At 39.1% G+C, this 82,287-nt stretch carries 60 protein-coding genes and 1 pseudogene (1 of these 61 cut by a window edge); 38 read left to right on the forward strand and 23 right to left on the reverse strand.

Annotated features, from left to right (window positions below; translation table 11 throughout):
- The 6 genes from LNTAR_RS02560 to LNTAR_RS26475 all read left to right on the forward strand — a co-directional run.
- On the forward strand, window positions 1-2,038 hold the 3' portion of the coding sequence (locus LNTAR_RS02560) for a serine/threonine-protein kinase (protein ID WP_007277068.1). Its footprint begins 26 nt before the window's first position; the window shows 2,038 of its 2,064 coding nt (coding positions 27-2,064); the start codon falls outside the window, past its left edge; it ends in the stop codon at window positions 2,036-2,038.
- Window positions 2,039-2,131: 93 nt separating this feature from the next.
- Window positions 2,132-3,343 (forward strand): c-type cytochrome, encoded by a 1,212-nt coding sequence (locus LNTAR_RS02565; protein ID WP_007277069.1) that lies wholly within the window; start codon window positions 2,132-2,134, stop codon window positions 3,341-3,343.
- A gap of 10 nt (window positions 3,344-3,353) precedes the next feature.
- Window positions 3,354-5,837 carry a 3-keto-alpha-glucoside-1,2-lyase-like domain-containing protein gene (locus LNTAR_RS24995; RefSeq protein ID WP_007277070.1) on the forward strand — a complete coding sequence of 828 codons (2,484 nt, stop codon included), beginning with the start codon at window positions 3,354-3,356 and terminating at the stop codon, window positions 5,835-5,837.
- A 166-nt stretch (window positions 5,838-6,003) separates the two neighbouring features.
- Window positions 6,004-7,782: a cellulase family glycosylhydrolase gene (locus LNTAR_RS02575; protein ID WP_007277071.1), complete on the forward strand. Its 1,779-nt coding sequence runs from the start codon at window positions 6,004-6,006 to the stop codon at window positions 7,780-7,782.
- A 948-nt stretch (window positions 7,783-8,730) separates the two neighbouring features.
- The gene (locus LNTAR_RS02580) at window positions 8,731-9,609 is read left to right on the forward strand and encodes a hypothetical protein (RefSeq protein ID WP_007277072.1); all 879 of its coding nucleotides are present in this window, start codon (window positions 8,731-8,733) and stop codon (window positions 9,607-9,609) included.
- 367 nt (window positions 9,610-9,976) lie between these two features.
- Complete coding sequence (locus LNTAR_RS26475; protein ID WP_007277073.1) at window positions 9,977-10,696, forward strand: prepilin-type N-terminal cleavage/methylation domain-containing protein; 720 nt, start codon at window positions 9,977-9,979, stop codon at window positions 10,694-10,696.
- Here the strand turns inward: LNTAR_RS26475 and LNTAR_RS02590 are convergent.
- The 4 genes from LNTAR_RS02590 to LNTAR_RS02605 form a co-directional block, all read right to left on the reverse strand.
- On the reverse strand, window positions 10,693-12,738 hold the full coding sequence (locus tag LNTAR_RS02590; RefSeq protein WP_007277074.1) for a serine/threonine-protein kinase: 2,046 nt from the start codon (window positions 12,736-12,738) through the stop codon (window positions 10,693-10,695). The genes LNTAR_RS26475 and LNTAR_RS02590 overlap by 4 nt on opposite strands.
- Before the next feature lie 11 nt (window positions 12,739-12,749).
- Entirely contained in the window at window positions 12,750-13,352 is a 603-nt protein-coding gene (locus LNTAR_RS02595) for an RNA polymerase sigma factor (RefSeq protein WP_040914086.1), read from the reverse strand.
- 352 nt (window positions 13,353-13,704) lie between these two features.
- Window positions 13,705-14,571, reverse strand: coding sequence for an alpha/beta hydrolase (locus tag LNTAR_RS02600; RefSeq protein WP_007277076.1), 867 nt, complete (start codon window positions 14,569-14,571; stop codon window positions 13,705-13,707).
- Between the two features lie 107 nt (window positions 14,572-14,678).
- Window positions 14,679-16,508 carry an alpha-L-fucosidase gene (locus LNTAR_RS02605; protein ID WP_007277077.1) on the reverse strand — a complete coding sequence of 610 codons (1,830 nt, stop codon included), beginning with the start codon at window positions 16,506-16,508 and terminating at the stop codon, window positions 14,679-14,681.
- A 748-nt stretch (window positions 16,509-17,256) separates the two neighbouring features.
- Between LNTAR_RS02605 and LNTAR_RS02610 the strand changes: the two genes are divergently transcribed.
- On the forward strand, window positions 17,257-18,351 hold the full coding sequence (locus LNTAR_RS02610; RefSeq protein ID WP_007277078.1) for an IS110 family transposase: 1,095 nt from the start codon (window positions 17,257-17,259) through the stop codon (window positions 18,349-18,351).
- Window positions 18,352-18,872: 521 nt separating this feature from the next.
- On the opposite strand, the gene LNTAR_RS26480 is transcribed toward LNTAR_RS02610, so the two are convergent.
- On the reverse strand, window positions 18,873-19,583 hold the full coding sequence (locus tag LNTAR_RS26480; RefSeq protein WP_007277079.1) for a type II secretion system protein: 711 nt from the start codon (window positions 19,581-19,583) through the stop codon (window positions 18,873-18,875).
- A gap of 664 nt (window positions 19,584-20,247) precedes the next feature.
- On the reverse strand, window positions 20,248-21,327 hold the full coding sequence (locus tag LNTAR_RS02620) for an IS110 family RNA-guided transposase (RefSeq protein ID WP_007277080.1): 1,080 nt from the start codon (window positions 21,325-21,327) through the stop codon (window positions 20,248-20,250).
- A gap of 462 nt (window positions 21,328-21,789) precedes the next feature.
- Here LNTAR_RS02620 and LNTAR_RS02625 point away from each other — a divergent pair, with 462 nt between their 5' ends.
- The 3 genes from LNTAR_RS02625 (at window position 21,790) to LNTAR_RS02635 (ending at window position 26,665) form a co-directional block, all read left to right on the forward strand.
- Window positions 21,790-25,404: a homocysteine S-methyltransferase family protein gene (locus tag LNTAR_RS02625; protein WP_007277081.1), complete on the forward strand. Its 3,615-nt coding sequence runs from the start codon at window positions 21,790-21,792 to the stop codon at window positions 25,402-25,404.
- A gap of 192 nt (window positions 25,405-25,596) precedes the next feature.
- Window positions 25,597-26,250 (forward strand): DUF2490 domain-containing protein, encoded by a 654-nt coding sequence (locus tag LNTAR_RS02630; protein ID WP_007277082.1) that lies wholly within the window; start codon window positions 25,597-25,599, stop codon window positions 26,248-26,250.
- A gap of 1 nt (window position 26,251) precedes the next feature.
- Complete coding sequence (locus LNTAR_RS02635; RefSeq protein ID WP_007277083.1) at window positions 26,252-26,665, forward strand: tetratricopeptide repeat protein; 414 nt, start codon at window positions 26,252-26,254, stop codon at window positions 26,663-26,665.
- A gap of 832 nt (window positions 26,666-27,497) precedes the next feature.
- On the opposite strand, the gene LNTAR_RS02640 is transcribed toward LNTAR_RS02635, so the two are convergent.
- Entirely contained in the window at window positions 27,498-27,794 is a 297-nt protein-coding gene (locus LNTAR_RS02640) for a B-box zinc finger protein (protein ID WP_007277084.1), read from the reverse strand.
- Between the two features lie 390 nt (window positions 27,795-28,184).
- On the opposite strand from LNTAR_RS02640, the gene LNTAR_RS02645 reads away from it, so the two are divergent.
- On the forward strand, window positions 28,185-28,532 hold the full coding sequence (locus LNTAR_RS02645; protein ID WP_007277085.1) for a nitrous oxide-stimulated promoter family protein: 348 nt from the start codon (window positions 28,185-28,187) through the stop codon (window positions 28,530-28,532).
- Window positions 28,533-28,540: 8 nt separating this feature from the next.
- Here LNTAR_RS02645 and LNTAR_RS02650 read toward each other — a convergent pair whose 3' ends face one another.
- Window positions 28,541-29,596 (reverse strand): glycosyltransferase family 9 protein, encoded by a 1,056-nt coding sequence (locus LNTAR_RS02650; protein ID WP_007277086.1) that lies wholly within the window; start codon window positions 29,594-29,596, stop codon window positions 28,541-28,543.
- Between the two features lie 713 nt (window positions 29,597-30,309).
- On the opposite strand from LNTAR_RS02650, the gene LNTAR_RS02660 reads away from it, so the two are divergent.
- The 10 genes from LNTAR_RS02660 to LNTAR_RS02705 all read left to right on the forward strand — a co-directional run bounded on the left by LNTAR_RS02660 (window position 30,310) and on the right by LNTAR_RS02705 (window position 41,468).
- Complete coding sequence (locus LNTAR_RS02660) at window positions 30,310-31,569, forward strand: IS110 family transposase (protein WP_083799925.1); 1,260 nt, start codon at window positions 30,310-30,312, stop codon at window positions 31,567-31,569.
- A gap of 337 nt (window positions 31,570-31,906) precedes the next feature.
- Window positions 31,907-32,794: a bifunctional methylenetetrahydrofolate dehydrogenase/methenyltetrahydrofolate cyclohydrolase FolD gene (gene folD, locus LNTAR_RS02665; protein WP_007277089.1), complete on the forward strand. Its 888-nt coding sequence runs from the start codon at window positions 31,907-31,909 to the stop codon at window positions 32,792-32,794.
- The gene (locus LNTAR_RS25010) at window positions 32,787-34,025 is read left to right on the forward strand and encodes a tRNA nucleotidyltransferase/poly(A) polymerase-related protein (protein WP_007277090.1); all 1,239 of its coding nucleotides are present in this window, start codon (window positions 32,787-32,789) and stop codon (window positions 34,023-34,025) included. Before folD ends, LNTAR_RS25010 begins: the two co-directional genes overlap by 8 nt.
- On the forward strand, window positions 34,022-35,035 hold the full coding sequence (locus LNTAR_RS02675; RefSeq protein ID WP_007277091.1) for a D-alanyl-D-alanine carboxypeptidase family protein: 1,014 nt from the start codon (window positions 34,022-34,024) through the stop codon (window positions 35,033-35,035). The genes LNTAR_RS25010 and LNTAR_RS02675 overlap by 4 nt, the downstream gene beginning before the upstream one ends.
- A complete protein-coding gene (locus tag LNTAR_RS25015) occupies window positions 35,032-36,015 on the forward strand; it encodes a DNA polymerase III subunits gamma and tau (RefSeq protein ID WP_007277092.1) in 984 nt (327 codons plus the stop codon). Before LNTAR_RS02675 ends, LNTAR_RS25015 begins: the two co-directional genes overlap by 4 nt.
- Window positions 36,016-36,281: 266 nt before the next feature.
- Window positions 36,282-36,794: a hypothetical protein gene (locus LNTAR_RS02685; protein ID WP_007277093.1), complete on the forward strand. Its 513-nt coding sequence runs from the start codon at window positions 36,282-36,284 to the stop codon at window positions 36,792-36,794.
- A gap of 10 nt (window positions 36,795-36,804) precedes the next feature.
- Window positions 36,805-37,257, forward strand: a complete 453-nt coding sequence (locus tag LNTAR_RS02690) for an Lrp/AsnC family transcriptional regulator (RefSeq protein WP_007277094.1) — start codon at window positions 36,805-36,807, stop codon at window positions 37,255-37,257.
- Window positions 37,258-37,430: 173 nt separating this feature from the next.
- The gene (gene gcvPB, locus LNTAR_RS02695) at window positions 37,431-40,412 is read left to right on the forward strand and encodes an aminomethyl-transferring glycine dehydrogenase subunit GcvPB (protein WP_007277095.1); all 2,982 of its coding nucleotides are present in this window, start codon (window positions 37,431-37,433) and stop codon (window positions 40,410-40,412) included.
- A gap of 60 nt (window positions 40,413-40,472) precedes the next feature.
- Window positions 40,473-40,868 carry a hypothetical protein gene (locus LNTAR_RS02700; RefSeq protein WP_007277096.1) on the forward strand — a complete coding sequence of 132 codons (396 nt, stop codon included), beginning with the start codon at window positions 40,473-40,475 and terminating at the stop codon, window positions 40,866-40,868.
- A gap of 282 nt (window positions 40,869-41,150) precedes the next feature.
- Entirely contained in the window at window positions 41,151-41,468 is a 318-nt protein-coding gene (locus tag LNTAR_RS02705; RefSeq protein WP_007277097.1) for a transposase, read from the forward strand.
- On the opposite strand, the gene LNTAR_RS02710 is transcribed toward LNTAR_RS02705, so the two are convergent.
- Window positions 41,465-42,631, reverse strand: a complete 1,167-nt coding sequence (locus tag LNTAR_RS02710) for an IS256 family transposase (RefSeq protein ID WP_007277098.1) — start codon at window positions 42,629-42,631, stop codon at window positions 41,465-41,467. The two genes, LNTAR_RS02705 and LNTAR_RS02710, sit on opposite strands and share 4 nt — an antisense overlap.
- Window positions 42,632-42,899: 268 nt before the next feature.
- On the opposite strand from LNTAR_RS02710, the gene LNTAR_RS02715 reads away from it, so the two are divergent.
- Complete coding sequence (locus LNTAR_RS02715; protein ID WP_238527707.1) at window positions 42,900-43,817, forward strand: IS3 family transposase; 918 nt, start codon at window positions 42,900-42,902, stop codon at window positions 43,815-43,817.
- Between the two features lie 479 nt (window positions 43,818-44,296).
- On the opposite strand, the gene apaG is transcribed toward LNTAR_RS02715, so the two are convergent.
- Window positions 44,297-44,692, reverse strand: a complete 396-nt coding sequence (gene apaG, locus LNTAR_RS02720) for a Co2+/Mg2+ efflux protein ApaG (protein WP_007277101.1) — start codon at window positions 44,690-44,692, stop codon at window positions 44,297-44,299.
- Window positions 44,693-45,209: 517 nt separating this feature from the next.
- On the opposite strand from apaG, the gene asnS reads away from it, so the two are divergent.
- The 4 genes from asnS to alaS all read left to right on the forward strand — a co-directional run bounded on the left by asnS (window position 45,210) and on the right by alaS (window position 52,576).
- Complete coding sequence (asnS, locus tag LNTAR_RS02725) at window positions 45,210-46,589, forward strand: asparagine--tRNA ligase (RefSeq protein ID WP_007277102.1); 1,380 nt, start codon at window positions 45,210-45,212, stop codon at window positions 46,587-46,589.
- Between the two features lie 36 nt (window positions 46,590-46,625).
- On the forward strand, window positions 46,626-49,049 hold the full coding sequence (locus LNTAR_RS02730) for an O-antigen ligase family protein (protein WP_007277103.1): 2,424 nt from the start codon (window positions 46,626-46,628) through the stop codon (window positions 49,047-49,049).
- Between the two features lies 1 nt (window position 49,050).
- Window positions 49,051-49,770 (forward strand): TatD family hydrolase, encoded by a 720-nt coding sequence (locus LNTAR_RS25020; RefSeq protein WP_007277104.1) that lies wholly within the window; start codon window positions 49,051-49,053, stop codon window positions 49,768-49,770.
- 106 nt (window positions 49,771-49,876) lie between these two features.
- Window positions 49,877-52,576 (forward strand): alanine--tRNA ligase, encoded by a 2,700-nt coding sequence (alaS, locus tag LNTAR_RS02740; protein WP_007277105.1) that lies wholly within the window; start codon window positions 49,877-49,879, stop codon window positions 52,574-52,576.
- A gap of 73 nt (window positions 52,577-52,649) precedes the next feature.
- Here the strand turns inward: alaS and LNTAR_RS02745 are convergent, their stop codons facing one another.
- From LNTAR_RS02745 to LNTAR_RS02785, 9 genes are all read right to left on the reverse strand, one after another.
- On the reverse strand, window positions 52,650-53,156 hold the full coding sequence (locus LNTAR_RS02745; protein ID WP_007277106.1) for an Asp23/Gls24 family envelope stress response protein: 507 nt from the start codon (window positions 53,154-53,156) through the stop codon (window positions 52,650-52,652).
- Entirely contained in the window at window positions 53,157-53,567 is a 411-nt protein-coding gene (locus LNTAR_RS02750) for an Asp23/Gls24 family envelope stress response protein (RefSeq protein WP_007277107.1), read from the reverse strand.
- Between the two features lie 15 nt (window positions 53,568-53,582).
- Window positions 53,583-54,017 (reverse strand): acetyl-CoA carboxylase biotin carboxyl carrier protein, encoded by a 435-nt coding sequence (gene accB, locus LNTAR_RS02755; protein WP_007277108.1) that lies wholly within the window; start codon window positions 54,015-54,017, stop codon window positions 53,583-53,585.
- Window positions 54,018-54,107: 90 nt separating this feature from the next.
- Complete coding sequence (locus LNTAR_RS02760) at window positions 54,108-54,746, reverse strand: IspD/TarI family cytidylyltransferase (RefSeq protein WP_007277109.1); 639 nt, start codon at window positions 54,744-54,746, stop codon at window positions 54,108-54,110.
- Window positions 54,746-56,497 (reverse strand): hypothetical protein, encoded by a 1,752-nt coding sequence (locus LNTAR_RS02765; protein ID WP_007277110.1) that lies wholly within the window; start codon window positions 56,495-56,497, stop codon window positions 54,746-54,748. Before LNTAR_RS02765 ends, LNTAR_RS02760 begins: the two co-directional genes overlap by 1 nt.
- Window positions 56,490-57,851 carry a hypothetical protein gene (locus tag LNTAR_RS02770; RefSeq protein ID WP_007277111.1) on the reverse strand — a complete coding sequence of 454 codons (1,362 nt, stop codon included), beginning with the start codon at window positions 57,849-57,851 and terminating at the stop codon, window positions 56,490-56,492. Before LNTAR_RS02770 ends, LNTAR_RS02765 begins: the two co-directional genes overlap by 8 nt.
- Window positions 57,852-57,954: 103 nt before the next feature.
- On the reverse strand, window positions 57,955-59,052 hold the full coding sequence (locus LNTAR_RS02775; RefSeq protein ID WP_007277112.1) for a hypothetical protein: 1,098 nt from the start codon (window positions 59,050-59,052) through the stop codon (window positions 57,955-57,957).
- Window positions 59,049-59,375 (reverse strand): hypothetical protein, encoded by a 327-nt coding sequence (locus tag LNTAR_RS02780; protein ID WP_007277113.1) that lies wholly within the window; start codon window positions 59,373-59,375, stop codon window positions 59,049-59,051. The genes LNTAR_RS02775 and LNTAR_RS02780 overlap by 4 nt, the downstream gene beginning before the upstream one ends.
- A gap of 795 nt (window positions 59,376-60,170) precedes the next feature.
- A complete protein-coding gene (locus LNTAR_RS02785) occupies window positions 60,171-61,604 on the reverse strand; it encodes a sigma 54-interacting transcriptional regulator (protein WP_007277115.1) in 1,434 nt (477 codons plus the stop codon).
- A gap of 255 nt (window positions 61,605-61,859) precedes the next feature.
- Between LNTAR_RS02785 and LNTAR_RS02790 the strand changes: the two genes are divergently transcribed.
- From LNTAR_RS02790 to LNTAR_RS02810, 5 genes are all read left to right on the forward strand, one after another.
- Window positions 61,860-62,972: a 4-phosphoerythronate dehydrogenase gene (locus tag LNTAR_RS02790; RefSeq protein WP_007277116.1), complete on the forward strand. Its 1,113-nt coding sequence runs from the start codon at window positions 61,860-61,862 to the stop codon at window positions 62,970-62,972.
- On the forward strand, window positions 62,962-63,435 hold the full coding sequence (locus LNTAR_RS02795) for a DUF3568 family protein (RefSeq protein WP_007277117.1): 474 nt from the start codon (window positions 62,962-62,964) through the stop codon (window positions 63,433-63,435). Before LNTAR_RS02790 ends, LNTAR_RS02795 begins: the two co-directional genes overlap by 11 nt.
- A 43-nt stretch (window positions 63,436-63,478) precedes the next feature.
- Complete coding sequence (locus LNTAR_RS02800) at window positions 63,479-65,074, forward strand: hypothetical protein (protein ID WP_007277118.1); 1,596 nt, start codon at window positions 63,479-63,481, stop codon at window positions 65,072-65,074.
- 3 nt (window positions 65,075-65,077) lie between these two features.
- Entirely contained in the window at window positions 65,078-65,578 is a 501-nt protein-coding gene (locus tag LNTAR_RS28410; RefSeq protein WP_083799924.1) for a metal-dependent hydrolase, read from the forward strand.
- A 107-nt stretch (window positions 65,579-65,685) separates the two neighbouring features.
- Window positions 65,686-65,895, forward strand: coding sequence for a dodecin (locus LNTAR_RS02810; RefSeq protein ID WP_007277120.1), 210 nt, complete (start codon window positions 65,686-65,688; stop codon window positions 65,893-65,895).
- 357 nt (window positions 65,896-66,252) lie between these two features.
- Here LNTAR_RS02810 and LNTAR_RS02815 read toward each other — a convergent pair whose 3' ends face one another.
- Together LNTAR_RS02815 and LNTAR_RS02820 are read right to left on the reverse strand one after the other, a co-directional pair.
- Window positions 66,253-67,761, reverse strand: coding sequence for a phytoene desaturase family protein (locus LNTAR_RS02815; protein WP_007277122.1), 1,509 nt, complete (start codon window positions 67,759-67,761; stop codon window positions 66,253-66,255).
- 156 nt (window positions 67,762-67,917) lie between these two features.
- On the reverse strand, window positions 67,918-69,138 hold the full coding sequence (locus LNTAR_RS02820) for a rhomboid family intramembrane serine protease (protein WP_007277123.1): 1,221 nt from the start codon (window positions 69,136-69,138) through the stop codon (window positions 67,918-67,920).
- 203 nt (window positions 69,139-69,341) lie between these two features.
- Between LNTAR_RS02820 and LNTAR_RS02825 the strand changes: the two genes are divergently transcribed.
- Complete coding sequence (locus tag LNTAR_RS02825; protein ID WP_007277124.1) at window positions 69,342-70,856, forward strand: sulfatase; 1,515 nt, start codon at window positions 69,342-69,344, stop codon at window positions 70,854-70,856.
- Window positions 70,857-70,945: 89 nt separating this feature from the next.
- Window positions 70,946-74,104, forward strand: a complete 3,159-nt coding sequence (locus tag LNTAR_RS02830; RefSeq protein ID WP_007277125.1) for a GH116 family glycosyl hydrolase — start codon at window positions 70,946-70,948, stop codon at window positions 74,102-74,104.
- Between the two features lie 240 nt (window positions 74,105-74,344).
- Here the strand turns inward: LNTAR_RS02830 and LNTAR_RS26495 are convergent.
- Window positions 74,345-75,827: pseudogene (locus LNTAR_RS26495) on the reverse strand (ISNCY-like element ISLar7 family transposase).
- Window positions 75,828-76,625: 798 nt separating this feature from the next.
- On the opposite strand from LNTAR_RS26495, the gene LNTAR_RS02850 reads away from it, so the two are divergent.
- The 5 genes from LNTAR_RS02850 to ltrA all read left to right on the forward strand — a co-directional run bounded on the left by LNTAR_RS02850 (window position 76,626) and on the right by ltrA (window position 81,811).
- Window positions 76,626-78,014, forward strand: a complete 1,389-nt coding sequence (locus LNTAR_RS02850) for a GH1 family beta-glucosidase (RefSeq protein WP_007277128.1) — start codon at window positions 76,626-76,628, stop codon at window positions 78,012-78,014.
- Between the two features lie 365 nt (window positions 78,015-78,379).
- Window positions 78,380-79,066: an IS110 family transposase gene (locus LNTAR_RS27845; RefSeq protein ID WP_007277129.1), complete on the forward strand. Its 687-nt coding sequence runs from the start codon at window positions 78,380-78,382 to the stop codon at window positions 79,064-79,066.
- Window positions 79,067-79,074: 8 nt separating this feature from the next.
- Window positions 79,075-79,473, forward strand: a complete 399-nt coding sequence (locus LNTAR_RS27850) for a transposase (protein ID WP_052607291.1) — start codon at window positions 79,075-79,077, stop codon at window positions 79,471-79,473.
- Window positions 79,474-80,336: 863 nt separating this feature from the next.
- Window positions 80,337-80,468 (forward strand): hypothetical protein, encoded by a 132-nt coding sequence (locus LNTAR_RS28150; RefSeq protein WP_274377892.1) that lies wholly within the window; start codon window positions 80,337-80,339, stop codon window positions 80,466-80,468.
- Window positions 80,469-80,470: 2 nt separating this feature from the next.
- Window positions 80,471-81,811: a group II intron reverse transcriptase/maturase gene (ltrA, locus tag LNTAR_RS02860; protein ID WP_007276687.1), complete on the forward strand. Its 1,341-nt coding sequence runs from the start codon at window positions 80,471-80,473 to the stop codon at window positions 81,809-81,811.
- 202 nt (window positions 81,812-82,013) lie between these two features.
- Here ltrA and LNTAR_RS02865 read toward each other — a convergent pair.
- Window positions 82,014-82,287, reverse strand: a 274-nt coding sequence (locus LNTAR_RS02865; protein WP_007277131.1) for a DUF3313 family protein, incomplete at its 5' end; no start/stop codon positions are given.

Consider the following 82,287-nt stretch of genomic DNA (forward strand, 5'->3'; position numbering starts at 1 on the left):
TGGCTTAGGTGAACTCTTTGATGAGGCTTATAATTGTACGGATACCAAACTCACCGAGTCCTTAAAGCAAGAAGAAGATATTTACTCTGATTTCAGTCTTTATAGCGAAGGTGGCCTCAAACGCATAGAGCTTTGCTATAATCGCAAAACCAATCGTAAGGTTGCCATGGCCACTCTAAAAGAGGCCGACGATCCACAGAAAGTCGAAGTCTTTCTAAGGGAAGCTAAACTCAATGCTGCTCTTCAGCACCCCAATATTGTACCGGTCTATAATATTGGTTTGGATGAAGCCAAACCCTGGTTTACGATGAAATTCATTGCGGGAATTTCTCTGAAAGATACCGTTTGCGAACTTCGCGAAGGAAAAGCAAGCGAATTCCAAGATCTCAACGCTCGGCTCGATCTTTTCCTCAAAGTTTGCGATGCCATTGCCTATGCTCATTCCCTCGGCGTGATTCACCTCGATATAAAACCCGATAATATCCGCATCAGTAAATATGGCGATGTGGTGGTTTGTGACTGGGGACTCGCCGATGTTGAAGCCTCTTCTTGTGACGAGTTGCTTTTAGAATACTGTTCTGTATTAGATCACGATATCAAAAACCATACCATGTCAGGAACCGTCAAAGGTTCTCCAGGTTATATGGCACCTGAGCAAACCGCAAAAGTCAAAATGCGAAAAGGCTTCCATACCGATATTTTTTCTCTTGGTAGCTTACTCTATGCCCTACTCACTTATAGAGCTCCTTTTGACTCTGAGTCAATCGACACGATCTTGGAAAACACCGCGAAGTGTGATTTTCCAAAACCATCTAAATTAGACCTCGCCATTCCCGTTTCACTAGAAGCCATTTGCCTCAAGGCTATGTCACTACGTCCAGAAGATCGTTATCCAAGTGTAGAAGGTTTACAAAAAGATATCCTCGCTTACCGCAATGGCTTTGCCCCTGAAGCCGAGCAAGCCTCATCTTTGAAAACCCTCAAACTACTTATCAAGCGCCACAAAGCGTTGAGCCTCTTATCTCTTTTTACTTTTGCCCTGCTTGCCCTTGCCACTTTTATCCTTTTTAATAATTTAAAACTCTCGGAAAAAAATGCGGCGCAACTCGCGGATAAGCTTCAACTCGAGCAGGAATTCAATAAACAAATGGGCGTTGATGCGGCGCCATTATTTCTCGAAAGAGCCATCGATACTTTCGACATCTGTAATTTTGACGAGAGTTTGCGATTCGCTAACAACGCCGTCAGTCGTGACGCTTCCATGCAGGACGCCTGGTTAGTAAAAGCCAAAAACCACTTCATTCGCGAAGAGTACCAAGCCACTATTGATGCCTTTGCGAAAGTTAATTCTGAGGATCATGACTTAGTCATTGAAATCGCTCGAAAATATTTAAAAATTAAGCCTCTTGATTCCAGTCCCCTCACTGTCCCCCAACTCTTAAACTTACTTGCTGAGCTCAAACCTCTTGCTCGCGGGGACATTTATTGGAAAGTGGTTCATTACAAAGCTTTTCAAGACCTTAACATAGAAGAGCGAATCGCTTTTTGCCGTGGCGTTATTCGGGTTAATCACGGAGCAAGCAAGGCCAAAATGCTGAATTTTAAATTTGACGTCGATACGAAACATCTCGATGTTTCCAATAATCCGTGGCTCAACGTCAGTCTCTGTTTCATGAACTTTCCAGCAAAGTCAATTAACTTATCACGAACAGGGATGAATAACTCAATTGGACTGCGCTCTATACCCTTGGAAGAAGTTGATATGAGTTATACAAAAATTATTGAGTTGCAAACCTTTCCCTGCAAAAAAGTCACCAAACTCAATATTTCTGGGAATACAATTTTTCATATCACTCCAATAGTTGACCTTCCTATAGAAAGTCTACAAATCCAAAATACTCTCATACGCAATACGCATGATTTAGTTCAGTTAAAGAGGCTCAAAGAACTTCATATTCACCAAGGACAATTTTCCAAAAATGAGCTCGATCGTCTCGATCAAAAGATCAAAATCGTCGTGCACCAAAAACGAGAATGATTTAATTTTTGCATCAATTTTGTAACGTTGCTTATCAGGCTCTTGTATAGAATATTATATACAATGATAAATCCCTTATTTTGAGCTTAATATATGAATAAATTTTTGACTCTTAGTCTAGCCTTAGCTAGTACTTTTTGTAGTGCTTCAGCCGACACCATTCAGCGTGGTGAAGAAATCTATAAACAAGTCTGCCACATCTGTCACGCCCCCGACCTAAAAGGTGGAATCGGTCCTAATCTCATTGACGACTTTTGGAAACACGGTGATTCACCCAATGCGATTTTACATAGTATTTCAGAAGGCATTGCCAATACAGAAATGGCTCCCTACAAACAACTGTTTAAAGAAGACGATCTAAAAGCCCTTCGCGACTTCATCCTCTCAAAGCAAAAGGGCATGCGTTCACTTAATCTTTCCTCATACCCCAAGTCACATTTCAAAGGGAAAAAACTCAGTTTAGAAAGACTTAAAACTGTGGAGTCTCTGGAGCAGAAAAACATCAAAGAAAACCTCATCTATTTCAAAAACCGTTACGATGCTGTGGCCAACTTAAAGGCCGACCTCTATATAGCGGAAGATGGAGTCTACGAGCTGCGCCTACGCCAAGTGGGACGCAGCGCAGTTTTCATTAATGGTGAGGAAGTGATTTATCAGGATGAGAAAAACAAAAGCTTAAATCATTCAAAAAAACTCTCACTCAAAAAGGGTGTTCACAAAATTGAAATCCTGCACGATGAAAAGATGCAACACTCGCTCCGTTTTCACGCTGTATTAATTCAAGAAGGCAAAGGTCATCTCACTCTCATGGGAAGGAGTCTCGAAGGTTCTGAACCGAAAATGGTTCGTGCTGAGCCGAAAGCTAAAGTGATTCGCAAGTATATCCACGGGCTCTCGCCACGGACGCTTTTGTGCTTGCTCCCCAATAAAGTTCTCGTTGCCTACAATCCTTATTCTGGCAAAGTCGAAGGTGTATGGCTCAACTCCTATATTGACCAAACGCCCTCACTAAACGCTAGAAGTGCCCTGCCATCGCTCATAAAAGGTAAAGCTCTGAATCCTACTTTACTTGGTATAGAAAGTCAGCACGACATCAAGCTGCTCTCCTATCAAGTGGAAAATGACTGCGCAATTATCTCGACTTCCATAGGTGGAAAATCACACCAAATCCGCATTTCACCTAAGGGTGATTCAGGTTTCTCAATTAAGGGTGTGGGTGAGGAAAAAATTCCAAACTTCAAACTCATTCACCAAGACCCCAAGCTTGCGACAGAAACAAGTAATTTCACAATAGATTTTAACTAGGAATGACAAGATGAAAAAAATTATATTAACTCTGACTCTGCTCATTCAAACTACTCTTTTCGCTGAAGCTCCAGATGGCTATAAAGTTGAAACAATTCCACTGCCCAAAGGGGCAGTTACGCTGCTCGGTGTCTGTGAAAAAGACGATCAGACAATCGCGATCTGTACCTGGGAAGGACAAATTTGGGAATACACCAATGGTCAATGGCATCTTTTTGCCGAAGACCTCATGGAACCCAATGGCATCTACTACGATAAAAAAGAACAGGCTTATTACCTCGCCCAAAAACCAGAACTCACTCGCGTTAAAGACAGCAATGGTGATGGCAAGGCTGACTTATACGAAACTATCTGTGCAGAATTTGGTTATACCAAGGGTTACCATGAGTACCACTTTGGTCCCGTGGTTGATAAACTCGGACGCAAATACGCTTCACTCAACCTCAGTGCCCGCAAAGTCGATGGCAAAGGTTTAGAAGTTCGTGCTGGTCGTCCCGGTGAGCACGGTGTCATGGTTTACACTGCTCCCTACCGTGGTTGGGTCTACCGTAGTGATCGTCAAGGTCATATGCACCCCATAGCTAGTGGCTTTCGCTCACCCTGTGGCATCGGCATGAGTCCCCAAGATGAAATTTTTGTCACTGATAACCAAGGTGACTGGATGGCTGACTGCGCGCTCTTCCACGTTCAGGAAGGCAAATTCTATGGGCACCCAGGAAGTTTGGCCGCACGGCCCGATTTTGACGAAGAAAAAATCCTCAATATGAAAATTGAAGACTTTGATAAAATCCGTACTCCACCAGCCATTTGGCTTCCTCGCAACCAAATTTCGAACTCTCCTGGTAGCCCTGTATGGGATACAACTGAAGGTAAATTCGGTCATTTCAAGGGTCAATTTTTCATTGGCGATCAATCCCTCTCAAACCTCATTCGTTGTGGCTTAGAAGAAGTCAATGGCGCTTACCAAGGTTGGTGTGTGAAGTTTCTCGATGGGACTCAATCGGGAACCGTCAAAATGGAATTTGATAAGGACGGGAACTTATGGACTGCCCAAGTCGGACGCGGTTGGCGTTCAAGAGGTGGAAAAAGAACCTCTCTTCAAAAAGTTTCTTGGGATGGAAGCACTGTGCCTTTTGAGATCTACGAAGTCAATTTAACGAAAAATGGCTTTAGAATTACTTTCACTGAGCCTTTGACCAAAGAAGTTGCTCCCCTCGTAAAGAGCTGGCATTACAACTATTGGGCTATTTATGGTTCTGACCGCATGGAGGAAAAAGAACTTCCCATCCAAGCTCTAAAACTCTCCAAAGATAAAAAAGTTTTAGATATTCAGGTGAAGTTAGAAACTAATAAAATTTACGAACTCAATTTCCCCGAAATGACATCAGCTAAGAATAAAAAGCTTTTAAATCGCTCCGCGTTCTACACCCTGAATCATTTGCTGACCTCGCAAAAAAAGCCCAAACGAGTGAAAGCACTCATTCCTGGTTCAGGCTGGAGAAAAAATGATGGTCGTCGTCCGGCACCTGCTGTCGTAAAGCCAAAAAGTTTTGAAGAAACAAAAGTCAAAACCCCGAAAAATGCCGTCATCCTCGACCAATCAAAGTGGGCGAATCCCAATTGGCAAACTGATACACCAGGCTTATGGAAACGCGGCAAAGGCAATTTCTCTACCAAGGAGGCTTATGGTGATGCACGTATTCACATTGAATTTATGGTGGACAAATCCGATGATCCAAAATCGGTGGGTCAGCTCTATGGCAACTCGGGGATCTTTCTGATGTCAGGCTATGAGATTCAAGTTATGAACTCCTTCGAAAACCCTACCACTGCCGATGGCAGTTGTGGCTCAATTTGGGGTCAGCAACCGCCTCTCGTTAACGCCAGTCGACCTCCAGGCAAGTGGCAGTCCTACGATATTCTCATGAAAGCTCCCGTATTCAATGAAGATGGCGAACTGCTCGAGCCCATGCGCGCCACCATTTTTCATAATGGTGAACTGATTCATAATGACGCGTGGTTTTATGGACAAGTCAATAAACCCTACCAAGCTCACGGCAAACGCCCTCTAATGATTCAGGATCACAAGGGTTCAGATGTTTTCTTTCGAAATATGTGGATCATTGCCGATGTGGACTACGAGAAAAACCTCGATAGCTTTCGCCTTGGTTTAAATGAAACTCCCAAAGTCAAAAAAGTTCCGCGCCCCATTAGCGCTATTTCTCGTCCTATGGTAGGTCGCATGGATAAAAATTCAGACGAAATCATTAGCCACAAGGAATTCACTTCATTCTGGCGCAGTATCTTTGACCATGATGATAAGGATCATGATGGTTTGCTAAGCCCAAAAGAATTCCCACATAAAGGCCCCTTTAGAGAAGCAGATAAAAACAAAGATAATAAACTCACTCGCGAAGAGCATATCTCGGTTTATGAAGGTCAATTCCATGGCCTCGACAAAAACAAGGATGGGAAAATTGATTACCAAGATTAATCTTTGACGAATAGTCATAAAGTCCATAAGGGACCTGTGCCAAGTCCGCAAGACTGCACTTACTTATAATTTTTAGGTGGTAGCTCAATAGATCTTGTAACAAAATTGATTTCTCTGTGTTAATAAGAGTAATTAATAAATCAATTTTCTTATCCAAAGGTCAGTCATGAAAAAACACTTACGTTCCCTCTCTCTTTTTACTGCGCTTAGTCTTCTCAGTACGGGCTGTAGTTCTCTACAGTCTACAAATGAAAGCAACACAGAGAAGGCTCCAACCCACAAAGAAACTGTGAGTCAGGAAAACTATACTTGGACCACGGATCACGTTCACATCGGTACCCGATGGCAGCCTTTTGGGGGCTTTCCAAAGTATAATGCCGAAGATGCCAAGCGTCCCATTATTGCCCAAAATAGTAGCTACGCACAATTTTGGATCAACTGGAATGCTGCTGAACCTCATGAAAAAAACACTGATTATAAGAACCATTTATCCGGCTACTTGCAAACTATTGAACAAGCTGTTGATGCTTGTGTTGCCAATGGCTTAAAAGTAGAATTTGTACACTGGCACACGCCTGCTTGGGCATCAGTTAATGGTGAAGCCGGAAGCCAAAGTTCTAAGCCTGGGCTCTACAAGGAATTTGTGACTCGACTCGCCACTCACTTCAAGGGCCGTGTTCATGCCTATCAGCTTTCACATGAGGCCAACCTGGAGCACATGATTAATGAAGGTGATATGAATTACCTAATGAATGAAATTTTCATTGAGGGTTCTAAAGCTATCCGTACCGTTTATGGAGATGAGCCAGTTCTCATTTCCACAAGTGGCTGCTCCCCTTGTGAGCCCTGCAATCCTCTCAAAGGTCTAAAAGGCAGAGGTGGTGAAGCCGTTAACGATTATTATGATCAGATCATTGCCAACGATGAACTCATGTCCCTGGTCGACGCCCTCAACCTCAATGTCACTGATCATTCCGATGGTTATGGAAGAATGGATGGCAAATACCTTGAATCCACTTGGGGCAATTTCGATTTAGTGCGCAAGAAACTCGATGCCGCTGGCTACACTAACAAGCAAATCCTTTCCTCCGAATCTTGGGTCGTTTGGGATGATGGAGATAACGCCTTTGACGTCAATGGTGATGGTCTTAAGAACGAAGTCGATGCTTACGAAAAAACTTTAACTATTTTAGGTAAATGTCTCGAACGTGGACTCAACACAGCGAACTTGCCTTGGTCCGATAATTCTAGTGGTTGGTCAATGGGTTTAACCAAACGCCGCGACTACAGTGGTCGCGTTAAGCAACTCGATCCTTCTTTAGTTGTCGCCGCCAATGATGGTGGAAGTGATGTCATCACTAAAAAAATCATTCTTGCTGGTCATGAAGATAAATTTAAAATCATGGATGCCAAGAACAATGTATTCACTATAGATAACTACATTAATCCCGCAGACCCCAATCACCTTCATTATTATATATGGAAGTGGTATAGCCAATTGAGCTCGGGAAATGATGAAGTCATCCGCCATGCTATGGCCAATGAACACAAAAATCACATAACTCTGCTCGGCCCTGCTTTCACTGGGAATGAGCGCTATAGGATTTCCACGTATAACCGTACAAAAAAATCATTTACTGTCCTCATCTATGCTTCTGCTGCTACAGGTAAAATTTGGACTGATCTCACTATACCAGCGACAATTCAAACGGGAATTCATAGCAATAATGGTAGTCATGAAATCGACTTCCGTGGTGAAGGCTTTGCGGATGGCGCAAAATTTATGGCGACAATCACTACTAAAGACATCAGTAAAAAAGATGGTTCTGACGTGGATAAAAAAATCATCAACACTGCTGCCCAAGAAGTCAAAGACGGCAAACTTAAAGTCCGCATCCCCGTTCTCAATAAGTTCACCCATGTAGAGTTTAAACTTTCGGAGTAAATCCTTTCGTCCTTCACTTCATAGCAGCCGTGTGACTTTTATTTGATTGATTTTACTCGCTATCTTTTAGTGCCAATTAGTGTGGATTCGCTCAACTGCCGAACCAACAATTCAAAATTTAGAATTAAAGCGTAGCGCCACACTGGGCTTGCCAAGCTCCAGCTTCGCAAGCCCTCCAAAAGAACCTTCCACAGATTTCAACTCTTATTTTAGTGCCTATTAGTGTGGATTAATGGTTCTTTATCCAATTCAAAATTGCGGGGGAACCCCCGTTGGCGGATAAAGCGTGGAACTGATCATTAAAAATTAAATCTAGCGGTCTTGCAGTTTAGCGATCTTGCAGTTTAGCGGTCTTTTTATCTGCAGATGCCGAGCTGGAGCTCAGCGGTCCTAGGGAACGCTCGTGCAGAGCTGGAGCTCAGCGGTCCTAGGGAGCGCTCGTGCCGAGCTGGAGCTCAGCGGTCCTAGGGAACGCTCGTGCCGAGCTGGAGCTCAGCGGTCCTAGGGAGTGCTCGTGCCGAGCTGGAGCTCAGCGGTCCTAGGGAGCGCTCGTGCCGAGCTGGAGCTCAGCGGTCCTAGGGAGCGCTCCTGCCGACCTTAGGGAGCGAAGCGGAGCTTCTTAGGTTTCAGGTGGCAGGTAGATGAGGTGGAAGTTTTGAGACGCTGCCCCCTTCTCTGCGAGGCTTGCCAGCCATCGACCGGCAGATAAAGGGCAAACTCAAGGGGAATTTGGGGATGAAGTGTTGTCCGCAAGCGCCGAGCTGGAGCTCAACGGTCCTAGGGAGCACTCGTTGCGAGCTTAGATTTCCGGATGACCGATTCCTTAGTTAAGCGAATCCACGATGGGATAATCGGGGAACTATGCGTGGGAATAAAGTATGGAAACCTTGATTCTGTTATTTATTCATTATAAACTATATAAATGTTCATAAGATCAAGGTCAGAAATATGAGTCAGTTACAAGATTGGGTGAGTAAAAACAATTATCAAATACATCAAGATTCTAGAAGTTTTTTAAGTGATGGAGCCATGGAAATGGATTCTCTAAAGGGTGCTGATGAATTATCTAATCACGTTTCAGGAAATTATATGAATCAAGATTTTGAAATGATTGAGAAAAAGACCAGAAAACGTAAAAAACACGGCGGATACTCAGAGACAGAGCAGACTCTAGTTCTTTTCCCAAATTCATGTGCAGGCATATCGGATTTTGAAGTGATCCCAGGGATACTAGCAAATTTTTTAAATTTCATTGGTCATGGTGGTGTAATCTTTGAATTAGCTGAGAATGCACAACGATCAAGCAAAGAAATGATCGAAAAATTTAATAAAAATTACAAACTTTTTCCTGGAGGCGTAATTGAGTCAGGACTCAACAGTCACAATGTTAGGGAAGATAAATGTGAAAATGTCGATGATATAGCTCCTCTTTGCAAAACTGATTTTTTTGAGTTTTTTAATAACAAGCAAGACCTCATCGTTGAAGTACAAGGTGATCATTTGATGATTCATCAACATAACAAAAGTTTTAATCATTCAGAACCCAATGAGATCTTAGAACTTGGCCATAAATTGATCCAAACCCTCTACTCATGCCACCGGGATCAGCCCATCCGTGGCCTCAGTTTAAGTCAAAAAGCCTTTAACCCAAAAGCTATTTTTGGAAAATTAGCACTTGTAGCTGGGGTAATGTTTGTTCTCATGGCCACTCTTTTAATCTCGGCTGCATTTGTTGGCCCCAGAGTTTTGTTGGCTTTCCCCATTATTATTTTAATCGGTGGCAGTGTTATCTTTAAAACTATTTTTAAAGCAAAAAGTGATCGATGAGGGAGCGCTAGTGCCGAGCTTAGGGAGCGAAGCGGAGCTTCTTCGGTGGCGGCAACAAGTTGCCTTATGTTGCACTCGCTACGCTCATTTAGGTTTCAGGTAGCAGGTAGATGAGGTGGAAGTTTTGAGACGCTGCCCCCTTCCCTGCGAGGCTTGCCAGCCATCGACCGGCGGATAAAGGGCAAGGGCAAAGGAAAGTTTAACCACAGATCTAACAGATTGGGACCTTCTTCGAGTAAAGATCAATTCATTAAAACATTGAAATAAAGCTACTTATAAAAAACAGGAAAAATTTTATATATTTTGTAACAGCTCTTCATTTTCGAAGTTAGGGATCTTATAGTCTTTAATGAAACCAGGGTGAAAAATGAAGAAATTTAGCTTAATTGAACTACTTGTTGTCATTGCCATTATCGGAATTTTGGCTTCTTTATTGATGCCGAGCCTCTCCAAATCTCGCGGCCAAGCACGCGCTGCCGTTTGCAAAAATAACTTGAAACAAGCTGGAATTGCCCTGCAGATGTACGCAGGAGATAATGAAGATGCACTAATGACAAATATTCACTATAATACGATTTCGGGGAAATATGTTTTCGGGGATAGTAGTGAGGGAGCTCTTCATGAAGTCAACAATGGCGAATCTGGCTACGTTGAAGCTTACCTAAGCAATAGCGACGATGCCTATTTCTGCCCTGCCTCTGACTTTGAAGAGAACACCGGTTCAGATCCAGCACAAACATGGATAACTCGTGCGGGCACCTATTCCTACTTTATCCCTTGGCAGCATGGAACAAGAACCTATTCGGAAAACTATGCTTTTATTCCTGATAGTGCTGGCGGTGATGCGGCTGTTGGACTTGGCAACCTAAAACGACACCCGGTCTTAACCGATCCAGTTATGAACGCAAGTGCTTGGCTTCCCGACTGGGATAATAGCTCCTCCAAAATTCACGAAAAAACTGGATACAAGATCCCCGCACTTATGGATGATCATAGTGTGTCAATGGGCAATGGAGCCCCTTGGGGTGGCAATATGATCAGTTGGGGTGATGGCAGTACCGCCCAGTTCATTTTATCAATGGATTAATCTACCTGAGTGACCTTAATAGTTTCCGGTAAAAATTTGAGGTCACTTTCAAGAAATTGCCCTTTATGGATAATCAGCTCCTCTAACTGCGTCATTTGTTCTAAGTGAGCAATTGTGGTTACTGCACTATGACTAATATTGAGTTTCACTAAGGGTCTGCCTGCTAAGCGCTTTAAGTTCGATATCCCCGTATGAGATATGTCTAATTTTCGCAACTCTGGGTTTTCTAAACTATGAAGTTCGTAGATACTCGTATGCGAAACATTTAAAGCATTGATTTGCTGAGCTCTAAAGGCTATAAAGTCACTTATATCTGTATGAGAGAAGTCCGCACTAGCCGCGGGAAAGTTTTGCATACACAAGGCCACCTGCAGATCTTTATTTGCCGACAAATCTAAATGCCTGAATTCTCGGTTAAACTTAAAATTAAGTGATTTCATGTGAGGATTATGGACAATGATGGCCCCCTTACAGAAATCGAGACGCTCATCCACACTTATATCGGAAAAAATGTTGTAGTGAATTAAATTCGTGAACTCTCGCAAGAGGCCCGCATCCCTCAATTTGGTCATTAACTTTAGGTACTGTTGCGTGCTTAAAGAATCTTGATCTTTTGGTTTTTGTAAAGCATACTCACTATTGATGAGGGGTAAGCCTCCTCCTACTTGAGCTCTCTTAAATGCTTGTTCTGCCGCTTTAAATTCTTGACGCGTGAAGTTAATCCTTGCCTTGAGTTCCCAGGCATCAATTAAACTGCTATCCAGCTCAACTGCACTCACACAAAAGTTAAGCGCATCATCAAACTGAAATGAATCGTAGGCGACTTGAGCTCGCTCAAAAAACTTCGGTGCCGCTCCCTTATTGATTCGCATGTGATATTCTTTTTCAATACGAAGTTTTTCGGCCACTTCTCGTGCATTAGTTTCGGCAAGTTTTAGGTTGACAATCGATGTTACCGCCAAGCCAAAAAATAAGAGCAGTGCAAAAGCGGAAATAATACTTAGGGTCCGATTGCGTTTTATCCAAAAGTGCAATGATTTCATTAGTGATGCATTTTCTGCATCGGTGGTAAAACCATTGATGAAATTACGGACTTCTTGCTGTAAATCCTTAACTGATTGATAGCGATCTTTTGGTTTTTCAGAGAGTGCTTTTAGGCAGACGGCTTCCAATGAAAAAGGAATATGATTTCGACTCACAAGGGAGGGTTTTACAAAATCAGCCTGCGAGGTTTTTGTCAAGACATCTTCTAAATATTCACCACTAAAAGCCTTCTTATAGGTGAGTAAAGTATAGAGCATAGCGCCTAATGAAAAAATATCGGTGTGTTTGCCTTTGCGCTCTTTAACTAAGCCTGTTTGCTCGGGAGCCATATAGCCTGGCGTTCCTTTCACCATTCCATCTAGTGTCATTTCATCAAAGTCTTTACTTGTACTGGAACAAACCTCTAAAAGGGGTTCCTCACATTCAGAGGGGATCACATCCGCCAAGCCCCAATCGCATAAAACCACATCACCATATTCGCTAATACGAATGTTGTCGGGCTTTAGATCTAGGTGAAGAATACCTTTAGAGTGAGCATAGGCAACGGCATCACAGACTTTTAAAAAGAGTTCTAGGCGATCGGCTAAATTGTTAAATCTACTCGCTTCCTTATTCTTAAGTTTTTGGACAATTTCTTTTAGGGACTGACCATCGATGAACTTCATCGTAAACCAAGGTTCATCATTTGTTAAGCCCACATCGTAAACCGGAACGATATTCGGGTGCTGAAGGGCGGCGTTAATTCGCGCTTCGCGGATAAAGGCTTCTTTTCGATCAAGGTCGGCCCCAGCCTTCATTGTCGCCATGGCCACTTGACGCCCAGTACGGCTATCTAGACAGGTTCGTATTTCTTTGATTCCACCTTGTTGATAGAACTCAAATTCTTGATAGCGATCGCCGGCGCGTTTCAGCGCATCTTCCAAAGGAGTTTCCTCGGGAGTATAGGCCTCTTCAAAGAGTTGACCCAAGTTGCGATTAAATTTTTCTTCTTTGCGCATGACGCAAAACCTCAGCCACCGAGCTCTTGGTTAAGCCTTACAATTTCCTTGTGCATTGCTTTGCGGATTCGCATTTTATAAACTCGCACGCTACTCTCGGCCACGTCAAAACGTTCGGCGAGTACAGCGTTATCTTCTTCGTCTAAGGAAGCTTCAAAAACTTCTTTGGCTTGTTTGGGGAATTGATCCTGGAGGTTTTCCCAAGCTAAATTCGAGACATAACTCTGCCATTCTTTTTCGGCAATTTTATCAATTTCGGCATCGGTAATTAAATCGAGGTTTTGTAAGAGATTGTCGTAGCTCACATTCAAACGATTATTACGACTCGATCTGAGTTTAAAAAAGCTGTAAACTTTATTGCGTATGACAACGCATAACCAAGTGCGAAAGCGACATTTTTCTCTATCGTAACTGTAATTGGGAATCGCCTTCCAAATTTTTAATAAAATTTCCTGCAAGATATCCTGACTATCTTCCACGCCGACTCCAAGGTTGCGAATGACGACGTAGATATAACCCTCGTAATAACGGACAAAGTCATCCCATGAATGCTCGTCCTGATTCGCTTGTAACTTCTGTAAGAGAGTCACGCGCGTTTGATTACTATCTGACATATTTTGGCCCTTGAGTTTATATATAATCGTCTGTAGGCTCAAAAATTCCAATTTTTTCTGTCTCCACATTTAATTTTTTTTACTATATGTCATTCAAGTTCAAGTTTTTTAAGGACTTAAGTCAGCTCGGAGTTCAAGCAATCAAAAATACCTGCGCGGTAAAAAACTTAGCTAGAGCTTCTTTTCGCTTAGTTTTTTAACTCTAAAACACATCTTACTTGGCTTCATAGGTATTAAACTTTAATAATTCCCGTCTGTTACGATATATCACTTTTGCCGATTTGTTCTTCGCATAAAAAAGGCCCTCACAAATTGTGAGGGCCTATCAATAAAAGTGTTAAATAAGTGGAACTTAGGGGTAATAAGAAACTCGTTCTTTAGATATCGCTTTAACTCTTTGTGGGTACTGGATCGTTGCTTGCCCAGAAAGGATTCCTGCTTTCACGAGAAAGTCATCCGCATGCTTTATCGACCAGTAAAAGAATGGATTATTAGGATTGCGGCCATTGCAAAAGCCGTGCTTACCATCTTGGCCAATATAGAGTTCTGTTTTATTTGATTGAGCTTTCATACTCTTGTGAAAATCGACCATTTCTTGTACGGGAATTGCCTTGTCATTTCCACCGGAGAAAATGATCATTGGCGGTAAATCCGCAACAACATTATGCGTTGGTGACCACTCTTTTTTACATTTAAACCAAGGATTATAGAGTATGATTGCTTGAGGTTTTGCGGAAATCGCAAGGTCGTAAACTTCGTCATTGACTTTCGGAATCATAGCCGTTGAAGCCGCTAGTTGAGCACCTGCGGAGCCACCTGCCACAACAATTTTTTCTGAATTGACTTTGAGTTGGCTCGCATTTTTGCGTAAATAGCGAATCGCGGACTTCGCATCTTTCATGCATTCAAAAGGAACTGTGATCTTATCCTCATCTTTTAAACGGTACTTAACCGATACCGCAATCATGCCACGGCTTGCCCAATATTTACAGTCGGCATAATGCATATTAGGATTCCCGACTCTCCATGATCCACCATGAAAAATAGCTATGGTGGGAAACTTCTTTCCTGCTTCATAATTTTCTGGCAAGAATACTGAGAGCTTAAGGTCTTTTCCCGCCACTGATTTATAGGTCCAGTAAGTATCTGGATCGGGGATATTGGCCTTTGAAAATAGATTCAAAGAAAGAAACCAAAATAAAACAATTTTATAAAACATAAGATTCCTTAAAGAGTATGATTTATTAAACTAAGTGAACTGATTTAAACTAATGCTATTTGCTGTAGGCACAAAAAAGCCCCGCTTAAAGCGAGGCTTTTTATTACTTACTTGTAAGCTTTTAGTTGAAGTGCTTTTAGGTTGAAGCCTTCCCAGTTGCCTTTCTTAGTTTTGAACACAACTTTTTGCTTTCCTGCTTTGTCGAATTGAACCACACCTAAGCGCAAAGTTCTAACGCGTGGTAAAAGACCACGACCAAACATGCGTTTCGATGGCATGCGGTCACCTGTGTCGAGAGCTTGAATCGTCATCGCTGTTTTACCCGCTAAGACTTCGAATTCACTATAATCCGCTTTGTCATCACAAGAATAAGTCATTTCTAAAGCGTACTTACCTGGCTTACGAACATTCACATCCCAGCTCGCTTCACTTGTTGGAGTCCATTTTTTAATCATTTCAGCATGCTTCCACTCACCAAATTTTTCCATCCAACGCAATTGCACGACTGCACAATCTTTTTGCTTAGAGAAGAGCGAGAAGAGATTAGCTGTTGTTTCGCCGTCGAAAGCCAAACTATGATCAACTTTTAATTTGCCGTCGTATTTAAGCTGAATCACTGGGTTAATTGCATCAGGCTTAACCTTAGGAATGCTAACGATTGTCCAGTCACCTTCTTTACTTACTTTTACATTGCCTTTGAGATTGAGAAGTGCTGCGCCAGATATTTTATTACTTAAACCTGGAAGGTAAATTTTACCACTTTGGGGCCAATCGAAGACGTGAAGGAAAAGGTTACCATGATTAACTGTTACATCTCCCCATGGAAATGCTTTGTGCCAAGGTGAAGCTTCGGCACCATAAATTGTTCCTGCGTGATTTTTGATCCACTGACCTGCTACCAATAATTCTTCGCTTGCGCCTTTTGGGATTGAGCCGTCACCACGAGGGCCAACGTTCAACATGTAAGTCCCGCCACGAGCGACAACTGAAATCACATTCTGGGCAATTTGCTCACCGCTTTTCCAGTTTTCGTCATACCAAGCGTAAGACCAAGAGTTATTCGTTGTATCGACACATTCCCATAAACCACCAACGTTCTCTGGTGGAATCTCCATGTCACCTAGTGAAGAGTAGTCTCCCACACCATTACCAATGCGACTATTAATAAGGCAGCGTGGTTGGTGTTTTTTCACCAAGTTCACTAGTGCCATGGAATCTTCTTTGGTCATCTTACCTGGGGTATCAAACCATAAAACTGCGAGATCGCCATATTGAGTAACAAGCTCTTTTACTTGTGGCTCACATTTCTCTTTAAAGTATTTAGAAAAGTTGGCTTCTTTAGGATTAAAATCCCAGCCATTACCGAAGGCATCTTTTTCGTTCCAGTCTTGGTACTGAGAGTAATAAAAACCAAAGCCAATACCTTGTTTACGGCATTCATCTGCCAATTCTTTCAGTGGGTCACGACCGAAGGGGCTCGCATCTTTAATATTATAATCAGAAGCCGCTGAGTCATACATCGCAAAGCCATCGTGGTGCTTGGCCGTAATAACGATGTACTTCATACCACTCTGTTTCGCCAAAGTTACCCAAGCTTTTGCATCGAACTTTACGGGGTTAAAGTCTTTAGCTAAGGCTCTGTACTCATCCACAGAAATACCAGCTAAATGCTTATTCATAATCCATTCGCCGATGCCGAAGTGTGTCTTGCCTTTCCAATCACCTGCGAGACCCGAATAAAGACCCCAGTGAATAAACATGGCATACTTAGCTTCTTTAAACCAAGCACCGCGCTCACCTGCATCTAATTCTAAACGCTCACCCCATAATTTATCCATGTCGGTGTCGACAATTTCCTGAGGTACGGCATTCGCCACTTGTAAACTCATCATTGCTGTCATCGCAAATTTCGATGTTATCGATAATAGTTTTTTCATATTATAATTCCTAAATGTGTTGTGTTATTTCACTATCAAACAAGGTAAGTTCGCATTTGTTACACCGAAATACGAATTTTTTGGGAGACTTTTTAAATATTAGTCATACAGATTCTCAACTGTAACAACTCACTCTATATTTATGACACAGATGGTGAGTTACATCGCAATGAGTTCTCACTTTAAATAGTCCACATCTAATGCGGGGTTTAGTACAAGAGCTAAAAAAATGCGTGACTCGCTGTAGATGTACATACCTCGTTAATGTGGGTAAGCATGTGATAAATTAGGCTTATATCGATTCATTGAATTACTTGAGCAAGCAATAAAAAAGCCGAATTTGAGAATTCGGCTTTTATAAAATATTGAAAACTTTCATGATTATCCAGTTAACAATGTATATACATCTACAGCATATATAAATTATGGTGAAACCATTAAACTTTAATTAGCTTAGGGCAAAGCCCTAAGACAAACCAAGGGAGAAACATAGCATGCATTTAGGTATGGAACTGAGAAGGCTCTTTAAGTAGTGTACCTAAAGGCACACAATTTTTTACCATTGTACTAAACCCCACATTACATGTGGGGCTATTTAAAGTGACATCGCTCTGCGATGTAAGTTCTCATCCTTAACTGATAGTACGCTTAGCCAATAGTACTCACGGTCAAACGTGATCTACAAAATTTGGCAAAGAAATGGCAATAACCTAAATTGTAATTCCACAAAACAAAAAAGGATATTGCCATGAAAATGTATACTACAAAAACAAAATTTCACTGCGGAATTGATCTTCACAAATCGATGTCTTATATCTGCGTGATGGACAAAGAAGGAAAAATATACGTGCACACAGAGATCAAAAATAATGACTTTCAGTACATGAAGAAAATCCTCTCTCCTTATTGGGATGACCTTACTATTGCCTGCGAAACTACTTACAACTGGTACAAATTATCTGATTTTTGTGAAACAGAGCCCGTTCAATTTGCCCTAGGCCATGCCCTTTATATGGGAGCAATTCATGGAGGTAAAGCAAAGAACGATAAAATAGACAGTAAAAAAATAACAGATTTGTTACGAACTAATCTCCTGCCCAAAGCGTATGCTTGTCCACGTCGGTTTCGTTCTCACCGAGATCTACTACGCCGTCGAATCAAGCTCGTGAGTATTCGCTCAGGTATATCAATTTATCTTAATCTCTTCGAAGACCAAAATAATTTAAAACATAGTTCTGCTGAGCTTCGACGAAATGCAAAGTCATCACTTCAGTTCATGGATCTTCAGACATTCCTACCAGAAGATCATCCTATGGCTCGAAACTATCAACTCAACGCCGATTTACTAAAGATGTTTACTGATCAGTTAAAACAAATAGATAAGGACCTTGTGAAATTCACCCTTGACTCTCAGTTCAAAGAAGATTTTGAAATAGTGAAATCAATGAAAGGTATCGGAGATATTTTAGGTATGACTCTGGTTTATGAAACTCATGATATTCAAAGATTTAAAACTCCAGGTGATTATGCAAGTTACTGTCGCGTTGTTAAATGCAAAAAAGAAAGTGCGGGAAAAAGTTATGGTTATAGTGGGACAAAAATGGGCAACCCTAACTTAAAGTGGGCCTTTGGTGAAATCGCAATGTTAGCAAAATCAGATCCAGTAATGAAATTCTTTGCCGATGAACTCGATCAACGTCACGGTAAACGCAAAGGACGATCCATCTTTATACATAAAATATGCCGAGCTATTTATTTTATGCTTTTACGAAAGAAACCTTTTGATCCTATCGATTTTTTCGGCAGAGAAAAATATGAGCGACTCACAAAAAAAGTTCATTAAATAAATTTAGTACCTCAGTCATGAACCTATTGATTACCCTTGTTCCGTCGAGACAACTTAACTGATTAGGATATGGCTGAGTGTACACTTTACACTCACAGCAATTTACTGATGATGACCCACTCCTCCCCGAGCCCCTAAAACCCTGGACAGTCCAATAGAGAAGGACTGAGCCCTAACACCCAACTGAATGGGACGGCGAGGATATGACCGTTAGGAGTTTCTAAGGCGTTGAGCGCAGCTAAAAGAAAAAGTTGGACTGATCAACACGGTTCCTTTAAAACCGTTGACCTTATATGGATGGCTGGAGGGCTTCACTTTTGTGAAGACTCGTACCCACAAAGTTGAAATCAAGATGGGCACAAAGTAAAGAGCTAATTCTAAGCTTCGTTTTAAGCAAAAATAACAAAAAACGGATACAATAGATTATTGTCTACTTGACAAATATGGCTAAATGGATGGGTAAATGGATGGGTAATCGTAAAAACTTTTGTATTCGCTGTGTGACTAAAACCCTATATTTAGTTTTTAGGGTTTTGGTAGGTCTCGTTACAATAAAACGGAACTTGTCCTGATGAATACTTATTATAATTAAAGGTTTTGGGTTCAGTCTCAAATATTCTCGCGTAGTAAATGAATTCAGCATGACCATCGGCAAATAATAGAGGGAATTTTAACGACTCTTCAAAATGCCACATGAAGTTATTTGGAGAGTTATTTGGTTCACTATTAGTGCCCCATTTTCCCATGAGAGATCTAGCACCAGTTAGAACATAATGTTTTGGTACTTGCACTTGGGTTAAAAATTGGTCTTTGCCCCAGGTGGCGTGTTCATTCCAGTGATAACTACTTCCTCGTATTTCAAAAGTTGTTCGACCATCAGGCTCTCTATAACCACCATTATGACTCCAGTTACCTTTATCAGATGGGCATTCCCACATTTTGGTCGATATGCCTTGGTACTCTTCGTAAGTATCCCATACCTCATTACGCCTTAAAGAAAACATATTATCGTTATCTAATGTATACATAAATGTACCAACTCCAATTTGCTTTAAATTACTTAAGCAAACGGCAGCTTTGCCTCTTTCTCTAGCTTTTTTTAAAGTAGGTAAAAGCAAACTGGCTAAAATGCCAATAATGGCCACGACAACCAAAAGTTCTATTAAAGTGAATCTCTTCCCAAAAGACCTCGTATTTAATGACTCCCCAAAGTTTTTGTCATTTTTCATCCGTGTATAATCTCTTTAAATATTAAGTAGTTATATAAGGTATAAACTAAAACAGGGATAAAAACAAGTTAAAAATAAATAAAATTCGTAATTTATTTATATTAATTACGTAATTAATTATATTTACGCAATAAATTTACTTTTGATAAACTCCATAAAACTTAAAACACAAAAGCCGAATCCTTGTGAATTCGTCCTTTATTTAAATACATGATTATCCAGTTAACGATGTATATACATCTACAGCATAGGTAAACTATGGTGAAATCATTAAACTTTAAATAGCTTAGGGCAAGTCCCAAAGACTAAGGAAGGGAGAAACATATATCATGCCTTCCATGAGAAGGCGATTACAAGTTACGGTTTACATTAAAGTTATATTATTCAGATAATTGAGAAAATCAGTTTTCAAGTGTCGATAAAATTTTGTCTTGCTTCCATTCGCACTCATTTTATGGACCGCCAAGTCCGGTGCATGATTGTATCCTATCTGATGCTGCTATCTTTAGGACGAACTATTTTATTACAACCTTGGCGTGGTTATTGTTCTAGGCATGGCCCGCAGTCATCGAATAAGACATTTGTTAAACTCTTTTCTTTTTAAATTCATTCCTTAATTTGGTTCAAAATAAATGGAGGGGAGGTTGGCTGGATTGGTGGATAATTAAGAAGCTTTTCTTAAAGCTTGTTTGTGTAATGGAATATAATCTCCCCCACTGACCCATAAGTGATGCATTAATATCGCAAGTTTCCTCGCGATGGCAACAACAGCCTTTTTCTTGGCAATTCGTCCTCCACTACTAGCAATCCTACGACCATAATTTTTAAGATCAGAAGCAGGTGAACGGTCACTTAAAATAAACTGAGCAGAACCAACTAATAAAGCCCTTAAATAACGATCTCCTTGCTTTGTGATACTTAATTGTTTGTCGATCTCTCCCGATTGATCTCTTTTGGGAGTTAACCCAAGAAAAGCTCCAATATCTCTACTCTTTTGAAAGCGTTTAGGGTCATCAATAGTTAATACATAAGTTAAGGCCGTAACTGGACCGACACCTGGTAGTTCCTGAAGTTTTATAGCTTCAGGGCATGACTCTTCACTAAGCATATAAATCCGATCATCCAATCCCTCAATACGGTTTGTTAAATCTTTAGATTCTTCCAAGAGTTCTCCTAAAGTCGATATCAAGTCATCAGGAATATGTGCAAGCATTCGTTCACCAAAACGATTTGATGCACAACTGGGTAAATCTGTTACACCAAAGCTCTTTAGTATGCCACGTACACAATTTATACACCTCGTGCGAGCCCCAATAAAATGCTCACGTACACGAATTACTGATAACATTTTTTGAGCAGATAGGCTTCGGTGCTCAATGCCATGTAAAAGTTTAGGATCCATTCGAGCTACACGAGCTATTTTCTCTGCATCTTTTTCATCACATTTATTTGTGTCCCCCCAAATCATCCGCAGTTTTCGTGCATTGGCGACAATAACCTTAAAGCCCATTTCCTTGAGAATCGAAGAAACCCACATTGAACAAGCGCCTACTTCCAAAGCTATTCGAATACTTGAACGATTCTTATATTGTTCAAAATACTCATGTAAAGCTTCGATATGATTATCAATTTGTATTTGTTCGACAACTTCTCCCATTGAATTAAGAACACAAAGGTCGTGTTTTTTGTTCCCAAGATCAATTCCGATTGTGATTTCAGGAACAGCGATAGTAATTTTAGACATGGTAGCTCTCCGTTAGTTTGTTGTGGTAACTTAATTAACGTCAGGCAAGGTCTGCTAGCAAGTGGACTTTGCCGAGGGCTGCCTTCTCATACTATCTTTAGGTATGGAACTGAGAAGGCTGTTTTAGTAGTGTAACTAAAGGCACACAATTTGTTGTCCCCGTACTAAACCCCACATTACATGTGGGACTATTTAAAGTAACATCGCTCTGCGATGTGAGTTTTCATCCTTAAGTGCTTAATCACTTAAATGTTTTAAAATACCTTCATGGATAATTTTTTATAAAAGTACGTGACATTGATCTTGTTTAGCTCTCTTTAAACTTTACTAGCTAAAGCATTTATCAATGCTATTTTCGGCGCAAATAAAATGACTGTATTTGCTTAAAGAAAGAATATTATATTGATATATTCGAATATGTGAATATAGTGCCCAAAATTTAACCTACGGATTCATTCATTTATGAAATTTTTAGACGCACTTAAAGAGCAAATTCTCGTTCTCGACGGAGCCATGGGCTCCATGGTTCAATTGCTCAAGCTCCCCGACTCTGCTTATGGTGGCGAAGAATACGCCATGCTCTCTGACTTACTCGTTTTTTCTCGCCCTGATCAAGTCCGCGATAATATTCACTTGGAGTACCTCAAAGCCGGCGCCAATATTCTTGAAACAAATACTTTTGGTGCCAGTCCTTTACGTTTACAAGAATTCGATTTTTCAAAAATGGATCTCAGCGACTTTGCCGACCTTCCCGAAGGTCTCGATTTCCTAGAAAATGATTACTATGCTCTGACTCACTACTTCAATATTCGCGGTATAGAACTCGCCCAAGACGCCATTGAAAAATACAAAAAGATGGATGAATACGATGGTCGTCCACTTTTTGTTGCCGGTTCTATTGGCCCCTCAAACTGGGTAATTTCTTCCACAGCTGCCAACCTCAACAAAACTGACTTTGCGACGATCAAGCAAAACTTTTACCTCCAGGTAAAAGCGATGATGCAGGCCAATGTGGATGTGCTTCTTTTCGAAACTCAGCAGGATATGTTGGAGCTCAAAGCTTCAATTGCTGGTGCTCACCAAGCTGCCGAAGAACTCGGTTTCAAAGTACCGATCATGGCACAAGTGACGGTGGATCAATTCAACAAGATGCAGATCTTTAATACTGACATGGAAGCCGCCTATGCTGCGGTTGGTGGTATTGGCATCGACGTCTTTGGTATCAACTGCACGCTCGGTCCTGAACTGATGCAGAAAGTGATCCCAGCTCTCGCACAAATGAGTGAACTTCCGATTTCTGTGGTTCCAAACGCCGGTCAGCCGATTTCGGTTAATGGTGAAACCGTTTACCCACTCGCTCCAGAAAAAATGGGCGAATACATGCGCGACTACGAAGCGGAAAATGGCATCAATATTGTCGGTGGTTGCTGTGGTACGACTCCGGCTCACATTGCGGAGATCACAAAACATTTAGGCGGCAAGAAACCTAAAGTGCGCGAAGTTAAACGTCGCAATCTCATTTCTGGCCCTCAAAACGCCTTTGAACTCGATGCCTCCGAAGGTCTCATTCAAATTGGCGAACGCCTCAACGTACGTGGCTCTAAGAAAGTACGTGACGCGGTAGAAGTTGAAGACAACATCGATAATGATGCACTAGAAGAAGTTGTTAACGAACAAAACCGTGACTTGGGTATCGATATCCTCGACGTCTGCATGGACTCCAATATCGTCAACACCGAAAAAGTTCTTCCAAAAGTGATTTATGATATGACCATGGACTTTGGTGGCGCTTTCTGTATTGACTCATTTGCCGTCGACGCACTTGAAGTCGCTATTGACGTCTACCCCGGTCGTCCAATCATCAACTCCATTGCTCTCGAAGAGCACAGCCCTGGCGTCAGTAAAATTGATGCGATTGTTCCCCTTACCAAGCACCATAATCCGGTATATATTGCCCTGGTAACGGATGGTGACGGGCCCGCTTTAACGGCTGATAAAAAACTTGAACTCGCCGAAAAAATTGTTGCGGAAAGCGCAAAACACGGAGTCACTCCCGATCAGCTCATGATTGATATCAATGCTTTCCCCATTGGTGCGGAATCTATTGAGGGTATGAACTTTGCTCTTGAGTCACTGAACTCACTCAAACCGATCAAAGCTATTCACCCGGAAATCATGACTTCGATTGGTGTGGGTAACCTCACTAATGGTCTTGCTAAAAAGCCTTACATGCGTGTGGTTCTGACTTCCGTTTTCCTCGATGAAGGTTACAAGCGTGGCCTCGATGCCGCAATTGTAAATCCCAATCACTTCATTCCGGTTGAATCGATTGAGCCCTACGATTACGAACTCGGTAAAAAAGTCATTTTTGATCGCGATATGGATGCTTTCGAAGAGTTGGAAACCATTGCTGAGTCACGCCGTGGTATCGTCAAAGAAAAGAAATGTTCCTATGATGACATGCCAGTTGAAGAAGCTATTTGTGAAAAAATCAAAGATGGCTACAAAGAGAAATCGGAAGGCTCATTTGAAAAGAATGAGTTCACTTACGAGTACAAAGATGCGATTGCGCTCTCGATGAAGGATATTGTCGACGTTCACCAACCTCTCGACTTTATTAACGATTACCTCATGGAAGCCATGCGCGAACTTGGTGATGGTTTTGGTCGCGGCGAAGTTTCTCTTCCCCACCTTTTGAAATCAGCAGATGTGATGAAGCACTGCATGAACTTCCTCGAAGCCTACATGAAAAATATGAGTGGTGAGAGCCTCGATGGTAAAAGAACTTTCAAAGGCACTGTTATCATTGGTACAGTTTACCAAGATGTTCACTCCATTGGTAAAGACTTGGCTAAGACTCTGCTAGAGAACTATGGATACCGAGTTATTGATCTCGGAGTTCAAGTTCCTCTCGAAAAATTTATTGACACCGCTATTGCGGAAAACGCCGATGCCATTGGCATGTCAGCCCTACTCGTACAGACTTCTAATCACATGATTACTGTTCAGCAAATGTGCCAAGAAAAAGGCGTTGACTTCCCACTTCTTATTGGTGGCGCGCCAGTGAATAGTCGCCATGCCGCTTACGTTTCTATGTATGGCCAAGATGACTTTGCTGCCATGAACGGAAAAGTCTTTTACTGTCAATCGGGTATGGATGGCGTGAACATCATGAACACCCTCATGGACTCAGGTAAACGCGATGGTCTTATTGCCGATAATACGAAAAAACTCGAGCAATTCTACCGTCTCGCCATTAAGCAGGCCGAAGCACGTGAAAAGCATGAGTCTGGACTTGATGATCGCAAAATCGACCTGAGTGACTGGAAGGCTCCAGAAGGCAAAGCAATTCGCCTTGCTGATTACAATGTCTCCATTACTGACCTCAAGCAACACTTTGATCTTCGCACCCTCTATGGCCTCAACTGGGATTTTGGCGGTAAGAAAGCTTGGGCAAAGAAAGGTGTGACTGAAGATGACCTCAATCGCATGCGCGATGAATGGGTTCAGAAGTCCGATGAAAATAACTGGATTGACCCCATCTCCCGTTTTGCTCTTCTCCCTGCACAGAGTCTCGATGAAAATACTGTAGCGGTTTACAATCCCGATGATTTGAATGAAGAGCTCGCTCAATTCACTTTTAATCACGTTGCTGGCCGTAAAGATCGTTGGTCGGTTCCGCAGTATATTCACTCCAAAAAAAGTGGTGAATTTGACCTCATTGGAATTCAAATTTCGTCTGGCGGTGCCAAAACTGAAGAAGTCATCAATGAAATGCGTGAAGCGGGTGAACTCGAAGATTGCTTCCTGCTCCAAGGTCTCTCCGATCGCGTTGCTGAAGATATGGCGGATCAAGCCCATTGTTCTGCTCGCAAATTAGCGGGTGTTGACCTCAGTCAGGGTTGTCGTTATTCACCGGGTTATCCAGCCATGGAAGATATGGCTAATAATAAAATTATTTTTGACCTACTTAAAGCTGACGAAATGGGCATTAGTATGACTGATGCCGATGAGTTTGCCCCGACTTCTACAACAGCTGCTTTTGTTGTCTTTAACCCCGACGCAACTTATCAGTAAGGGAAAAACCGAGCTCAGGCTCGGTTTTAAAAATATATAACTCGGTTTTTAGGCTCGCCAGGCTCCTGTCTCGCATATTCTCACTGACTTTATTCGCCATACTGAAAAATAGGGTCATAATGTGTAGGAAGTTTCGTCAGAAACTAATAAACAGATTATTGTGTTTCTAAGCCCTATTATTGCGGAGACAAAATGAAAAAATTTCTTTTACTCATTCTCTTGGTGCCCCATTATTTATTTGCTGAAGATCTGGGCTATTGGAACTGGACGACATTTTCAACAAAAGTTAAAGATGTTAAGCTAAGTTTGTTTCTGGATAATCGCTTTCGCGATAATGTTGATGATCATTACTTTCGCTTTGCTTCACTACAAATCGCTTACCCACTTCACGAAAATCTTAATGTCGGTTTTAACTACAGTCGTTATGACTCAAGGCCTATTGATGGTGATTGGAAATATAGCCGACGTTACGAGTTTGAACTCAACCCGCATTACACTTTTGAGAATGATTGGAAAGTGAGTTTAAGAAACCGCCTCGAACTCCGTAGAATTGAAGACAAAGGCAGTGATAACACACGCTCGCGTCACCGTGTCCGAGTCGATATCCCCATTGCCACAAGTTGGAAAACTTTTAAGGGCTTTTATGCTGGTAACGAATTTTTTATTAACTATGACGATTCCACGCGCTGGGAAGAAAGCCGCTTGCAACCCTTTGGCCTTAGTTTTCAACTGAGTTCAAACATATCTTGTTTATTCTTCTATATAGATCAACTAAAGCGGCCAAGTGGAAAAGATTCATGGGACTCCAATCCCGCTTTAGGCACAACTTTGACGATCAACTTTTAGCATGTACGAATTTCAAGAAAAAGTAAAGCAGTCCAAACAGCAGGTGAGCTCGACCAAAGGCTTCCTAATTGCTTTGATACTTTTTGTGATTCTTGCGGCCAGCGCAAACCCATTGAGTTCCTGGTTAGCTGAGAGTGGCTTTAATGAACAAAAAGCCGATCGTGTTTACTTGGCTGCCGCTATTAAGCGTAACTTATTGAGCTACGAAGTCGCAGAAGACCTCTACGCGAGAATTATTGAAGCTTTTCCCCAAGAAAAAGAAGCGGCCCTTTATTACTTGGCTTTTTGCCTTGAGCGCAAAGGTGAAAAACAGAATGCGATCAAGGCTTATTCAGATTATTTAAACTTATTTCCTTCAGGCGAATTCTCACATAAAGCCCAAGTTAAACTCAAGGATTTAATAAAACTTAAATAACCTCTAAGTTTTATTTACCATATTATAGTTATAATTAATCACGCAGAGACGCTAAGACGCAGAGTTTTTCCCTGGGAGCGCAGGCATCTTGCCTGCATTTAAAAAATGGTCAGAACGGGTACGTCGTTCACGCTTTAGCGTGGGGGAGAAAAAAGTCGTCAGATCGCTCCGCTTGCAGATCGTTCGCAAGCTCACTGCAGATCGGCCTACGCCCTGCAGATTAAAAAAGTGTTCAGATCATTTTTTTCCCTGGGAGCGCAGGCATCCTGCCTGCATTTAAAAAGTGGTCAGAAATCGGGAGGGTGTTACGCCGAGGCGCTGGGTCGCAGATTTTTTCCCTGGGAGCGCAGGCATCTTGCCTGCATTTAAAAAGTCGATCAGAAATCGGGAGGGTGTCACGCAGAGACGCTAAGACGCAGAGTTTTTCCCTGGGAGCGCAGGCACCTTGTCTGCATTTAAAAAGTGGTCAGAACGGGTATTTATTTCACGCTTTAGCGGATGTGTGAAAAACACTTTTTTAGGTGCAGAGCACCGATAGACAATAGCGTGTGGTAAAGCCGCAGGTGCGGGGAAATAATTCTTATCCGCCCGTATGGCAATACCTCGCTGATGTGAGTCCGGCATAATGTGTCGGACCCAAGTTTGGGCCCTTAATTGATGATAAACCCATTTCCACACACCTTACGGTGTAGGCTACATTCTAGTGGACACACAGGTGAGCCCTGACAATATAGATATTTCTTTATTTTTAACACAGTCTCTTTAGCGTGAACTACAAACTTTTTTATTGGAGTGTTTTACACACGCTAAAGCGGGAACTACAGGCTAAAAACTAAGCTTTGTTTACCATGTTCATGATTTGCTCTTTGTATTGCCAGCCAAAATATAGGATCACACCTATTATAGCTAACTTGATAATGAGGCTAATAAAACCACCTTTTTGTTGACCACGATAAACTTCCATATTAGCATTGGTTCTTGCGTGGCCTTCTGCACATTTTGTCGAGCAAAAATGACTACCGTCTAGAGCTATGGTACACTCATCACAGACGGGCTTACGACAACTTAAACAAAGAAAAGCGGCTTCTCGATCGGTGTGGTTTAAACAAACTTTATCTGCGACTGACATAGAAACTCCTCGTTTTGTTTAAACTTATGATAAAACAAAAAAAGTTCTAAATCAAGAATTTACTCATTATCCGCTTATGTAAGCTACCTATCCGAAAACGGATTTTTTAGAAAATCTGTGGGCATTTAGAATTTATCATAAATTACTGGCTTATAAAAAGTAAAGATAATTTTACTATTGTTTGAATCTAATATGTTAGTCTTAAACTGAAAATTTTATAAAGGCTCCAATAAAGGATATGATGCGACCCATACGAGAGGGACGCTGTCCCCCCTCGAGCTCCCCCCAGCAAGGAAATGCCTTTCCTTGACCAGGCGATCAGGAGCTTTGTCCCGCATTATGAGTTATGAATAATCGCAATATTTTATAAAGACTCGTAGAGAAGGTAAAATGAAAAAGCACATCACTTTTGAAAAGCAGGTTATTGCGACCATGATCAGTATTTATTGTCGCAAGCAACACTGTAAATCAAAGAACCTTTGCAAAGACTGCTATCAACTCTATCGTTACAGTACTAAGCGCCTAAATAGATGTCCCTTTGGTGAAAGTAAGCCCGCCTGTCAATACTGTAAGGTTCATTGTTATGAAAAGGCCATGCGCCAAAGAGTGCGCGACGTCATGGCCTTTGCGGGGCCGCGCATGCTTTATCAACACCCCATCATGAGCCTCAAACACCTCTGTCAGAGCAAGTTTACAAAAGCCTGGAGTTTAAAAGAATATCGTCAAAATGACGGTTGAAAAGTTCTTTACTTTAAAAGCTCTTTAGCGGCGTGGCTTATTTGGTCTTCTAGCTTGTTCATGCAGATCCATTCGTCGCAATGACGTTGGTAGCAAGCGAGGCATTTGGCTTCTTGTGAACGAATGACGCGGCTGTGATTTCCCCACGGCCCAACGCGAGTGGGTTGTGTGGGGCCAAAAATGACACAAACGGGGCGATCCAAGGCACTGGCAATATGCCCAACCGCGCCTTCACTAGCAATCGTTAGATCTGCTAAACGAATGAGTTCTTGCAGTTCTTGGATGTTCGTACAGCCGGCTAAGTTCCAAATATTCGTGGCAAAGTCTGGGTCCAATTTAAAATCAATAATTTGCTGATCAATCAGGTCTTTCTTGTCGGGTGTACCGACAAAAATAAACTGTGCTTGAGGAAAGTCTTTAGCGATCATTTGCGCTGATCGCAAATAATTCTCTACAGGGTAATCTTTTGTTTCCCATGAAGTAAAGGGGCTCATGAGTATGACTTGCTGATCTTGGTCTTCTAGGGCCTTTGTCAATTTTTCCGGAAGCTTCTTTTTTAAAACTTCTTCCCCACCCTCATTGAGATAAATTTTTGGAAAGTACTTTTCCCCATCAATCCCCGCTAGCTTGAGTGTACCTTTCAGCTCCGCAATGGCATGATCATTTTTATCGGCGTTTTTGAAGCCTTTCAGAAAAGGTTTCTTTCCCTTGACAAATTTTTCTTTGGCGCGACAAAAATAGAGAAAAAAGATACTGCGTTCTATCCCCTGGAGGTCGATGGCTAAGTCATATTTTTCCTTGCGTACTTCGCGAAGCGAAGACATGAATTGCACCATGACTGAAAAAATATTGAGAAATGATTTTTTCATTTTCTGAGAAATGAGAACCTTATCAAAAACAATCAGCTTATCAATGTGTGGATTATACTCAACGGCGAGCTTACAGGATTTATCCACCATGAAGTGAATTTCTGCATCTGGGTATTGAGCTCGAGTAGCTTCCACTGCGAGGCTGGAATGAATCACGTCTCCCAGAGAAGTTTGTTTGATTAAAAGGATTTTCATGAAGGCACTATACAAAGCAAATTCTGGAGTTCAAAAGGTCTTACCATACGGGGTGCTGCCACACGGGCGGGTGGAGCCAGGTAGTAGGTAGCTAGGGTTTAGTTTATTATGATTATCGAATTTTTATATTTCACCACAGAGTTCACCGAGAGCACAGAGAAAAAGACTCATCCACAGATGGACTTAGATTAACACAGATAAATAACTTAAGGTTATAGCTAGTCTCTTAATTCTTAGAGCGGAGTGGTCTTACAGCAAAGCGGTCTTGCAGCGCGAAGCGCGTTCTTATTTCTGACGACTTTTTTAAATGCAGGCAGGATGCCTGCGCTCCCAGCTTTTAAATGCAGGCAGGATGCCTGCGCTCCCAGCAAAACCGAGCGAAGCGAACTGACGACTTGGATAAATTTCCGCATGGAATGGGTCGCTCCCAGCTTTTAAATGCAGGCAGGATGCCTGCGCTCCTATAGTAGTCCAAGTAATTAAATAGATAAAAATAATGAGGGGGTCTGGGGGAGAAATTTTAGAATTAAAAAAGGAACATATAAATTTAATCATTCTCGATACGAATCGGCGCTCCTGTCTTTTAAAGACTTTCTGGGCATTTCGACCGGGAATGTTTACCAGCGGGACGAATACTCAGAAAGCTTCAGGCACGAATGCTATAGGAATTTCGCATGCTGTTTTTTAAATCTATATATTCCCTAGGAGTAAAAATGTATAATACAAGAACTAAAAATCCATCTGAATATCAAGTTATTATTGCGATCGACTGGGCTGATCAAAAACATGACCTACGAATTCTTAAGGATTGTGAAGAAGAATGTAAAGTTATCAGTAGCGATTTACTTACTCTCAAAAACTTCTTTGATACACTCATACTTGAAACTGTTAATGGTTCCATTGCCATTGTCATCGAGAGCTGTCAATCTGCACTGATGAATTTATTAATATCATTCACAGAGTTTGATATCTATGTGGTTCATCCTACGACTGCTTCAAAGTTTGCTAAAACATTTCATTTGAGTGGTGCTAAAAGTGACCGAGCAGATACTAAATCATTACTTGAACTGTATTTAAAACATCCTGATAAAGTTCAAAAAGTAGACTCATCTTTTTCAAAGGGGAAACTGAAGCGACTTAATATAAAAAGGCGTGATTTAGTAGATGATAGAACTCGTTTAACTAATCAATTAACTGCGTTATTGAAGATTTATTACCCAAACGCCCTCAAAGTCGTGGGCAATCATTTATATGCAGATATGTTTCTAGACTTTTTAGACAAATATCCAAGCCCGCAGGATGTTATTAATGCTCATCAAATCGGCATTACCAAATTCTTTAACAAACGCAGTACCAATCATAGTAAAACAAAAGAGAGAGTTCAAATATTACGCTCCTCCGTAATTGTTGTTAATGATGAAGATGAGTTGGATTACTACATATTTGAGATACAACAATTCTGCCACAGAATCAGGAGTTTAAATAAGGTCATTAAAGCTTATGACGAAAAAATTGAGCAAGCATATCGCAGTAATGAAGACTATGAAATGTTTCAATCTTTCCCAGGAGCAGGCCCTAGTATCGGCCCACGTCTTATGGCTTTCTTTGGGGACGATCGAGATAAATTTAAGTCTGTAAATGAGGTTCTTAAAATCAGTGAAATAGCTCCTGTGACAATTCAGAGTGGAAAAATGAATATTGTCCGAAGACGTTTTTTATGTGATAGGTTCACTCAACTTAGTTTTGTGGAGTTCGCAAATAATTCCATAAGATCGTCAATATGGGCACATGAATTTTATTATCATAAGAAAGCTCTTAACATACCTCATTTCACTATACTTAGAGCTTTGGCATACAAATGGATTCGTATCATGTATCGCTGCTGGAAAACGAGAACTCCATATAATGAAAAGACCTATCTGGAAGTATTGGAGAAAAGACAACCTGCATGGTTTCAGAAATTCGTTAATTAACCTCGTATTCTAGTTGTAAGTGCACTCAGAAAAGCCCAGCAAAACATAACAGCAAGTTTCTTAGTTCTTAGAGCGGAGCGGTCTTGCAGCGGAGCGGTCTTTTAGTGAGCCTGCGAACGATCTGCAGGCCGTAGGCCGACCTGCAGTGAGCTTGCGAACGATCTGCAGGCCGTAGGCCGATCTGACGACTTTTTAAAGTCTGCGACGCTCTTAAGATTTATTAATATACAAAAAATGTTAGGGACTTTTTGTTCTGAGCTTTAGGCACGTTTGCGGAGATCGCAAAGTCATGTAGATTAGGAAATTTTTGAAACCCCTTTTATTTGGAAAATTTTTTATGGAAGACAAATTGATTCGCGGCAAGGTTATTGCCGACGAAATTATTGCTGAACTTCGTGAAGAAGTGAGTTCACTTAAGGAAAAAAGTGGCAAAGTACCTGGTCTAGCTGTAGTTCTCATTGGTGAAGATCCTGCTTCACAAGTTTATGTTAATTCAAAAGAGAAAATGGCCAATTCACTTGGCTATCACTCCGTAAAAATTGTTTTACCTTTGGACTCAAGTCAAGAAGCTGTTTTAGCAGTTGTTGAAGAACTTAACAATGATCCAGCTATACACGGTATTTTAGTTCAATCTCCTCCCCCACCGCAAATTGATGAAGAGCAAATTATTCTCAATATCAACCCTCAAAAAGACGTGGATGGTTTTCACCCTTCAAATGTTGGTCTCGTTTTCACTGGTGCTAAAGATGGTTTCCCACCTTGTACTCCTTGGGGTTGCCTCGAGCTTCTTAAACGCAGCAAAGTTGAAACTAAGGGTAAGCACGCCGTAATTGTGGGCCGTTCTAATATTGTTGGTAAGCCCATGGCTTCACTGATGATTCAAAAAGGTGTTGATTCAACGGTTACTATTTGTCACTCAAGGACAGCTGATTTAGGTGCGGAAATTCGCCGTGCTGATATTGTCATTGCTGCTGTTGGTATTCCCGAGTTTATTACAGGCGATATGGTGAGCGAAGGCACAGTAGTTATCGATGTGGGTATTAACCGCGTTGATGATGAAACTCGCCCACGTGGTTATCGCCTCTGTGGTGATGTTGACTTTGAATCGGTAGCTCCTAAAGCCTCACTCATTACTCCTGTTCCAGGTGGTGTTGGCCCGATGACTATTGCGATGTTAATGAGTAATACTTTACTTGCCTTTAAACGGATCGAAAATATTGGGTAAACCTGAGTTTAATCCACGTTTGGATCGCGGCGCGGTTCAAATTATTAGTCGATTGCGAGAAGCTGGCCACGAAACTTATTTAGTTGGTGGAGCCGTTCGCGATCTACTTGTGGGTGAAAACCCTAAAGATTTTGATATCTCTACCAGTGCAACTCCTGAGCAAGTCAGTGCTTTTTTTGGGAAGCGCAAAGCGAGAATTATTGGTCGCCGTTTTAAAATTGTTCACGTTTATGAGCGTGGCACCCTCTATGAAGTGGCGACTTTCCGTCGTACTCCCAATGAAAAAGAACGTTCAGCTCGTCCTAGTGATGATGGTGAGATTGTTTGGCGCGATAATGTTTGGGGTTCTCCTGAAGAAGATGCCAATCGTCGTGACTTTACAGTGAATGCACTCTTTTTGGACCCCACAGATAAAAACAAAATTATTGATTACTGTGGTGGCGTTGCCGATATCGAAGATAAAAAAGTTCGTTCTCTTGGCGATCCCATGATTCGTTTTACAGAAGATCCAGTGAGAATGCTTCGCGCCGTTAAACTCAAGGCTCAATACGGTTTTGAGTTTGAAGACGATGTGGAAAAAGCCATACGTGAACTCGCACTAAAAATCACTTTGGTTTCTCAAAGAAGACTCTATGAAGAGATTTTGAAAATTACTTATAAGCCCTACATGGCAAAAACCATGGAGGCTTGTCATGAAGCCGGTCTTTTGGAACACATCATTCCAAACATCTCAGATATTCTTTCTAGCGAAGACAAAGACACTTATTTGAATATTCTCAACGAAAGAGATGTTCTCATTACTCAGGGTGGAACCCTTTCACGAGCTTACTCCCTACCTATTTTAGCTTACCGTTACGTAGAAAAATGTTTAAATCCTGGTAGTAAATTTGGCGATCATTGGGAACATCGTGAAGGCATTGATCGCGAATTGCGTCAAGCAGTTAACGACTTTATGAAACCGCATAACATGACTCGTATTATTGCCGCTCGTGTTAAAGATGTGATGATGATGCAGGGACGAATCTTAGCTAATAAAAATATCAATAAAATTCGTCGCCATCCGGAATTTTTCTACGCTTCTTTACTCTATCGCACCATGGCTCCCCACTTAGGTTGGCCCGAAGCTGATTTTTTACCTGAACCACGTTTGAGTTCACACCATAAAGCTGGTCAAAGACCCAAAGCTAAAAAACGTCGCAGTCCACGCAAAAGAAAACCGCGCGAGCAATGAACAAAATTCCGAAACCTATCTTAATAACTTTGCCGATTCTTATTTTGGCTCTAGCTATATATTTTTCGGGTCAGTATTTACAGAAAAAAGCTGATACACAATTTTCTAAAACTGAAGTTAAAAAAGTTGTTCCAGTCAAAGTAGTCGCGACTAGCAAAAAAATTGAAGTTGATCACTTCAAACGTTTTGATATTGAAGATAATCACAAAGGTGAAAAATCGGCTTATCGCTTTCCCTCAACTCGAAATGTTCGCGCAGGCTTAGTTTTTGAAATGAACCAAGGAAAAACACTTTGGTCGACAAATGCGAATAAATCAGTGCCAGTGGCCTCTTTAACCAAGTGTTTAACTGTTTTGACAGTTCTAAATCATATAAAAAAGAATCCTGAATATAGTTTGCTCGATCAAGTTCTGATTTCTAAGAGTTCTATGAAGACCTCATCCAGTTCATTTTTGCGAAAGTATCCCAAAGATACGATAAGCATCGAAGAATTACTCATTTCTGCCATGGTCAAGAGTGCCAATGATTCATGCCAACTAATTGCTGAGCATTTTGGTAAAGGCGATCCAAAAGTTTTTATTGCGATGATGAATAAACAAGCTCAAGAACTCGGCATGACTCAGACTAGGATGTCGAATGCTCACGGTTTGCCGTTTAATCGAGAAAAGCCCGAATTAGATAATCATTCTTCTATGAGCGATCTACTGCACTTAGTTAGAAAGAGCATTAATGATTATCCCATTATTTTGAAGTGGACGTCAAAACGTGAGGCTCTCTTGCCAGTTAATTCACATAAAGCAACTAAAATAGGCAATACTAACCCCCTACTCGCTGTTAAAGGCGTTAATGGCTATAAAACGGGTTTCACGATCAATGCTGGTTGGTGCCAAATTTTAACGACTCGTTCTAATGGAAAATTTTACTTCCTTGTTATCACGGGCTGTCCTAACAAAAATACTCGTGATGTTACAATGCGAGCTTTAATGAACTGGGCGGTGCGTGTCCCATGAGTTCTCAAATTTTTTTAGACGATAAAGTCTCTACTTACATACTCAATTCACTCAGATCAAATATGTCGGGTCAAGCTTGGCTCGTGTCTGGTGCTGATGTGGATTATTTGAATGAATTTGTCGAAGGCTGGATCGACGTGATGATTTGCCTCGATCGAGCAGAAGATGGCACTCCTTGTGGCCTCTGCAAAGCCTGCAAAAGACGTCAGTTAGGAATTTATAACTGCAATAGTTTAAAACCTCTTTCTCTTTCGCGATCTATTTTAACTGATCACATCCGTCAATTTATTGGAAAATTCGCTTATAAACCGCTTCCTTGGGAAGTTAAGATAGGTATTATCTACGAAGCTGATTGTATGGTTGAACAAGCTCAGAATGCCTTTTTAAAGACTTTGGAAGAACCGCCACCGCAAACTTGTTTCTTTCTCATATCTAATAAACCTGATGCACTCTTAGATACTATCCGCTCACGTTGTCGTTTATTGAACCTCAACCGAGAAAGCTTTTCTTATCTCAACACGACATGGTTTTGCGAGTTACAGGAAATTTTGCAACAAACAAAACCAGGAAGTGGCATTAATAATGCCTGGCTAGGAGCTACGCGTTTAAATGCTCTTATCGCTTCTTTGCGCACCCAAGCCGAGTTAGAAGTTATGAATGACTTAGAAGGTGAAGAAGAAGATGAAAACGAAAAAGCCGGCGATAGAAAGAAGCGTATAGAGCTTGCTATAAAAACAAAAAGCTTAGAGGAAAGAGATTCTTTAATCAATGCCTTAGAACTTTGGTTTTGTGATTTATTGAAATTAAGCCAAGGTTTGAGTTCAAGTCAGTGTTTTGAAATCCCTTGGGCTTCAGATATTTGCTGGGATAGAGCTTTAAAAGCTTTTGAAGATTTTCAAAATTTAAAAGATAATTTTAAGGCTCCCATGGGCCATAATGAAGCTATTGTTAATTTTTTATCAAGATTATGTAAAGCTTAATTTTTCGATTTGATCATTCAACAACGATAAGTTTTCAATAGCTTTATCAACAGGTTATCAACAGGCTTGTTTTTAATAGGGTGTTTTTTAATTTTTTACATAAAGTATTATTAATGATAAACTTACATATATAATAAATATTACTTAATATTTTAAAATATAAATAATACAAAACTGTTAACAGTTATAAAACCTTTATTTATCAAGACTTTGCGACAATACTGAGTATAATAGAAATAAAGAAAACTTTAAATAAACTTAACATAATGAATAAAAAAAAATTAAGCTTACGTTCATCTGCCGAGAGAGGAAATAACAAAGTTATTTTTGTAGAACGAAATTTATTAATGGATTTCGAGGGAGAAGTTTGTTATAGATCAATAGATTATCAATTAAATGACAATCATTTAGAAAATTTATTGGCTTCAAAATACGCGCATTTAGATATTATTATCATTCATCACGCCAAAGAGTTAGCTTTAGCCCATCAAACTTTTGATCAACTCAATGAAATAGATGAATCGCTTAAACAAGCTATAAGTAAAAAATACCCCAAGTTACTGGATCAACTCAATTGTATTCACCATCAAGATGCGGATGGAAATGAAGCCTTGTGTGTTAGTTGTTCCTGCCACCCGAGTAAAGGTGGTCTTTTTCTCGATGCGTCAGTTAAATATTCACTGAGCTTGAAGCAATGTTATTATTTATATGAAAAAGAAGAATTTGCGGAAGTCGCAAAACGCTATGGAATAAGTACTTTAAAGATAGAGAATATTTGAAGGATAAAAAATGAGTAATTCAAAAGAAATCATAGATCCCTTAGATTGGGAAATTATTGAGAAACTTCGTGAAGATGGACGCTCATCTAATTCTGCTATTGCTCGAGAACTCAATATTACTGAAGGTACTGTTCGTCACCGCGTTAAACGCCTCACCGAAAAAGGTATCCTCAAAATATCTGGAGCCGTAAAGCCTGGTTATGTCGAGAAAGAACTTCTCGTTGTTTTAGGTGTGAGTATATCTGAATCGAGTAAACTTCGTACTGCTTTTGAAAAAATAACTAAGCTCCCCGAAGTCCGCACGACATTTATTACGTCTGGTCGCTATGACTTTATGATGGTGGTTGCCGTACGTGGTAACCGTGGACTCATTAACTTTTTAACAACTTCTATTGCAGGTGTAAAAGAAATTGTGAGTACGGAAAGTTTTATTGTTTTGAAAACTGATAATTACTGGATTTAAACAGTTTACAAAGCTTAACAATCACCAAGTTTTTCAGCCGATTTTTTTTATCCATACTCAAGTTATAAACAACTTAGCAAAAACGTCTTAAATTTATTTTTTTTGACTCGAAAAATGCTGTTTTCTGTATATGATTCATGTCAGTAAAATTATATTTAACACGAGATCATTTAATGAATTACGACCCCCAAGTAAATAAGCGCGAAGCAGCTAAGCACTACATCCCAGCAAGTGATGCAGATATCCAAGCGATGTTAGAACATTTAGGCTGTCAAAATTTCGAAGATTTATACTCACATATTCCCAAAGATGTACGTTTTGATTCAGATATAAATATTCCAAAATCAAAGAGCAGCGACGAAATTATTTCTGAAATGTCGGCTATTGCAAATAAAAATAATATTCGTACTTCATTCATTGGTGATGGCCTTAAAGCTTATAAAGTTATGGATGTGGCAGGCCCCGTTCTCAATATTCGTAGCTTAACGACTTCTTACACGCCTTATCAACCTGAGCGTTCGCAAGGTACTTTGATGACTCACTGGATTTACCAGAGTCTTTTATCTCAACTTACGGGTTTTGAAGCTGTTAATGCTTCGATGTATGATCGAGCAACAGCCCTTTTTGAGGCCATCAAATGTTCAATGAGAATCCAAACTAAGCGCAATAAAGTTTTAGTTTTTGATAGCATTTACCCTGGTGATCGCGAAGTTCTTAATACTCACGCAGAACACACGGGCTTAGGAATTATTTGGATTAAAGGCGATAAGTTCTCTGAAAACGGAAGCATTGGCTTAGATGAACTTAAAAAAGCAGCTTGTGGAATTGAAGATGATATTGTTTCTGTATCTTTTCCTCAAATCAATAATGTGGGTACTGTAGCTAAAGTTGACGACATCACTGATTATGTTCACGAAATTGGTGCACTTGCTATTGCAGTTATTGATCCTCTGCTCATTGCTACAGGTGGTTTAAAGGCTCCTTCAAAATACGGTCAAGAAGGTGCTGATATTTTTGTCGCTGAAGGACAACACTTAGCTATTGGTCCTAACTTTGGTGGACCCGGACTCGGTATCTTCGGTATTCGCTTCAACGCTAAATGCAAAAAGTTTGTCCGCGCAACTGCGGGTCGTTTTGTTGGTGATGCTAAAGATATTAATGGCCGTGATTGTAAACTCATTATCCTCTCTACTCGCGAACAACATATTAAACGTGAAAAAGCTAACTCAAATATTTGTTCAAACGAAGCTTATATTGCCACTGTTTGCGGTGCAGCTATCCTAAATCGCGGTGACAAAGGACTTCAAGAAAGTGTGGAAGTGAGCCGAAAACTAGCTTTGCGTGCAGCTGAAGTTCTCAGTTCATTTAAGGGTGTTGAATTAGCTTTCCCTGAAGCGGCATTTATGAATGAATTTACTATGAAAATTGATTCTAGTGTTTCAGAATTGATTGCTAAAGGTCTCGAAAGTGATCTTCAAATTGGTGTCAATGTCTCTGATAGAATTGAAAAAGGTTCTGATAAGTACCTCATGCTTTGCTTCACTGATTTACATAGTGAAAAAGAAATTGAAGTTCTCGAAGCTTTCTTCGCTAATAATTTTGAAAAAGATTCTAACAACTTCAAACCCATTGCTTTGCCTGCTTGTCAGCTAAGAGAAGGTGAAGTTGGAATTGCTCATTACTCTGCAAAAGAAATCGAAGACTACTACACGACCTTAGGGACACAAAATGTGAGCCCGGATAATGCTATTTATCCACTAGGTTCTTGCACAATGAAGTACAACCCTTACCTCAATGATTATGTTGCTGCTTTCGATGGTTTTGCTAATGCTCACCCCCAAGCACCGGAAAGTGATGTCCAAGGATGTTTAGAAGTTATCTATGAAACTCAAGAGTACTTCAAAGCTATTACTGGTTTGCCTGGCGTTACAACTCAACCTCTTGCGGGTGCTCAAGGTGAACTTGTCGGCGTAAAGCTCTTCCAAGCCTACCATCAAGATCGTGGTGAAAAGCGCGATATCATTCTCATTCCAAAAACGGCTCACGGAACGAATCCTGCAACTGCAGCTGTTGCTGGCTTAGTGACTAAAAAATTCAATGGTATTGTAGAAATTGAATCTACTATTGACGGCGAAATGGATTTTGATCGTCTTAAAGAATGTGTTGCTGAATACGGCGAAAGGATTCTTGGTGTGATGGTTACTAACCCCAATACTTCTGGTATTTTTGAAACGCAGTTCGCAGCTATGTCTGAACTCATTCACTCTGTCGGCGGTTTAGTTTATATGGATGGCGCTAATATGAATGCCATTGCTGCTTGGGTTGACCTCGGTAAAATGGGTGTTGATGCAGTGCATAACAACACGCACAAAACTTGGTCAATTCCTCACGGTGGTGGCGGACCTGGTGATGCTTTTGTCGCTGTGAGCGAAAAACTCATACCTTTCTTGCCTGGTATTCAATCTATAAAAAATTCTGATGGCCAATTCGAAATTGCTCATGCACCAAAAAGTATTGGTTCTTTTCACCGCCATGAAGGTAACTTCGGCCACAAAGTTCGCTGCTTAACTTACCTTAAAGCTCTTGGCCACGATGGTGTTAAGCGCATGGCTGCTGTTGCAGTTCTATCAGCTCGCTACCTCTTCAGTCGTTTAGAAGATAAGTTCTGCGTTTTACCTACAGGTAATCAACGCGACAAAGTGATGCACGAATTTATCCTCACTTTACCTCAATCAACTTTTGATAAGATCGTTGACGCTGGCATTCCAAAAGCTCTCGTTATTTCACGCGTGGGTAAACTCTTCTTAGATTTTGGTTTCCATGCTCCTACAGTCGCTTGGCCCGAAATGTATGGCCTTATGATTGAACCTACTGAGTCCTACACAAAAGAAGAACTCGATCGCTTTGCCGATGCAGTATTGGCTTTATTTGATCTTATTGATGAAAACCCAAGAGTTCTTTTAACGGCCCCTCACTTCACTCCTATAGACCGTGTAGATGATGTTCCAGCTAATAAGAAACCAGTGATGGCTGAAATAATTACTAAACTTCCTGAAGTACTTCCAAATCGCTTCGATTTAGATAAGATCTGGGCGATGGATATTCCTACAGTTAAAGAGACTATTCTAAAAGCTCACGAAGACGCGAAAATTTAATTATAAAACTTTAGTAAGATTATAAAAGGCTCCTAAAAAGGAGCCTTTTTTGGAGATAAAATGGATAGAAAAACATTTTTAATCGCAATTTTTTCACTTTTGAACTTAGAACTTTTAGCCGCTAAGAAAAAGAAGAAAAAGAAGAATACTAAACAAAAGAAGAATACTAAACAAAAGAAAAATAATCAAAAAGAAAATGATTATTCCGATTTAGTGGGTTTAATCATCTATAAAAATGAAGGTTTAAGCAAACGTTTTTACCTAAAAACTGGCTCAAAAGAAATATATTTTTCTGCCACAATGAATGATGATTTGATCGAATTTGAAAATCAAAGAGTCAAACTGAAAGCCAAATTAGTCAATGATCGAGTTATATCTATAAAAGAAATAGAAATTACAGCTAAAGAAACTCAAAAAAGTGATAAAAACTCAAAAAAACCGACTAAGAAAAAATAGAAAATATCACTGAAGTTAATTTTAATTTCAATACACATTAAAGGCCTCTTTATGGGGTCTTTTTTTGTGCCTTTATTCATTGATTTTATTAAGATGAGGAAGCTTATTAAGTCATAATTAATAAGGATGAGAAAAAATGAACCGTAAAAAATTTATCTACTTAAGTTTATTAGCCTTGCCTCAAGCTAGTATTTGTTGCGCTTCAATTGAAATTAGACACCTACCCATTTTCTGTTAGTTGAGTTACTTTTAAACTGTAACCCTTCGTAAAGGAAATTAATTATGTCTAAGAAACGCCGTTATTTCAATGCTGACCAAAAAGTCGTCGCTATCCGTAAACATCTCCTCGAGCAGATTCCGGTCTCTGATATCTGTGATGAACTCAATATCACGACTACCTTATTTTATCGTTGGCAGAAAGAGTTCTTTGAGAATGGTTCTCGAGCCTTCCTCAAGGATAACGATAGTAATTTAAAGAACGCAGTGAAAGAAAACACACAACTCAAGGCCACGACTTCAGAAAAGAATGATGTCATTGCCGAACTTGTAGCGATAGAGTCCCGTTGTTTCTGTAAATTGGTGTTGACCAATTTTAGTTAAACAGATAGATAAACTCTTTTTGTAGCTATCCAGGTTTCATCTAATTCCATAAGAATAGCGGATGCTAATCTAAGAAGTGAAGCTTCATTTGGGAATATAGATACGGTTCTAGTTCGCCTGAGAATTTCTCGATTCTGTCTTTCAACCATATTGGTCGTTCTCAGTTTTGTCCAACAAGAACGCTCGAGATCGAATACAGAAAAGCCTTCAGGAAGTGCAGATTCCATCCATTCAGATAAATGTGAAGCCTTTTCTTCATACTTTAAGCAAGTAAGCTTTAAAAGTCTTTCAGCCTCAAGCTTTGAAGGTGCATTAAAGATATCTCTAATATCTTGAGCTACTTCTGAGCGCATAGCTTTCTTAGGGACATAAGCACCAGCATTTTGCTGTAAGTGAAATTGACATCTCTGCCATGGGATAGAACCAAATACAGTCTTTAACGCTGCTTTTAGGCCCGAATGACTATCACTGGTAATCATCTTGAGGCCATGGAGTCCTCGAGCATTCAATGACAGAAAAAAGTTCCTCCAATGAACTTCCGCTTCACTTAAAGAAACACTTGTTCCGAGGACTGAACGTTTTCCTGATTCATCTATTCCATAGGCAATAAGTAAAGCACAATCTCGAACAGTCTTATCTACTCTAACCTTCTCGTATCTCGCATCCACCAAAAGATAAGAATATTTACCTAAAGGACGGTTGCGCCACTTTTCTAAACTCTCATCTAGCTCAGTTACCACACGGGATACCTGTGATTTACTTACAGATAGACCACACATTTTCTCTAAAAGTTTAGTCACCTTTCTAGTCGATGTCCCCTGAATATAACTCTCTGCCATAGCTGTCATTAAAGCTCGTTCACTTCGCAAGCCTTTCTCCAAAGAACTTGGATAAAAATCAATTTCACCTCTGACTTGAGGGATATTAAGCTTCATTGCTCCAAGTCGAGTGTTTACAGTTTTATTTTTATAGCCATTAGCATAACCCAAGCGACTTTCATTACGTTCATATGGATCAGCTTCAAGAGAATTACTTCTCTCCACTTTCATCGCTTCATTTAATAAAACTCTCATCGCTTCAAGCATTCCGCTTTCGCCGTTTTCTGTAACTTGTTGGATCATTTCTAATAAGACGCTACTGTTTTCTTGTGTAGAGTGGTGCATAATAATTCCTTGTGGGTTGTTTTGGTACAACACCACTCTGCATCTTCTTTACCCCGAGTTACAAACAACTTCCTCAATTTCGCTCCGACGAGAAAGTTCCCATTCTCGCGAAGTCTCGGAAGCTATTCATAACTCTTAAAGTAGAGCAATAGCAGAATTTACAGAAAATTTGGGACACTACCCTTGTAGCGGAGAACATAAGCTTAAAAAAGAAGCGTGGCCTGATCTAAATGGAGGCTGGGTTAGCCAAGAAATCCGAGATCAGGTCGTGAAATATCTGTGTGTTTGGCATGAGCGTACGCATGTAAACCTTCGTAGTATGCTCAAATCTTTAGATCTTCATCCGAGTAAATTTTATCAATGGAAAGGGCGAGAAGGAAAAGAGAATCAACACAATGGTATACAACCGAAAGATTTTTGGCTTACTGAAGCTGAAAGACATGCCGTAATTGAGTATTATCAGTCTCATCGTAGAGAAGGCTATCGAGCAGTTACTTACATGATGATTGATGAAGATATTGCGTATATGAGCAGTTCCTCTGTTTATCGTATTTTATCAGGAGCTGGCCTCATGCGTACTAAAAGTATTAAGAAATCTAAGAAAGGAAATGGTTTCGAACAGCCACTTCAGGCTCATGAGCACTGGCATACTGATATATCCTATGTGAAGGTCAATAAAAGATTTTATTTCTTTATTGGTGTTTTAGATGGTTATAGTCGTTGTTTACTTCATTGGGAGATTCGTGAATCAATGAATGAACAGGATGCCGAAATCGTAGTCAAAAGAGCGTTAGAGAAGTACCCACAGGCAAGACCTAGGATTATTACTGATAATGGTTCTCAATACACGGGCCAGGAGTTTAAGAAATTCATAGCCTTCCATGGTCTTACTCACGTACGGACTTCACCATATTATCCTCAGAGCAATGGCAAGATCGAACGCTTCCATTTTACTTTGAAGGCAGGTACTATCCGGCCTCAAGTACCTTTGAGTGTCGAAGATGCTAGAAGAGTTGTCTCACAGTATGTTGAGTACTACAATAACACTCGTCTTCATAGTGCCATTGGATTTATTGCTCCCATGGATAAACTCATGGGAAACGATGTGATTATTGTGCAAGAAAGAAAAACGAAACTTGCTGATGCCAAAGCTCGTAGATTAGAGCTCTTTGCAGAAGCTTCATAAACAAGTAATGTAACAAAACCCAGCTAAGAGAAATAGGCCAACTGTCTAATTCCCTCTGGAGCAGCACATATTTTTGCCGACCAGGATAAAAAGAAGAAAATTATAAAAAAAATAAAGCAGAAAACGACTAAGAAAGGTCCTGCTAATAACAAAGGAAATAACAAAGGAAATAACAACAAAAATAATAACAACAATCACAATAAAAAAGAACAAAAACGTGATGTTAATCTTACGGGTAAAATCACCACCCATGAAGATAATGGTACAGTCAATTATCGACTCGTTTCTAACAAAGTTTATTCAGTTTCCAGAAGTCTAGAAGATAAAGTCGAACCCTATTTGAATAGAAAGGTGAGTGTTTCAGCCACTGTTTATGATGATAGAATTGTGGAAATTAAACTTATAAAACAAGTTCAAAATAAAGAACAAGCTAAGAGTAAATAATTCGCTTGAAAAAGCTCATTCTAAGAGAGTGAATATTACTTATGAGTAATAGGAGCCGTTAAATAGAAACGGTTAATATTCGCTTGAATTATATCGCCATCTTCTCGTTCTAATATATAGAAGCCCTCCATGGTGCCGAAAGGTGTGTCTAAAATTGAAAAGCTGGTATACTTGTAGGACTCACCTGGTGCAATAAAAGGCATCTCTCCAACGACACCTTCACCGCGAATAATTTTGTCTTCGCCATCAGAGTTAATAATTTTCCACATTCTCGAACGAAGGGTCACGCCAACTTTAGATTGATTGACAATAGTAATTTCGTAAGAGAATAAAAAACGCTTTTCTTTTTCCGAAGAATGATAAGGCTGATAAACTGGATCAGCAATAATCTTTATTCCCTCTGTAATATTTTCTGACGATACTTTATTCACAACGCGTTCCTTTGTTTAGCATGTATCAATATATTCCATAATAAATACTTTCTAAAAAGAAATAACTACTTATCTCAAAAAAAGCAAAAGAAAGTTCTTCATCAAAAAATATGTTTTCTGTCTATTATATAAGAGTATTATGTTTATTTAATATTTAGTATATATAGAGCCTGTTAATAGTGTGGATAAGTTTTTATTTAGTTAATTATTAATGATTTATACAAAAAAATACTTGTTGATGGTATTGTTAATTAGTGTTGTTTATATTTGTTCGTAAGTCCTAATTCCATTTCTCCACAAAGTTATCAATAAAGTTTTTAACATTATCAACAGTTATTATGGACAGGTTTTGAACATCCCTCTGTTAATAACTTTTTTTAGCTTTAAGAAGCTTTATTGAATTTTATCTTCATCACTAAGTTAGCGTTTTCCTTAGTATTTATATACCATCTTATTTAGCTATATGTAAAGACAGGAGTAATTTTTTTAATAATATAAAAAATTAACTAGGTAAAAAATGCTTTTAATTAAAGAATTGGATAAAAGTAAAGTCGGTGAATCAATTAGTTTAGCTGGTTGGCTAAGAACTAAACGAGATTCTAAGGGTGGCTTTTCTTTTTTAGAAATTAATGATGGTTCATCTTTTAAAGGGATTCAGGTAATTGCAGATCAAAATTTAGATAATTATGATGATGTGAAATCACTCCACACCGGAGCTTCATTAAAGCTTACGGGAAAACTTGTAGAATCACCGGGTAAAGGTCAATCTTTTGAGCTCCAAGCGGAGTCCATATTAATTTATGGAAATACGGATCAATCTTACCTTTTACAGAAGGGAAGAATTAATTTTGAAACTCTGAGGGAGTCAGCACATTTACGTTGCCGAACGAATAGCATTGGTGCAGTTATGCGCGTGCGCAATCAATTGAGCAAAGCGACACATGACTTCTTTCAAAACCGTCATTTTTTAAATTTACATACACCTATTATAACAGCTTCCGATTGTGAAGGTGCTGGCCAGATGTTCCAAGTCACGACTTTAGATATGGATAAGCCACCAAAAAATGACTTAAACAAAGTAGATTATAAGAAAGATTTTTTTGGTAAAAAGACTCATCTTACGGTAAGTGGTCAACTCAATGGAGAAACTTATGCTTGTGGCTTGGGCAGAATTTATACTTTTGGACCCACTTTTAGAGCGGAAAATTCGAATACTTCTCGGCATTTAAGTGAGTTCTGGATGGTGGAACCCGAGGCGGCTTTTTTTGAACTCGAAGAAAATGCGGACTTAGCAAGAGATTACCTTAAGTATTGTTTCAAGAGTGTTTTAGAAACGAGTGCAGATGATTTAGAATTCTTTGATCAAAGAATTGAGAAGGGAATCATCACTAAGTTAGAAACTTTATCTGATGCAGAATTTACTAGAATTACTTATACTGAAGCGGTTAAACTTTTAGAGAAGACGGATAAAAAATTCGAGTTTCCAGTAAAATGGGGAATAGACCTTCAGAGTGAACACGAACGTTATTTGACTGAAGAAATTTTTAAACAACCTGTGATTGTGACTGATTATCCAAAAGATATTAAAGCCTTTTACATGAAGCTCAATGATGATGAGAAAACTGTACGTGCGCTGGATGTATTATGTCCGCAAATTGGTGAAATTATTGGCGGGAGTCAGCGAGAAGAAAATTTAGATTTACTTTTAAATCGAATGAAAACTCTAGATTTAAATCCAGAAGACTACTCTTGGTATCTAGATTTGCGTCGTTATGGCTCGGTTCCTCACTCAGGTTTTGGTTTAGGTTTTGAAAGACTGGTTCAATTTTGTACAGGAATGAGCAATATTCGTGATGTCATTCCCTTTCCGCGCACGCCCAAAAATGCCAAATTTTAAGAATAAATATAATTGTATAGTCATAAGGAAAGTCATTTGAATAATGATTTTTTAGAAATGAAAGCTTGGATAAAAAAGTACCCCATTCAAGCACTTTTATTCATGCTGGCTTTTCTAGCTTATCCATTAGTTTTAGTTTCTCCTCAGGGCCTGACTTTATTTCGCGAAGTATTTATGTTTCGCTTACCCATGGAACTTTTAATGTCTGGCTTGAGTTTAGCCTGGATTATAAAAAATAGTGATAAGTTCAAACTAAAAAGTTTACCTTCTTATCTAACGATGGCTTTTGTAGGCTCGGTTCTATTGAGTTATTTAATAAATCAATCGCATGGAATTGATCTATTAATGAGTCTTAACTTCATCTTAGTCATGAACTGTGTAGCAGTGAGTTTTAGTGAGGATAAATATAGATCTGGTGGCTTGTTTTTTGTTTCTGCTTTATTCTCTTTGATTTTATTAATGAACCTCATTCATTATTTTGTTTTTAATTCAAGAGTTGGTATAGCAGGAAATCAGAACTGGTTTTCAGCTATTTTGTGCACGAGTTTTCCTTTTTTTATTCATTTTATCTATTCAAATATTAAGCATAAAGCCTTGTCTTATGGCTTACTTTCATTTGTAGGAATTCTAACTTTTAGAGCTCTTTTGGTGGCTTCTTCGAGAGCGAGTTTTTTAGCCTTAGCCTTATTAATATTTTTCTTATTAATAAGGAAGTTAAATGGAAAATTAAAGCTCATAATCTTGTTAGCTCTCTTTTGTGTTCCCGTATTAGTTCCAAAGCTATTTCCCGAAAAGTATGAGAAGTTCCTGATTAATGATATAAGAAAAGAGTTGTGGACCAGCAATGCCTATGTAATAAAGGATAATTTACTTGGAGTTGGCCAAGGAAACTTCAAAAAATCCTTCACAAATTATACTCAAGAAGGCTATAAAAAACATCTCATTAATTCTGATGAAACTACTCATCCTCACAATCAATTTATACTGGTGGCGATAGAAGATGGTTTGATAGCCTGTTTAGCACTTATGTTGATTTGTTTATTTTTGTTAAATAGATCAAAAAATGCAGATAGAGATGAATGGCCCTTTTTAGCAGCCTTTTTCATTTTATTGATACAAGGATTTTTCGATAAAGTTTTAAGCATGCCTCCCATGTCAATGACCATGGGCTTATGCGCTGCTTATTTATGGCGAAATGAAGTGAGTTTCAAAGTTTGCGATGGCTGCCCAAACAGGAAAAAATACTTAACTTATGCCTCGTATGCATTTACTGCCCTCTTATCTTTCTTATTTATTCGAGATAGCTTAGCTCAATTAAAATACCGAGAAGCTTTTATCATTTTTAAAGATGCTAAAACTGAGAACTATACTGAAGGTCGTCAGTTATTAGAAGATGCAGTGAAGTATAGAGCTCGAGACCTAGATTATAAATACACTCTTATGCGAGCTTATGGTCAGTCTTTAAATTTACCTGAAGAAGCCCTAAAAATAGCTTTAGAAATCAGCGAAATTTCTCCCAGTTATAAACGCATCAATCGCCACTTGGCTAATTTTTATACAATGAAAGGTGATTCAGCTAAAGTTGAGTTTTATAGAGAAAAAGATTTTTACGATTTTCCTTGGGACCTCAATTCAATTATTGAGCTCATTAATACAAAAATTAGTTTAGGCAAGACTCAAGAAATCGATGAATTAGTCAAAGAACTAAAAACGGTTACTGAAGATAGATTTTTAGCTTACTCAAAATATTATTTCGCTGATTTAGATGAATTTAGAAATCAATGGCAAAAGCAAGATACTTACAAGAAGTGGTACACATATACTGAAATTCGATTACGTGCTTTACAGTTTGATGAAGCTACGGATAAATTTTTTAATATGTCTAATAAGTATCCCGAGTTAAAATCCTATTATAATTATGGTTTCAATAAGTTAGGTGCTGAATTTTGGTTAGAAATGCAGAAGTTAAATAAGCTTTTTTCTAATCAATCTATAGATGAGATTTTTAATGAATTTAAAAATAAATATGAGATAGATAATAGTTTAAAATACAGTTCTCCAAAAATATCATTAAAGCAGAAGAAGCTATCTTCAGTTTCTTATTATAGTTTGCTTGCAGTAGTTCTAAGACAAAAAGGAATTTTGAGTTCACTGATGATAAAAGGAAATGATTGTTTAGGCTTAGTTTATATAGAAAATGGTCAAACAAAAGTTTTTGATACTAGGAGCAGAGCTTTAAATGAAACGGATAAAAAAGTAGATTTATATAGCTTTTATTATCCCCAAAACTGCTCTCTAAGAAATTACCTATTATCGACTATCTTAAATAGTGATGATAAGTTTTATGAACTCTCACCCTGGCCTATTATTGATATAATTAAGTTTAACCAAATGAGTGGTCTGAAGGTAAAATCTGTATTGCCCCATCCTTTTGCTGAAATGAATGAAAAGCTAAAGTAAAATGTTTTGGAAAAAGCACAGTTCTCAACTGAGTGATGCTCATTGTCATTTATTAGATTATGAAGAATTACCAGAAGTAAGTGTGCCAACTTTTTGTGTAACAACTCGGCCTGAGCAATTTTGCGAAGCTCGCAAATTAGCTGAACAAAATTCTTTAATCACTGCGGGTTTGGGGCTTTTTCCCCTTTATATAAAAGATGAAATTGAAGATTTAAAGGCTTTTGAAAAACAATTGGAATTGACTCGTTTCATTGGTGAAGTTGGCTTAGATTTCACAGTTGAAGAAGATTTGCGAAATAGGCAAATCAAAGTTTTTGAGAGAATTATTGACTTAGCCGAAGCAAAAGGAAATTGTGTTTTGAGCCTTCATTCGCGTCGATCAGCTGAAAAAGTTATGGAAATGATCCAATCTCGGAAGGCGACTTTTATCCTGCATTGGTATTCTGGCCCTTTAGATTTACTCAAAAATTTAAGAGAAAATATTTATATATCTTTAAACCCAGCAATGATTAAATCTCGTACGGGTAAAAAGATTTTGAGAACGATTGATTTATCTCATGTGCTTTTGGAATCAGATGCTCCCTACGTCAAAATGAATGATGGTCAGTATGGTTCTCAATTGACGTCTCGAGTGGTTGATTCACTCTCATTGATTCGAGGTATTCCCGCCGAGGAAATTTTGAAAAAAATTAAGGAGAATTATCAGAAAATATTTACTTAAACCTCTTCATTTTCAAAAAAGCTAAGGTTTTTTTGAGCTTAACTAACAAGTTTGAGCTTGTGTGCTAAATTACGCGCGAATTTTTTATAAGCTTAAGGAAACTAATATGTTGAGTTCAAAAGAGATTAGACAAAGTTATTTTGATTTTTTTAAATCGAAACAACACACTCTGGTATCTTCGGCAAGTTTAATGCCGGATAGTCCAAACCTACTTTTTACTAATGCTGGTATGAATCAGTTTGTTCCCATCTTTTTGGGTGAAAAAAAGTGTCCCTACACTCCTGGAAGAGCAACAGATACACAAAAATGTATTCGTGCAGGCGGTAAGCACAATGACTTGGAAGATGTGGGTATGGATACTTACCACCACACTTTCTTTGAGATGTTGGGCAACTGGTCTTTTAATGATTACTTCAAAAAAGAAGCTATTGAATACGCTTGGGAATACTTAACTAAAGTTTGTAAGATTCCTAAAGAACGTCTTTATGCAACAGTTTATCAACCAGATAAATCTAGTGGTGATCCGGCTGATTTTGACCAAGAAGCTTACGATATTTGGGCAGATATTTTTAAGGCTGATGGTTTAGATCCAAAAGTTCACATTGTGAATGGCGATAAAAAAGATAACTTCTGGATGATGGGTGAAACGGGTCCTTGCGGTCCTTGTACTGAACTTCACATCGATTTGACTCCAGCTGGAGATACAAAAGGTTCCTTAGTTAATATGGATACTGATAAATGTATCGAAATTTGGAACTTGGTTTTCATTCAAATGAATGCGAATCCAGACGGAACTTTCTCAGATCTACCGACTAAAAATGTCGATACGGGTATGGGTTTTGAACGTTTAGCTTCAATTATTTTGAACACTAAAAATTTCACCGATTTCAACGGTATTATTTCTAATTATGAAACAGATATCTTTACGCCTATCTTTGATAAGTTGACTGATATTTCTGGTAAAAAATACACATCTACTCTTCCTGAAAAAAATGAATTAGGTTATTTTGTCGCTGCTAACGATCAGGAAATGGTCGATATTGCTTTCCGCGTTATTGCCGATCACATTCGTACGCTTTCTTTCTCTATTGCCGATGGTATTCAGCCTGGTAATGGCGACCGTAATTATGTTTTACGTCGCATACTTCGTCGCGCAGTTCGCTATGGTCGCACTATTGGTTTGGAGAAACCTTTCTTCTATGAGTTAGTTGATACTTTGGCTGATCAAATGGGAGAAATTTTCCCTGAATTAGCGAAAGGTCGTCAACACGTTAAGACTGTGATTAAGAGTGAAGAAGAAGCTTTCAATAGAACTTTAGATCGTGGTATCAATCTTTTTGAAAGTGAAATTTCTAAGCTCAAAAAAGGCGATAGCATTTCTGCTGCTTTTGCTTTCCGTTTAGCTGATGAACAAGGTTTCCCGCTCGATTTAACTGAATTGATGGCGCGTGAACAAGGTTATAAAGTTGATGTAGATGGTTTTGAAAAGTTGATGAATGAACAGCGTGATCGCGCTCGTGCGGCTCAAAAGAAAGAAATCATTTCACTCTCCGAAATCAAAACAACTGAGCCAACTGAGTTCATTGGATATGAAGAAGACAATTCAAATGAAGCTCAAGTTAAAGAAGTTATCAAAATGAAAAATGGCTTAGCAGTTATTTTTGATTCCTCAGTATGTTACCCAGAAATGGGTGGTCAAGTGGGTGATAGCGGAACGATTGCGGCTGGTGGTAAACTTTATCAAATTAAAGATACCCAGAAAAATGGTGATGCAACGCTTCATTACTTAGTGGGCGATGAAGCTCCTGAAGAAGGCGAAAAAGTTATTGTTTCTTACGATATTGAGCGTCGTGATAAAATCAGAAAAAATCACACAGCAACTCATCTACTTCACAAAGCTCTTCAGGATTTATTAGGTGAGCACGTAGAACAGAAGGGTTCCTTGGTAGCTGCTGATTATTTGCGTTTTGACTTCTCTCATCATCAAGGTTTAAAAGCTGATGAAATTGAAAAACTCGAGCTCTTAATCAATGAAAAAGTTATCCTTAACTCAGCTGTTGAAACTCATTTAAAGAATATTGATGAAGCGAAAGCAATGGGTGCTATGGCACTCTTTGGCGAAAAATATGATGATGATGTCAGAGTCGTTAAAATTGATGACTTTTCTTTAGAACTCTGCGGTGGAACTCACGTCAAACGTACGGGTGATATTGGCTTATTCAAAATTACTTCAGAAGGTTCTGTTTCTGCCGGTATTCGCCGTATCGAAGCTATCACGGGTATGGATGCGGTTAAATACGCTCTTAACTCAAATAAAGTTCTCCAAGGTTTAGCAGGCGATTTAAAATGTAAAGTTGATACGATTCCAGAAAGAGTCGATAAGCTCTCTAGCAATGCTAAAAGTTTACAAAAAGAGTTAGACGAGGCCAAATCCAAGTTAGTCGCTTTAGAGGCTGATTCATTGCTTGAAAAGGCTGAGGAGATCAATGGTATCAAAGTGCTCATGCTAAAAGTAGATAATGACGCTGCAACACTCAAAGATATGACCCATAGCCTTCGTAAGAAAATTGGCTCGGGAATTGTTGTTTTTGCGTCTTCCGCAAATGGCAAAGTTGTCTTAACATCTGGTGTTTCAGACGACTTAACTAAGCAAGGTTTCAAAGCTGGCGAGATTGTTAGCATTGCAGCTAAGCAAGTCGGCGGTGGCGGCGGTGGTGCCCCTACATTTGCTCAGGCAGGTGGACGTATGCCAGAAGCTATTCCATCAGCGTTTAAAGCCGTTAAAGAGCTTATTGAGAGTAAGTAAAACTTATTTACATAAGCAATAAAAAAGCCGAGTTAAATAACTCGGCTTTTTTGTGCAATGATGAAAGACTTAATTAATTTAATTCTTCAGCAGTTTCATCTATTTTTTCTAAGAGTTTTTGATTTTGCTTTTCCAAAGTTTTTTCTTTGGTTTTAAAATCTTTGACAATGATATCAACTTTTTCTAAGTTGTCGATACCAAGTCTTTCCGAGACTTGTTGGAAGACTATATCGTGAATAGCTTTGACAGTTTCAGTTACGTTAGCTCCAGGAGGAACTGAAATATAAACAGTTAGATAGTGATTGGCTTTTTTACTGTAGATAAAGACTTTCTGAACTTGAGCCTGAACTCGACCAGAAAGAACTTTATTTATGAAGTCCGAAATGGCTGTTTGGTGGATAAGGATATCACCCCTATCACCTTTGATATAGACGCCTTTAGGTTTTCTTGACTTCTTTAAAAAAGAAAGAAACCTTACGAATATAACAAAAATTATTCCAACGAGAACACCTAAGTAAAATTTAAGTGTCGCATCGCTAGAGTTAACTATATCAGAAAGCTGTTTGAGGATATCCTGCAATTAAGCTTCTTCCTCTACTTCCTGTTCTTCAACATCTTCGACTTTTACAACGTTGTGGATACGAACGTTAACAGAAGAAACTGTTTGACCCGTCATATCTTTAATTGAAGCAGTTACTTTTTTCTGAATGTTTTCAACAACTTTAGGAATGAAAACACCAAACTTAATAACCAAGTTAATCGTCACAGTGACGTCAGAACTTTCTTCGTCAATATCGACGTGAATGGGACTGTCACTCGTTTTCTTACCAATTAAGTTTGCGAGTCCGCCGACAATGCCTGAATTAGCAAATTGAACGACTTCTTCAATTTCTAGTACAGTACTGCTTACAATTGAGCTGTAGACGTCTTCAGAAATATGAATACCGTTTTTAACAGAATTATTTAAATTTACATCACTTGATTCAGACATAAGGGACTCCTTAACTTAGTTGGGTTTGATTTTGATGATTGCTTGACCGTACTCTACGGGAGTTCCATTATCAACTATAATCTCTACAACGGTGCCATTTACTTCAGATTTAATTTCGTTCATTACTTTCATTGCTTCAACGATACATACAGTTGAATCAGCAGTCACTTCGTCACCAACCTTGATGTAAGGAGCTGAATCAGGAGATGCTGAAGCATAAAAAGTACCAACGAGTTCAGATGTCACAATATGTAGACCTTCGTCAGAACTAGCTGCCGGAGCCGCCGCCGTAGGAGCTGAAGCTGCAACAGGAGCTGCAATAGCTTGTACAGGAGCTGCTACAGCGCCTTTCAGTGTGATGCTGAAAGCATCACTTTCAGTGTAATCGATTTCAGAAAGTTTATATTTCTCTAAAATTTCTGCGAGTTTTTCAATATTTTCGAAGTTCAAAAGAGCTCTCCCTTTTTATAAATTTTATGTTTAAAAACGGTCTAATCTAATATGATTATAAGTATTAATCAATCTAGGTGAAAGTATTAATTAATCTAAATCCGATGTATAGGTAATTTTCTTGTTATTCCCTTCGTGAATGTGCATGAAATAAGACTTATTTACAGCTTCCATAGCATTGGCATCATCAGTTATGGACAATTGCTTATCGATAACAAAGTTGATGGCTTCACTCAATTCTTTGCAATTGAATATTTGAGGTGTTTCAGCGGCGGTTAAAGAATCTCGTTTAAGAGTACGTATTCCCTGTTCATCACTAATTTTTATGGTGTCACTCACTTTTTTACAGAGAATGGCTCCCCCATGTTGATTAGCGGATTCAAAAGTAGCTTCAATTAGATCAGAACTAATAAAAGGTCTTGCCGCATCGTGAACGGCAACAAGCGCTTGATCTGCGCAGAGTTTGAGGCCATTAAGGACTGAGTGATAACGTTCCTTACCACCGAAGGTAATTTTGACTTGAGAGAAATCGTGCTTTTCTAGCAAAGTGAGAAAATGATCTTTTTCACTTTCAGCCAAAACGATGACAATTTTTTCTTTATCAACAACTTTAGATAAGGCTTCTAATGAATGAAGAAAAACTTCTTTATCATCAAGTTTAACGAGAAGTTTATTCCCACCAAAGCGAGAACCTGAGCCTCCACAAAGTAAAACGGCAGCTTTTTCCATTAAGGTTCAATTCCATATTGATTACTAATACTCTGACAAAATGAGGGGTAATCATTACTATAACAATAACGATAAAAATCGTAAAGTAAGCGTCGATCATAATAGTTTTTAGGATCTAATTTTGTCGAGAATATATTTTTTTTGATAAAAGCAATAATGGTTTTATCATCACCTTTTTCTCTGAGGCAATTAAATATTTTATATCTTAGAGAGGTATTATAAATATCATTCTTTGGTAAATTTTTGTAGATAGCTAAAGCTTGATCTAAATACTCTTCTTTACCTTCCAAACCATAGAGTAAAAACAAAAAGTCAGCACATTTTCCCGCTATGAAGGGATTCGGACTATTGGGATCTAATAATTTTGCTGCTTCAGCAAAATCAGCACCCTGACTCAAAGAAATAGATTTTAGAAATAGATGTTGCTGATAGAGGTATTCATCTTCTGGGAAATCATTTTCTTTATAAGAGTAATTATTATTCCGAAAATTTAAGACCCCCTTAAGTGCAGTAAGGTTTTTATCTTGCGCGTCGCCTTCTTTCAGTTCGATATCATTTCCTTCATTGAAGTTATGATATAAAACGTAGTGATGAGATGACTTAACAGAGTTTTTTGTCCAAATTTCCAAAGCTTTTTTCTTATCGTACTTATAAATTAATCGACCATAACTATTGAGTAGCTCGGCATCTTTTTTGCCTACGTAAAACTCAAGCTTTTTGATGTTTTCATATTTTTCTAAATTGGTATACTGCAGATAATTTATGTAGGCGAGTAAAACTTTTCTTTCGCTTAAAAGTTGATCTCTATAGCGAAAAATCAGGTCAAAACTATCTTTCTTTTGAAGACAGCAAACAAATGTAAAATAAAGATATTCTTCTTTATTGTAACCCTTAAAAAGTTTTAGAAATAATTCAGGACTGCGCTCGATACTCGCTTTGATAAAATAAAAATTTTCTTGGTTATTTGAATTGAGTTCTATGAGTTTATCCAAATCTTTCGCTGTAATTTTTCCCGTTTGGCTTAAAGCTATAAGTTTTTCAAAAGAATGAGTGTTAGTAAAGGCTTCGAAGGATTTTTGAGCGTATAAGGCATACTTATCATCACTATAAAAATTGCCCTGAACAAGTTTTCTAATATCGAGAATTTTACAGTTGTGAATAATGAAGTCTTTAATATCGTCAGCAATCATTTCTTTATTGGCTTTCAATATTTTATAAGCTTCCAACAAAGACATCCATTGATAAACTTTATTGGCACTTCTTAGTTCTTGAAAGTTCTCAATAATGAAAGAGTTAATTTCTATTAAGTCTTCTTTTTTCACTAAATAATAAAGTTTGTAAAAAGGACTAGTGATAGAGTCAAAGTCATCGAGGTTAAGCAGTCGACTCAAGTCATTTTTTGGACTGCTATTTTTAGCTTTTTTAATATTGATAAAATCTATCAATTCTTGGTTTTTTAAACTTTCATCTAAATCATCAAAATGACCTAAAGCTAAATGACAATAATTCTTTAAATAATTTATATAATCATTATCAATACGAGCTATTTGAATGACTTCTAGAGCTTTTTCATATTTTTTTTGACGAATTAAGGTTTTTACATAAGCTTTAAAATGCTCGACTTTTCCTTTTTTTTCCCAATACTTCTTGTAGAGAACCTCTGCTTCAGCATAGTTTTTATCAGAATAAGCATAGTCACTGGACCAAGCATATGATGAAAGCAGAAAAAGACTTGTGATAAATTTATTCAAGACCAAGGACTTCCATTTTTTCTTTTACCATCAGCTGTTGTTCTTCATTTAAATCATCAATTATATTTTTGTAGATCAAAAAGCATTCAACATAGGCTAATGCCTGGTTATTATTTACCTTATCATAAGCTTCATAAAAATCGTAGAGCTTGAGTTCTTTGGACTTAAATGAATCTATATAGTTTTTCTGCGCAAAATTATCTTCGACTAAGAGGCTTTGTTGATCAAGTCGCTCAGAAAGGTGTTTATAGGGACTTTCACTATTTTCTATTTTTATATCTAAAAGTATTTTCAGCTTATCTTCTAAGAGGCTTATCGCTTTATTATCCTTAAACTCACCCTCTTTAGCATTAATTAGTAAGTAAGCTTTATTAATTTCATTATTGAGAATTAATTGTATGGCTTTGTAGTAAACGAAGCTTTCTTTAAAGTTTGGCTGCTTTTCCTCTTCAGGTAAAATTTTATCAAAGTCTTTTCCATGATCATAAGCAATTTGGATGATCAAATATCGCAATTCTTTAGCTTTTTCAATTTCGACTTTTTTTGCAAATTTTTTGAAGTCATCTTGATTAATTTCGCTCGCTTTTAAATTGATGATTTTTTTCACTAATTCAAAGCTCTTTTCCTGACTTAAAATCAAATCTATTTCAGCAAGCATTGAAAAGTAGTGCTCTTCTTTTTCGTATAAACCTAAGAGTCGGTAGGAATACTCAATTTCATATCCTAATTCATTGCGTCTCTCAAGTAACTTAATTTCTTCAGAATTATTCATTTTTACGCCACTGGAAAGGATTAAATCCATGAGTAATTTTTTTTCATTTTTACTCGCTTGATTCATCATTCTTTTGAGATAAATAATATTGCCCTTTTCGTAATTGTATTTGATGAATAAATTCTTTTGATTTTGGCTATTTTTTAGACTTAAAATATAGGGATCCATATACTCTTTATAGTGATGAAAAGCTTGGTAAATTAAGTAGTCATAAACGTATTTGTCATTACTTCTACCTTTTAATAAGTCAGACATTTTCTCATCATCAGCTGAATGAATGGAGAGTTTCTTTAAAAATTTTAAATCTTCATCAACGTAATATTGCTCATTAAAATCAGAACTATTTTTTAGTAGGTTCATGTACTGATAAAAATCTAATACATCTATCAGCTTAGCTTTCCTTAGATCTTTTAATTGTTTAATAATCGCTGTTTTGTCATTCTCGTATACAAAAGTCCAAATGACTTTTTCTTTGAGTACATCACTCTCGGGACTCAGTAACTGGATGTCACTAAGTTGATAAATTTTTCCATAGCTACTGAAGCTAATTAGGATGATGATTATGAGGCTTTTTAGGTGCATATTTCAAAGATGATTTTTCTTACTATTACATCATAAAAAAAGGACTTAAACCTCATCGGTTTAAGTCCTCTCATTTTTCTTGCGTTTAGAGAATTTTTAAAAATTAAATTTTACCTAATCTTTTAAGGATATTTTTAATTTCACTTGCTTCAGTGCCCTCTTCTCGAGCGACTTCTTCAGCCTTAGTTTCCATGTTGACTGCAACTCTTTCCAACTTGGGGCTCAGATCAATTGATTTTTTGATTTTCTCACGTGTTGTTTCTTCGGCAACACGGTTGTAGTCATCCACTAACTCAGCTGGTTTTCTAGAGTATAAAAGCGACACAGTGATATGTGGCTTATCTATGTTAGGGTTTCTAACTACGCTATAAATTGGCGTTACTTTCTGAGCATCAAAATGGTCAAGAATGTTATAGAAAACTGTATGATCGTAGCCTTCTGGAACTTCTAATAAGAATAATGCTTCAATAGGTACATCTGGACGAAGCATTAATTCATTATAATTTTCTTCCATTTGCTCGTCAAAGTAACGATCCGGATTGTACTCAAAGTCTGTGAAGTAGTTAAAGAATGATTTTGCTTTATAAGCTTCAAAATCTTCTTTATCAATATGACCCTCTAGTAGTTCGTATTTGTCGCCCTTCTCAGGAATGCTATTGAGTGTGGCTAAGCTGCTACAAATTAACTCATTAAAGTCTTTTTCAGCCATTCGACCTTCGTATTTACACTTATTACTAAAGAGGAAGGTATTACCCGTGTTTGTGCTATCGACACCTTTCCAAAGTGGACCCTGAAGGAACTCTATAGTGTTGTTGACGTACTCACTGGGTTCTTTCTTAGCATAAGGAAGAATGATGATAAACTGCGTTCGGTTGATATCACTCACTTTTTCTAAAGAAGAAATATAACTTAATACTTGTGAAGTAATACCATTTCCTGTACCACCACCAGATGAGGTGATAATCGCGTTTCCTTTGATAATATCGAGCAATTGCCCTCGTACACTATTAAAGGCGGTCTTACCTATATTTGGGTCTTTCTTAGAACCAACTAACTGACCTTTTTCATTATTTGTATAAGCTAAAATGCTATTAGCTAAACCTAACTTATGCATTTCTACTTCAGATACGTTTATTACTGTCGCTTCTTTACTTAAGCCAGAGGCAAGTTTGCCGCCAGCTCCGCCGATTCCTATTATCATTTCACTGTCTCCAGGTAGTTGGATTTTAAAATATCAAATTTTTCGCCTAAACGCATGAGTGCTTTTGCTCCGTGTTCAGTTAAATATAAACTCTTGCGATTGCGCTGTTCTCTAAGTTCAATGAACTGTAAGTACTTTAAGGTCTCTACATACGATACGGCACTTTGCTTAGTTCGCGTCACGCCTGATAATTTCAGGTCGTCGAACACATTAGTTATATTATAACCTTCGCGTTTATCCTCAGCTACCATGGTCCAATAAAGAACAAGGAAGTGTTGATAATCAAGGCCTTCTATCTGTTGTCTGTAGAGTTCATCATTCATAATAGTTTTAATTTACTTAACCTTATTTATAAGTCAATAGGATACTGTGATATAATATATTTAAGTATAGTATAGTGTATATAACTTTAGTTAAGTTTACTACCTATTGTTTTTGTTGTTAATTATTTATAGTTAGGTGTTTATATGTATTGGTGTTTTGTTGTCTTGTGGGAGTTTTGGGTTTGTTTTTTATGTATATATTATAGTGTAGTATACTTTAAATAATCAATGGTATACTTACAAATAATTAATCTATAGTAGTTTAAGTATATATATTGATCCTTTGCCATCCAAATGTATAATATAGTGTAGTATACTATTTATAATAATTTAAAGAGTGTTATCAAAAAATAAGGGCTTCAGAAAGGGGGTGAAAAGGCTACTAAAAGCCTTCAATCGGTAAGTACTTTAAAAAAGCCTCAAAAGCCGTATTTGGCACGTTTTAAGGCAAATTAGAGCCATGTAGATAAAAACCCTGCAATTGATAAATTATGCAGCACTTAGAGCGAGGCGGATACGGCTAATTTGAGCTCAATGATTCGAACGCCCTATTTTGTAGAAAAACGACACGAGCATAAAAGTGAGAAACTCGAGAAAAGTAGAAAAGATTTTCACTTAGCACAGTTCTATGATCTGGCAGAAAAAATGAATTCTCGTTGAAAGATCTAGCTATCAAAATAATCCGAATTTAGCTAAGTCATGAATGGAACAAGCTCTGAGTTTTTAAGCAAGAGAAAAAATATCAATCTGCGTCATTCGCAGCGCGTTCAAAAACCTAAAAATAAGAGCTCGAAATTAAGATTTAAAATCACCTGGCTTAAGATTAAACTTCCTCATTTTCCCCTGAAGTGTACTTGGGTGAAGACCCAGCAAAGTAGCAGCTCCATCATTGCCATAAACCTTGCCTTTGCATTTGCGCAAAGCTTTGATGATTTGTTGTTGAACTGATTGATCTAAATTGGCAGGTGGGCGACCAACTTTACTGGGATTTTCTTTGTCGGAAAGACTGGGAACTTTGAGGGTGCGACCGCGACTGGAGATAAGGGCATTTGTTAAAAATTCGCGGATTTCAGAAAAGTCATCCGACCAGTTTTGTTGCATCACATACTGGGTGAAACTGGGCGTTATTTCGAGAATAGGAACGCCAATATTATTGGCTATTTCAGCAACGAGTTCGCGCAGTAACCAGAGCCAGTCGTCGCGTCTTTGGTTAAAGTTTGGAAGCTCTAAATAAGAGCTTTGAAAATACTTTTGCAGCTCGCTATGAAAATTATTACTATGTGACGAAATGATAATATTTTTAGCTTCGGTATTGAGGCGCGTTTCAGACTTGATTTTGCGCAGAATTTCAAGGCTCACTTTGGGGTCCAAATCCTCGATGTTTTTGAGGTATAAACTACCGCCGTTTAACTTGTACCAGAGGCCTAAATTCTCGTCTCCAAAAATCTCAGAATTGTGAAGCTTTTGTGGAATACTCGCGCAGTCAAAAACTTCAAATCGTTTACTGCCAGAACCCGATCTCGCATGGATGTGACGAGCACATAATTCGCGTCCACTACCAGCTGTACCATCGATCCAAAAATGAGATAAACGAGGGGCTAAAACACAGAGCTGATTCCAGAGCTCGGTCATCGCTGAACTCTCGCGAATAAAGGGTTTGGCACCGCGGTATGAGTTCTCGTTTTGACGGTCGCGTAATTCACTCCAGGCACGTCGAGAAGCACTGGAGGTTTTCTCTAGTTTTTGTGAAAAAGATAACATGCTTGAGGCCAGGGGGCAGAGTTGTGAAAAGAGCGTTTCCCAATAGCCGGCTTCTGTCTTTTCTGAGAGGTATAAATTGAGGAAACCATTGACGCCAAGGCGGTCAAAAAGGGGCAGTACGATAAGCTGTTGAGCGCCCATTAAAAAGGCTTTTCTCACTTCGATCATTTCGTCATTTTCTTCACTAAAATCTTCAATGACAAAAGCGCTTTCATCTTCGATTAATTCATTGGCAAGAGAGTTATTTGTTTGGCGATCAAAGAGGCTTGTGCTGCCTTCACCCTCGAGTTTTTGGTAGCAATAAACCTGGAAATTTTGAGACTTTCTCAGGCCCCAACTGAGTTCCATAAGCGGCATCGAAAAGAGTTTATTTAAGGCTTCTCCAACACTCAAAGCAAAGGCTTTAGGTTGGCTATTAAACTGCAGGTTTTGCAGGATCTCCATGGGGATGATTTGGTTTTTTCTCATTATTAAACCTATAATTATAATTAAAACTTTATTTATAATAAGTTAAAAACACTTAAATACAAGTGTTTTTATTTTGAGTTATAGTTTAATTTAAACTCAAAAAATGAATTTATATATTAAATGTAGTTTTTTAAAATTATTTTTTTAATTATAATTAAAATTAAGTGTTTTTAATTTAGCCTAGGACTACACACACCTTGTTCTTGTCTATACTAAAAGAAGCTCTAAATTTTCAAAAAAAAAGAGAGAGTCAAAATGAAAATTGTAGCCGATGATAGGATTCCGTATTTACAGGGAGCTTTAGAGGAATTTGCCGAAGTTAATTATATTGCTGGAGCTAAAATCAGTGCAGAAGATATGCGCGATGCAGACGTCTTAATAACGCGGACAAGAACAACAGTTAACCGCGAGCTTCTGCAAAATTCTCCAATAAAATTAGTTGTCACAGCGACCATTGGACATGACCATATAGATAAAGAATACCTCAGTGAAAGAGGCATAGTTTGGAAGAATTGCCCAGGCTGTAACTCTGGCTCTGTGGCGACTTATTTATCGGCACTCTTAGCCCATATGATGCAGGGTCATAATTTTGAAACAAAGGGTAAAACTTTTGGATTAATTGGTTGTGGAAATGTAGGCAAAAGAGTAAAAAGAGTTGCCGAAGCTATGGGTATGAAAGTGCTCGTTAATGATCCACCAAGAGCTGAGAGAGAGGGCAGTGATTTATTTTCTGATTTAGATACAGTACTAAAGCAATCCGATATTATATCCATCCACGTACCTTTTTATAAGCAAGGACAATTTAAGACTTTGGACCTGATGGATGATGATAAGCTTTCTAAAATGAAAAAAGGCTCCTGGTTAGTCAATTCCTCAAGGGGTGGAATTATTGTCGAAAAGGACTTAAAAAAGTACCTCGTGGATTCAACAATTAATGCCGTTTTAGACGTTTGGGATAATGAACCAAAAATAGATTTAGAGCTCATGAAGATGTGTAAATTAGTGAGCTCTCATATTGCTGGTTACTCAGTGGATGGAAAGGCGAATGGAACCTCAATGTCAGTGAGGCATATCGCAGAGTTTTTTGACTTAGATTTAAAATCATGGCGAGCTTCAAATTTACCTCTAGAAGGGAAAAAAATACAAGTCAAAGCAGGTCGAGAAGCCTTAATTGAAGCTATCAAAGAAGCTTACGATATTATGGAAGATGATGAAAAATTACGTTTCACTCCAGAGAATTTTGAAATTAACCGTGGTCAATATCAAGCTCATAGAGATATGGCCAACTATGAATTTATTGGTGATCAAGAGAACTGTAAAATATTAAAGGCAATGATGCCTGAGGCGGTTATAAAAAATGAATCTTAAAAAACTCAATTTATACTTTTCACTGATTCTAATAGCTAGTTTTTCTCAATCATGCTTAGTGATTACAGCTGGTGCAGCAGGGGGCTCTTACGCTTGGTTTAACGGTAGAATAGAAGAAAAACTTTATCACGACAAAGGTCATGCCTATGATATTGCCCTAGCTTATTTAGGTTCAGAAGGAGCCGAAATAATAGAGAAAGATAAAAAAAATTATCGTCTTGAAGCGACGTTAAAAAAGCAAGAAAAGGACAAAACAAATACTTATAAAATCAGTTTTATCTTCAAAGATTATGAGGCTTACAAGCTCGAAGATCTCAGTAAAATGACAAAGTATCAAAAGCAAAAAATGGAGAAAGAAAAGGGTTTGAAAACCCTGTTAATTTTTCAATACACAGACGGGGTAAAGCCACAATTTACTGAATCTGAAGAGCAATTAAAATCATATTTAAGCTTGCTTAACTAAGCTAAAAAGAATAAAATACTCAAAAATAAAAAGTGAAAAATCAATGAGAAAACTTTTCGTTATTGCTCTAATATTAAGCTGTAGCACTTTATTTGCAGCCAGTAGCCGAGATATCCAAATTAGTAGAAAAACGGCTGATATCGAGATTCATGGCATTAAGTTTAGGAACTTTTACAGAGCGGAAGCTGTTACACAAAAGCCCCTAAAACTCAGTACTTTTACTCGAACTTCATCAAATCCGGATATTCCTGTCCAACGTATCGAAGCTTTTAATTTAGATGAGCTATGGCTAAGCGATCAACTCATTGCCACCTATAAAAATGAACAAGTCGATATTCAAATTTACCAACTCAAATCACTCCATCCGACTCATGAGAATAGCTTTGAAGTCAATGGTCGTATCTTCATTGAAAAGGCCGATTATGATTCGGCCATTTCTCAACAAAAACAGGATGGAGATTTTGTCAATCAATGGTTTACAGATTTGGAAAAAAGAGAAGTGGCTTTATTTGCCAAGTTTGCTAGAAGCAATTTACCTACTGGAGCTCAATATATTTTATCTGACCAAATTCCTGGAAGATATGGTTTTGTAATGACGAGTAAAGATCAGCGAAAATTTTACCTCAGCATCAAGTCAAGCTTTGAAGATATAAGGAAATTAGAGTCGGCAATTTTAACTTTTATTCGTTACTTTAAAATTTCGGAATCGAAAGAACTGAAAGCCTCGAATCAAAACTTTTCGACAAAACCCAAAGGCAATAAATCACCGCAGTTTACGGAAACGGTTAACCGAGTTAAAAGAGAAGTCAGTGGTATGGCCGATTGGTGGTTTGCCGAGACAGAAAACTACATTATAAAATCAAATTTGAGTTCCAGAAACCGCATTTTAGCCAAAAAGATTCAGACTCAAGTTGAGCTCATGAGAAAATCTTATGAGATATTTTTGCCCGCTAATAAAGAGATTCAAGAAGTGAGTGTGATTACCATCCCTGCAACGCGAGAAGAATATCAAGCCTATGTGGGTGAAAATATGCAGTGGTCAGGTGGTATCTGGAGTCCCTCGCGACGTGAACTCGTACTTTCAACAATGAATAGTGAATCTAAATCCTCAGCAAATAAAGATTGGATCATAGATGTTCTCAATCACGAAGCTTTTCACCAGTATTTATTTTATGCCTTAGATAAGGTAAGAGCACCTATGTGGTTCAATGAAGGGCACGCTGAGTTATTTGCACATTCTAAGTTTTCGGTAGGTAGAATAAAGTTAGAAGAAGATAAAAGAGGCTTAAGTAAACTCTACCCAAAGATAAAATCGGGATCCATAGATTTTATGTCTCATATCTATGCCGATCATGAGGCTTATTATGCGGATAAAGATTTAAACTACCCTTTAGGTTGGGCTCTGTGTTATTATTTAAGAATGGCCGCACCACTTTATAAAAACCGTACTTACGACCAAATTATTCCAAAAACAATTAAGGCCATGCGTGAAGGAAAGAGTCTTGATGAAGCGACAAAAGCTGGCTTTTATGGCGTAGATATGGCACAATTTACTAAAGATTTTTGCATTTTTTGGCAAAGTAAATCAATGCGCTCAAAAGCTAACCGCACAAAAATCGTACCCAAAAAAGGGAAGTAAGCTATTTACAGCGAAGTCCATGGTGCTTTTGGCTGGTGTGTTGCTGAAATTAGTGGAGGCGATAGAAAACTTAGAAAATGGATATTCTTAGCGACTTTTCTCACTGATTTAGATGCCATCAGCTTCTTTTGGGGAGAAGATGCCTACGTAAAATATCATCATGCAATTTCACACGGTTTAGTTTTTTCTTTAATTTGTAGTGCTTGGGCAATATATAGCTGTAGAAATATACCTTGGCATAAAGTCTTATTGTGGACTCAACTGGGTTTTTATACGCATTACTTTGGGGATTATTTCTTCACTCAGTTTCCGCTCTACTATTTTTGGCCATTAAGTGAACAAGGCTTCTTATACTCCGGTGCTGTGCCTTTGTGGCATCCCAGTAATAAAGTCTTTCAATGGATATCAGTAGCTGCACTCATGTTTTTTGCGGTGAAAAACAAACGAACCCCAATAGAAATAATCTCAGAAAAATGGGATAAAAAAGTTATCGCTTCTTTTTAGTTCATTATGTAGAGCTCTTTCGAGTCGAAAGTCTAATAAATAAAAATTTCTTTATCTTCTTCTCGACACGTACCTTAATGGTATAAATAATAATCAGGAGAAGTCAGATGAGCGACCATACATATAAGAAAGTTGAAATTGTAGGTACTTCTACAGATGGTATTGAAGATGCGGTAAATTCAGCCTTAAAAAAGGCTTCTGAGTCAATTCACAACATGCGTTGGTTCGAAGTTAAAGAAGTTCGAGGCAATATTGATAAAGATCACGTGGATCATTGGCAGGTAACTATGTTAGTGGGCTTTACTTTAGACGATTAAGAATTAGCGATTTAAAAGCCCGTCGAGTCCATTCTTTTTTAGAGTTGTCTTGATCCAGTATTGCCAGCCAAAATAAAAAACGAAGCCACCTATGAAAAAAATTATGTTTGCAACAATTAATTTGGGTAATAAATAGCCTTTAGGAATTTCTCCATTTCTAAACATTTCTATATTAAAATATAGAAATAAAAGGGAAAGAGTAAACCATAAGATAGTTAAACATGTTCCAAGGCTTTTTAATTTTTTAATTGTACGTAATTTCAATTATTTCACTAGATTTTTATTAATGGGTTCTATTAATATACTATTAATGTTTGATTAATAAAAGTTGATTTTATAAACATTTAATAAAAACTATTAATTAATGTTGTGTAAAAACTTGTCAGCTTGGTTAGAAACAATGACGCCGTAGTTGGCAGCACCGAGCCAGCCGGACATGATAATGCCTACAGAACCTGCGTGGTAGAGACCTGAAATTTCTTTGGGCATCTGGCTACTGATTTCCAAGCCTTCAAATTTTGTACCAAAAGATGTGCCCATTTCACTCAAAGTATAATACTCAACAGTTCGAGGGGTACCTGCTTCAGCATAGTCAATTTTTTCGCGAATACCTGGAACGTACTTTTCCAAAATTTTGATGGTGTCATCTATCATTTTATTTTTGGCAACTTGGTATTCTTCATCACTCAAATTATTCCAGTCGTCAAAGCGAGCATTCATCGAAGCCACAATCGTGTAGCGATTATCACGATCGGGACGAATCTCAGGATAATAGACAGAGAAGGTACGGCTAGTGATCTCCATGTCCACAAGAGCATCGGCATCGTATTCAGGGTGAGTCGAAGTGAAAACTAAGTCACCGAAAAATGGAATGTCCTCACCCTTGCGTATACCTAAGTAAACCTGAGTGGATGAAGTGTTGACTTTTACATCATCTAATTGTTGAACAAACTCAGGCTTAAAGTTTTCGCGACCCACAAGGCGATTGATCGTTGGGTGAATACCAGCATTGGAAATCACACAGTTGGTACTAAAGGTTTTGCCATTGACAGTAATGCCTGTGACTTTGCCGTTTTCAGTATTGATTTTTTGGACGAGAGCCGAAGTGCAGATATCGACGCCATTTTCTTTCATGATGACTTCCATTTTGTCAATCATATCGTCCGTTCCACCGTGGTAGATATAAACGCCTTTGCTCATAAAGTTGGAGAAAACAATTCCGTAAGAAATCGCCGGTTCATCTAGTGTGGAACCATTGGCATAAGTAATCGGTTCCATGAGTAAGCGCCAAACATCCGTGCGGTCTGGGAAGTATTTTTGAAAGAGTTCACGCGTGGTTGAATTATCTTGGTCATAGTAATTCATTTTTGCCAAATGATCGTAGAAAGCAATGACTTGTTCGCGCTCAATTTTGAATTCTTCAACTAAGATACGCGTGAAATCTTCGCGTGTGAAAGTTGTATCAATTGTGAACTGAGGGTTATCAAAGCGTACCGATTTTACTTGATGAATATTGTCCGCGAGTTCCTTGCTCCAGTACTTGCGCAAAGTCTTTTTCATTCCGATGGGAAAGCCGTGAAGAGAAATATCGAAAATGTGTCCAGCACGTTTAAAGTATTGAGCTAAGCCACCGAGAATATAATGCTGCTCAAGTAAGAGAACGGAGTGCCCTTGACGCGCCATGCAGTTGGCGGAAGTCATGCCACCTAGACCGGAGCCAATGACAATGACATCATAGTGATCTTTAGTGGCATTTTTGAGGTGAGTTTCACGACCGACTTTAGTTTCGCGGTGAGCGCGATCACGGCGAAATTTATGTGGTCTAGCGCGACGAATACTGGGTGAGTTCTCTTTATCTTCAGACATTAAAGTTTTGACCTATTAAATTTTTTTGCAGAAGATAGGACAATTTGGCTAGTTTTCTATGGCGTATTTTAAACAAGCTAAACAAAAATTAAAAAGCTGAATCAATCCTTATCAAAAAGTTTCTTCAGTTTCCTTTTCAGAAGCTTACAAAGACTTTTACAGACTCTTTTTCTGGGCGAATAACTGAGAGAGGGGCTGCCATTCTTGACGAGTTTTATTGAAGATTAAGTCTTCTAGAAAAACTTGTTGTTGTTCTAAGTAATCGGCCAAAGTCTGAGCAGGATAGGGGCCATGGTTTTGTCCATCGCGATAGATATAAAAACTTTCCTGACCCCAACTGCGAATATTTTGGCTTATGGACTGGGATGTGTTTGCTGTACTTTCTTGCGATAAGTCCGCCTTATTAACCTCAGTGGCAGGCTCTTCATAGGCTTCAATTTTTCTACCCGATTTCTTATGAGCTTCTACCTGATTGTGAAAGTAGCGCGAAACTTCAAGCCAGTTGCTTTCTACAGGATCATAAATGAAGTCGGTACCTTTGAGGTTTTTTGTCTGCATCATACAATGCAGCAGTGAGGCGGGAACGGTTTGTTCTTCTAAATCATTAATTTTCACTTTAAATTCTTTAGACCCCAATGAGGCACAATAACCTTTCATTTCTTTTGTGAGATCATCAATAATGAAGCTACCAAAAAACCTTTGGAAGAGGTGATTATTATCGGCTCTTTGAAACTCCACGAGTTTAAATTTTAGGAAAATAAAAGCGAGACTCATTCCACCTATAAAACCACCTAAGTGAGCTCCATAGGCAATACCGCCTCCCCCACTGATGGCACCATAAATATCACCAGCTAACCAAAAGAGAATGACCCAATAACCCGTAAGCTGAAAAGTACCCGATTGAAAAAGAGTCCGGTGACCAAAGCGGTAACCAAAAGGTAAGCTAAACGCATAAAACATTTTGATTTGATTGACAGGGTACAAGGCAAAATAAAAGCCGATAACCCCATTAATGGCTCCACTTGCTCCAATAGCTCCAGCGTCACTCATCAATAAGTGGAATATGCCCGCAGTTAAGGTGAAAAATAGGTAGAGACCTATGTAGCGCCAGCTACCAAGTTTGGAACAGATAGCATTCCCAAAAACCCAGAGAAACATCATGTTGAAAAACCAGTGAAAGATATCTCCATGGACCAAAGCCGAAGCAAACCAACCCCAAGGTTCTGACCAAGATCTTAATACAAACATCTCTTGAACATCTTCGGGAAAAGAGAACCACCATAATAGAGTAATGACAGTTGTGATTGCGATGATCGCATAATTCATCCACGGAACACGTGGGAAAAGTACATCTAAACGTACGGGTACTAATAACATCCTCAACTCCTACAATTGATAAACTAATATGCCATAAAAAGCCCAACAATGCAAATATTTGCTTAAGTAAACGAAGCTTACTCTTGAGTCACGAGAGTAAAAAACATGTAGATTTGAGTAAGCGGCTTGTCAATTAAAGCCCCCTTGAAGTTATAAATAAGACGAGTGATGAAAGGAACGATAACAAGACTTTAAGGAACATTATGTACCGATTTTTATTATTAGGTTTATTTACATTTGTCAGTTTAGCTGAGGATAGACCAAATATTTTGATAATTTCTGTAGATGACCTCAAGCCCATGCTTGGGACATACGGAGACCCTTTAGTTCAATCACCTACAATTGATAAGTTGGCAGAAGCTTCAGCACTCTACGAAAAAGCTTATTGTCAGCAAGCCGTATGTGGAGCTTCGCGAGCGAGCATCATGACGGGTTTGAGACCAGACAACTCACGCGTTTGGGAATTTCGTCAAGTCATGCGTGAACGCAATCCACAAGCGATTACGATTCCAGAGTACTTTAAGTCTCAAGGTTACATGACTTGTTTCGCAGGGAAAATTTTTGATTACCGCTGTGTGGCCGATGGCAAAAAACAGGATCTAAAATCCTGGTCGAGACCTGAGCAACCAAGAAATTCGGAAGCTATGAAGAACTTGGGTTTTGCGGACCCCGCATTTCGTGAGAAGCTTCGTTTAAAAGAAATTGAGCTCAAAAAGAATGGTCAAAAAGCTTCTTATGATGCGATAAAAAAAGCGATTGGTGGCAGTCCTTGTTACGAAGACTCAATTGATGGCCCAGATGAAATTTATGAAGATGGCATGATTGCCCGAGAAGGCGTACGCCTTATTAAAGAACTCGGCCAAAAAAAGAAACCATTCTTCATTGCTGTGGGTTTTAAAAAGCCGCACTTGCCTTTTAACGCGCCGAAAAAGTACTGGGATCTCTATAAAGAAACAGATTTTGCTTTAGAGAAATACCAAAAGCCAGTGCAGGGTGCGCCTCATTACGCTTATCAAAATTCATGGGAATTTTCGGGCTACAATGTGCCGCGAATCAATGGAGAAGTTCTCGAGAGTTTCCAAAGAAAACTTAAACATGCTTACGCCGCCTGTATTTCTTATGTGGATGCGCAAATCGCAAAATTACTCAAAACCCTAAAAGACCAAGGCTTAGAGAAGAACACAGTTATTGTCTTTTGGTCGGATCATGGCTTCCACTTAGGCGACCATGGCATGTGGTGCAAACACAGTAATTATGAGCAAGCGACTCGAGTGCCTTTCTTCGTTTATGACCCGCGCCAAAATTTGAAAAAGGGTCGTTACACTCAGCCCGTGGAATTGATCGATATGTTTCCCACTTTGTGCCAACTCAGTGGCCTCGCGATTCCTGAAATTTTAGATGGAAAAAGCCTTTTAAGTGAAGCCGCAGAAAATGCTAAATTTGCCCTTAGTCAGTTCCCTCGCAATCAAGGGAAAAACAAAAAAATAATGGGTTATGGTTTCCGCTTTGAGCGCTACCGCTACATCGAGTGGGTTGATAATAATTACCAACAAGACAACACACAACTTGGTCCTCTTAAAGCTGTAGAACTCTATGATTATGAGAAGGATCCACTTGAGCAAGTGAACCTTGCCAACAATCCAGAATACAAAAGTATTTTGCGCCGCCTTCAGCAAGAGGCAAAAGAGAGTGGTTTGAGTCGCGCCATTTACGAATGATTTAAAGTCAGCTGTCAAAAGTAAGCGAAGCAAAACTATTTTTAAGTTAATCCCAACACTTTTTTAATTCCTAACACGATGAATTTATTATGATGAAAAACCCTTTAGACCTCACCTTACTGAGCGATGATGCTCAAAGCCTTTGTACTCCTGGAGCTGCTGCGGAATTTATCCAACCTTGGTACACACCTATCGAAACCACTCCAGCAAATACGGGTATTGCCATAGGTGGTATCGGGTCAACTTACACCATGACTGCGAGTGCCACGACACCACTCATCAACTTCCTCCCTGGCCTTCATGTAGAAGGTGGGAAAACGGGTGATATTCGACTTCAAAACTGGTTCGCTTCTGAGAGAGAACCCAATGAAAGTGCCCCGCTCACACTCGTCGACATTACTAAGTTGCGTTTATATGTAACGCTTTTTCCCGTTTACCGTCCCGATGGTTCAGAGTGGTTGACGGCTGAAATGAGTGAAGAAGAGGTTCAGTCCAATATTAATGAAATGGCCAATTGCCTCTCTTTTTACGATGATAATAAAGAAGGTTTTGAGCTCTATAAAACTGAGTTGAGTCCAAAAACTCTCGAGCAATTAGCAGGTGGAACTCAAACAAAAATGGCCACGCAATTAGTTTTGCTCGACTACTTTAATGACGCAGTGGTCACTTCGACTCATTGGCAAGCTAGCCTTAGTGGTGATTTGGAAGAGGGCAGCATTTACGGTCAAAAAACTTATGCGCGTGAAAAAATTCAGAATCGTCTTCTCTACCCTTATGCGGAACTCAAATACGAAGATGATGCCCATGATGTTCGCATAGAGAAACTTCACTTTAGCCCGATTGTTCGCAATGACGAAAAGTCCTGTTCAGCCCCGCTTAATCTTACCGAGATCAAATTAACGAACACCAGCGCTAAAGTCAAAATTCTCACTCTCGCTTGGGATCAGGAAAACCTCTCTGGTTTTAGTGTGGTGAAAAAGCGCCCTGCGAATCAAGACGCGGGTTTCTTACTTCAAAAAACAGTTCGTTACCAAGAGAATAACTTATGTGATATCGAGACTGAAAACGGTTTGTTTCAAGGTATTACTTTAGGCAATAAAAAGGGTCATGAAAGTGGAGACATCAAAGGCGAACTTACCTTTGGTATTCTCACACAAAATGATCCAGACATCTGCGTTTCTCGCCGTAGTTCATATTATTCAGTAGAGCGTGATAGCACAGTTTGTGAAGCTTTGCAGGGCGGTCGTGTGAATAACGTCTTCTTCGATAAGATCTACACGGGTCGCGAGCAGCTCTCTGGCATCGTGACAGTGCAAGTGACTCTGCAGCCTGGTGCAGTGAAAAATATTCCCTTTGTACAAATTTTAGATTACCCAGAAATTAGCCTTGGTGAATATCAATCTCAAAAGAAGTACACCAGCTTTTTCCCTGCAGAAAATCGCACAGAAGATTTAGTGAAGTTTGGCTGTGATAATTTCTACTCCACACGTGAGCAAATTGATGCGGATCAAAATGAACTTCACGAACTCCTGCTCAATAGCGATGTTTATAAAGGCAAGGCTAAATCAGCTGCGGAATTGACCACAATGGCGCAAAATACCTTGAGCTTCACTGCTGATGCAACCGTTTGGGACATCGATGATAAGTTCCTCGTTCGTGAATGTTCGGATTACCCCTTCTTTAACTCACTTGATGTGTACTTTTACGGTTCCTTCTCGATGATGTGGCTCTTGCCGCAAGTAGATACCAATACCATGAGATGTTTCCGCGATGCGATCATGGCAGAGAACGATGAACTGCGTCGCTTTTACGTTTACCTCGAACTTCCCAATGCGAAATTACCTCATCCAAAATATGAGGGTCCTCGTGCTCGAAAAGGCGCCGTGATTCACGATTTGGGTTCACCTTTTGACCCGAGACCAGATGCCTATAACTGGCATAATGTGGCGGAATGGAAAGACCTTGCTCCCAAGTATATCCTCATGCTTTTGCGCAATTATCATTTCACTAAAGATGTCTACCTCCTCGAAGAATGTTGGGACTCAGTCCAAGCATCTTTACAATACCTCAAAGACATGATCCTCGAAGGACACTCGATTCCACTCACCAACGGAACAGATGATACTTTTGATAACCTTTCCTCTTTCGGTATCACACTCTACTGTGGTTCTCTTTGGGTTGCGGGTCTAAAAGCTGCGGGTGAAATAGCGAAGATACTCAAAATTGAAGATGTCATTGATGATCTGAAAGAGCTTGAAGAAGCGGCTTCTGCGAGTTTCAATCAAGCTCTTTGGGACAAAGAAAATAATTACTTCCACTTCTATTCTTACCCTTTCGTAAAGCACTACATCACTGACGAAGTTCAGCTTAAAGAGAAGATCGAAGACAAGATCGCAATCAATAAGGGTGACCTGCTCAAATCACTTAATGACTTTGTTTATACGGATGAAAACTCTGAGGCATTTCTGACGACTGATGTTCAAAGCCTTTTAGATACTGAGGGTATTAATTTAGAAGGAACAAGCTTCCGACGCAATAAACTTATCCGCAAAGCTTTTATCATCACCAATGCAAAAGAAGCTTTTAGTGATGAGGTCACAGCCATTTTAGAACGTGAAAGTGATGATAGCTTTGGCGACCCGCTCTTAGCCGATACTTACCTCGAGATGATGGGCTTGGAAACAGTGACCACTTTAGCGCAACGTCAGGGTGTTTTAAAGAAAGCTTATGAAACGAACTTCAAAATCAATAGCCCTCATGTGGGTTATGCGAACTTAGTCGATAGCATTGGAGCTCCGAAGGAAGCTTTCCAAGCACAAGATGTATGGATTGGTGTTCAGTACTCCAATGCAGCTTCACTACTTCTCGCGGGTGAATACGATAAATTTGACGAACTCATTCATACTCTTTACGACAACCTTTATTTGAAAGCGAAGATTCCTTTTGCGGCACCAGAAGGCTTCAACTGCTCATCCACACTTGCCGTTGGCGACCTTGAGCCTTACACAGATAACGCATCTGCGCTTTACGCAAGTTTGGAGCAAAAAGGCTGGGTTCTTGACGATGCTCGTATATCTCCTTCTTTTCCAGCAGAACTCGATGAATTTGCGACTATCGCAAAGGATTTTGTCGCGGCTGATAAGCTTGCTGAATTATTCCGCTTTATCCAAATCACGGGACTCAAGTACACTGCCGGTCGTTACTTCCGACCTGGCATGGTTTTTGCCCTGCCGATGTTGATAAAATAATATCCTCCAGCGATCTTAATTCATAATTAGTGCGTGACCGAAAACCCAGTGTTTATGAGTTTGTTGATGATTTTAAGTTAATATAAAAATTCAAAATATGGCTATACGTGTCGTGCAGTCATAGTATTATCATTTTTTTAAGGCCTAGGCGTCAGAACAAAGGCTTTTTTTCTATTTATTCACTAAGTCAAGGCAGGAGAAAGTACGTCGTGAATGGCGTTTTTATTATTATGAAGAGCTTTAAGCGCTTTTTCTTTTTCTACGTAGGACTTTGATTTCTCTGGCCATGATGATAGCACCAAGATGATGGATATTACTGGCACTTATCGCCATAGCGGCATAACGTTCGAAATTAGGAGTACCCTTATCAGGGCATCGGTCAAAACCATGACTTTCAAGAGCGTTAATAGCTGATTCAACTGCGGGGTGTTGTTTGCGAGCGACGACAAAGGCCTCCTTACTTTCACGCTCTTGAGCAGCTTTATTTCGGCGACCTTTTACAGGGAGGTGAGCTCTTACCTCTAATGCTTCAATGCGGGAGTGATTATTTTGACCATCCTTATCTACCTTTGAATAAAAACCCTTATCAAAACTCATCGATGTCAGCCCAGGGTACAGCTCCTTACTTTTACGAACCATTTCAACCGCCACGTCTTTATCCTGCTCGCCCTTCATGATCCTATGGTCGAGAATAAAGCCAAACTGATCTTCAACTACACATACCTTCACGCCAAGTTCCTGACGAATCCCAGCTTTTCCTTTGCATATCCATTCTGTGTGAGGTTCAAAAATCGAATACACCTTTTCATCGGGTGAAATAGTCTCTCCATTAAGAACTCTACGACTTATTTGCTTAATGAATAAGTCCGTGTAATCCATGTTTAACTGAAGCTTGGGACACTCTTCATCTAAAGAATTCTGGAGAGTTCTTGCTTTGAGTAAATGAGCTCGAGCCACACTAAAGGTAATCCTTAATTATCTCCTCTATTTCTAAGCGACGTTTTTCCTTTCGCTCTTCTTTCTTCGAGTTAGAGTGACGCATCTTGCTCAGTTTATTATAAAGGCTATGGAATTTCTTTTGCTGGCTTTTTACTTCACGCCAGCCAGTGATTTTCAAAGATGAAGCCAATTTGCCTCCGATGCTCAATACTTTGCGTACAGAATCTTTTAATAGATTCAAATCAGTGGGGAAATGAACATTCGTTTCAAAAACAAAAGAATCGCAACGACTATGTAATTCTCGTTCTTCTGGGAAAAGTAATTCATGGCTGAAAGCAACTACGAGCTTACTAATTTTATTGGCAATTTCTTTTGTAAAAAGGCTAACGTTATCGTGTATTGTTTGGCGTCCTGTAACTATGTCGACATCACAAAAAAGATCAACTCCACAGATCTCCCGAATTTTGTGATGATAATCATAGCAACTTTTGAGCTTGTCATAATCCCAATTACAGCTCAAACGCAAAGTGCCTAAAACAAAAATAACCCAGAGATCCATTCCTTTACGTCCATCATTCCAGGATGTTCCTTTAGGAACTAATTCAGACAAAACATCTTGGATTTCTTTGAGTAAAACTTTGTTTCGATAAATTTCTTGTAAACCACGAAGAGTTTTGGTTATTTCATCACGGCAGTATGTGTCGAGTCTCACTTGTTCAATTGGCGTGACTCCGAGAAGTGGGTTTTCTCCTAATTCTGCTTGTGTACTTGTAAAATTACGCATGCTATATGACACCTTGGGTTCTTTTATTTTATCTGTATCCTATTGGATAAAAGTAGTTTATGATGAAGTACTATACATTTAAACAAAAGTTTTATAGGGTGCTTTAATACTGTTTTCTAGAAAAACTCACAACTTATTTTCCTTATAAATTATTATACTTAAAAGACTTAGGTTCATTTCGGTCAGGCACTAATTAAGCAGGTATCACTAGATCATTGCAAAGCAATGAAACTTTAAATAGCCCCACATGAAATGTGGGGTCAAATGTGATAAATAAAGCTTGTGCCTTTAGGTACAATACCAAAATAAAACCTGATTACTCATAAAGCGGTGCAAAGTTCCATAGTTGCCTGGTCAACGGTCTTGCTAGACAGGCGGATAAAAAGTATTTGCCAATACGGCAGTGTCTTTCTAGGGAAGCTCGAGAGGGATAGCGTCCCTATCGTATGCGTAGCATCCTGCTCTTTACTCTGCTTAATCGTGAAATTAAATGTAAAGTCCCATACCTTAAAGGCATGGAGTTTTTTGGTATGATAATTCTTGGGATTTATCATCCCAAGCTATTCATGTTTAATGGCTTCACCATCTAAGAGCCTAAGATGATTGCGTAGCACAAATAAAAAGAAGTAAGGGCATCAGCTAATCGTGGTTAAATTTGAAGCCCATTAGTTTTTGAACTGATGGGCTTTTTTTGCTTTCAAACTTGAGAAATTTCACTAAATAGCTCAGAGAAATCATCAAAATAATGAGCTTGGTAGCGTATTATCTTTAAAGAAGAAAATTTTAAGGATGAAGACAATGAGTAAAAATTTTCCAGAGAACTTTGTTTGGGGCTCCGCAACGGCAAGTTTTCAAATTGAGGGCGCCGCCAAGCAATATGGCCGTGGAGCCAGTATTTGGGATGCCTTTTGCGCGACACCCGGTAAAGTTGAGGGGGGACATACGGGCGATATAGCTTGTGATCATTACCACCGTTTCGAAGAAGATGTAAAAATGATGAAAGAGCTTGGTCTGCAAGCATATCGCTTTTCAATTGCTTGGCCCCGCATTCAGCCAGATGGCAAGGGTGAGATTAATCAAGAGGGCATCGACTTTTATAACCGCCTCATTGATTGTTTACTCGAGCATGGCATTGAGCCTTGGGTGACGCTTTATCATTGGGATTTACCATTGCCTTTACAAATTGAACATGATGGTTGGTTAAACAAGGATATTGTCGATCGTTTTGAGAAATACTCAGGTATTTGTTTTGAAAACTTTGGCGATCGTGTCAAAAACTGGATTACACTCAATGAACCTTGGTGTGCAGCGGTTTTAGGTCACGGCATTGGAGTTCACGCTCCTGGACGCATTTCATCTTCTGAGCCATATATAGCAGCCCACAATATGCTTTTAAGTCACGCGAGAGCTTATCGTGTTTACAAAAAGGATTTTGCTCATCAAGAGGGAACGATTGGCATTACAAATAATTGCGATTTCCGCTACCCTTTAACAGACAAAGCCGAAGATATTGCCGCCGCTGAGCGCAGTATGGAGTTCTTTTTGGCGTGGTTTGCCGATCCCATCTGGAAAGGTGATTACCCAGCCGTGATGAAAGAATATGTGGGGGAACGTCTGCCTGAATTTAGCGAGGAAGAAAAGCGTGAAGTCTTTGGCTCAAGCGATTTCTTTGGTCTCAATCATTACACGAGTATGCTTGCATCAGAACCTAGCGAAGACGATAACTTAGTTAGCGATATTGCCGGCAACGGCGGTATGATTGACGATCAAAAAGTTTTTCTTTCCGACGACCCAACTTGGGAAAAATCACATATGCAATGGAATATTGTTCCTGAGGGCTGTGGAGATTTACTTAAGTGGATTGCCGCTCGTTATGATAATCCGATAATTTATATTACAGAAAATGGCTGTGCTTGTGATGAACCAAGTGCAGAAATTGCCGATAATGACCTGATGCGTAAAAACTATTATGAATCCTACCTTCGCGAATCTCGCAAAGCCATAGAAACTGGCGTTGATTTACGAGGTTACTTCGCTTGGTCACTCATGGATAACTTCGAGTGGTCCTTTGGTTATAACCGCCGCTTCGGTATGTGTCGTGTGGATTACGAGACATTAGAACGCAAACCTAAGATGTCCGCTCGCTGGCTGAGTCAAACAATTGCTCAAAATGGTGAGAATATATAAAACTGTTCTTTACTTATTTAAATACGATTAAGTACTTAATGATGAAAACTTACATCGCAGAGCGATGTCACTTTAAATAGCCCACATGTAATGTGGGGTTTAGTACGAGGGCAAAAAAATTGTATGCCTTTAGGTACACTACATAATTAACCTTCTCAGTTTCATACCTCAAGGCATGATATATGTTTATCCCTTGCCTATTTAAAGTTTAATGGCTTCACCATAATTTATATATACTGTATATATATTGTAACTGATAGTACGCTTAGCCAATAGTACTCACGGTCAAACGTGATCTACAAAATTTGGCAAAGAAATGGCAATAACCTAAATTGTAATTCCACAAAACAAAAAAGGATATTGCCATGAAAATGTATACTACAAAAACAAAATTTCACTGCGGAATTGATCTTCACAAATCGATGTCTTATATCTGCGTGATGGACAAAGAAGGAAAAATATACGTGCACACAGAGATCAAAAATAATGACTTTCAGTACATGAAGAAAATCCTCTCTCCTTATTGGGATGACCTTACTATTGCCTGCGAAACTACTTACAACTGGTACAAATTATCTGATTTTTGTGAAACAGAGCCCGTTCAATTTGCCCTAGGCCATGCCCTTTATATGGGAGCAATTCATGGAGGTAAAGCAAAGAACGATAAAATAGACAGTAAAAAAATAACAGATTTGTTACGAACTAATCTCCTGCCCAAAGCGTATGCTTGTCCACGTCGGTTTCGTTCTCACCGAGATCTACTACGCCGTCGAATCAAGCTCGTGAGTATTCGCTCAGGTATATCAATTTATCTTAATCTCTTCGAAGACCAAAATAATTTAAAACATAGTTCTGCTGAGCTTCGACGAAATGCAAAGTCATCACTTCAGTTCATGGATCTTCAGACATTCCTACCAGAAGATCATGCTATGGCTCGAAACTATCAACTCAACGCCGATTTACTAAAGATGTTTACTGATCAGTTAAAACAAATAGATAAGGACCTTGTGAAATTCACCCTTGACTCTCAGTTCAAAGAAGATTTGAAATAGTGAAATCAATGAAAGGTATCGGAGATATTTTAGGTATGACTCTGGTTTATGAAACTCATGATATTCAAAGATTTAAAACTCCAGGTGATTATGCAAGTTACTGTCGCGTTGTTAAATGCAAAAAAGAAAGTGCGGGAAAAAGTTATGGTTATAGTGGGACAAAAATGGGCAACCCTAACTTAAAGTGGGCCTTTGGTGAAATCGCAATGTTAGCAAAATCAGATCCAGTAATGAAATTCTTTGCCGATGAACTCGATCAACGTCACGGTAAACGCAAAGGACGATCCATCTTTATACATAAAATATGCCGAGCTATTTATTTTATGCTTTTACGAAAGAAACCTTTTGATCCTATCGATTTTTTCGGCAGAGAAAAATATGAGCGACTCACAAAAAAAGTTCATTAAATAAATTTAGTACCTCAGTCATGAACCTATTGATTACCCTTGTTCCGTCGAAACAACTTAACTGATTAGGATATGGCTGAGTGTACACTTTACACTCACAGCAATTTACTGATGATGACCCACTCCTCCCCGAGCCCCTAAAACCCTGGACAGTCCAATAGAGAAGGACTGAGCCCTAACACCCAACTGAATGGGACGGCGAGGATATGACCGTTAGGAGTTTCTAAGGCGTTGAGCGCAGCTAAAAGAAAAAGTTGGACTGATCAACACGGTTCCTTTAAAACCGTTGACCTTATATGGATGGCTGGAGGGCTTCACTTTTGTGAAGACTCGTACCCACAAAGTTGAAATCAAGATGGGCACAAAGTAAAGAGCTAATTCTAAGCTTCGTTTTAAGCAAAAATAACAAAAAACGGATACAATAGATTATTGTCTACTTGACAAATATGGCTAAATGGATGGATAATCATGTAATTTAAAGTTCCATCCCGTTCTGAAAGAACGGCGCAGTACGCCTATGCGTACACAACAACAGCGAGGTGAAAGACCTCGTCAGGGTTGGCCGTCAGCCCTGTAGTCGAAGTCAACTGCGTCGTTGTGAAACGGGGTGGGTAGTAGGGCCTAGACGAAATATCAGTCCGTAGGATGACGAACGCGTTTCGGCCGGTCAGGGTGTCGAGCCTGCTGTGTCATGGCGAAGACCAGAGAGCGGGAGGAAGAGCTGCGTAGCCTGAGGGCGAAGTAAGCCAACTGCTCAAGTTGTACACGCTGAAGAAAGACGGAAAGAAAAGCGGTGTATAAACGCTGACAGGTGATTGGTGATGGAATGGTATGAAGATGTTGTGGATTAAGTAGGGAGACCTGTGTGGTCAGTACGGATTAATCCGCCACGCAGGAGTCAGAGCCCTCATAGTAGCGATGAAGGTGGTGAAAGCCACTGGAGCAAAGGGGGGCAGGAAGGTGAAACTGAGAAGAAAAGAATAGAAGGAATATAAGAATGTCAGAAATGGCTAAACAAATATTACGACGAGATGAACGCTTTGTTGAAATACAAGCGTGGGCGTCACCTTCTGTCTGGACGGATCAGATGCTGAAAACTCTTCATAGAGGAGTTGAAAGAGGTAAATGGTACAGCTTATCCGATAAGTTGATGCGTAAGAATAATATCATGGAAGCTTGGGAAAAAGTCTGCTCAAATAAGGGCAAACATGGAGTGGACATGGTATCAATCGAGCGCTACGAATCAGAGCTGGAGTATAATAATGCTAAGCTTCTCGAAGAACTGCAAGATGGAAGGTATGATCCCAGTGCAGTGCGCCGAGTGGAAATCCCAAAAGGTGATGGTCGAAAGACCAGACCTTTGGGAATACCCACAGTGCGTGATCGAGTAGTTCAAACAGCTCTGAAACATGTGATAGAGCCGATATTCGATATCGACTTCTCGCCCTACAGTTTTGGATTTCGTCCAAAGCTGGGTTGCAAGGATGCACTTAGACGAGTGAATGAATTGTTAAAGCAGGGCTATCTCTATGTTATGGATGCCGACATCCAAAGCTACTTCGATACTATACCACATGAGAAACTCATGAGTCGAGTCAAGGAAAAGATCATTGATGGTAAAATTCTTGATCTGATCGAACAATTCCTCAAAGCCAATATCTTTGATGGTCTCAAACATTGGGAACCTGAAGAAGGTACACCGCAGGGAGGAATTATCAGTCCTCTGTTAGCAAATATCTATCTTGATCTCTTTGATCACAAGATGACCGAGGCTGGATTCGAGATAGTGCGCTATGCAGACGATTTCCTGATCATGTGTAAAAGTAAAGAATCAGCCAAAAGGGCATTGCGCAAAACGCGAAGGTGGATGAAAGCCAATGGGCTGAAACTTCATCCAGAAAAAACGCGAATTGCCGACATGACAGAGAAGTGCGAGTACTTCGAGTTTCTCGGATACCATTTCGAGAGAACGCGAAATACACATCGCATTAAACGTTGGCCAAGGAAGCAGAGCCTGAAGAAATGCAAAGATGCCATACGCAAGAAAACGAGGAGAAGCAATAAGGACTCAATAGAGGACATAATTGCTTACCTTCGGCCAAATCTTCTCGGATGGTATCAATACTTCAAGCACTCCACTGTGTATGCAATGCGAGGTATAGATGAATTTACACGCAGAAGACTGCGCAGTATTATAGCCAAATATAATCGCAAGAAAGGTTCTCATCGCATGATTGATACTCGTAAATACAATAAAGCCTACTTTACAGATCTAGGCTTCTTTTCACTGGAGGAAGCCTGGAAACTGGAATTTCAGTCTCTTCGGAGTAAGCACTGACTGGAGAGCCGTATGCGGGAGAACCGCACGTACGGTTCGGAAGGAGGGGAGACTCCGCAAGGAGTCTTCCCTACCCTTATGCGATCATAATGCATCCTTAATTAGCGGATCGTAAACAGTTAAATAGAGTTTAACCTATCTATAGACACAAAAAAAGCCCTTCGAATTGAAGGGCTTTTTTGAATGGGAAGGAACTAAGAGTTTATTCTTTATCTTCCTTCTCTTCTTCCATTTTTTCTTTATCTTCTTCAGTAGGCGTACCTGCACCGCGTTCCACGAGTTCGTAACGTACTTTTTGAGTCCAGAATTCGAAAGCTTCCTTAAGGTCATTCCATTGGTCAAATTTACCTTTCAGAGCTTTTGTTCCCGCACGTGCATCAACTCCAGCAGCGAGTCTTTTACGACTAAATGAGTCAACAAGTTCAAATTCCATATGAGCTTGACCAACTTGCATGTGAGTACCAGTAGTAAATTTT

This window comes from Lentisphaera araneosa HTCC2155 (assembly GCF_000170755.1).
Classification (GTDB): domain Bacteria; phylum Verrucomicrobiota; class Lentisphaeria; order Lentisphaerales; family Lentisphaeraceae; genus Lentisphaera; species Lentisphaera araneosa.

What these genes read in the sequence shown, in the direction of transcription:
- LNTAR_RS02565 (WP_007277069.1), top strand. Translation starts at nt 2,132, where the DNA reads ATGAATAAATTTTTGACTCTTAGTCTAGCCTTAGCTAGTACTTTTTGT.
- LNTAR_RS24995 (WP_007277070.1), top strand. Translation starts at nt 3,354, where the DNA reads ATGAAAAAAATTATATTAACTCTGACTCTGCTCATTCAAACTACTCTT.
- LNTAR_RS02575 (WP_007277071.1), top strand. Translation starts at nt 6,004, where the DNA reads ATGAAAAAACACTTACGTTCCCTCTCTCTTTTTACTGCGCTTAGTCTT.
- LNTAR_RS02580 (WP_007277072.1), top strand. Translation starts at nt 8,731, where the DNA reads ATGAGTCAGTTACAAGATTGGGTGAGTAAAAACAATTATCAAATACAT.
- LNTAR_RS26475 (WP_007277073.1), top strand. Translation starts at nt 9,977, where the DNA reads ATGAAGAAATTTAGCTTAATTGAACTACTTGTTGTCATTGCCATTATC.
- LNTAR_RS02590 (WP_007277074.1), bottom strand. Translation starts at nt 12,738, where the DNA reads ATGCGCAAAGAAGAAAAATTTAATCGCAACTTGGGTCAACTCTTTGAA.
- LNTAR_RS02595 (WP_040914086.1), bottom strand. Translation starts at nt 13,352, where the DNA reads ATGTCAGATAGTAATCAAACGCGCGTGACTCTCTTACAGAAGTTACAA.
- LNTAR_RS02600 (WP_007277076.1), bottom strand. Translation starts at nt 14,571, where the DNA reads ATGTTTTATAAAATTGTTTTATTTTGGTTTCTTTCTTTGAATCTATTT.
- LNTAR_RS02605 (WP_007277077.1), bottom strand. Translation starts at nt 16,508, where the DNA reads ATGAAAAAACTATTATCGATAACATCGAAATTTGCGATGACAGCAATG.
- LNTAR_RS02610 (WP_007277078.1), top strand. Translation starts at nt 17,257, where the DNA reads ATGAAAATGTATACTACAAAAACAAAATTTCACTGCGGAATTGATCTT.
- LNTAR_RS26480 (WP_007277079.1), bottom strand. Translation starts at nt 19,583, where the DNA reads ATGAAAAATGACAAAAACTTTGGGGAGTCATTAAATACGAGGTCTTTT.
- LNTAR_RS02620 (WP_007277080.1), bottom strand. Translation starts at nt 21,327, where the DNA reads ATGTCTAAAATTACTATCGCTGTTCCTGAAATCACAATCGGAATTGAT.
- LNTAR_RS02625 (WP_007277081.1), top strand. Translation starts at nt 21,790, where the DNA reads ATGAAATTTTTAGACGCACTTAAAGAGCAAATTCTCGTTCTCGACGGA.
- LNTAR_RS02630 (WP_007277082.1), top strand. Translation starts at nt 25,597, where the DNA reads ATGAAAAAATTTCTTTTACTCATTCTCTTGGTGCCCCATTATTTATTT.
- LNTAR_RS02635 (WP_007277083.1), top strand. Translation starts at nt 26,252, where the DNA reads ATGTACGAATTTCAAGAAAAAGTAAAGCAGTCCAAACAGCAGGTGAGC.
- LNTAR_RS02640 (WP_007277084.1), bottom strand. Translation starts at nt 27,794, where the DNA reads ATGTCAGTCGCAGATAAAGTTTGTTTAAACCACACCGATCGAGAAGCC.
- LNTAR_RS02645 (WP_007277085.1), top strand. Translation starts at nt 28,185, where the DNA reads ATGAAAAAGCACATCACTTTTGAAAAGCAGGTTATTGCGACCATGATC.
- LNTAR_RS02650 (WP_007277086.1), bottom strand. Translation starts at nt 29,596, where the DNA reads ATGAAAATCCTTTTAATCAAACAAACTTCTCTGGGAGACGTGATTCAT.
- LNTAR_RS02660 (WP_083799925.1), top strand. Translation starts at nt 30,310, where the DNA reads ATGTATAATACAAGAACTAAAAATCCATCTGAATATCAAGTTATTATT.
- folD (WP_007277089.1), top strand. Translation starts at nt 31,907, where the DNA reads ATGGAAGACAAATTGATTCGCGGCAAGGTTATTGCCGACGAAATTATT.
- LNTAR_RS02675 (WP_007277091.1), top strand. Translation starts at nt 34,022, where the DNA reads ATGAACAAAATTCCGAAACCTATCTTAATAACTTTGCCGATTCTTATT.
- LNTAR_RS25015 (WP_007277092.1), top strand. Translation starts at nt 35,032, where the DNA reads ATGAGTTCTCAAATTTTTTTAGACGATAAAGTCTCTACTTACATACTC.
- LNTAR_RS02685 (WP_007277093.1), top strand. Translation starts at nt 36,282, where the DNA reads ATGAATAAAAAAAAATTAAGCTTACGTTCATCTGCCGAGAGAGGAAAT.
- LNTAR_RS02690 (WP_007277094.1), top strand. Translation starts at nt 36,805, where the DNA reads ATGAGTAATTCAAAAGAAATCATAGATCCCTTAGATTGGGAAATTATT.
- gcvPB (WP_007277095.1), top strand. Translation starts at nt 37,431, where the DNA reads ATGAATTACGACCCCCAAGTAAATAAGCGCGAAGCAGCTAAGCACTAC.
- LNTAR_RS02700 (WP_007277096.1), top strand. Translation starts at nt 40,473, where the DNA reads ATGGATAGAAAAACATTTTTAATCGCAATTTTTTCACTTTTGAACTTA.
- LNTAR_RS02705 (WP_007277097.1), top strand. Translation starts at nt 41,151, where the DNA reads ATGTCTAAGAAACGCCGTTATTTCAATGCTGACCAAAAAGTCGTCGCT.
- LNTAR_RS02710 (WP_007277098.1), bottom strand. Translation starts at nt 42,631, where the DNA reads ATGCACCACTCTACACAAGAAAACAGTAGCGTCTTATTAGAAATGATC.
- asnS (WP_007277102.1), top strand. Translation starts at nt 45,210, where the DNA reads ATGCTTTTAATTAAAGAATTGGATAAAAGTAAAGTCGGTGAATCAATT.
- LNTAR_RS25020 (WP_007277104.1), top strand. Translation starts at nt 49,051, where the DNA reads ATGTTTTGGAAAAAGCACAGTTCTCAACTGAGTGATGCTCATTGTCAT.
- alaS (WP_007277105.1), top strand. Translation starts at nt 49,877, where the DNA reads ATGTTGAGTTCAAAAGAGATTAGACAAAGTTATTTTGATTTTTTTAAA.
- LNTAR_RS02750 (WP_007277107.1), bottom strand. Translation starts at nt 53,567, where the DNA reads ATGTCTGAATCAAGTGATGTAAATTTAAATAATTCTGTTAAAAACGGT.
- LNTAR_RS02760 (WP_007277109.1), bottom strand. Translation starts at nt 54,746, where the DNA reads ATGGAAAAAGCTGCCGTTTTACTTTGTGGAGGCTCAGGTTCTCGCTTT.
- LNTAR_RS02770 (WP_007277111.1), bottom strand. Translation starts at nt 57,851, where the DNA reads ATGCACCTAAAAAGCCTCATAATCATCATCCTAATTAGCTTCAGTAGC.
- LNTAR_RS02775 (WP_007277112.1), bottom strand. Translation starts at nt 59,052, where the DNA reads ATGATAATAGGAATCGGCGGAGCTGGCGGCAAACTTGCCTCTGGCTTA.
- LNTAR_RS02780 (WP_007277113.1), bottom strand. Translation starts at nt 59,375, where the DNA reads ATGAATGATGAACTCTACAGACAACAGATAGAAGGCCTTGATTATCAA.
- LNTAR_RS02785 (WP_007277115.1), bottom strand. Translation starts at nt 61,604, where the DNA reads ATGAGAAAAAACCAAATCATCCCCATGGAGATCCTGCAAAACCTGCAG.
- LNTAR_RS02790 (WP_007277116.1), top strand. Translation starts at nt 61,860, where the DNA reads ATGAAAATTGTAGCCGATGATAGGATTCCGTATTTACAGGGAGCTTTA.
- LNTAR_RS02795 (WP_007277117.1), top strand. Translation starts at nt 62,962, where the DNA reads ATGAATCTTAAAAAACTCAATTTATACTTTTCACTGATTCTAATAGCT.
- LNTAR_RS02800 (WP_007277118.1), top strand. Translation starts at nt 63,479, where the DNA reads ATGAGAAAACTTTTCGTTATTGCTCTAATATTAAGCTGTAGCACTTTA.
- LNTAR_RS02810 (WP_007277120.1), top strand. Translation starts at nt 65,686, where the DNA reads ATGAGCGACCATACATATAAGAAAGTTGAAATTGTAGGTACTTCTACA.
- LNTAR_RS02815 (WP_007277122.1), bottom strand. Translation starts at nt 67,761, where the DNA reads ATGTCTGAAGATAAAGAGAACTCACCCAGTATTCGTCGCGCTAGACCA.
- LNTAR_RS02820 (WP_007277123.1), bottom strand. Translation starts at nt 69,138, where the DNA reads ATGTTATTAGTACCCGTACGTTTAGATGTACTTTTCCCACGTGTTCCG.
- LNTAR_RS02825 (WP_007277124.1), top strand. Translation starts at nt 69,342, where the DNA reads ATGTACCGATTTTTATTATTAGGTTTATTTACATTTGTCAGTTTAGCT.
- LNTAR_RS02830 (WP_007277125.1), top strand. Translation starts at nt 70,946, where the DNA reads ATGATGAAAAACCCTTTAGACCTCACCTTACTGAGCGATGATGCTCAA.
- LNTAR_RS02850 (WP_007277128.1), top strand. Translation starts at nt 76,626, where the DNA reads ATGAGTAAAAATTTTCCAGAGAACTTTGTTTGGGGCTCCGCAACGGCA.
- LNTAR_RS27845 (WP_007277129.1), top strand. Translation starts at nt 78,380, where the DNA reads ATGAAAATGTATACTACAAAAACAAAATTTCACTGCGGAATTGATCTT.
- LNTAR_RS27850 (WP_052607291.1), top strand. Translation starts at nt 79,075, where the DNA reads ATGAAAGGTATCGGAGATATTTTAGGTATGACTCTGGTTTATGAAACT.
- ltrA (WP_007276687.1), top strand. Translation starts at nt 80,471, where the DNA reads ATGTCAGAAATGGCTAAACAAATATTACGACGAGATGAACGCTTTGTT.